The following is a 112,567-nucleotide window of genomic DNA, read 5'->3' as shown; positions in this document are numbered from 1 at the left end:
ACCTTCTGGCCGTTGACGATGTAGCGGTCGTTCTTGGCGACCGCGCGGGTCTTGAGCTGCGTGGTGTTGAGGCCGGTGTTGGGCTCTGTGACGGCAAAACACGCTTTCTCGCGGCCCTCCACCATCGGCGGCAGCATGCGCCTGCGCTGCTCCTCCGTGCCGAACACGACGACGGGATTGAGCCCGAACACGTTGATGTGCACCGCGGAAGCGCCGGACATGCCGGCACCGGATTCGGCGATCGTGCGCATCATGATCGCGGCTTCGGTGATGCCGAGGCCGGAGCCGCCATATTCCTCCGGCACGCAGATACCGAGCCAGCCAGCATCGGCCATTGCCTTGTGAAAGTCGTGCGGAAAGCCGCCGTCATGGTCCTTCTTCAGCCAGTAGGCGTCGGGAAAGTCTTCGCAAACCTTTGCGACGGCATCGCGAATGGCTTCCTGCTGATCGGTGAGCGCGAAATCCATGTTCTTGATCTCCTGTTGGGAGAAGCGACCGCGCAATCTCCCCCTCGTCGCGTTCCCACTCCAAGTGCCGTGGCGGATTGGTGCGCCCGAACGTGCCTTCGCTTGCGTTCTTTAACTTGAAAAACAGGGTACAGATACGTGAATTTCCCCATCAACTGTGTGTACCATGCATAGGGTCATGCGGCGCAACTGTAGGAGGCGCGCCGTTATTTCGCAGGGAGGAAACCGCGATGGCCGGACTTTATTTCGAAGACTTTTCCGTTGGCCAGGAGTTCAGGCATCCGCTGACCCGGACCGTCACCGAGATGGACAACACCATGTTCAGCCTGCTGACGCTCAACCCGCAGCCGCTGCATATCGACGCGCATTTCTCCGAAAAGACCGAGTTCGGCCAGCGCATTTTCAACAGCCTTTACACCCTCGGCATCATGATCGGCATGACGGTCTATGATACCACCATGGGCACAACCGTCGCCAATCTCGGCATGACCGACGTCACCTTTCCGAAACCGGTCTTCCATGGCGACACCTTGCGGGCGACGACGAAGGTGCTTTCGATGAGGGAATCCAAATCGCGCCCGAAGGCGGGCATCGTCGAGTTCGAGCATCACGCTCTTAACCAGAACGACGAGATCGTCGGCAAATGCCGCCGCATGGCGATGATGCACAAGAGGCCGGTCTGATGCGTTCGATGCTGTTCGTGCCGGGGGATTCCCCGCGCAAATTCGAGAAGGCGAGCGAAGGCAAGGCCGACGCGCTGATCATCGATCTGGAGGATTCCGTCATCACCGAGAAGAAGCCGGAGGCGCGAGAGCTGACGCTCGCAATGCTGAAGGGCTCTCGCGGACCCCATCAGCACTATGTCCGCGTCAACGCGCTCGACACCGGCATGACGCTGGCCGATCTCGCCGTGGTGATGCCGGGCAAGCCCGACGGCATCGTGCTGCCGAAATCGCAAGGCGGCGACGACGTGCGGCAGGTCGCGACCTGGCTCGAAGCCTTGGAAGCGGCGGCCGGCATCACGATCGGCGCGACCCGGATCGTCTGCGTCGCGACGGAGACCGCCAGCTCGATCTTCGGTCTCGGCAGCTACAGGAACTGCTCCCCTCGCCTCGCCGGCCTGATGTGGGGCGCGGAAGATCTCTCGGCTTCGCTCGGTGCCACCGAGAAGGCTGCGGGCGGCGTGTTCCACAGCCCGTATCGCCTCGCGCGCGATCTGTGCCTGATGGCCGCGGCCGCCGCCGAGGTCGCCCCGATCGACACCGTCTATACCGACATCGACAACCTCGCTGGCCTCGGGCAGGAAACGCGCGCGGCGCGGCGCGACGGCTTTTCGGCCAAGGCGCTGATCCACCCCAAGCACGTCGACATCGTCAACGCGGCATTCGAGCCGACAGACGCCGAGCGCGCGTGGGCGGAGAAGGTGATCGACGCATTCGCGAGCAATCCCAACTCGGGCACGCTGCGCCTCGACGGCCAGATGATCGACAAGCCGCATCTTCGTGCCGCGAAGAAGATCCTCGGTCGGACCTAGATCAGGACACCGCGCCGCGACAGACGGGATCGAAGCGTGATCGTTCGCCAGGCCGCAAACGCATGGGCCTACGCGAACGCGCCGACGGTTGACCGGCTGCGGCTGAAGAAGACGGCCTAGGCTGCGGCCCCTGCACTCTCAGCGTCGTCGTGGCCGGGCTTGTCCCGGCCATCCACGGACTTCCACGCAATCGGCGCCCAAGAACGTGGATGCCCGGGACAAGCCCGGGCATGACGAAGAGAAAACGTCCGGTCCCTCACTTGATGCAGGCGGGGAGAGGCGAAGGCCCCAGCTACACGATCTTGATCGACATGTCAGGCAGGCCATCGAGCTTGCACACGAGCACGTCGCCTTTCACGACCGGGCCGACATTCTCCGGCGGGCCGGAATAGATGATGTCGCCGGCCTTGAGCTCGAATGCTTCGGACAGCTTTGCGATCTGCTCAGCGACGCTCCAGATCATCTTGCTGAGATCGGAGTTCTGCCGCACCGTGCCGTTCACTGCCAGCGAGATCGCCCCCTTCTCGAAATGGCCGGTCTTGCTGGCCGGATGAATCGGACCGAGCACGGCAGCATGATCAAAACTCTTGCCGATCTCCCAGGGCTTCTTCTCCGCCGCCATGCCGTTCTGGAGATCGCGCCGGGTCATGTCGAGACCGAGCGCGTAGCCATAGACGTGGTCGAGTGCCTTCTCGGCCGGGATGTTGGTGCCGCCGGACTTCAGGGCGGCGACCAGCTCGACCTCGTGATGATAGTTCTTGGTCAGCGACGGATAGGGATGATCCGCGATCTCGCCGACCGCAACGTTCTGAATCGCGTCAGTCGGCTTCTGGAAGAAGAACGGCGGCTCGCGGTTAGGATCCGAGCCACGCTCGATCGCGTGCGCGGCGTAGTTTCGGCCGATGCAGTAGATGCGGCGAACCTGGAACACTTGTATCTCGCCGACGATCGGGATCGTGACCATCGGTACCGGGAAGATCGGCTTGGGTGCGGCCTGCGCCGCCGCCGGCGCAACGTCCGCGATCGAAGCTGCGCTTGCTGCCGCAGCAATTGCGAGCAGCTCGCGGCGCGTTGGCGAGATCTCTTTCATGTTTTGTCCTCCCTTTGTCTGTGTCCTTGGGCCTTATGCGGCCGGTTCGGCTGATAATCGATATTCCAAATGCCGGCAACGCTGGAGCCGTGCCTGCTGCTCCTAGCATGGAACTTGCATAAATTCCGGGCGACATGGGCGCCGCATGAACCTCATCAGCCTCGATATCCGCATGCTCCGGTCGCTGATCTCGGTGGTCGAGACCGGCAGCATCACCGAGACCGCGCGACGACTCGGCCGCACCCAGCCGGCGATCACCTTGCAATTGCAGCGGCTGGAGGAGCTCACCGGCAAGCAATTGTTCGAGCATGCCGGCCGCCGGCTGACGCTGACCGACGACGGCACCATGGTTCTCACCTACGCCAAGTCCATCCTGAGGTTGCATGACGAGCTGATTTCGCAGCTGGCGTCGCAGGAGATCGAGGGTCAGGTGGTGCTCGGCACGCCCGACCTCTATGCGGCCTTCATGCTGCCGCAGATCCTGAGCGTATTCCGAAAATCCTTTCCGCGCGTGCAGGTCGAACTCAATTGCGCGCTGTCGACGCCGCTCGTCGGCCTCGTCAAGCGCGGCGATGTCGACATCGCGCTCGTCACCCGCATGAACGATTTCACCGGTGGCCAGGTGGTAAGGCGTGAGCAACTGGTCTGGATGACCGGCGAGCAATCCGCCGCGCACCAGGAGCGTCCGATCCCGCTCGCGCTCTTGCCGCCCGGCAACATCTATCGCGACTACGCGATCGACACGCTGGAGCGCGCAAACCTGCGCTGGCGCATCGCCTGCGTCAGCGAGAGTGTCGGCGGCCTGCAGGCCGCGGCTTTTGCCGGCATGGCTGTCACCGTGCTCGGCCGCAGCGCGCTGGTGCCGGCTATGCGCGAGATCGGCCCCAACGAGGGCCTGCCGCCGCTGCCGAAGATCGAGCTGCTGCTCTACAAGTCGAGCGGGGCGACCTCGAAGGCCGCCACCGCGCTGCACGACTATCTCGCGCACTATCTGCGCCTCGACGAAGAACTCAGCGGCCGCGGCCTGCCGATCGATCTGTCGTAAGGCTGCAACATCGGCTTGATGTTCGCAGGCGCGTCGCAAACCTCTTGACACGGAATTCCGGCTGCATATTTTTTGCGCCGAGAACCTTGCTTCTCATCCTCGAAAAATCAAAGGACCCAACGCGACCGTCTGGAGAGACGACGATGCTCGACGAGACTCTGGCCCGCATCCGCGCGCACCGCAACAATATCCATCGCTATCGACGGCTGCTGAAGACCAGACTGTCGGAGCTGGAGCGCCACTTTATCGAGAGACGCCTCGCAGAAGAAAAATCGGCCCTCGACAGCCTGACTGCGGCGACATTCCCGCTTTCCTTTACCTCCAAGCCGCCCATCGATGCGGCGGGGGCGGTGCGATGACCGGCTACCGAGAGTTGCTCATTCGGGGCAGCGAGAAGGTGATCGGCCATTACGAACTCCTTCTTGCGAACGCGAAGACCGAGCACGAGCGCGCGCTCTATCGGCAGCGCATCGAACGCGAGTGGCGGCTGATCAGGGATCTCCAGGGCGAGCCGGATCACCGCGCAGCTTGAAGCTCCCCGGCATTTGCCGGAGCGCGATCGCAGGGACCAAGACCGCCGGCCGCGGTCAGGTCTCCTGCGCGCGACCGAGTTAGCGGACGAGGCGACCGCGCCCGGAGACCGCGTTGCTCGATTCAAGCGCCGGCGCGACCCTCACGACGGCCGTGATGGGCGCGCCATTGCGCAGCAGGGCGAGCTTCACTTCCTCGCCGACGCGAGCAAGGCCGATCATGTTGCGGAGCTGGGCGGCGCTGCGGATCGAGCGGCCGTCCACCGCGGTCACGATGTCGCCCTTGCGCAGGCCTGCCCTTTCCGCGGGCGAATCCGCGGCAATTTCCGCGATCGCAGCACCTTCATTGCGTCCGTTGCTGACGGACGGATGGAGGTCCTTCAGCGACACGCCGATGCGGCCGCGCTCGACCCGGCCGGTCGCGATGATCTGCTCCATGACCTTGCGCGCCATGTTGACCGGGATGGCAAATCCGATGCCGACATTGCCGCCGGCGGGCGAGATGATGGCCGAATTGATGCCGACCAGTTCGCCATGGAGGCTGACCAGCGCGCCACCGGAATTGCCGGGATTGATCGCGGCGTCGGTCTGGATGAAATCTTCATAGCCCTGCTTGCCGAGGCCGGTCCGGCCAAGGGCGCTGACGAGGCCCGACGTCACGGTCTGGCCGAGGCCGAAGGGATTGCCGATCGCGAGCACGAAGTCGCCGACTTCGAGCGCGTCGCTGTCGCCGAGGGGAAGCGCCTTGAGCCCGGCCGGGTTCTGGATCTGGAGCACTGCAACGTCGGTGGGCGGATCGCGGCCGACGACCTTTGCGGAAAACTGCCGGCCGTCCCTGGTCGTGATCTGGACAGCGGAAGTGCCTTCGACCACGTGGTTGTTGGTCAGCACATAGCCGCTCCGGGCATCGACGATCACGCCGGAGCCCGTCGCGCTGACTTCCTTCTCGATCTGCCTCGGAACGTCGAAGAACTCCCGGAACAGCGGGTCACGATAGAGCGGATTGTCCTCGCGGACGCGGCCGTGCACGGAGATGTTGACCACCGCCGGCGTCACCTGGCGGACCACGGGCGCCAGGGTCGGCACCGAGCCGGCGGTCTTCAGATCGGGGATCTGGCCTGCGGCAGGATGCGACGCCAGCGTCAGCAGCAACGCCAGCGAGAGCAAGCGCACAGCATACGTCTTCATGATCTATCGCATTGCCTGAGATTGAAGTTCGGGAATAGCTTCACGCCTCATCGCGCGGCGTGTCCATCCAGCCTTGCAAGGCCAGGAACGGAACGGCCCAGGCCGCGGAGACCTGACCGAGCAGCACCAGCACCAGAACGGTCTGCGTGAACATCATGCGCCCCGCCGCTCTGCGGCGGCCCAGGGCCGCCGCAGCCGCATCGGAACGCCGCCCCCGCGCGGCGGATCGTCGTCGTCATTGTCGCCATCGAGCCGACGCAGGGCCGCCAGGATATCGGCGAGCCGGACCGTATGGCTCATGCCGGGAATTTCGCGCAAGGCAGGGCAGGATTCGACCGCGTACATGTCCGACGCCCAGGACGACAGGATGATCCGCTTCTCCGGCGTGGAGAGCTCGTTTGAATTGAGGACATCAGCGGGCGAGTCGTAATGGGCCGCCGGATGAAACAGCGGATTGAGATTGCCGGAATTGGTATTCACATTGGTCATCGGTTGCCTCCCCTCATGCTCCTTTCCAAGGGACGGTTTGTTGACGATGGGACGGCGGCGCCGACCGCCGCCGTCCCACGTTGCGCTAATGAGTGTTGATCGCGATGCGCCTGACGCCTTCGCGCGGCTTGTCGGACTTCGGCAGCGAGACGGTCAGAACGCCGTTCTTGAACGACGCCTCGGCCTTGTCCTCCTCGACACCCTCGAGTGGAATTTGCCGCTCGAAGGCGCCGTAGTAGCGCTCGGTGAAGTACCTGCCTTCGCCGTTGCGCTCGGCCTTCTTTTCGCCGCGCACGGTGAGCACGCCGTTGGCGACTTCGACCTCGACGTCCTTCTCCGTCAGCCCCGGAAGTTCGGCCGTGACGGTCAGCCTCTTGTCGGTCTCGCTGAGCTCGACCTTGGGCCAGCCGAAACGGCCTTCCATCAAGGGCGACAGGGTGCTCCCGGCGAAACCGCGAAACACGTCATCGAACAGACGGTTCATCTCGCGATGAAGCGTCAGGAACGGATCGAAGCTATCGCGCACCGGCGCAAGCTCCTGGCTCTTTGACCAGGGAATGAGATCACGAAAAGCCATGGTTCTCTCCTTCATGCATCAGGGAGCGCGGACGCGCATCTGCGCGCCGCGTTCCGCCAATCCCTCGATCGAGCGGCTAGGCCGCTTTCTTCTGCTCGATCTGAGTTGCAGGAGAGGCCGCGCCCGCGATCTGGATCCGGCGCGGCTTCATCGCCTCCGGAACCTCGCGGACGAGATCGATGATCAAGAGCCCGTCCTGGAACGACGCCTGCTTCACCTGGACATAGTCGGCGAGGTTGAACACGCGCCGGAACGGACGTGCGGCGATACCCTGGTAGAGATATTCGCCCGTCGCACTGTCGGGCTTCTTGCCCTCGATCGTGAGCGCATTCTGCTCGGCAGTCACGGTGATGTCGTTGACGCCGAAGCCCGCGACGGCGAGGCTGATCCGGTAGTGGTCTTCGCCGGAGCGTTCGATGTTGTAGGGTGGGTAGTTGTCTTCGCTCGCCTGGCGCAGCGCGCTGTCGACGAGGCCGGCCAGGTGATCGAAGCCGATGGTCGAGCGCCACAGGGGCGCGAAGTCAAGGGTGGTCCTCATAACCAAGTCCTCCAGAGAGCAAGATGGATACGAAGGAGCGCAGGACTGGGTTTTCAGACGGGGTCCGAAGACCGGCCCGGCGCCCGTGCCGGACCCGATCTGGCATCCGGCACACCGCTCTCGCGGCGAAAAATGACTTAGAAGAACGCAAGTCGGTTTCAAGAGGGCTCGGCGAATTTTTTTCGAGCGCCGAGGCGGACCGGCAGGACGGCGGCCGGCCGGTTCCAGGCCAGGGTTCGGCTCACGCCTTGGAGCGGGCACGGTCCGGTTCGCGCAACGCCAGCGGCGGCCAGAACTTCGCCCAGGGCTGGGCCGCTTCGAAGGCGGCCGCGATGCGGAAGATGGTGGGCTCGTCAAGCCAGGGCGCGACGATCTGGAGGCCGATCGGCAGTCCGTCGCGATCGAAGCCGCAGGGCAGCGTCGCGGCCGGAAGGCCGGCGAGATTGATCGGCCAGGTGAAGGGCGACCAGCCGAGATGCGGATCGACCGCGCTGCCGTCGATCTTGCCCACCCCGATCTGGCCGGCCTCGAACGCGGTTACCGCGACCGTCGGCGTCACCAGCGCATCGACGCGCTCGAACAGTTTTACGAAGGCACCGCGCGCCTGGCCACGGCGGTAACTGGCTTCGATATAGTCCGTGCCGCTGTAGTGTCGGCCGGCGCTGACCACCTCGCGATAATCTGCTTCGGAACTGGCGAGATCGGCCGTCGTCTTGGTAGCCACCGCGGCCGCCTGCTCGGTGAAGGCTATCGGCTTTAGCGTGTGTTCAAGAATAGCGGAGTCGAGGCCCGGGCCGTCCATGGTGACCTGCGCACCGCAGGAATCAAGAATCGCCAGCGCCTTGTTGAACGCCGCGCGCACATCGGAGCTGATGGCGGCGTAGCCGAGATCGACGCTGGCGCCGATGCGAAGGCCGTTCAATGGCGCGGCGTTGGTGTCGAACTGCCGCGGCGATATCGGCAGGCTGGCAGCATCGCGTAGATCGTAAGCGGCGATGATCTCCAACGTGAGCGCGGCATCCGCGACGGTGCGCGTGATCGGCCCGGTGTGCGCGAGCGAGGCCCAGGACGGCGGCGAGAAGCCGGGCGAGCGCGGCACCAGGCCGAAGGTCGGCTTGAGCCCAAATACGCCGCAGAAGGACGAAGGCACGCGGATCGAGCCGACGCCGTCGGTGCCGATCGCGATCGGGCCGCAGCCGGCGGCCACGCCCGCCGCCGCGCCGCCGCTCGATCCGCCGCTGGTGCGATCGAGCTTCCAGGGATTTCGTGTCGTGCCGGTGACGGGGCTATCGGCCGTCAGCTTGTAGCCGGACTCGCAGGTCGTGGTCTTGCAGGTGATGATCGCGCCGGCCGCCTTCAGCGCCGAGACCACAGCCGCATCGGCCTCGGGCACAAAGGTCTTGTTCATCGGCGAGCCGCCATAGGCCGGCACGCCCGCGACGAAGACGAGGTCCTTGATCGTGACGGGCACACCGGCGAGCGGTCCCCTGACTTCGCCTACGCGCATCTCTTTCGTGATACGATCAGCCTCCGCCCTCGCCTGCTCGTACATCGGCGTCACCACCGCGTTGCAGGCTCCGTTCGCCGCCTCCAGCGCGGCGATGGTGTCGTCGACGACATCGCGCGGGGTGAACGCCTTGCGCCGGTAGCCGGCCATGATCTCGGTAGCGGAAAGCGCGCCAAGGCCAGTCGGCGCCGGCGGAAAGGCCGTTCGGCCGGAACCATCAGTCATCATCAACCCTAAAGAGCTAATTGAGCGCCGCGTCGACGGCGCGCTTGGCCATCACCGTGACGAGATGCGCACGGTAGTCGGCTTCGGCGTGGATGTCGGAGGTGAGGCCGTCGGTGTCGATCTTGATCGCCGCGACTGCGGACGGATCGAAATGTTGAGACAGCGCCGCCTCCATTGGCGGCACCCGAAACACGCCCGCTCCGGCACCGGTCACGGCGACCCGGACGCCGTCGGCGAATTTCGCCACGAAGACGCCGACCAGCGCGTAGCGCGACGCAGGCGCCTTGAATTTGGCGTAGCCTCCCTTGAGCGGTACGGGAAAGCGGACCGCGGTGATGATCTCGCCCGGCTCGAGCGCGGTCTCGAACAGGCCGCGGAAGAATTTGTCCGCCGCGATCTCGCGCGTGCTGGTGACGATGGTGGCACCCAGGCCGAGGACGCCGGCTGGATAATCAGCAGCCGGGTCGTTGTTCGCGACCGAACCGCCGATGGTGCCGCGGCTCCGCACGGCGGGATCGCCGATCATGGACGCCAGGGCGGCGAGCCCGGGGATTTTCGCTTGCACGAGCTTGGAGGCAGCGACTACGGCGTGCGGCGTCATCGCGCCGACGGTGATCGTCGCGCCGTCATCAGTGATGCCTTTGAGGTTTGGCAGCCTTGAAAGATCGACCAGTGCCACGGGACTGGCCAGACGCTGCTTCAAGGTCGGAATCAACGTCATTCCGCCGGCGACGAGCTCGCTGTCCTCGATCGAGGTCAGCAGCTTGGCAGCGTCGGGAATCTGGTTTGGCTGATGATAGGCAAACGGTTTCATGGTTGTCCTCCCTATTCCGCAGCAACCGGCAGCGACGCGTTCTGCAGCAGGCGCCAGATCCGGTTCGGCGTCGCCGGCATGTCGACATGGGTGACGCCGAGATGCGAGAGCGCATCGACCACCGCGTTGATGACCGCAGCAGGCGAACCGATGGTGCCGACCTCGCCGCAGCCCTTCACGCCCATCGGCGTGTGGGTGCACAGCGTCGAGTGGGTCGCGATCTTCATCATCGGCAGATGGTCGGCGCGCGGCATGCAGTAATCCATCAGCGAGCCCGACAGCAGCTGGCCCGAGCCCTCGTCATAGACCGCATTCTCGTATAGCGCCTGGCCGACGCCCTGCACGATGCCGCCATGCAGCTGCCCCTCGACGATCATCGGGTTGATCACGGTGCCGACGTCGTCGACCGCAGTGTAATTGACCAGCGTCACCGTGCCGGTCTCCGGATCGACCTCGACCTCGGCAATGTGGCAGCCGCCGGGATAGGTGAAGTTGACGGGATCGTAATAGGCCTGCTCCTCCAGGCCCGGCTCCAGCACTTCGAGCGGATAATTGTGCGGCACGTAGGCGGCGCCCGCGATCTCCTCGAACGTCTTGGCGCGATCGGTGCCCGCGACCGAGAATTTGCCGGCCTCGAACTGGATATCCACTTCGGCGGCCTCTAGCAGATGCGCCGCGATCTTCTTGCCCTTGGCGACGACCTTGTCCGTCGCCTTCGACAGCGCCGCGCCACCGACGACCAGCGAACGCGAGCCGTAGGTACCCATGCCGAACTGCACGCGATCGGTATCCCCGAACACGATGTCGACATTCTCAAAGGACACGCCGAGCTTTTCCGAGACGATCTGCGCGAATGTCGTCTCATGGCCCTGGCCGTGATTGTGCGTGCCGATCATGACCGTCACCTGGCCGGTCGGGTGCACGCGCACCGTGGCGCTCTCGTAGAGACCACCGCGCGCGCCGAGCCGCCCTGCGAAGCGCGAGGGCGCAAGGCCGCAGGCCTCGACATAGGTCGAATAGCCGAGCCCGCGGAATTTGCCCTTGCTGGCCGACGCGGCCTTGCGGATGCCGAAGTTCTTGACGTCGGCTGCGACCAGCGCGCCGTCGAGGCAGCCCATCGGATCGCCGGAATCGTACTGCACCAGCACGGGGGTCTGGTAGGGATAGGCCTCCTTCGGAATCATGTTGCGGCGGCGGATCTCGACGCGGTCGATCCCCATCTCGCTGGCTGCGACATCGACGATGCGCTCCAGCACGAAGGTCGCCTCGGGCCGGCCTGCGCCGCGATAGGCGTCGACGGGAACGGTGTTGGTGAACACGACCTTCACGTTGCAATAGATCGCCGGCGTGGTGTAGACGCCGCCGAGCAGCGGACCGTAGAGATTGGTCGGGATGTTCGGCCCGAACGTCGAGAGATAGCCGCCCATATTGGCCAGTGTCTTGACCCGGAACGCCAGGAACTTTCCGGTCTCGTCAAGCGCAAGCTCGGCCTCGGTGACGTGATCGCGGCCGTGACGATCGGACACGTAGCCTTCCGAGCGGCTAGCAACCCATTTGATCGGCCGCATCACGCGCTTGGCAGCCCAGGTGATCACGGCCTCTTCGCCGTAATGGAACTGCTTGACGCCGAAGCCGCCGCCGACGTCGGGCGCAACCACGCGCAGCTTGTGCTGCGGAATGTTCAGCACCAGCGCGCCCATCAGGAAGCGCACCACGTGCGGGAACTGACTGGTGGTCCACAACGTGAAGCGATCGGTGCCGGGCTCGTATTCCGCGATCGCCGCGCGCGGCTCCATCGGATTGCCGATCAGGCGGTTGTTGACCAGGCTGAGCTTTGCGACATGCGCGGCTTTGCGGAACGCGGTCTCGACCGCGGCCTTGTCGCCGAGCTCCCAGTCGCAGCAGATGTTGTTCGGCACATCGTCGAACAATTGCGGCGCACCGGGCCTCACCGCCTCGAGCACGCCGACGACCGACGGCAGCACCTCGTAATCGACGGTCAGCAGCTCTGCCGCAGCATTGGCCTGCTCCGGCGTCTCGGCGATGATGAAGGCCACCATGTCGCCGACGAAGCGCACCTTGTCCTGCGCCAGCATCGGAAACGGCGGCTCCTTCATCGGCACACCCTTGGCGTCCGTGATGCCCCAGCCGCAGGGCAGTGAACCGAGCCCATCGTCGGCGACGTCGTCTCCGGTCAGGACCGCGATGACGCCCGGCGCCGCGAGCGCCGCGCTCTTGTCGATGCCGCGCAGTTTGGCGTGTCCATGCGGCGAGCGCACGAACGCGCCGGCCGCCATGTCCGGGCGCTTGATGTCGGAGACATAGTTGCCGCGGCCGGTGAGGAAGCGCTGATCCTCTTTCCGCTTCGGTGACGCGCCGATCCCGATCACATTGCCCATGGTCACTCTCCCTTGGCGGCGTTCATGGCGGCAGCGCCGGCCAGCACCGAAACGACGATGTTCTGGTAACCGGTGCAGCGGCAGATGTTGCCTTCGAGGCCGTGGCGGACGTCGGCCTCCGTCAGGTCCGGCTTCTCGCTGGCGAGCGCGATCGCTGTCATCAACATGCCGGGCGTGCAGAAGCCGCATTGCAGGCCGTGATGGTCGCGAAACGCCTCCTGCATCGGATGCAGCCGGTTCGAGCCGGGGGCGCCTTGCAGGCCCTCGATGGTGAGCAGCGTCGCGCCGTCGAGCGCGGGCGCCAGCAGCGTGCAACTCTTCACCGGCAGGCCGTCGAGATGCACCACACAGGCACCGCACTGGCTGGTATCGCAGCCGATATGGGTGCCGGTGAGGTGGAGCTGCTCGCGCAGCAGCTCGGCAACCAGCGTCGCTGGTTCGGCTTCGATGGTCGTTGGCCGTCCGTTGAGTGTGAAGGATATCTGCACGGTCGTACTCCTGTGCGCGACGGGTCTTTAGGCGAGTGGCAACGCGCTGCCGGTGGCCCATGTGGCCATGACGACATCGCCGATGGTGAAGGGATCCGCGAAGAAGGTCTTTTCCGGCACGTAGGCCACGAACGCATCGTCAGGCACGGTGTCGAGCATGACCTTGACGAAGTAACCCTGGTATTCGATCGCGAGCACCCGGCTCGGCAGCGAATTGGTACAGCCTGGCGGCAATTCCTTGCCGGGCCGGACCAGTGCGACGTCGTCACGGCGCACCGCGATATCGACCTTGTCGCCGACGCTGATCGTCGAGCGCGCCTGAAGTGGCACCTCAATGCCCGAGGGGGCGGCCTGTGCGAGGGTAAAGCTCGCGCCATTGACCTTCTCGACCCGCCCCGACAGCACGTTCTGGCCGCCCATGAACTCGGCGACGTAACGGTCGTGCGGATGGGCGTAGACGTCGCGAGCGGCGCCGGCCTGCTTGATCCTGCCCTGCTCCATCACGACGACGAGATCGGCGAGCGCGATGGCCTCAAGCTGGGTGTGGGTGACGTGGATGAAGGTGATGCCGAGCTCCTGCTGCATCCGCCTGAGCTCCTGGCGCATCTGCACGCGGAGCTGCTCGTCCAGCGCGGAGAGCGGCTCGTCGAGCAGCAGCACGCGGGGTTCGGTGATCGCCGCGCGCGCCAGCGCCACGCGCTGCTGCTGGCCGCCGGAGAGCTGCGCCGGCAGGCGGTCAGCGAATTGCGTCAGCCGGACCTTCTCGATCATGGCGTCGGCCGCGCGCAGCCGATCGGTCTTGGACATGCCGCGGACGCGCAAGGCGAACGCGATATTTTCGCGCACGGTCAGATGCGGGAACAGCGCGTAGGACTGAAACATCATCGCGGTGCGCCGCTGTACCGGCGCCAGCCCGACCACGTTCTGGCCGCCGATCACGATCTCGCCGGCGGTCGGATCCTCATGGCCGGCGATCATGCGCAGGATCGTGGTCTTGCCGCAGCCGGAGGGGCCGATGAAGCAGCAATAGGCGCCGTCGGCGATCTTGAGGTTGACGCCGTCGACCACATTGGTGACGCCGTCAAAGCTCTTGCAGACGCCCGCCAGTTCGATATCGCCGCGATCGATCTTCATTCCCGCTTCAACCCTTTGCGCTGCTGCTGCGCTTCTTCTGGATCAGCACGATGCTGCCGAGGCTCGCACCGATGACGACGAAGGAGACAATGGTGGTCACCGTGCCCAGCGCGTAGAGCGAGGGTGAGGTGACGTTCAGCGTCATGCTCCAGATCTCCAGCGGCAGCGTATTGAGCGAGCCGGCGGTCTGGAGGCTGCGCGCGAACTCGTCGTAGGACAGCGTGAAGCCGAACAGCGCGACAGCAACGAGGCCGGGCGCCAGCACCGGGATCATCACCAGCCGGATCGACTGCCAGCGGCTGGCGCCGAGGTCGTAGGCCGCCTCCTCCCAGACATGGTTGAAGCGCGACATCACCGCGAACATCACCAGCACACCGAACGGCAGCGTCCAGGACAGCTGCGCACCGAGCGCCGAGGTGTACCAACTCGCATTCAACCCGAGCGCCTGGAACAACAGACCCGTGCCGAGACCGAGCACCAAGCCCGGCGCGACCAGGCTGCCGATCATCATGTAGAACACGACGGTGTCGCCGCGAAAACGCTTGCGGAAGCCGAGCCCGGCGAGGAACGAGACCACCACCGTGATGACAGTGACGATGACCGCGAGCTTGATCGAGCGGTCGAACGAGCCCTTGACGTCGCCGGTCCGCACCTGGGTGAAGAGATCGACGAACCAGTGCAGCGAGGTGCCCTTCATCGGAAACACCAAGCCGCCGCGGATGTCCTGGAACGACAGGACGTAGATGCAGAACATCGGGCCATAGAGCGCGACCACGTAGAGCCCAAACAGCGTCGCCAGCACGTAGAACGTCCAGGGCCGCCCACCCTTGCTCGGCGCGATCGCCTTGGTGGTCGCGGGCGCGATCGTCTCGGGCATGTCGGCGAGAACCGCGCTCATCGCGTGATCTCCTGCCTGATGTCGACGGTGCGCAGGATCAGCGAGACGATCGCGACCAGCACCAGCGTCAGCAGCACGGCGCTCGCCGCCGCGGTCGGATACTGCAGCACGCCGACGTCCTCGTAGAACGCGCTGACCACCGAGGCCGAGCCGCCGCCGGACATGACTTTCACCACGAAGAAGTCACCCATCACGATCGACACGACGAAGATGGTGCCGAGCGCGATACCGCTCTTGGACATCGGCACCACGATCAGGCGCATGATGTCGAAACGGCTGGCGCCGGCGTCGATCGCAGCCTCGATCAGCTTCTTGTCGATCCGCGCCATCGAATTGAAGATCGGCACGATCATGAAAATCGTGAGCTGGTGGACATAGGCAATGACGACGGCAAGGTCGGAGAACAGCAGCACTTCCAGCGGCTGGCGGATCACGCCCAGCGCCAGCAGCGCCTGATTGATCAAGCCTTCCTTGCCGAGCAGCGGAATCCAGGAAATCATCCGGATGATGTTCGAGGTCCAGAACGGCACCGTGCAGAGCAGGAACAGGCCGATCGCGAGCAGCTGATTGCGGACGTGGAACACCAGGAAATAGGCGACGAAGAAGCCAATGGCGAGCGTGAAGATCCAGGTCAGCACCGTGAACTTGATGGTCGCCAAATACAGTTTCAGCGTCAGCGCCGAATGCAACACCTCGACATAGCTTGCGAGCGTGAAGCCCGGCGTCAGTCCGCCAAAGCCGTCGGTGGCAAAGAAGCTTGCGGCCAGCACGATCAGGATCGGCGCCACGAAGAACGGGACGAGCACCAGAACCAGCGGCGACACGTAGAGCCAGCCGGCGGGATTTGCGCGTGATGCGGTTTGAGCGGGCCTGGGCTGCATGTCGGCGATCGCCTCGAAGTCGCTTCTCTTGCACCGGCGCGTCGCCGCGCCGGCGCTCTCGTTACGTCAGGGAAAGCAGGTTTCAGGCCACCTTGAAGTCGTTCCAGCGCTTGTTCATGTAGGCGGCCTCGTCCATCAGCGTGTTCCAGCACGAGATGTTCTTGACACGGTCGAGGAACGAGCCGCCGTCACGCTTGGTGCCGGCCTTCTCCATCGGCACGCCATAGGGATCGTTGATCACCGCGGGCGCCGGCTTGCCGTCGTACCAGAAGTCCCATTCCGCCGCGGTGAGGAATTTCTTGGCCGTCGACGGCACCGGGCTGTAATACCCGTAGCGTCCGACGAAGCCGCCCTGCCAACCCGAGAGATACCAGTTGAGATATTCGTAGGCCGCGTCGAGCTTCTTGCCGGAGAGATGCTTCATCAGGCCCATGCCGTTGCACCAGCCGCGATAGCCCTCCTTGCCGTTCTTGACGTTGACCGGCGCGTAGACGCAGGGGATTTCCTTGACGCGCACCGCGGCAACCGCCGGCGACCACATCGACTGGATGACAACCTCGCCCGCCGCCATCAGCTGTACCGACTGGTCGAAGGTGGTCCAGGTCGCGCGGAACTGGCCCTGCTTCTTCAGCTCGATCAGCTTGTTGCAGGTGAAGTCGATCTCCTCCTTGGTCATGTTGCCCTTGTTGCCGTACTTGATCAGTCCCGCGCTTTCGAAGCAGAGCGCGGCGTCCATGATGCCGATCGCGGGCACGTCGAGGATCGCGGCCTTGCCTTTGAATTTTGGATCGATCAAATCCTTCCACTCGGTCACTTCATGACCGACGAGATCGGGCCGGTAGCCGATGGAATCTGCGTTGTAGACCTGCGGCAGGAAGGTCGCCCATTCGGTGACGCCATCGTTCAGATCTGTGGAGTCCGGCTTGGCGATGTACATGGCCTCATAGGGCGAGATGCCCTGGCGCGGGATCTTGTGGCCGTCGATCTCGCCCTTGGTGAAGATCGGCAGGATGTTGTCGAACTCCTTGATCTTCTTGACCTCGATGCCCTGGATCACGCTGCGCTTGGCGGCGAGCTTGGCTTGCCAGCCCTCGAGATCGGCGATGTCGACCGTATTGGGCTGGCTTATGAAGCGGTTGATGGCGGCGGAGGTATCGAGGTTCTGCATCGTCACCTTGAAGCCGAGATCCTTGGCCGCCTGGTCGCCGATCGCTTTCACCACCGAATAGGAGACGCCGACATGGCGCAGCTCAATATCCTTGATCTCCTGCGCCCAGATGGTCGGGAATCCACCGATCGCGTCCGATCCGGCGGCTGCGCCCGCAACGGCCGCAGCGCCCTTCAACAGCGTGCGCCGGCTCAGCTTTTTCACTGACTTCGCTTCCGCTCCGGCCGGATTGGAGGTGGACGTTCCCTTAGCCCCGTCAGACATGGCAACCCTCGCTGGTTACGGTGAACGCTCGCACCGGTCGCCATTGACCGGCTGCTTATGTGATCAGTTGCGCCCGAGGCTAGGGGCGGGATTTTGCGAAGTAAAATTGGAAGTAAAAATCCGCCGTATAAACGCGGCTAATGGATCGGGCCGCTGCATTGGCTTTCAGCAGCACCGCATAAGAAGGCGTCAGGACGTGCATACAAGGCATCGCGCCGGGCCGCGCGGGCCTGTTCGCGCAGCAGGCGGCATCGGGATTGCGATGCCGGTTGCTGCAACGTTGTGCGCGGCGCGCGCATGAGACAAAGCGGCGCGCCGGCGACTGGTCTCAGGATTTCAGCGGGTCCCGCGCCGTTTCCGGCGCCATCAGTGTCGCGATGATCGTGATGATCGATAGCGCGATGATGTAGACCGACACGGCCCAGTATGAGCCAGCCCATGCCAGCAGCGCGGTTGCGATCAGCGGCGAGAATCCGCCGCTGAGCGCGGCCGCGACGTTGGCGCCGAGCGCCGCGCCGCTGTAGCGCACCCGGGTGCGGAACAGCTCCGGCATGAACGCGGCCTTCGGCCCGAACAGCAGCGCATGCGTCAGCGTCATCGTGACGACGAGCGCGAACGTCATCAGCGCCGGCTCTTTGGTATCGAGGAACCAGAACAGCGGAAACGCCAGCGCGACAGAGAACACGCCGCCGGCGAGATACAGCGCCTTGCGGCCAAAGATGTCGGAGAGCCAGCCGGCGAGCGGCAGCGTCGCGAACTCGACGATCGCGGCATAGACCACCGCATTCAGGATCACCTGGCGCGGCAGGCCGAGTTTCGTCGTGGCGTAGACCACGGTGAAGACGGTGAGCAGGTAAGCGAGCCCGACCTCCGACACCGTGATGCCGATCGCGAGCAGAAAGCTGCGCCAGTCGCGGCGCAGCACTTCGAGCACCGGCTGCGCCAGCACCTCCTTACGCTCCACGACGTCCTTGAAGTGCGGCGTCTCGGCGAGCTTGAGCCGCACGATGAAGCCGACGCCGACGAGCAGGATGCTGATCAGGAACGGCACGCGCCAGCCCCAGCTCAGGAAGTCCGCTTCGGGCAATTGCGTCATCAGGCCGAAGATGCCGGTGGAGGCGGCAACGCCGACGGGAAAGCCGATCTGCACCAGGCTGCCGTAGAAGCCGCGACGAAGGCCGGCATGCTCGATCACCATGACGACCGCGCCGCTCCATTCACCCCCGAGCCCGATGCCTTGCACGAAGCGCAGAACGATGAGCAGGACCGGCGCCCACACGCCGATCTGACTGTAGGTCGGCAGACAGCCGATCAGGAACGTGCCGAGCCCCATCGCGATCATGGTCGCAACCAGCATGGTCTTGCGGCCGAGCCGGTCGCCGTAATGCCCGATGATCGCGCCGCCGATCGGCCGCGCCACGAAACCAACCGCATAGGTCGAAAATGCCGCCAGCGTGCCGACGAAGGGATCGAAGCTCGGGAAGAACAGCTTGTTGAACACCAGCGCGGCAGCGGTGCCGTAGATCAGGAAGTCGTACCATTCGATCGCGGTGCCGAGCGCACTCGCCCACACCACATGCGCCGTCGTCGACCTCTCCGCTGAAGCGGAGACCCCCGTTGCTGCCGTCATGCCACGCCCCACAGATTCCAGAAGACATCATTGCCAATCGTGGTGGTGGTTGCAACCTGCGGGGGCATTTGATCGCTCTCGTGCCGCGGACGCTGCGCAGCACGAAGTGATGCGCTGCAGAGCCGGGGCCCATGCTTCCTCAAGCATTCCGTGCGGCATGGGTCCCGGCTCTGCGGTGCAACGCTCAGGAGCGTTGCACCGCGTCCGGGACACGAGGGTGTTGAATGCCGCTGCGCATGTTTCCCCATCGTCGCTCGCGATCACTGAGGTCTACCGGCGCCAATTTCGCCATTGACAAACTGATCTGCTATTATCTAACTTCCCGCCACAATACCCGGCTGCGCCACGCGGGCCCCATAAAAGAGAGGGAACGACAATGAGAGGACTTTTGGCCTGCGGCATCGTCGCGGCTATGACTTCGGCTGCCATGACCAATGTTGCGAGCGCGCAAGTCTCCGACGATTCGGTACGGATCGGCGTGCTGACCGACCTGTCGAGTTGGGGCCGCGACAACAGCGGGCCGGGCTCGGTCGAGGCCGCCAAGATGGCGGTCGAGGAGTTCGGACCGACCGTGCTCGGCAAGCCGATCGAGATCATCAGCGCCGACCACCAGATGAAGACCGACGTCGGCGTCCAGATCGTCCGCGCCTGGTTCGACAACGGCAAGGTCGACGCCGTCGTCGACATCCCCAATTCCGGCATCGCGATCGCCGTCCACAACATGGTGCGCGAGCGGGGCAAGATCGCGCTGCTCTCCGGCCCCGGCGCGAGCTCACTGACCGACGAGCTGTGCAGCCCGAACACCGTGCACTTTACGTATGACACCTACGCGCTGTCGAAGGTGACGGCCTCCGCCGTGATCAAGGAAGGCGGAAAATCCTGGTACTTCATCACCGCGGACTATGCCTTCGGCCAGCAGCTCGAGAAGGACGCCACGCGCTTCATCAATGAGATGGGCGGCAAGGTGCTCGGCGGCGTCAAGCATCCGACCAACACCGCGGATTTCTCCTCCTTCGCACTCCAGGCGCAGAGCTCGAAATCCGACGTCGTCGCCTTCGCCAATGCCGGCCAGGACACCGATAACGCCATCAAGCAATCCGGCGAGTTCGGACTGGTCCAGGGCGGCCAGAAGCTTGTGGGCCTGTTGATGTTCGACACCGACGTGCACGCGATCGGCCTCAAGGCCGCGCAGGGCACCTACATGACCACGGCATCTTACTGGGCCATGGACGAGGCGACGCGGGCCTGGTCGAAAAAATTCTACGAACGCACCAAGGTGATGCCGACCATGATCCAGACCGGCGTCTATGGCTCGGTGCTGCATTATCTCAAGGCCATCAAAGCGGCCGGGACCGATGATTCCGCCAAGGTGATGGCCAAGATGCGCGAGCTGCCGATCGAGGATACATTCGTTCACGGCGGCAAGTTGCGCGAGGACGGCCGCGTCATCCGCGACATGTACCTCGCCAAGGTGAAGTCGCCCGAGCAGTCCAAGGAGCCCTGGGATTATCTGGAGATCATCAAGACCGTGAAGGGCGAGGATGCCTTCCGCCCGGTCTCCGAATCCAAATGTCCGCTGCTGAAGAAGTGAGGTGAGACATGACCGGCAACGCGCACAACGCAATTGAGACTTACGAGTGCGATGTGCTCGTGGCCGGATCGGGCTGTTCCGGCATGTCGGCCGCGATCACCGCGCGCTACCGCGGCCTCGACGTGCTGATCGTCGAGAAGGAGCCGCGCTTCGGCGGCACCACGGCACGCTCAGGCGGTTGGCTGTGGATTCCCGGCACGTCGCTGGCGAAGGCCTATGGCATCGAGGAGACGCCGGAGCAGGCCCGCACTTACCTGCGGCACGAGGCTGGCAACAACTTTGACGCCGCGCGGGTCGATGCGTTCCTGAGCGCCGGCCCCGAGGCGGTCGATTTCTTCACCACCAAGACCGCGTTGCGCTTCGACATGCCGCTGGTGTTTCCCGACTATCATGCCGAAGCGCCCGGCGGCGCGCAGGGCGGCCGTTCCATGGTGACCCGCCCATTCGATGGCCGCGAGCTCGGCGAGCAGATCAAGACGCTGGGCATGCCGCTGCCCGAGCTCACCGTGTTCGGCATGATGCTGGGCTCCGGCAAGGAGATCATCCATTTCATGCGCGTGACGAAGTCGCTGACGTCGGCGGTGTACGTCGCAAAGCGACTGTCGCGCCATCTGATGGACGTGCTGCGCTACGGCCGCGGCATGATGCTGACCAACGGCAACGCGCTCGCCGGGCGCCTCGCAAAATCCGCGCAGGATCTGAAGATTCCGATGTGGCTGTCCTCGCCGGTGCGCGAGCTGACGGTCGAGAACGGTGCTGTCACCGGCGCGATTGTTTCGCGCGAGGGACGCGATGTGCGGGTCCGCGCACGGCAAGGCGTCGTGCTCGCCTGCGGCGGTTTTCCGCATGACGTCGAGCGGCGCAAAAAGATGTTTCCGCATGCGCCGACCGGCAACGAGCATTATTCGCCGGGACCGACCGGCAACACCGGCGACGGGCTGCGCCTTGCTGAAAGCGCCGGCGGACATATCGAGGACCGCCTGCCGAACGCAGCAGCCTGGGTGCCGGTGTCGCTGACCACGCGCAAGGACGGATCGAAGGGCGTGATGCCGCATTTCATCGACCGCGCCAAGCCCGGCGTGATCGCGGTGATGCGCGACGGCAAGCGCTTTGCCAATGAAGGCAATTCCTATCACGACTTCGTCCAGGCCATGATCAAGGCCGCCAAGCCCGACGAGGAGATCGCCGCTTATCTCGTTTGCGATCACCAGACGCTGCGGAAGTACGGCCTCGGCTGCGTGCCGCCGTTCCCGATGCCGCTCGGCCATCATCTCAAGACTGGCTATCTCATGCGCGGCGACACGCTGGAGGCGCTGGCGGCGAAGGCCGGTATCGATGCGAAGGCGTTCACCGAGACGGTCGGGCAGTTCAATGCGACCGCGCCGCTGGGACACGATGCCGCCTTCGGCAAAGGTTCAAAAGCCTATAACCGCTATCAGGGCGACGCCATGCACGGTCCCAATCCCTGCATTGCGCCGATCGAGAAGGGTCCGTTCTATGCGATCAAGATGGTGATCGGCGATCTCGGCACCTATGCCGGCATCGTCACCGACGAGAACGCGCGGGCGCTCGATGCGGAAGGCCGGGTGATTCCGGGGCTCTATGCTGCCGGCAACGACATGGCGAGCATCATGGGCGGCAATTATCCCGGCGCCGGCATCACGCTTGGGCCGGCGCTGACCTTCGGCTACATTGCCGGCCGTCATCTCGCCGACAGCGCCGACCGGCGCAACGCGGCATAAGCGAGCCCACGCCAGGAGGCGCATGAAGAAGGAAAGCCGCGGCATCCAGTCGATCGAGGTCGGCGGAGAATTGCTCCGCGCGCTTGCGAGAAGCGGCGAGCCGATGATGCTGCGCGACCTCGCGCGCGAGGCCGGCATGACGCCGGCCAAGGCGCATCCTTATCTCGCCAGCTTCTCGCGCATCGGCTTGATCGAGCAGGACGAAACCACCGGCCGCTACGAGATCGGCGCGCTGGCGCTGGAGCTCGGCCTGATCAGCCTGCGCCGGCTCTCCGGTGTCCGCATCGCCGGGCCGAAGATCGCGGCGCTCGCAAGCCAGATCGGCCACGCTGTCTCCCTCGCGGTCTGGGGTACGCACGGCCCGACCGTGGTGCAGTTGGAGGAGCCCGGCCAGCCCGTGCACATCGTGATGCGCGCTGGCTCGGTGATGGCGCTGCTGGAGACTGCCACGGGCCGCGCTTTCGCGGCGTTCCTGCCGGAGAAAACCATCAACGCCGCGCTCGAAAGCGGCCTGGACCGCCACGGCGTCGGTTACAATCCGAAGCGGGCTGTGAAAGGCGCGAAAGTCGCCGAGATGCTCACGGAGGTCCGCAAGCACGGCCTCGCCCGCGCACTCGGTGACCCCCTGCCCGGCGTCAATGCATTCTCCGCCCCTGTGTTCGACCACTCTGGCCATGTCGCGCTGGTCATCACCGCGATGGGGCCGGAAGGCACGTTCGACGCGCGCTGGGACAGTCCCATCGCGCACGCCTTGCGCGACTGCGCCGGCGGCATCTCGAAGCGGCTCGGCCACGGGATGACGGTCGCGGCGGAGTGAGAGGCAGACTACCCGCACAACAATAGCTGTCATGCCCCGCGAAGGCGGGGCATCCAGTACGCCGCGGCTTCTCGATTCAATCAAAGGCGTCTCAGAGTACTGGATCGCCCGGTCAAGCCGGGCGATGACACCGACTGTGGGGCGACCACCCGCCCCCTACTTCTCCTTCACCGGCACGGTGTAGTTCAGGATCAGCCGGCCGCCGTCCGGATAGATCGTCTGCCCGGTGATGTAGGAGGCATCATCGCTGGCGAGGAAGGCGACCACGGAAGCCACCTCGCTCGGCTCGCCGCCGCGGCCAGCTGGCGTGCGTGACATCACGGTCTTGCGGGCATCTTCCGAAGTGTAGATGGACGACGCCACCATGTCGGTCAAAATCGTCCCCGGCCCGACCGCGACGACGCGAATATTGTGCGGGGCGAGTGCGACGGCTGCGACCGAAGTGAGCTGCTTCATGCCACCCTTGGACATGGCGTAGGTCGCAAGCGCCGGGATCGCCAGCAGCGCGTTCACCGAGGACATGTTGATGATGACCCCGCCGCAACCTTGCGCGATCATCTGCTTCGCGGCCGCCTGCACGCCGAAGAACGCGCCCTTCAAATTGATGCCGATGATCTCGTCGAATTCCTCCTCGGAAATCTGAAGAAAGTCCCGGTTGCGGGCCACGCCGGCATTGTTGATCATGATGTCGAGACGGCCGAACTCCTTCACGGCGGTGGCAACCAGCTGATCCACATCAGTGCGCCTGGCGACATTGCCGACCACGGTGCGCAAGGCGTCAGGCCGCCCGAGTTCGGCGGCCGTCGCGGCAAGCCCATCGGCATCGACGTCCGAGATGACGACCTTGACGCCGTCGTCCAAGAATCTCTTTGCGCAGGCTTTGCCGATGCCACGCGCCGCGCCGGTGATGGCGGCGACTTTGCCGGATAGTTTCATGGGGCTCACTCCAGAATAGCTGCTCGGGCGGCTATACCGGATCGGACTCCGGTTCAGGCTGCCGCGAAGCCGAGATGAGCACGGAACCGGTTCTTGATAAAGACGGCATCGCGCGAGGGTAGCGAGCGTGGCGGATTTTCGGCCAAGACCTTGATGACAAAAAGCCGCGGGCCATCGGCCGGTTCGGCGATTCGCGCTGCGAGGCGCTGCACCTCCTCGAGCGTCCGCACGGTTCCGGTCGCGGCAAATCCGCAGGCCGCGGCGATCGCCGTGAGGTCGACGCCGCGCCCGGTGTGGCTCGCCTGCATCCCGGTCTCGCCAAAATGCTGGTTATCGATCACGACGATGTCGAGATTGCGCGGGCGCGCGACGCCGATGGTGGCGAGGCCGCCGAGGCCCATCAATTGCTCGCCGTCGCCGGTCAAGGCGAGGACACGCTTGGACGGCTGGGCCTGAGCGAGGCCAAGCCCGATCAGGGCGGCACCGCCCATGGCGCCCCAGAGATAGAAATTGCCGTCATGGTCGCCGACGGAATGAAGGTCGTAGGTGGGCGAGCCGAGGCCGGAGACCACCAGCGTGTCCTTGCGATCCTTCAGGAGGGTGGCGACGGCGACGCGGCGGTCGAGTTGTGACGAAACGGACATCGACATCACCACTTCTTCTTGCCGATCAGGCGCTGCCCGATCAGGACCGCGATCTGCTGGTCTGAATCGTAAGCGAGCGACGCCGCCGATTCGACGGTCTCGACCAGATCCTCCGGCGTCTCCGCCCGCATCACTTTCAGGCCGATCGCTTCCAGCGAGGGCTGCGTCGCCCGACTCATCGGCACCTGCCACGGATTGAACTCGGCCCATTCGCCGCGCATCGTCACCAGCATCAGCAGCGGAAAGCGGCCGATCGCCGAGAGCGACAGCATGTTGATGCAATTGCCGACCCCGCTCGACTGCATCAAGAGCACGCTGCGCTGGCCGCCGAGCCAGGCGCCGGCGGCAATGGCAATCCCTTCTTCCTCGGTCGTCAGCACATTGGTGGTGACGTCGCGGTCGGCCGAGAACAAGCGGATCAGCTGGCTGTGGCCGGCATCGGGGACGTGCGACATCTGCCGCACGCCGGCGGCTTTCAGAATGCGATAGAGCTCGGACGGCCAGTCGTCTGCGCGCGTGTCGGGATTGGATTGAGGGCTGTGCACCGCTTGTCCCCGTGAATTTCGAGCGGCACGCTAGCGACTATTCCGCGCGATGGCTCTGACCGTCTGGCACGATCAGGTATCGACGGATTGTATAGCTGCCTTTTCGGTGTCCGCTGCGAACCCGAAGCACGATGTGCATTGCGAGAAGGAAGAGGAGCCATCGGCAGCTTCTCGACCTCTAGCCAAACTGACGCGGCCGCAGCCCGGCATGAAACCAGGTAATCATGGAATAGATATCATAGACGGGCAATCCGACCTCGGCCTGAAGCGCCGCTGCATAGGGCGGCATGTTGGTGCATTCGAGCACGATGGCACCGACGTCGGGGTTCTTGGCAACAAGCTGCTTGCCGGCCTCGATCACATCACGCTCGGCTTGCGCCACGTCCATGTCGTCCTTCTCGGCCTTGATCAGCACGCGAAAAAATTCCTTGCCGTGCTCGGTGCCGACCAGCGGGGTATCGAGCGGCACTCCGGCGCCTTCGAGATGAGCCGGCGTCAAGGTCGAGCCCGACACCGTGACGAGGCCGACGCGCTGGCCCGGCGGCAGGGTCGCCTGCACCCACGGTACCTGCATCAGCGACGAGGTCGCAACGGGCACGCCGACGGCGGCCGCGATCTCCTTCTGGAACAGCGAGAGGAAGCCGCAATTGGTGGTGATGGCTTCGGCCCCGAGCCGCACCAGATCCTTGGCCGCATCGATGAAGTCGGGCAGCAGGCCGGCCGCGCCCTTCAGCACCACTTTCTCCGGCGAGGCGCCGCTGACTACGCGATAGAGCACCGGGAATGGCCAGGTCGTGCCGTTGCCCATGTCGCCGGGAATGCGGGGAAAGCGCGCTTCCAGCATCAAAATGCCGAGCGGTGCGCCATAGATGGCTTTGCCGCCGCGGGCGATGCGAGAGGACGAGTTGGCTGGAGTGGTCATGGTGCGATCTCAGAGGAAGCGGGTGGGCGCGAACGGCGCGAGCGGAATCTCCGGCTGCTTGCCGCTCAGGAGCTGCGCGACGAGACGGCCGGTGCGGGCCGAGCCGACCAGGCCGACATGGCCGTGGCCGAAGGCGTAGACGATATCGCGCGAGGCGCGCGCATGGCCGATACAGGGAAGGCCATCAGGCATGCTCGGCCGATGACCGAACCAGGTCTTGATGCGCGAGGCCGGAATGTCCTTCGGCAGTTTTGGGAACATGCTAACGAGATGGTTGCGCAGGATCTCGGCGCGCTTCCAGTTCGGCGCGGCCTCGAGGCCGGCGATCTCGACCGTGCCGGCGGCGCGCAGTCCCTTGTTAGTCCAGTTCACCACCATTTTTGCGTCGGACGCCATCATGGAGCTGCGCGGGCCCGATTCCGGATTTTCGATCATGACGTGATAGCCGCGCTCGGTCTCGAGCGGCAGCGGATCGCCGACCGAGGCGGTGAGCCATTTCGAATGCGCGCCGGCGGCGACCACCGCGGCATCGCAGGGAATCTCACCGGTTTCCGTGACGACGGCGACGAGCTTATTGCCGTTGAGCTTGAGGCCCGTCGCTTTGGCGCGCACGAGTTTGGCACCGCGCGCGAGCGCATGCTGGGCAAGGGCTGCAACGTAGGCGCCGGGATCACGGCAGCGGCCGGCCTCCTCCACCACGACGCCGAAGGTGTAGCGCGGATGCAGATCAGGCTCGCGTTGACGCATCTCGTCGGCATTGAGCTCCAGCCATTCGACGCCGACCTTCTTGCGCAGGCGCCAGCCGAGATCATTGTCGAAATTGCCGCGCGACGGGAACACGTGCATCACGCCGTTGCGCTCGACCAGCTCAGGCACGCCCGCTTCTTCCGCGAGCTTCCGGTGCAGCAGCGGCGCGTCCTTCAGGAGATCGCGCAGCGCGAAGGCGGTCTTCTCGACCCGCGCTTCGGTCCAGCCCGAGAGCAGGTATTTGATCAGCCAGGGCAGCGCCTTCGGCAAGTAAGACCAGCGGATCGCGAGCGGACCGAGCGGATCGATCAGATAGCCCGGCACCTTTTTCCAGATGCCCGGCTCGGCCGGCGGGATCACCGAATGCGAGGACAGCCAGCCGGCATTGCCGTAGCTCGCCGCCTGTTCGCCACCGGGCTCGCCCGCGTCGATCAGCGTGACCCGATGCCCCTCGCGCAGCGCCTCGATGGCGCTGATCACGCCGACCGCGCCGGCTCCGATGATGGCGACGTGGCGGCCTTCAGGCATCGGTTACGCCTTCACCGCTGGCGTAAAATCCTTCCCGACCGAGATCGCGCGCGGATCGATGATGCAGTGGAGGATCGACGGCTTGCCCGAAGCCAGCGCGCGCTCGAAGGCCGGCGCGAACTCTTCGGTGCGCTCGACCCGCTCGCCATGGCCGCCGAACGCTTTTGCGTACATCGCAAAGTCCGGGTTCTTGAGCTGGGTGCCGACGACGCGGCCGGGATAGTCGCGCTCCTGGTGCATGCGGATGGTGCCGTATTGCGAATTGTCGACGACGATGACGATCAGCGGCGCGTCGTACTGCACGGCGGTCGCGAACTCCTGCCCGTTCATCAGGAAGCAGCCGTCGCCGGCAAAAGCGACGACGGTGCGATCCGGATATTGCCGTTTCGCCAGCACGGCCGCCGGCACGCCGTAGCCCATCGAGCCCGAGGTCGGCGCGAGTTGGGCCGCAAAGCTGTGGAAGCGGTGATGGCGATGGATCCAGCCGGCATAATTGCCGGCACCGTTGCAGATGATCGCGTCCTTCGGCAGGCGGTCGCGCAGCCAGGTCATGACCTGGCCGTACTGGAACGTGCCCGGCAGCTCGCGCGCCTTCTCGGTCCAGGCGAGATAATCGGCATGCGCCTTGGCGGCCTCGCCCTTCCAGGCAACGGCGCCGGCGGGCTTCAGCGTCTCGACGGCGGCGGCGAACGCGGCGGGCGTCGCCTGGATCGCGAGCGCCGGCTGATAGATGCGGCCGAGCTCCTCGGAGCCGGGATGCACGTGGATCAGCTTCTGCTGCGGCGTCGGAATATCGAGCAGCGTGTAGGACGAGGACGGCATCTCGGACATGCGGCCGCCGATAAGCAGAATGACATCGGCCCCGTCGATGCGCGCCTTCAAGCCGGGGCTCGGCCCGATACCGAGATCGCCGGCATAGTGCGAATGATCGGCATCGATCAGCGACGCCCGGCGGAACGAGGTCGCGACCGGCAGGTCGAACCGCTCGGCGAAGCGCGCGATGCTCCTGGTCGCTTCATCGGTCCAGCGCGAGCCGCCGAGGATGACGAGCGGCGCCTTGGCGCTTGCCAGCATCGCGCCGACGCGCTCGAGATCTGATGGCGCCGGCCAGCTCACCGCCGGCTCGATCCGCATGGCGTCCGCAACAGCGGCGGTCTCGGTCAGCATGTTCTCCGGCAGCGAGATCACGACGGGACCGGGACGGCCCTGCATGGCGACGCGGAAGGCGCGCGCGACCAATTCCGGAATGCGGTCGGGGCGATCGATCTCGACCGCCCACTTCGCCATGGTGCCGAACACCGCCTTGTAGTCCAGCTCCTGGAACGCCTCGCGCTCGCGCATGCCGGTATCGACCTGGCCGACGAACAGGATCATCGGCGTCGAGTCCTGCATCGCGATGTGGACGCCGTGGCTGGCATTGGTCGCGCCGGGGCCTCGGGTGACGAAGCAGATGCCCGGGCGTCCCGTGAGCTTGCCGTAGGCTTCCGCCATCATCGCCGCGCCGCCTTCGGCGCGGCAGATCACGACGTCGATCGGGCTGTCATGCAGCGCGTCCAGCGCCGCGAGATAGCTTTCGCCCGGCACGCAGGTCACGCGGTCGACTCCTTGCGCGACCAGCTGGTCGATCAGGATCTGGCCCCCGGTGCGGGTGTTGCGAATGGTCATGACGGCTCCTAACGGGCTTTGGCGATGCGCATCACGGCCTCGCGCAAGTTTGTTCGGAGGTTGCTAGGACAGGCGGAAATAAGGTGCAAGGCCGAAACAGCTGCCCGGCACCACGGCCACGTCATGCCTCTCCAGCAGGAAGCGGCAGGGGGGCCCCGACGGCCGGGCGCAAGGGCCACGCCATCATTGCAAGTTCTACAATGCGGCGAAGCTCGCCAGCAGTCGCGCCAGCTTGCGGCAAATTCAGTATGGCCTGCAACACGCCGAGATAGTGCCACGACAATCCGTCGATGTCGGCTGCCGCCGCCAATTCTCCATCCGCGACCGCCTCACGCAGAATCTGGACGAGGATCGCGCGCTGCTGCGCAAGTCCCTGCCGCGCGACCGACTGGCCTGCCGGGGGCAGATCGACCATCTCGGCACAAGATCGGGCCAGCATGCACCCGGCGGGCCGCACCGTCTTGCCTCCTTTAGGCAGGAATTCGTGCAACAGCGCTTCAAGCTGTTGGCGCTTCGTGTCGCCGCGAACCGCGCTCATCCGCCGCACGACGCGGTCCACGTAAGTCGAAAGGACTTCCTGGAACAGCCCGTCCTTGTCTCGAAACCGCTTGTACACACTGGACCGTGACAAGCCCATCGCTGTCGTCAATTGATCGATCGACGAGGCCGAATAGCCGTGACGCCAAAACACATCCATCGCGGAATGGATCACGGCATCGTCATCGAATTGGGGTTTTCCGCTCATCGAATTCCCGCTTGACATCTTGGAACGATCGTTCCAAATATCTTGAACTGATCGTTCCAAGATATGAAAGGTTATCCGGATGTTCAACCCCTCCCCGCATCGTGCCGGCCGTCCACGCATTGCGGTCGCCGGCGCCACAGGTCGCGTCGGCTCCGCCTTGATTTCGAAACTGATCGCCGAACCGGTTGAGCTTGTGGCGTTGACCCGCACGCCGGACGCTCAACGCCTGCCAGCCGGGATCTCCCTTGCGACCGTGGACTTCGATGCGCGGTCGACCTTGGACGACGCCCTGCACGGCGCCGACCGTCTATTCCTCGCCCATGGCACGTCTCCCCGGCAGGTCGCCAATGAAATCGCGCTGATCGACGCAGCGGTCGCCGCCGGCGTCAGCCACATCGTGAAATTATCCGCGTTGGGACCGCCGTCCCGGCTACATCCGTTCGACTGGCATATGCGGATTGAGGCGCATCTTGCGACCTGCGACGTAGGCTTTACGGTTTTGCGACCTTCGGGTTTTGTTGAGATCCTGGCGCGAGCTGGTGATCCAGTCGCCAATGACACATGGGGCGGGGCAGCAGGCGATGGGCTGGTCAATCTGATCGACACACGCGATGTCGCAGATTCGGCTTTCGCCGTCCTTCTCGACGATGCGCACGTGACGTCTCAGCGCGCCTATCACCTGACCGGGCCAGCCGCTCTAAGCATGGCTAGAATAGCCGACGCACTGTCCAGCTTGCTTGGCCGCGCCGTCACATATCAGCACCGAAGCCCTGCGGAGCAGCGTGAGAAGCTGCTCGCTTCGGGACTCAGCGAATTCGGCGCCGACCTGCTGCTCGGCCTGGATCGCATCTTCCATGAATCGGTGCTCGCAGAAACCACGTCGACTGTCCGCGAGTTGACGGGCCATGCTCCACGTCCTGTAGCCGATTGGCTAAGCGACAACATCTCGCTATTTCGCTCACAGCGCTGACGGGCCTGTGCGCGATGAACTGGCACGCGTTCAAAACAGAGCGGCGTTGGGGGCCTGTCCGTAGATCATCGCGGCGACGAGTGAGAGCAGCAGGCCCGCGCCTGAGAAGATCACGAGGACCTTGAGAATTTCGATTTCGACATTGGTTCCCGTCGCGCGGGATATTGCTCTTGCCAGTGCAGCAATCCTCGCCAGCTCCGAAGCGGGCCGCGCGGAAGCGGGGCCTCGCTTCCTCTAGCGTCACTCGCCGCATTTGCGTGTGAAGCAGATTACAGGTGGTCATGCGGCCCTGTCGAAAGCCGCTCCGCCCTAGTCCCGTGACACCCGCGGCGTCGAGGGGGTGACGTTCGCCGGCGTGTGAAAGTCGAGGCGCGCGCGGTTCTCCTCGCGCACACCGCTGTCGTCGCCAAACTCGACATATTTCTGCGAGTCCTGCTTCCACTGCGGCCACGGCGTCGCCGGCGTGCCCGGATTCCCGGTTCGCGCGAAGGCGACCAGCGAATCCATCATGCGCTCGGACAGCGCGCGATCAAGCTCGGTCCAGACGCGCGTCGTGCGGAACTTGTTGAAGGCATCCTGGGTCCCGAACCAGTACGGCACGTCGGACGTGTGATAGGCACCGATCTTCTGCGGACTGTCGAAGAACTCGACACCGGGCGCGAAGGGATGAACGCGCGAGAACATGTACATGTAGAACGGCGCCTTGCCGGTCTTCGCCTGTGCGACCGCCCAGTTGCGCGTGCCGATTTCGACCAGCCCCTCGCGCGCGGCGAGAAGCCCCATGGCCTTGGCCTCGTCGTCGGTCTTGGCGAGATAGAGCGCAAGGAAGCGATCGGCCTGATCGCCGTAAAGTTTTCTCGCAGCGGCAACATAGGCCTCTAGCGTGCCGGCGGCGCGCAGATCGTTCGAGCTCTCGTCACGCGTGAAGCCCGCGACGGTGGCGACGTCATTCTGCTTGCCGGCCGCGAAGATGTTCGGGACGGTGTCGGGTAGCACATAGCCGTCGATATCGGGCGTGACCGAAATCGAGCCGGCGCAGCCGAGCTGGCAATCCTTCTGGATCGCGAGAATCTTGTCGGCCTGGATCAGCCGCATCTCGGCGAGCGAGGCCGCGCCGAGCGCGGACTGCACCTCCAGCCCGATCTTCTCGGCCTGTGGTAGCGCCGGGAATTTGAAGCGGTTGTCGAACATGCTGAGACTCATCGCAAAACCGCGATGGAACAGGCCCTTCGCCAGCGGGCTCGCCTCCAGCGCAGACACCGACATGGCGCCGGCGGACTGCCCGGTGATGGTGACGTTATCAGGGTCGCCGCCGAATCGCGCGATGTTGCGCTTGACCCATTGCAGCGCCGCGACCTGATCCATCAGGCCGTAATTGCCGGAGGCATGGTGCGGCGATTCCGCGGTCAGCTCGGGATGGGCGAGATTGCCCAGAATGCCGACGCGGTAGTTGAAGCTGACGAAGATCGTGCCTTTCTTCGCAACGTTCTCGCCGTCATACATTGCCATGCCGCTGGAGCCGAGCGTGAAACCGCCGCCATAGATCCAGACCACGACCGGCAGCTTCGCGCCGGGTTTCGCATCCGGGCTCGCCCAGACGTTCAGATAGAGGCAATTCTCGCTGGTCGCCTCCTCGCCGAAATAATGATTGAGATTGTGCCGGCGCAGCACCTGGATGCATTCGGGCGCCAGCCGGTCGGCGTGATAGACGCCCTTCCACGCCTCGACGTTTTGCGGCGCGCGCCAACGGAGATCACCGAGCGGCGGCGCCGCAAACGGAATGCCGAAATAGGCTTTCACGCCGGATGGCAGCAGCTTGCCGGAGACAGCGCCGCTATCAATGCTGACAGGGTCGCCGGGAACTGGCGTCGCGACGATCTGCGCTGGCGCCGACGAGGTCGCCAGCATCGCGAATGTGCCAAGCAGCGAGACAATCGAATTGGCAGAGCGCCATCGAACGCGCACGGTCTTTCTCAAAATGCTCATCCGGTCTCCCTCATCTTGTCGTTGTTGCCTGCGCTCAGCTCCGCCCACACGCGAGCGCGCGCGCCGTCGTTGAGCGGCACAATGTGGAACGGCTGACCGAAGATCGCGAGCGGCTCGCTGCGCGGCTCAAACCGCGGCCAGGCTTCCGCGACGTCGGGAGCGCCTGATGTGACGAAGCGCAGCAAGCTCGCCTGAAATCGCGCCGCTACGTCGATGTCGGCTGGCGTCATCGGACCGCCCTCGCGCTTCAGGATCGGGCGATCGACGAAATTTGGCAGATGCGCCCACAGGCACGCGTTGTCCGCACCATGGGTCGGCCCCTGCGACAGGAACGGCTCCAGCGCCGGGCGATGGTCGAACCGGCTCAGCCACACCGCGCCGCCTGCGGCTGCATGAAGCCGTGCGAGATCGGCCATCGGACGGTGCCAGAACGCATCCGACAGCAGCGCCTCGTAAGGATCCTCGTCGAGGCGCGCGGTGGCGCGATAATAGGACAGCAGACGACACCAGCCGGCGTCTCCGAACGCCGTGCGCACCTGCCGCTCGGTGGTGCGGATCATCGCGGCGGGCGGCGTGCTCTTCAGGAACATCGCCATCTCGTCGCGGCAGGAGCCGAGCCAGAGCGGAATGTCACGCAAGCTTCCGTCGGCGAAGACATCGCGCGGCTCGCGCGGGATCACGCTGCCATCGAGCACCGGGCCGAACACGGTGCCCTGCTCGGTCTCGTCCGCGAGCCTGCGGCCGACCCGCTCTACGGCCGCGAACAGCTTTGGCAGCGGCACCGAAATGATCGCGGCCGGATCGTGCGCAAGGTCGAGCTCATCGAGCACGCGGCGCGCGACGTTGTCGGCATGATCGGCGCTCATGATATTCCGCCCAGGCGCGCTCAGCGCGAGCGCGCGAGCGAACTTGCCCTTGGCCTGTGGCAGGGTTGCGAGCGCAATCACCAGGGAGGCGCCTGCCGACTGGCCGGACAGGGTGATCGCATCTGGATCGCCGCCGAAATTCACGATGTTGTCGCGCACCCAGTCGAGCGCGGCGAGCGCATCCTGGAGCGCGAGGTTGTTGGCCTCGGCGAGGCCTTGGCGATGCAGTTGCAGGAAGCCGAGCGGACCGAGCCGGTAGTTGATGGTGACGATCATCGCCGGGCCGTGAGCCGCGAGAAACGAGCCGTCGTAGTCGGCGCCGCCTCCGGTGACGAAGGCGCCGCCATGGATGAAGAACAGCACCGGCAGCGCACGATCGGCCTCGGCCGGCGCCCAGATGTTCAGGCTGAGACAGGCATTCTCGTCGGCATGATCGAGATGACCGGGCTGCGGCGCGTAAGCGCCATAGCTGGTACAGCGGCGCGGCTCCGCCCATGCAACCGGCGAAATTGCCTTGGCAAAACGCCGCGCGGTGGCGAACGGCACCCCCTTGAAGCAGCGGACACCGTTCTGCTCAACGCCGGTAATCGGCCCGTTGGTGGTCGAAACTGCGCCGGTCGGCATGCGATCGCGATCCTGTTCTTCGTTCAACCGCGCCGCCTGCCGAGATCGGCGATATCGACGGTGTGGGTTTCGCGCGCGGTCGCCGCAGCGGCTGCCGAGATGACGCAGCAGCAGGCGACGAAGATCGCAACGGGAATCCACCCGTTCGGCCCCTCGCCGACCAGGCTTGCGCTTACCAGCGGCGTGAAGCCGGCGGCGAGGAAGCCGAGCTGCGTGCCGATCGCGGTGCCGGAATAGCGCACCCGCGCCTCGAACATCTCGGCATAGAACGACGGCCAGATCGCGTTCGGTGCGGCGTAGATGATGCCGGAGAGGATCATCGCCGCGGCGAAGATCGCCGGCGTATTGCCCGACGTCACCAGAATGAAGTAGGGGAACACCAGCACGGCGCAGCCGAGCACGCCGCCGATGAACACCGGCTTGCGGCCGATCCTGTCGGCAAGCAGGGCCCACAGCGGCTGGGTGATAAGTGCCGTGACATTGCCGAGCACGCCGGCCCACAGCATGGTCGGCCGCGCGACGCCGAACTTGCTGGTGGCATAGCCGAGCGCGAACACCGCGGTCATCGTGCTCACAGTGGCGATCAGCGCACAGACGATCACGCGCAGCACGTCTGACCAATAGTCGCGCATCAGCGCCACGACGGGAAAGCGCGCCACCTTCGCCTTGTCCTTGATGTCCTCGAACACGGGCGTTTCCGGCATGGTCCGCCGCACCAGATAGGCGACGACGAGCACGATGAAGGACAGCAGGAACGGGATACGCCAGCCCCAGCTCAGCAATTGCTCCTCCGGCAGGCTCGACACCGGGATGAACACCAGTGTCGCAAGGATTGCGCCCGCCTGGGTGCCGCTCAGCGTCCAGCTCGTGAAGAAGGCGCGGTTGGAATTGGCGGAATGCTCCAGCGTCAGCGAGTTCGCGCCGCTCTGCTCGCCGGCGGCCGACAGGCCTTGCAACAGCCGCAGCAGCGTCAGGATGACAGGTGCGGCATTGCCGATTGCCTTGGCATCCGGCAACAGGCCGATGGCAAGTGTCGAGCCACCCATCAGCACCAGCGTAAACAAGAGCACGGTCTTGCGGCCGATGCGATCACCGAAATGGCCGAGGATGACGGCGCCGACGGGGCGCGCGATGTAGCCAATGCCGAAGGACAGCAGCGCGAGCAACGTCGCTGTCGAGGGATCGACATTGGCGAAGAACACTTTTGGAAAGATCAGCGCCGCCGCGGTGCCATAGATGAAGAAGTCGTAGTATTCGAGCATGCTGCCGACGAAGCTGACCAGCGCGGCGCGCTTCGGCAGCTTGTTCGACGTGGCCTCGGCGCTGGGTGATGCGCGCAGCGACGCGGTTGACGTCAACGTCATGAAATCTCCTCCCCTTGTGTCCGATGCGGTTCGCGTCAGGCCGTCCGCCTCGCGCGCGCTTTATGGATCTTGTTGCCGCAACCTTGCTTTGAATAGATAATGTACGAACTAGTACGTTTATGCAAGATGCATTGGATCGAGGCCTGAACGGGCGCAATTTGCCTTCACCTTCAAGGTGATCCGTGGAAAGTGGCGGGGACAACAATGATGCTCGAGCGCATGCCGGCCCCATCGAAGCGCACCAACGACCCCGAGCGCACCAAGCGCGACATCCTCGAAGTGGCGATGGCCGAATTCGCCTCAGAGGGCTATTCCGGCGCCCGCGTCGATGCGATCGCGGCGCGGACGCGCACCTCGAAACGGATGATCTATTATTATTTCGGCGGCAAGGAGCAGCTCTACCTTGCGGTGCTGGAGGAGGCCTATCGCAGCATCCGCGCGCTGGAGGACCAGCTCGACATCGCAAGCTGCGATGCCCGCGAGGGACTGCGCCGCCTGATCGAGGCGACCTTCGACCATGACGAGCGCAACCCCAACTTCATCCGCCTCGTCAGCATCGAGAACATCCATCACGGCAAGCACTTGAAGCAGAACCAGCAACTGCGCCAGCTCAACGCCAGCGTGATCGCGACGCTCGACGGTATCCTCGAGCGTGGCCGCACTGAGGGGGTCTTCCGCGACGACGTCGATGCCATCGACCTGCACCTCGCCATCTCCTCCTACTGCTTCTTTCGTGTCGCCAACCGCCACACCTTCGGCGCCCTGTTCGACCGCGATCTCAGCGAACCCAGGGTGCTGGCGAAGAGCCGGACGCAGATCGTGGAGATGATTTTGGCGTGGCTGGCGGCAGCGGCTTAGCGACAGCCCTCACCCACTCTTCTTCTGCCGCGTGCTCGCGAGCAGCACCAGCATGAAGGATGCCGCCGTCATCAGCGTCGAGATCGCGGCAATGGTCGGGTCGATCTCGTCGCGAAGCGCGGTGAACATGCGCTTGGTCAGCGGCTGGTACTGGCCGCCGGAGATGAACAGCGCGACGATGGTCTCGTCCATCGCTGAGATGAAGGCGAAGATACCGCCCGCGACCACGCTGGATTTGATCTGCGGCAAGGTCACCGCGAAGAAGCTGCGCAGCCGGTTCATGCCAAGGCTGCGCGCCACCATCTCCTGTGCGGGATCGAAGCTCTGCAGGCCCGCCAGCACGGAAATGACGACGTAAGGCAGGCCCAGCATCACATTGGCCAGCACGAGGCCCGGCAGCGTCGCAACCAGGCCGACCTTGGCATAGACGAAGAAGATGCCGACCGCGGTGATGATGATCGGCACCACCAGCGGCAGCAGCAGCGCCATGTGGATCACGCGCATGATGCGCAGCTTCGACTGGCTGATGGCATAGGCGGCGACCACCCCGAACGGCGTCGCGATCACCACGGTCAGCAGCGCCACCGTCAGCGTCACCCGCGTCGCCTGCATCCAGGCGGGGTTGGCGAAATATTGCTGGTACCAGCGCAGCGAGAACGACGGCGGCGGGAAGGTCAGGAAGCGCGCGCTGGAGAAGGAGATTGGCGCGATGATCAGAACCGGCAGGATCAGATAGACCAGCACCAGCGCGCTGATCACGTAGAGGGCAATCCGTGCGGGCGACAATCGCGTCATTTCTGCCCCAGGATGCGATCGAGCGAGATGAAGCGGCTGACGACGACGAAGATCGCGAGCACACTGAGGAGCAGCACTACCGCGACCGCGCTGGCCGCGCCGAACTGGTTGTAGAGTTCGACATTGCGGCTCACCAGCATCGACACCATCACCGTGCGGCCGCCGCCGAGCAGTTCCGGCGTGATGTAGAATCCGAGGCAGAGCACGAACACCATGGTGCAGCCGGCGAGTACGCCCGGCAGCGACAGCGGCAGGAATACGCGCAAGAACGTGAGCGACGGGCTCGCGCCGAGGCTGGCACCGGCCTGCATCAAATCGCCGGGGATTTTCTGCATGGTCGCGTAGAGCGGCAGCACCATGAAGGGGAGCAGGATGTGCACGGTCGCCACCACCGTACCAAACGTGTTGTGGACCAGCGCGAGCGGCTCCGAGATCACATCGAGATAGCGCAGGAACTGGTTGATGACGCCGGTGCGCTGGAGCAGCGCCAGCCAGGCATAGGCCCGCACCAGCACGCTGGTCCAGAACGGCAGCACCACCAGCGACAGGATCAGGATGCTCCACCCTTTCGGCACGGCATTGGCGAGGTAGGCCACGGGATAGCCGAGCAGCAGCGCGATCAATGTGACCGCGAGGCTGATCTCGAAGGTCAGCGCAAAGCTGCGCCAATAGATGGCTTCGGTGAAGATGCGGCGATAGTTCTCCAGCGTGAAGCCGTCATGGTAGATCGACTGCCAGGCAAGCCAGCCGACCGGCAGCACGATCAGAGCCAGGATCACCAGCAGCGCCGGCGACACCAACGCCAGCATCAGCCCGTGCTCACGGCGCTGATGCTTTTGGGAGGGATCTGGCAAGGATGTCGTCAACGCGGCCTCGCTTCGCTTACTTCTGCATGAACGACGCCCAGCGCTTCTCGGCGGCCTCGCCCGCAGGCGAGGACCACCAGGCGTAGGACATCAGCGCCTGCTTTGCCGCATTCGCGGGCTCGCTCGGCAATTGCGCGGCGCGCTCCGGCTTGATTACGTTGGTCTCGAACGCCTTCGGGTTGCCCGGACCATAATCGATGTGGAGCGGCAGGTTGGCCTGATGCACGGGATCGACGGCCTGGTTGAGAAACTTCACCGCCGTGTCGAGATTCGGCGCGCCCTTGAGGATGCAGAGCGAGGTGCTCTGAAGGATGCCCTGGTTGTAGGTGAAGGCGACCTTGGCGCCCTCCTTGGCGACGGCGCTGACGCGGCCGTTCCAGGCCATCTCCATGTCGACCTCGCCGTCGTTGAGAAGCTGGGCCGACTGCGCGCCCGAGGTCCACCACACCGTGATGTGCGGCTTGATCTCTTCCAGCTTCTTGAAGGCGCGATCGACGTCGAGCGGGTAGAGCTTGTCCGGTGCGACGCCGTCGGCCATCAGCGCGGCCTCGAGCGTCGCGAACGGGTGGTTGCGCAGCGCGCGGCGGCCGGGAAATTTCTTCACGTCCCAGAAATCGGCCCAGCTGTTCGGCGCGTCCTTCGGGAAGGTTTTCTGGCTGTAGGCCAGCACGCTGGAATAGAACTCGTAGGACACCGAATAGGGACTGCGATACGCCTCCGGCATCGCCGCGCCATTTGGAATCTTCGAAAAGTCGAGCTTCTCGATCAGCCCCTGCTCGCCGCCGCGCAGGCAGTTGCCGGTCGGGGTGTCGACGACGTCCCAGATCGGCTTGCCGCTGCCGACTTGCGTCTTGATCGCGGGCCAGGCGTCGGGAATGGAATCCTGGTTGATGGTGATGCCGAGCTTCTTGGCGGAGGGATCGAGAATCGCCACCGTCTGCGCCTGCTGATAGGCGCCACCTTGCGAGACGAAGGTGATCTGTTCGGCAGCGTTCGCCGCCGTGGTAACTCCGATTGCGCCCAGCAACGCGCAGCCAAGTCCAAAACTCCGTTTCGTATTCATCCTCGCCTCCTCCAAATAAATCTCACTGACCGATCGCATCGAGAAACTGGTACCAGCCGGCGACCATGCGCACGGCGGGCTCGCGCAGCGGATAGAACGGAATGGGTTTCATGCGCCGCGCGTCGAGCAGGCCGACATCGGGCGTCTCGCCACGCAACAAGGCGGCCAGATAGCGGCCCATCAGGCTCGACATCGCAACGCCGGCACCGTTATAGCCCATCGAGAACAGCGTGCGGTCGTCGAGCCGGCCGATATGCGGCACTGAGTCTAGCGTCATCGCGACCAGGCCCGACCATTTGTAGGCGAGCGGGACGTCGGCGAGATCGGGGAAGATGCCGACCATCGCCTTGCGCAGCGCATCGAAGGCGGCTTGCGAATCCTGCTTGCCGAAGGCGCCGCGGCCGCCGAAGATCACGCGGTTGTCGACCATGCGGAACCAGCGCATCATGCGCTTGGTCTCGGTGTAGCTGCGCCCCGTCGGCATCAGCTTTTCAGCGAGGTTGCGCGGCAGTCGCTCGGTAGCGACCATGGCGCTGCGGAACGGGATCAGCGTGCGCTGTAGATGCGCCGTCGCGCCCGTCAGATCCGAATAGCTGTTGGTCGCGATGATCGCCTGCTTGGCGCGCACCGCCCCTCGCGGCGTCTCGGCAACGACACCGTCCTTCTCGCGCCGGAGCTTTACGACCAGAGATTCCTGGAAAATCGGAACGCCGCGGCGCGCCACACCATCGGCGAGGCCGCGCAGATAATTCAACGGGTGGATGCCTCCGGAGCCCGGATTGAGCACGCCGCCCACAAATATGTCGGAGCCGGTCTCGTCGCGCACGCCGCGCTTGTCGAGGATGCGGACCTCGGCGGAGCCCATCTCGCGCGTCATCCAATTGGCTTCGTCGATCGCCGCCTTCAGCGTCGTCTGGTTATGCGCCGCCTTGACCTGGCCGGTACGCGTCAGGTTAGCGCTGGTGATGCCGAATTCGGAGACCAGCTCCTCGACGATATCGGTGGATTCATGCGCGATCTCGTACATGCGCCGCGCCATAGCGCGGCCGTGCACGGCGTCGATCTCGCGGAACGACAGGCGGAACTTTGCGGTGATGACTCCACCATTGCGCCCGCTCGCGCCCCAGCCGGGACGGTTGGCCTCGAGCACGATGGGGCTGAGCCCGCTCTTGGCGATGTGGTGCGCCGCTGATAGCCCGGTATAGCCCGCACCGATAATCACCACATCGGCCTGTTGCTCGCCGGACAGCACGGGAAACGCACGCGCCGGCTCCGCCGTGGCTTCCCACAGCGAATTGACCGACGGCAGCGCGCTCCAGTCCCGTGTCATGGCTGTGCCCACAGGTTCAAGTCGCCGGCCCGATCGCCGCGTCGGCGAGCGCCTTCAACGTCGCGAAATGGAAGTCCGGCTTGGTCAGCGTCTCCACCGCCGGCGTTCCGCCGAAGCCGGCCATGCCCTGACGCCGCTCGATCCAGCACACCTTGTAGCCGAGTTGTCGCGCGATCCCGATGTCGTGGTGCTGGCTCTGCGCGACGTGCAGGATGTCGGATTGCTTGTAACCGAAGGCAGATTGGCGGCCCTTGTTATAGGCGAAGAACTCCGGGTTGGGCTTTGCGACGCCGGTCTCGTCGGCGCAGACCGTGTCGTCGAAGGGATCGCCGAGCGCGTGCGCGTAACAGGAGAGCGCGACGCGGTCGGCATTGGTCATCGCCACCAGACGGAATTTCGTGCGCAGGCGCTTCAAGGCCTCCACCGAGTCCGGGAACGGTCCCCAGCGCAGCACCGCGAGCTGGAACATGTCGCACGACGCGTCGTCAGCGGGCAGCCCGAGCTCCTTGGCGAGATAGCGGTAGACGTCGAACATCACCTCGCTCGAGCGCTCGTGGTGCTTGTCGCGGCCGCGCTTGTAGGACTCGAAAATCTTGTCGTCGCTGAGTTCGGCCGGCGACTTGCCCGAAATCCTGCGCACCGCGGAGAGCACGCCGGTCTCGAAATCAATCAAGGTGCCGACGACGTCGAAGGTGAGGACCTTGAAATTGCTGAACGCGGCTTGGGTCGACATATCAGTTTCTTCTCTCGGTTGGTAAGGCTTGGGTTCAGTCCACCCGGGGCACGACGATGGTGTCCTCGGGATGAAGGGTGACGGTGAGGCTGCCGCCGAGCGGTGGAATGCGGCTGTAGGCCTGGTGATAGGCAGGCTGGCGCAGGCTGAGCGCGACGCCGTCGGCAAGCGCGAGGAAGATGCGCAGGCTCTCGCCCTGGTAGACGATGTCGGTGACCGTCCCGGTCAGGCGGTTGCAGGCGGCGTCCTGCGCGCCGTCGTCAATCAAGAGCTTTTCGCTGTGCACGGCCAGCATCAGGGCGTCTCCGTCGGGAATGGCGCGGGCGCTGCGCAGCAGCGCATTGCCGAGCGCGACGCTGGAGGCATCGACGCGACGAACCGGCAGCATCGTCGCCTCGCCGATGAAGCTCGCCACGAAAGAGTCCGCGGGATGATCGTGCAGCCGCTCGGGCTGGTCGATCTGGATCAGGCGGCCGTCCTTCATCACGGCAACGCGGTCGCTCATGGTCAGCGCTTCGCGCTGGTCATGGGTGACATAGATGATGGTGGCGCCGATGCGCCGGTGCAGCGCACGCAGCTCGATCTGCATGGATTCGCGCAGCTGCTTGTCGAGCGCCGAGAGCGGCTCGTCCATCAGGATCAGGCGCGGCTCGAAGATCATGGCACGCGCCAGCGCCACGCGCTGGCGCTGGCCGCCGGAGAGCTGCGCGATGCCGCGCTCCTCATAACCGGCCAGCCCCACCATCGCGAGCGCCGCACGCACCTTGTCCGGCCAGATCGATTTCGGCAGGCGTCGCGCGCGCAAGGGAAAGGCGACGTTCTCGCCGACACTCATATGCGGAAACAGCGCATAGTTCTGGAAGACGACGCCGATGTCACGCTTGTGCGGCGGCATCCAGGTAACGTCGCGGCCGCCGAACAGGATCGTTCCGCTCGAGGGCAGGATGAAGCCGCCCAAAATGCCGAGCAGCGTGGTCTTGCCGGAGCCGGAGGGGCCGAGCAGCGAGACGAACTCGCCGGCGCCGACATTGAGGGAGACGTCGTCGAGGGCGCGAACGGCGCCGTAGGCCTTGCTGGCCGACCTGATCTCGACGCTTTCCGCTCGTTTGTCCAACGATCGACCTCGCCCATGTCCTTTGCCGGCGTGCCTCACTGCGCGCCATAAGCCTGCTTTATAGACAGGGATTTTGGGCACTCACGATGAAAGCGTGCGACGCACCAAATCTACTCTCGAAGGCACTGTCTTTAGGCTGTCATGTCAATGACACCAGACTTGGCAAAATCCGGCAATTGCCAAATTCTCACCGCGCCCATAACATGGTGTTATGCCTGAGCTGCGCCGGATGCTGCCCTCCAGTAACGCCCTGTTCGTCTTCGACGCAGCGGCGCGCAACGGCAGTTTCACGGCAGCGGCGGCCGAATTGAACGTCACGCAGCCGGCGGTGAGCCGGATGCTCGGCCAGTTCGAGGAGCATCTCGGCGTTCGCCTGTTCGACCGCAAAGCGGGCCGCGCGGTGCTCACCGAGGAAGGCGAGCTCTTGTATCGCCGCGTGCACGACGGTTTTCGCAGCATCGAAACCGGGCTGATCGAGATCGAGCGCCGCCGCAGGGGCACCGAAACGGTCACGCTGTCGGTTTCCTCCGCCTTCACCACGCATTGGCTGATGCCGCGCATCGACAAGCTGCAGCGGCAGTTTCCGCAGGTCGATCTGCGCTTCCAGCTCATCTCCGGTGCGTTGCGCGGGCCGGTGGAGAATGTCGATCTCGGCATGCGCTTCCGCGATCGCGAAGAACCGTCCTCGGGCGGCACGCTGGTGATGAAAGAGGTGATGCTGCCGGTGTGCAGCCCTGCCTATCTCGGCGAGACCGGGCCGGCCGAGGGCAACACCATCATCCGCCTTGCCGAGACGCCCGGCGACTGGGCGGCGGACTATTCATCGTTCCTCACCCGGCGGCGCGGTGCGGCCAAGGCGTTGAGCTTCACCGATTACGCGGTCGTGGTGCAGGCCGCCCTGCTCGGCCAGGGCATCGCGCTCGGCTGGCTGACGGTTGCCTCGCACTGGCTGCTGACCGGCGCGCTGGTGCCGGCATCCAACGCGCTCACCACCACGCGGCGCGTCTGCGAGTTCCTGCCGCCGCGCAACCGGCCGATGCGCCCCATCGCCGCCGAAATCCGCGACTGGATCCTCGCGCAGATGCAAAGCGAGATCGCCGCGATCGACCGGCTCCATCCGAAGCTCGGCGCAATGGCGGCGTGTTACTGAGCGTATAGGCGAATCTCACGAGCAGTCGTCATGCCCGGGCTTGTCCCGGGCATCCACTTCTCTGCATCGCGGGGCAAGACGTGGATGGCCGGGACAAGCCCGGCCATGACGCTGTAGCAGCCTTGGCACCTCTCCCTCCACGTCATTGCGAGCGCAGCGAAGCAATCCAGAATCCCTCCGCGGAAACACTCTGGATTGCTTCGCTACGCTCGCAACGACGACGTGGACAGGGCTCTATCTCTACCGATGCTCGATCGCGCGGATGGCGCCGCGCAGCTCGGCGAGGCCGCGCAGGCGGCCGATCGCGGTGTAGCCGGGATTGGTGCGCTTGGTGGCGGCGAGATCGTCCAGCATGCGGTGGCCGTGATCGGGGCGGAACACGATCCGCTTATCCGGCGAACGCCGCGCGTTCTCCTTCAGCAGCGCCTTGAGCACCGCGACCATGTCGACATCGCCGTCCAGATGATCGGATTCGTAGAACGACAGGCCGTCGGCCTCGCGCTTGGTCGCGCGCAGATGCGCAAAGGCGATGCGCGGTCCGAAGCGTTCCGCCATCGCAGGCAGATCGTTCTCCGCACGTACACCGAGCGAGCCCGTGCACAGGCAGATGCCGTTGGCCTTGGACGGCACCGCGTCGAACAGCGCCTGGTAGTCCTCGGCGCTGGAGGCGATGCGCGGCAGGCCGAACAGCGGCCGCGGCGGATCGTCCGGGTGCAGCGTCAGCGACACGCCAAGCTGCTCGGCAACGGGCGTGACGCGACCGAGGAACTCGGCGAGATGCTGCCGCAGGATCTTGGGTGTGATGTCGCGATAGGTTTCGAGCCGGTCGCGGAATTGCGGGATGGTCATCGGCTCGGTGGTCGAGCCGGGCAGCGCGCTGGCGATCACCATGACGAGGTAGTCGATATCGGCCTGGCTCATCTGGTCGAACAGCGCTTTCGCACGGGCCTGCTGCTCGGGCGAATATTCCTGCACGGCGGCAGGGCGCTTCAGAATGTGCAGCTCGAACGCGGCAAAACGGTCCTGGTCGAACCGCATGGCGCGGGCGCCATTCGGCAATTCCCATTCCAGATCGGTACGGCACCAGTCGACGACAGGCATGAAGTTGTAACAGACGATCTTGATGCCGGAGGCGGCGACCGCCTCCAGGCTCGCGATCCATGCCTCGATCGACTTCGTCGCCTTTCCGCCGAGACGCTTGACGTCATCGGGGATCGGAATCGATTCCACGACGGACCAGGTCAGCTGCGAGCGGCCGGGCTGGCCGTGCTCGATGAAGTTCTTGCGCTCCTCGACCGCCTTGCGGGTCCAGGCCTCTCCGATCGGCACCTGATGCAGCGCCGAGACGATATCCGTCGCACCGGCCTGCCTGACGTCATCCAGCGACACGGGATCATCGGGCCCGTACCAGCGCCATCCCTCGAGCATCATGGATCTCCTAAAGCGTTTTCGAGCGAAGTGGATACCGGTTCGCGTGAAGAAAACGCGTCAAAACAAGAATCAGTTCGCGGTCAGCACGACCTTGACGCTCTGCGAGCGATCGAGCGCGAGCCGCAGCGCGTCCGGCGCGGTCGACAGCGGCCGCTCGGCGGTGACCAGCGACAGCACGTCGACGCTGCCGGCGCCGATCAGCTCCACCGCAGTCATGAACTCGAAGCCGAAACGGAACGAGCCGCGCAGGTCGATCTCCTTCGCCATCACGGCATTGGACGGCGTCGGAATCTGGCCGCCCGGCAAATTGCCGATCTGCACCACCACGCCGCCGCGCCGGACAATGCCAATCGCACTCGCAAGGCCCGCAGCCGTGCCCGAGACCTCGAAGGCGACATCATAGGGGCGCGAGGCCGCCTGCGCCTTCAGGCCTTCCTCGCCAGCCGAGACGTTCTCGACATGCGATGCGCCGAGCTTGGTCGCGAAAGCCAGCGGCGCCGGCGCGATATCGGCCACCGTGACGTCGGCCATGCCGGCGCGGTGCGCGGCGAGCATGGTCAGAAGCCCGATCGGGCCGGCGCCGAAGATGATGCCGCGCTTGCCTTCGATGTTGCCGGCGCGCGCCACCGCGTGCAGGCAGACCGCGAGCGGCTCGGCAAGCGCCGCAGCCTGATAGGAGACGTGGTCCGGAATCTTCACGCACTGCGCCGGGATCGCGTCGAAATAATTGGCGAAGCCGCCCTGCATGTGCGGCGTCTTCGAGGCCGAACCCATGAAGTAGATGTTTTCGCACAGGTTCGGCCGGCCCTCGCGGCATGCGACGCAATGGCCGCACCAGCGCGACGGATTGACGGCGACCCGATCGCCGACTTTCAAATTGGCTGCGGAGCCCGCGATCTCCACGACCTCGCCCGATATCTCGTGGCCGAGCACCAGCGGCGACTTCACCACGAAATCGCCGGTCCTGGCGTGGCGGAAGTAATGCATGTCCGAACCGCAGATGCCGCCGGCGCCGAAGCGGATGCGCACCATGCCCGATGCGAGCTTGTCGAGCGGATGCTCGACCATGCGCAGATCTTCGGGGCCGAACAGGGTAGCGGCGAGAGCGGAGGAGGTCATTTGGAGAGTCCCATGTATTTAGGCAGCCAGAGGGTGAGTTCAGGAATGTAGGTGATCGCGATCAGCGCGAGCATCAGCGGCACCAGCCAGGGCAGGATCGCCACAGTGGTGCGCTCGACCGAGAGCTTGGCCACGCGCGCCAGCACGAACAGCACCATCCCAAGCGGCGGATGCAACAGGCCGATCATCAGGTTCAACGTCATGATCAGACCGAAATGAATCGGATCGATGCCGAGCTTGAGCACGATCGGCAGCAGGATCGGCACCAGGATGGTGATCGCGGCCGTGGTGTCGATGAAGCAGCCGACGAACAGGATCAGCACGTTCGCGAGCGCCAAAAACACCCATTTGTTGTGGGTGATGCTGAGCATCCAGTCCGACAGCATCTGGGCGGCCTGCGACACCGTCAGCAGCCAGGCGAAGATCGAGGCCGCCGTGACGATGAACAGCACCGAGGCCGTAGTCTCGATGGTGTCGAAGGTTGCCTTCGCCACCGTCTTCAGGGTCATGGTACGGTAGCGGATGAGGCCGAGGAACAGCGACCAGATCACGGCGGCGACCGCGGCCTCCGTCGGTGTGAACCAGCCAAGCGTCATGCCACCGATCAGGATCACCGGCGCCATCAGCGCCATCACCGCGGAGAAGTCGAAGTACCAGTCGAGCGCGAGCAGCACGACCAGGCCGAGACCAACGGCCCAATTGGTGGAGAGACCGGCGACCGTCAGGAGCCAGACAGCCATCGGGAAGCTCAGCACGACGACGATCTCGAGCCCAGCCGAACCGAGCTGCGGCCAGGAGAACGGCGTATCGCTACCCCATTTGTTCTTGTGCGCGAAATAGCTGACGGTGACCATCATCAGCAGCGTCAGGACAACGCCGGGAATGACGCCGCCCAGGAACAGCGCGCCGATCGAGACGTTCGCCATCATGCCGTAGATCACGAAAGGCAGCGACGGCGGGATGATCGGGCCGAGCGTCGCCGAGGCCGCGGTGACGCCAACCGAGAACTCGGTGGAGTAGCCGTGGTCCTTCATCGCCTTGATCTCGATGGTGCCGAGACCGGCGGCGTCCGCGATCGCGGTGCCGGACATGCCGGAGAAGATCACCGAGCCGATGATGTTGACGTGGCCGAGGCCGCCCCGCATCCAGCCGACCAGCGCAACCGCGAATTTGTAGATGCGCCCGGTGACGCCGGCGATGTTCATGAGATTGCCGGCCAGGATGAAGAACGGCACGGCGAGCAGCGGGAAGCTCTCGACGCCGGCGATCATGCGCTGTGCCAGCGTGACGTCGGGCGTCACGCCGCTGACCAGGATGTAGAGCAGCGACGACGCAGCCATGGCAATCGCCACGGGAACGCCGAGCAGCATCAGGATGAGGAAGCCTCCAAGCAACAGCAGCATGACTTTATCCTTCAAAACCGTCGTAGGCGCCGGGACGTTCGAGGATCGAGTAGCCCTGTCGCAAATGTTGTATTGCCACCTGCACCGAGCGCGCGAACATCAGCACGAAGCCGGCCAGCACGGCGTAATAGACGTAGTCCTTGGGCAGGTTGATCGTGGTCATCTGCTCATCGCCGATGATCTGGATGTAGACCCAGACCAGCTTGATGGCGTAGCCGAAGAAGGCGATCCGGATCAGGTCGATCACCGTCGACAGCGCGCGCCCGACGCGGTGCGGCAGATAACGATAGATGAGGTCGACCTGGATGTGCCGCGACAGCCGAACGCACATCGAGGCGCCGATGAAGACCACGCCGATCAGGCAGTAGGTTGCGATCTCCTCGGTCCAGGCATAGCTGTCGTTGAGCACGTAGCGGGTGAAGAACTGCAGGAAGACGGCGAGCGCCATCACCCAGAAGATCGCCAGCGCGACCCAATCCTCGAACGCATAAATGCCGAGATCGACCTTCGGCGTCGCCTCCTCCTCGAAGGTATGGGCGATCTCGTCCGCGGTGATCTGCCGGTGCGTTTCGGCGGTCGACATGGGTTGCTCCCTAAAAACACTGACCGTCGTTCCGCGGCTCGCGAAGCGAGAACCCGGAACCTCGAGATTCCGGGTCTGGTCCTTCGGACCATCCCGGAATGACAGCATTGGCTATTTTACCGCCTGGATCCGCTCCCAGTCGGCCTTGCGGTAGCCAAAGGTCTCGAACGCGACGTTCTTCAGCACGGCGTCGCGGAACTCGTTCTTGTCGACTTCCGTGACGGTCAGCCCCTTCTCCTTGAAGAAGGCGACCAGCTTGGCCTCGTTCTGCTTGATCTCGGCGGTGGCCTTGGCGGCGGCTTCCTGCGCGACGTCGGTGAAGATCTTCTTGTCCTCGTCGCTGAGCTTCTTCCAGAGTGCGCCAGCCACCACCGTGTTGAGGTGATCGACGATGTGGCCGGTGAGCACGATGTGCTTCTGCACCTCGTAGAACTTCTTGGCCTCGATCGTGGTCAGCGGGTTCTCCTGCGCCTCGACGGTGCCGTTCTGAAGCGCGAGATAGACTTCGGCGAACGCGATCGGCGCGGTGTTGGCGCCGCAGGCGCGCGGCATGGCAAGATAGGCCGGCACGTCGGGCACGCGCATCTTCAGGCCCTTGAGATCGGCGCAGCTCTTGATCGGCTTGTTCGACGAGGTCTGGCGCACGCCGTAATAGGTCACCGCGACGATGTGGTGGCCGCTCTTGTCCTCATAGCCCTTGGCGAGCTCCTTGAAGATGTCGCTCTTGGTGTAGGCAAGCAGATGGTCGGCGTCGCGGAAGGTGTAGGGGTAATAGGTCACGCCGATCGGCGGAAAGCTCTTGGCCGCGAAGCTCGAGCCCGAGATGATGATGTCGACCGAGCCGAGCGAGAGGCCCTGGTTGATGTCGGCCTCCTTGCCGAGCTGCGAGGCCGGATAGACGTCGACCGTGTAGCGCCCATTGGTGCGCTTGCCGATCTCCTGCGCGGCCCACACCGAGGCGGTGTGGAACGGCTCCGAGGTCTCGTAGACATGGGCCCATTTGAGCTTGGTCTGCGCCATGCCGGGATCGGTCGCCGCGAACATTGCCGCGACCGAAGTCGCCAGCACCATCGTCATCTTCTTCAACACTGTCTTATCCTCCACTGATTAAGTCTGCTTCTTGTTCGCCCGCACCCGAAGCGGATGCGGACCGCCCAATCTCATCGCCGCCGCGCTCTCTTTGGTTTTGCTGGCTTGGCTGGGAATCGCGCCGGTCGGCTCCGCCCGGCGGGCGATCCTGTGGCGTTCTCGGCGCCGAAATTCTGTGCGAAACGCTCTTGCGAGCGCACCAGATGTTTGCGCATGGCCTCGCGCGCGGCGTCCGGATCGTGCGCCGCAATCGCGTCGCGCACCGCGCGGTGCTCGTCGAGCGCGGTGCGCCACGTGCCCGGGCTCTCGAAATAATGCGCAAGCTGCGCGAAATAGGGGTTGAGGCGCTGGTCGAACAGCTCGCCGACCACACGCACCAGAACCGCGTTGCCGAGACTGCCGGCGATCGCGACATGGAACGCACGGTCGTGCACCATCGAGGCTTCGCCGGGATGCTCGACATTCTCCATCGCGAGCAGCGACGCGTCGATGCGGGCGACGTCGTCCTTCGTCGCCACGCGAGCGGCCTCTTCGGCGATGGCGCTTTCCAGGAATTCACGGGCGCGGAGCAGCTCGAACGGGCCCTCGATGACGGAAGCGAGCGCGGGCGCCGCAACAGCGGCAGGCTCGATCACATAGATGCCGGAGCCGACGCGGATGCGGAGGCGGCCCTCGACCTCGAGCGCGATCAGGGCTTCGCGCACCGTCGGCCGCGATATTTTGAGCTGCTCGGCAAGCTCGCGCTCGGTCGGCAAGCGGCTGCCGACCGCGTACTCGCCGCTGTCGATCAGGCTTCGCAATTGATCGGCGACCTGGCGATAAAGCCGTCTCGCCTCCACAGCTTCCAGCGGCACGCTGGTCCTCCCGAAAGGGTCTCGCCGGGAAGCCTTGCGCCCCGGCGGCCGGCCAATTTTGGAAAATTGGTCTTACCAATTGACCGGAGCATTGACCGAGGACGGGCGTCATGTCAAGCAGCGGCCAACCACAGGGAGAGACGACCATGCGCCTTCATTCAACGCGCCTTGGCCGCGCCAATCTCGACCGGCTGCCGCCCGGCATCCGCCGCCCGGCCTATGACCGTTCGCGCGTTACGCCCGGCATCCTCCACCTCGGTCTTGGAGCCTTTCATCGCGCCCATCAGGCCGTCGTCGTCGACGATTGCCTTGCCGCCGGCGCCACAGCGTGGGGCATTGTCGGTGCGAGCCTGCGCAGCCCCGATACGCGCGACGCTCTCGCCCCGCAGGATCATCTCTACACGCTTGCCGTGCGCGCAGCCGAAGGCACCGAGCATCGCGTGATCGGCTCGCTGCTCGACAGCGTCGTCGCACGCGAGAGTCCGGCGGGGCTGGTGGAGCGGATGGCCGATCCCGCCATCCGCATCGTCTCGCTCACCGTCACCGAGAAGGGCTATTGCCACACGCCGCAGACCGGCGATCTCGACGAGCGGCATCCTGACGTCGTGCACGACCTCAACAATTTCGACGCGCCACGTTCTGCGCCGGGCTTCATCGTGGCGGCTTTGGCGCGGCGGCGGGCGCAAGGCCTTGCACCCTTCACCGTTCTGTGTTGCGACAACCTCGCCGCGAATGGCCACACCGTGCAGCGGATCGTGATGCAGTTCGCGGCGCTTCGCTCCAAGGACCTCGGCAAGTGGATCGCCGATACGGTTGCCTTCCCCTCGACCATGGTCGATCGCATCGTTCCGGAGACCACGGACGCCGACCGTGACGCGGCCTCGAGCGCGCTCGGTCTGCGCGACGCATGGCCTGTGATGACCGAGCCTTTCACGCAATGGGTGGTTGAGGATCGGTTTACGGCGGGCCGGCCGGATCTCGCCCCCGCGGGCGTCGAGCTCGTCACCGACGTCAGGCCGTTCGAGCTGATGAAGCTGCGGCTGCTCAACGCCAGCCATTCCACGCTCGCCTACCTCGGCTATCTCGCGGGCTTCGAGACCATCGCCGACACCATGCAGGATCCGCATTTCGCACGTCTCGCCGCACGGGTGATGGAAGAGGCCGCCGTGACGCTGACGATGCCATCAGGCACCGACCTTCCCGCCTACAGTGCCTCGCTGCTCAAGCGCTTCGCCAACCCGGCGCTGCATCACCGCACCTGGCAGATCGCGATGGACGGCTCGCAAAAGCTGCCGCAGCGCCTGCTCGGCGCGATGCAGGATCGCCTCGCCAGGAACCTGCCGATCGCAACCCATGCGCTCGCGGTGGCCGGCTGGATGCGCTACGTCAGCGCGATCGACGAGCAGGGCCGCACCATCGACGTGCGCGATCCGCTTGCCGCCGAGTTCGCCGCGCTGGCGCGTGCGACCGGCCCGGTCGCCGAGCGGCTCGCGCCCGCGTTGCTCGGCGTCGAGAAGGTGTTCGGCCCGCTGGGCGCCGAACCGCGCCTGCGCGAGGCCGTGACCGCGACGCTCGGCCGGCTCTATGCGGATGGCGCGCGGCGGGCTGTGGAGACTCTCGTCTCGGCGTGAGCACAAAGCGGGCAGCAATGCTGCACCGCGGCCAAAATCGCACGCAAAATCGAACGGAAGTCGCGCTTGATTTTTGCCTGCCCTTGCCCCACCCGAGAGGTATGGCAAAGGATAGCAAGGTCATCGCCGCGAACGCGGCTTTCTACGCCGCCTTTTCAACGGGCGACTTCGACGGCATGGAACGGATGTGGGCGGATGACGACGCCATCTCCTGCATCCATCCCGGCTGGCCGGCGATCATCGGGCGCGCCACCGTCATCGGAAGCTGGCGCGATATCCTGCAAAATCCGGAGCGGCCGCAGATCGTTTGCGCCGAACCGCAGGCGATCGTCGACGGCGACACTGCCCGCGTGCTATGCATCGAGATCGTCGACGGCACCGCTTTGGCCGCCGCCAACCATTTTCGCCGCGTCGGCGACGGCTGGCGCCTGGTGCATCACCAGTCGAGCCCGATTGCGCAGATTGTCGAGCAGTCTGAAGACGATAGAGCGAGCCACCGCGTGCACTGACCGCGGTCCTCACGCCGGCGTGATCTACTGTGCATGGGGTTGTTTTTCAGTTTTTTATTTGGCGGCCGCGAGTTCCGACAGATCATCCAACACGAACCGTGCGCCGCCCAGATCATCGTCCCGGAAGTACAAGCTGCGCGTGATGAGAACCGGGATGCGGGCCCGCGACGCCGCAATCAGACCGTTGGCGGAATCCTCGATCGCAACGCAGTCGGAAGGCTTCAGCTTCAGCCGCGCCAGCGTTTCGAGATAGACATCCGGCGCGGGCTTCTTGTGTCTCACGTCATCGCCGGCAACGACCGCGTCGAAGTCCGCCGCCCAGCGCTTTCCCAGCGTTTGCGAGAGCAGCGCATCGATATTGCCGTGCGATGTCGTGGTCGCGATCGCAAGCCGCTGGCCGCGCGCCTTCGCCGCAGCAAGCAACTCCGCCACGCCGGGCCGCAAGGGGCAGCAGCCGGTTTCGACCAGTTCGGCATAATGCGCGGTCTTGATGCGGTGGAGCTCTGCGATGTCCGCGTCCGTCAATGGCGGCGTGATCCCCAGCCTTACATGGTAGGCGCGCACGCGTTCCTTGCCGCCCGTCACCCGCAGCAGCTCCTTGTAGACGGCACGGTCCCAATGCCAGCCCAGACCGTGGCGAACGAAGGCGAAGTTGAAGGCCTGCCGATGCAGTTCCTCCGTCTCGGCCAAGGTGCCGTCGACATCGAAGATCAGCGCAGCCGCGCGGCGGATCAGCTCAGCGGCGTCGCATGGCAGCGCTGCGCGGGCTTCTGCCGGCATGATCGATCCTGATATCAACGACGCATCCCTCCCGGCTACCCGCGGCAAGCGAGCATCGCCCGTCGTCGCAGGCGCGACAAATCGCAATATCTTTTGCCGGACCCAAAAATCTCTTATGAGCGGAGGGCGCGCAAGCTCGCGCAGACGGGAACTTTGACCTGCACGGGAGACGCATGCGGCTCTTCATCCTCGGCCTCGGCTATAGCGCCCGGCACTTCGTCCGCAGGTTCGGCAGCGCGTTTTCGCATATCGCCGGCACCGTGCGCGATCCCGGACAGCGGGACGACCTTGGCGGCATCGAGGTCCACGCCTTTTCCGGCAGCCGTCCGGCACGCGAGACGGTCGAACGTGTCGGCGCCGCCGACGTCCTTCTCATATCGATCCCGCCCGGTAGCGCTGGCGATCCCGCGATCGCGGCATTCGGCGACGTGCTGGCAGCGGGCCGCCGCAAGGTCGTCTATCTCTCGACCATCGGCGTATATGGCGATCACGCCGGCGGATGGGTCGACGAGAGCACGCCGCCCGAGGCGACGCTGGAGCGCGCCCGAATGCGGATCGCGGCAGAGCAGATCTGGACCGACACGGCACGTGGCGAGGCCGCGATCCTGCGGCTCGCGGGCATCTACGGCCCCGGCCGCAACGCGCTGGTGTCGCTGCGCGCGGGTTCGGCCCGACGCATCATCAAGCCGGGACAGGTCTTCAACCGCATCCATGTCGGCGATATCGCAAATTCGATCATGGCGGCGGCGAACCACCGTGGCGGCGGGACCTGGAACGTCTGCGACGACGAACCCGCTCCGCCGCAGGACGTGATTTCCTATGCTGCGCAGCTGACGGGCATCGCCCCGCCGGCCGAAGAGGCGTTCGAGACCGCCGAGATGTCGGTGATGGCCCGCAGCTTCTATTCCAGCAGCACCCGCGTATCCAACGCGAAACTGAAGCACGAGCTCGGCGTCGCGCTGGCCTATCCCACCTATCGGCACGGCCTCGACGCGCTATGGCGCGCGGGGGAAGGACGATAACGCCCTCGCGCTGCGGCGTCAGCTCGGTACGCCGTGCTTCTTGAACCAGGCCTGGGCCTGCTTCCAGGCATCTTCCGCCGCGTCCTTGCGGTAGCTGCCGCGGTAGTCGGCATGGAAGCCGTGCGGCGCCTCCGGAGCGGCAATCGACCGGATTTGATCGTGTGCCCGATTTAACCGCGTAGCTGCGCTGCGACGCAACATCCATTAACCGAGAACAGGGGTACTTCCGCCGCACATCATGCGGTCAGAAGTTGCAGACGCTCCATCCCATCGCGCAATTCGAAACGCCTCGCCGCAACAAATGAGCTCCGGGGTGACCGCGACGGCACATCATGTTGCCGGGACGCCGCGCGCCATCGGAATCCTGCACGCGAGCCAACGTCATTTGACTGAAATTTTCAGAAGAATTGAGACGCGTGATTTACTCGAACTTTCTTTGTGACGCTCTAGTTCCACGACCGGAAGTTCCATCTCCGGACACGGAGAGACGTCTTCCAAATGTGCTCCCACGTCCGGCCAAGGACCGATCGAGAGTCTCATTCTCGTCCACCCAGATTGCGCTAGCCGAAGGCTCAATTGAATAAAGCTTTATCCGACTTGGAAGTGAAATGAATTTGGCTCGCGAATCGATTGAACTGTTGGAGCAGGTTGCACGGATCCTCTGGTTCGAAGGCGCCAAGCTCGGCTTGCGCGACCGCGAGTGGATGGCGCTGCGCTTCCTCTCACGCGCCAACCGGTTTTCCCGCACGCCTTCGGCGCTCGCGAGCTACGTCGGCACCACGCGCGGCACCGCCTCCTTCATCATCGGCGAGCTCGAGCGGCTCGGATATCTGGAGCGAAAGCGCTCCGCCACGGACAAGCGATCGGTCATGCTGAGCGTGACGCAACAAGGCAAGAAGTTCCTGCTGCGCGATCCCGTCGGCGTCCTCCTCGAGGCGATCGACGTCCTCGACGACGAGGCCAGGATCCGCTTTCGTGACACGCTCCGGCACGTGCTCGATCAGGCGGACGCGGCCGAGCAGCGGCACCATACCGACGTTTGCAGGCGATGCATCTTCCTGCGCGAAGATCGCACCGCCACGGACGGCAGGACGAATGGCGAGTTCAGCTGCCGCCTGTTTCGCGCGCCGATCGCAGAGGCGGAGGTCGATCTGCTGTGCACCAGCTTCGAGCATCACCGCCAATAGAAGGCGGCTCCGGTCACGGCGTTGCCTTGCGCGGCGAATAGATGACGCCTCCGCTGGACTCCACCACCAGACGACCGTTTTCGTTCCTGATCTCCTCGATGCGGCCAAGGCCGGGCACCTGTTGTCCCAACACGGCCTCAATCACGCCGTTCGGGCCTTGCAGAATCGCAATCCCTTCATAGGCCTGGCGGACCGACCAGCCCTTGACCGCCTTGCGCGGCGCCGATGGAACAACCGAGCCGGTGATCTCGGGCGCGGCAACCGAGGCCACCATCGGCATCGTCTGCGACGGCGGCTGCACGGCAACCGTTGCCGGCGCCTGGGCCTGGGCTTGCGCTTGAGCGAGTTTGTCGAGCTTCACCGTCGAGGACGAGCTCACGCGCTCGATACGGTCCAGGTTTTCGCTGAACCTGCCGAAGCGGTCGTTGGTCGCCTTGCTCGACTGATCGACCGCGGTGCGCAGGCCGTCGAGATTTTCGGACACGCCAGACACCTGCTTGCGCAGCTGCGCGACCGTCTCGCGCAGGTTCCTGATCTCCGTATTGGCGACGACGTTGCCCTGGACGGGCTGCGTGGTGAGATAGGCGATCACGCCGGTACAGACGCAGACCACCACGATTGCGGCGACCGCCAGCGTCGCGAGAGGCGCGACCCATGTCGGGCGCGGCGGCGGCGGCTTGGCCACGATCACGGCCGGCTTGATCACGGTCGCCACAGGCTTGGGTATCGCCATCTTGTCGAGGCGCGCCTTGGCGCGAATACGCTTCAACCCTTCGAGCGCTTCCTTCGCCAGAGTTTCGTCGTTCGCCGCGGCCGACGCACGCTTTGCATTCGCAGCGGGCTTGGCCGTGTTGGCATCGCGCGTTTCCGGCGCCGGCTTCGCCGCCGCGGACACATCAGCGGCCGCGCTGGGACGAGCTTGTCCATCGGACAACATGTGAAAATGCTCCGTTCGGTTCGACCTGTCGAACCGTGAAGTTATTTGCCGAAGCTTGCCTGAAACGTGCGCGACGAAAACTTTTCGCCTCGCCGAGTGCGACCTCGAATGTGTCGGACGCGCCATGCACGTGGCGAGAGTGCGACTCGAAAGACACACCCTCGCCAAGATTTCGCCAAGCTGGAGTCACCTCGCCATACATGAGTCGAATTGTCGCATGCGGGAACCCGAACAGGAGAGTCAATTCGGGGTTGAAAACCCCTCAATGTGCGTGATCCGCAGCACGACCAAAAATAGCTGTGATTATACGGGGATGCAGGACCTTGGAATCGTCCCAGCGCAAAACTAGTTCGGATTTCGAATCAATTGATTCGATGGAGGATACAAAGAACAACCCGAAGCGAATCAACAGCATCAAACACGTGTAGCAATCGCTTTGCAGCGCACGCTTGATCGGAAATCGGCAATTGTTACGGTCCTACTCAAGTGATTCTCGCCAGTTGGCGAGGAGATCGACACAGTGCAGTAGCGTTCGGACGCGATAAGCAACTTGGCGCAACTGTTCTAGGTCGCTGTCTCAATCCGCTCCGCGGGGTGATCCGTAAGACACCCGCCGAGCCTCACGCAGTAAGCGTTCAGTATCGAGTCGAAGTAGCAGGCCCGCACACGTGGGCACTGAATGCGTAGGGCTGCCCGCGAATATCGAAACCATAACAACGGTTCGCGGGATGGAATGTCGTCAAACAGCATCGTTGCCGAGCCGGGGCATCACAATAACCAACCGGCCGCAACAAGTGCGAAACAGGGGCGAAAAACTGATGTATATTATCGTTGATGATCGCGAGAGCGTCACGAACAGCTATGTTGGAGGGCTTGTTCGCGAAGGTGTATCGTCGATCGGGTTCTCCTCCGGAGAATTCTGGGACTGGCTGCAATCTGCGAGTGAATCGGATCTGGCAGCGGTCGACGCCTTCCTCCTCGGGGATTGCGATGCCCGCGGAAGCCTGCCGCGGGCGATGCGCAAGCGTTCCTCGGCTCCTATCATCGCCATGAGCGGCCAGAAGATGCTCAAGAACACACTTGAGCTGTTCGAATCGGGCGTCGACGACGTTGTGCACGTGCCGATTCACCTGCGCGAGATCCTCGCCCGAACGGCCGCAATCGCGCGCCGCCGGGTGGGCGAGCTACCGAGGCCCTGCGAGACCAGGATCCAGGTCTTCTTCAACGGACGTGACCCCGAGATCGCGGGCCACGCCCTCACCCTGCCCCGCCGCGAGCTGCGCATTCTCGAATACATGGTCAGCAATCACGGCAAGTGGATCACCAAGACGCAGATCTTCAACGCGGTCTACGGCATCTTCGAGTCGACCTTCGACGAGAGCGTGATCGAGAGCCATGTCAGCAAGCTGCGCAAGAAACTCCGCGACCGCCTCGGCTTCGACGCGATCGTGGCCCGGCGCTACGTCGGATACCGTCTCAACATCCCGGCCGGCGAGACCATCGAGGTACCGATGCAGGAGCTCGACGAGGTCGGCATCCTCCTGAACAGGGCGCATGCCGCCCCGGCGGCGTACCCGGCCTGACACGGCAGGGAACTGCGACGAAACGACAACGGCCTCTGCGGAGTATCCTTCGCAGAGGCCGTTGCACTTTCAGCGGCAGAGATGGCGAAACAGCTGCCCCGCGCGCGACGCAGGCGATATCCGCTTCGCCCGAGATCGACCTGGCCTAGGGCTTCTGCTGGAATTCTTCCTTCGAGACGTAGTTGAAGTCCTCGACCAGAACGTCCTGGACGATTTCGGCCTGCATCCGCTCGTTGACGCGCTGCTTGATGGCCGTCGTGAGGATGGAAAGGTCGTAACGGGCGAGCTTCCTGAAGTCGAGGCGCTCGTCGGCATAGATCCTGCGGAAGGCCTCATCGACGACGAACGGCTCCGGCGGGACATTGAGTTGGTGCATGATCCGCGCCTCGACGGTGTAGACGAAGCGCGCCACGATGTACCCCTGCACATTGCCGCCCTCGACCATGGGCACGCTCAGCGCCCGCGTCTTCTGGTATTGCAGCCCGTCGAGATATTCGTCCTTCGCCGGCAGCAGACTGCCGTTTTCCTTCCAATAGGCCACGGCATAGCTCGTGCCCGCGGTGAGGATGCATACCCAGAGCCCGGCCAGCACGAGTCTGATCATCTTCCGCCCTGTGTTGCGCGTCCGGTATAGGTGCCGTCCGACTCGGCGTCCTTGATCGCCTTGACGATGATGGCCGCGACCTCGCGCACCGCATCGTAGTGCATTTCGAGGATGGAACGGTTTCGCTCGAGCTTCTCGCGTAACCGCTGGATCTCCTCGGTGATCTCGACCTCAGCGCCCAGATGCATCCGTGCCCGCATCAGGCGGACGAATTCGAGCATGCTCCGGCTCTTGCGGGCGCTGAAGTCGTCGAAATCGATCTTCTTGCCCGTCGCGAGCGCGGCGGTCTCTTCCTCGACGATGCTCTCGAGCCGGCGGATCGCCGCCAGCAGGCCGCGCACCTCGTCCAATCTCACCGCGTCGTTGCCGTCGATCGTCGCCTCGCCGCCGACATCCGGCAGCAGCGCGGGCAGCAACGCATCGCCTGCTGCGGCTTCCGTCGTCATCAGTTCGGTGTCCACGACCGGCTGCTCCGTCACCGGGACCGTCGCGTGTTCTTGTGCCTGCATCGCAAATTCACCCCTCAACGTCTGTCACCCATTCCCGGATCATGATCCGGCTTTCCCCGTAGCCACCGGCTCCGCCGGATGCGCGGAGGCGAGCTGCTTGGCAATGCCAATGCCCTTGCCCTTTGCCAGCTGAGCACCAAGCTGCTCCGCCAGCATCGACTTCCAGACGCCGCCGGCCGTGCCCTTGCCGAAGACCTCCTCCGACTCCTTCGGCAGCATCGTCTCGACGAAAGTCTGGAGAATGAACGCCTCAAACTTCCGATACACCTCGCCGGAGGCCGGCGCCTTGATCACCTGCACCGGCGGCCCGTTCACGGCCGTCGACTGTGCCTCGGCGACCTTGGCCGCGGCCTGATCGGCAGTCGCCGCTTTGGCTTTGCCGACCTCGGCTTCCATCGATGCGCTGAAATCGGCGTCCGACGATTTCAGCGCATCGAGCTTCGCTGTCGCCGCGCGCTGCGTCACGGGGTCGGCAGCCTCGAGGACGTCGAGGACGAGGTCGGATGTTGCTGTCACGATCATGTCTTGTTCCGGTTGGCTGGCCGCGACGCCCAGTCGCGCGTGGCGGGGCTTATTCCCGTCATCTCCTCGAGCGCGCGCGCTTCCGCGTCGCGAAGCTTGTCTGCGAGCGCGGCCCTGGCGACCTGTTCCAGCTGTTTCACGCGGCGGGACTCCGAGCGGACCTGGTCGAGCTGCTGCGACGCCTGCGCCTGGATCGCGCGCGCACCGACGCTCGCCCTGTTGAGGCGCCGCGCGATCGAGTCGCTCGACGAGCCCACCGGCGGCTTTCCCTCGTTCAAGGCTCCGACCAGCCATTCCTGCTCGTCGTGCAAGCTGCGTTCCTGCTGTTGCAGATGCGCGAGCTGCCATTCGGACAGCCGGAGCTGAAGCTTCACCAGCGAGACCATCCGGCCGAGCTTGTCCGCGCGCGACGTCATGGCCGATCACTCCGCCAACCATGACGAGAAACCGAGCATGAACTGCGTCAGGAGCTCGTCGCTGGTGAGGTAGAGCAGCAGGAAGCCGCCGAACAGCACGAACGGCACCGAGATGAAATAGACCGGAATCGCCGGCGTCAGCTTGTTGATCAGGCCGACCGCGAGATTGACGATGACCGAATAGACGATGAACGGGCTCGTGATCCGCAGCGTCAGCACGAACGCTTCCGACAGCCGGCTGACGAGCTGATCGAGCGCCATGCTGCCGCCGAGCCTGCTGCTGGGATGCCATACGTCGTAGGAGTTCATCAGCCCGCGCAGGACCTGCCAGTGCTGGTCGGTCATGAAGAACAGCGTGGTGACGGCCGCCATGATCAGCGGCACCAGGGCCGGCGCCGGATCGGTATCGCCGACCGGCGTTCCCGGGATGTTGCTCAGCCCGATCGCGCTCGCCATCACGGTCGCCATGGTCTGCAGCGCGAGGAAGAACACGCGCCCGCCGAGCCCGATGACGCTGCCGACCACGAGCTCGGAGCAGATCAGCAGCGCGAGCGTCAACGGTGCGGCGTTGTCGGTGAGAGGCTTCAGGACGGCGACCAGGATCGGCGCCAGCGCAAACGTCGTGACGAGCGCGACGAACAGGCGGACCTGGGCCGGGACGTTGACGCTGGAATAGCCGGGCACGAGCATCAGGCAGGCGCCGATGCGGCAGAACACGATGAACGTGACCAGCACGCTGTCGGCGAGCCCATTGATCACGATATGGCTCCGAGCGCCCTGATTTCGGCGCTGCGCGCGACCTCGACATGCGACAAAATCGGCAAGGTCGGGAACACGCGCTCCAGGATCATCCGGACATAGGGACGGGCTTCGGGGGTCACCGCCAGAACCACGCTGGTGCCGTTCTCGGTGAACTTGCGGATCGCCGCGCTGGCTTCGGTCGCGAACTGCTCGATCAGGCGCGGATCGGCATCGAATTCGACCACGTCGCCCTTGCCGTCGCGCTTCAGGCTCTGGTGGAACGCCAGGTCCCAGCGATTGCCGAGGCGGATGACGTTCAGGACCCCGTTGTCGGAGAGATCGCCGCAGATCTGCTGGGCAAGGCGCGTCCGCACGTGCTCTGCCACCTGCTCGGAGCGCCGTACATGGGGTGCGATCTCGGCGATGGCCTCGAGGATCAGATGGAGGTTGCGGATCGACACGCGCTCGGCGAGCAGTATCTTCAGGATCGCCAGCAGGCCCGAATAGGAGATCTGAGACGGGCAGAGATCCTCGACCAGGCGCTTGTATTCGGGATCGAGACGATCGAGCAGCCCGCGCATGTCCTTGTACGACAGGAGCTGCGCCAGGTTCGCCCTGAGCACTTCGCTCAGATGCGTGAGCAGCACCGACAGATTGTCGACCGGCTTGCAGCCCTGACGCTTGACTTCGTCGGTGAAGGCCTCCGTGACCCACAGCGCCTTCATGCCGAAGGCGGGTTCGATCACCTCCTCGCCCGGCACATCCGGCTTGCCGTCCTTGTCGACGAGCACCAGCACCTCGCCGAGCCTCAGCTGGCCATGAGCGACACGCGTATCGTGAATCCGGATCTGGTATCCCTTGGGATCGATCGACAGATTGTCGCTGAGCTTGATCTCCGGAACGACGAAGCCGTACTGCTTGGCGAACTTCTTGCGGATCTTCGCCACGCGATGGGCAAGCTCGGTGCGCGAGCCCAGCAGATGCACCGAAAGATGGCCGCCGAGCGCCACTTCGATCTCGGCAGTCTTGAGCGATTCCTTGACGGATTCCTTGGCGTCGACCTGGGCGCGCTCGTCGGCCTTGCGCGCATGTTCCTTCCGCTCGCGCGCCGCCTGCTGCCTGGGTAGCGTGTAGCCGACGAAGGCCATGACGCCGCCGAGCAGCATGAAGGGGGCCATCGGCAGTCCGGGCATCAACGCGAGTACGAACATCATCAGCGCGGCAGCCGACACGGCGCGCGGATAGCCGCTGAGCTGCCGCAGCACGGCCTGTTCCGCCGAGCCCCTGGTGCCGCCCTTGGAGACCAGAAGGCCGGCCGACAGCGACACGATCAGCGCCGGCATCTGCGACACCAGACCGTCGCCGACGGAGAGCTTGGTATAGACGTCGGCAGCGCGCGACAGCGTCAGGCCGTGATGGGTGACGCCGATGATGATGCCGCCGAAGATATTGATCGCGGTGATGATCAGGGCGGCGATGGCGTCGCCGCGGACGAATTTCGAGGCACCGTCCATGGCGCCGAAGAACGCGCTTTCCTCTTCGAGCTCGCGGCGCCGGCGCTGGGCCTCCTTGTCGTCAATCAGACCCGCGGAGAGATCGGCGTCGATCGCCATCTGCTTGCCCGGGATGGCGTCCAGGGTGAAGCGGGCGCCGACTTCGGCGATACGCGTCGCGCCCTTGGTGATCACGACGAAATTCACCGTGACCAGGATGGCGAAGATGATCAGACCGATGACGAAGTCGCCGCCCATCACGAATTTGGAGAAGCCGGCGACGACGTGGCCCGCGGCTTGCTCGCCCTCTCCGCCCCGCGACAGGATCAGACGGGTGGTCGCAACGTTGAGCGCCAGCCGCAGGATCGTGGCGATCAGCAGCACGGTCGGGAAGGCGGAAAAGTCGAGCGGCCGCTGAATCCACAGCGCAACCATCAGGATCAGCGCCGACAACGCGATCGAAAACGCAAGGCCGAGGTCGATCAGGATCGGCGGTATCGGCAGGAACAGGATCGTGAGCATGGCCACGATACCGCCTGCGAAAAAGGCGTCGGCCCCCAATCGTCGCGGGGTCGGCAGGCTAGCAGCTAATGTATCGGCCATGGGTCACCGGCAGAGGGTCCGCCCCGTAATCTGCCGTGCAAAGCTTACGCGAGGGTGGTGGCAGGTAGCCTCGCGGATCAGAAGCCGTGCTCGATCCGCGAATAGACCATCTCGGTGAAGGTGGAGAGATGCGCACCGATGAAGGAGCCCGAGACGGCAACGACCAGGAGAATGACGATGATCTTCGGCACGAAGGTCAGCGTCACCTCCTGGACCTGGGTCAGCGCCTGGATCAGCGCAATGGCGGTACCGACAAGCATCGCGGCGCCAACGGCGGGGCCGGAGGCGACGATAATTGTCCAGATCGCCGCCTGGACGATGTCGAGGGCGTCTCTCTCGTTCATGACTGGCTGATCGTGAGCCCGGGCCCGACCGCGACCTTCGTGCCGTTCTCGAGCGTCGCGATGGAGCCGTCGCTGTTGATGGAGATCGACGCGACCTTGCCGCTGAAGCTGGCCCCGGTCGCGTCGGTGAAGCTGACGGTCTTTCCGATCAGCCCGCTGGCCTGCGACAGCGACTGCGACGACAGCAGCGCATCCAGCTTCGAATTGGTCTGCATGGCCTGCTCGACCGTCGAGAGCTGCGCAAACTGGCTCATGTATTGCGCGGTGTCCATCGGATTGGTCGGATCCTGGTTCTTCATCTCGGCGACGAGAAGCTGAAGAAACGTGTTGTAGTCGACGCTGTTGCTCGCCGTGGTCGTGGTTGAGCCGGTCGAACTGGACTTGCTGGTGCTGTCGGTCGCGCTGTTGACGTTCATGTAGCCTCTCCGCTGTCAGGCAGCCTCGAATGGGATCTCGGCAGTGGCGCCGGCCAGATCGGCCAGAATGGCCTGCTCCACCGGAAACAGCGCCCGGATCCGCTTGAGCGCCTCGAAATATCGCGTCGTTTTGACGAGCTCGTCGATCGCGGCGAGCCCCTCGAGCATCTCGCGGCTCTCACAAACCGCGAGCAACGCCGCATGGTGCCCACCATAGAGCGCAGCCGCGGCGACGACGTCCGTCGGGTTCATCAGCATGAGTTGGACGATGAAGTAGAGCTGCCGCATCGCCGTCGTGGCGTCGGCAGCCTGCATGATCTGCGCTTCGAGGAGGAACATCACGTCATTGACGAGCTCGACGGAGACCTTGCGGTCCACGCGCAGCACCGCGCCGTTAATGTAGATCCGTTCGCCGGCCCGCAAGGATATCTTCATTAAAGCGCGTCTCGGATCAGGCGGTTGATTTCGATGAGCTGCGTCACGTCGTTCGACCTCTCCTCGCGAAGCCGATCGGCTTCCTTGACGACCCACAGGCCGATCGAGATGATGTCGGCGCGCAGCTTCTCAGGCAGCCCGTTCTCCGGATGCGCGAGATCCTCGATAAAGATCGTCCAGAGCCGCCGCACGTAGAGCAGGCTCTCGACCAGGTCCTCGAAACTGAAGCGCGCCTTCTGCAGCCGTTCGAGCCGGTCGATGCCGAGACTGAGCGCCTGCCGCTCGCGGCCCCGCGCCTCATAGCCGCTATCGTCGACAACCGCTCCATAAGCTTCAAACGTCATCAGAACCACTCTGCGCAGGAGACCGAACAACAAGATAAGGGGCTACGAACCTTACGACGGAGCCGAGGTTCAGAGATAGTTGATGAGGCTGATCTTCTGGAGTTGCGAGGTGAGTGCAAGTGCCGTCTGGATCTGGGTCTGCAAAGTGTTGACGCGGACGGAGGCTTCCGCCGCGTCGACGGCTTCCATCTTCACGATCTGATTGTTCAGAATGTCCTGCTGGGTCTTGAGCTTTTCGGTGGCGCCCGTAACCCGCTGCTGCACCGTTCCCATCTTGCCGCCGAGCGTAGCGAGATCAGTGATGGCGTTGCCGATAAGACCGATGGCCTTGTCCACGACCACCTGGAACGTCGCCTGGTCCAGATTCACGTTTCCGAGGTCCGCCATCATGGTGTAGGCCTCGGCAAGCTTGCGGAAGGCGGGCTCGTTGGCGCTGATGGACGTATCGGCGACCTCGGTCGTGGAGATACGGCTTTGCATGACCTGATCGGTGGCCGATGACCAATTGGTGTTCCAGGCCGGGCTTGCGAACTCGGCATCGAAGGTGGTGTCGAGGAAGGTTTGCATCTGGGCCGGGGTAATGGTGCTCACACTGGGTGAGGATTGCGAGAAACCGAAGGTCGCGAGGAAATCGGCGTCGACCTGGTTCTTGCTGGCCGAGCCCGCGGCGTAAGCCGTGACCGGCGTGTTCTGCGTGTTGATGCCCGAGAAAAGATACGAGCCGTTGTAGGAAACGTTCAGCGCGCCGATCAGATCCTGGAGATTGGAAGACGCAGGCGGCAGGATGATCCGCCCGCCGCCGTCGGTACTGCGGGCCGCGATGAGGTCCTTGAGGAAGCTTGTTGCGGTCGAGCCGAGCTGGGTGATCCGGCTCTGCGTTATGTCGAGGCGCCCCGAGACGAGCGCGTTGGTATCGACGAGCTGATCGGCGAAGCTCAGGTCCGCCCGCAGGGTGAGGTCGCTTCCCGTCGTGGCGCCGAGCTGGAGGCCGACATCGGCAAAGCGGCCGGTGGTGGCTTCCTTCGAAGCCCTGGACAGCGCGGCCTGATTGTTCGTGATCGAGGACCTCAACGTGGAAGACAGCATCAGGGTCGAGATGTAGTTCGCGCTCATCATGACTTAATTCCCCACAGCAGCGAGCAGGCTCTGCAACATCTCGTCGACGGTCGAGATGATCTTGGATGACGCCGAATAGGTGCGCTCGACCTGGAGCATCAGAGCCATCTCATCGTCCATGTTGACGCCGCTGACGGTGGACAGCGCCGCGGTGCTGCGCTCAAGCAGCGTGTTCTGGTAGCTGACATTGTCGTCCGCGGTCTTGCGAAGATTCTCGATCCAGCTCGTCGACGACGACGCGAAGTCGATCAGGCTGCCGCTCGGCTTGCCTTGCGTGGTTGCATCGAACGGCTGCGATGCATCCATGCCGCCGATGAGCTGCTGCAGGCGGATCGAGTAGCCGCCATTGCCGGCGGTGTTGTACCGGTATGCGACGTTGCCGCTGATCGCGCCGTCGCGCAGCAGATTCGGGTTGCCACCCTCAGCCGGATCGACCGATGCAGCGACACTGATCAGGCCGGCAAGGCCGACCGAAACGGTGGCGCTGGCCGGCATCGCCGGCGCGCCGGGATAGGTGAAAAGACCGGGAACGTCGGGCAGCGCTGCAGCGGACTGATCACTCTCCCTGAAGGTGTTGATCAGGCCGCGCGCGACTTCGTCTAGCTGACTCTGATAAGTGACCGTGTCCTTGTCACGGAGCTGGGCGAGGCCTGCGAGCTTGCCCGATTTCAGCGGCATGACTGAATTGGCGCCGGTGACCGGTACACCGTCGATATAGACCGCATTGCCCGTGGTGCCGGCCGTGTACACGTTGGTTGCCGCAAAGCTGACCGGGCGCGCCGTCTTGTCGAACAGCACGACGCCGCTGTCGGTGTAGAGCGCAGCATCGCCGTTGGCGCGGATCGTCATCGAGACGCCGAGCTCCTGCGACAGCTTCGAGACGATGCTGTCGCGCTGGTCGAGATAGTCGGTGACATCGTCGCCGGAGATCGTCCCTCTCACGATCGCGTTGTTGACTTTGTCGAATTGGGCCAGCAGTTGATTGATGTTGGTGACCGAGGTCGCCATATCGGCGTCCGCTCCCTCGCGAACGGACTGCACGGTCTTGGTTGCCTGGTTAAGCCCGGTCGCCATGTCCTTGGCGGACGTCACCGCGGCCTGCGCGAGCGTGGTGTTGTCAGGGGCGTTGGCATATTGCTGGAGCGCCTGCTTCAGCGCATTGAGCTGCGCCGTCGGCGACTGGCCGAGCTCGGGATCGTCGACCGTGGCCGCCGCGATCTTCTGCAGACCATCATAAATCGCGCCCTGCTTGGCCGACGAAGAGGCCGCGACCAGGACGTTGTCGTAGAGACCCGAACTGGCGGCGCGCTGGATCGCAGCGACATAGACGCCGGCATTGGGCAAATTGTCCAGCACGGCGATCTTGCGGGAATAGCCGGTGGCGCTGGCACCGGCGATGTTGCGCGAGATCGTCGACGACTGGATGCCCGACGCCATGAGCGATGCGCGGGCGGAGTCGAGAGCAGCGGTAAGGGACATGATTTGCTCTGGCCCGGAATGAGCGCCGAAGGATTCAGCGCTTCAGGTTGACGACGACGTCGAGCAGGTCGGCGCCAGTCTGGAACGATTTCGAGTTTGCAGTGAAGCCGCGCTGCGCCTCGATCATCCCGGTGAGCTCATCCGCCAGATCGACGTTGGAATCTTCCAGCGCGCCGTTCTGGACCGTGCCGAGCCCGCCGGCGCCGGCATTGCCGGCCTGCGCGTTGCCGGAATTCGCGTTGGTCGAATAGACGTTACCCGGCTCTGGCGTCAGATTGTCGGGGCTCGCGACGTCGGCAAGCATGATCGTGTAGAGGGTCAGTTGCTGGCCGTTCTTGAGGACGGCGGTCACATGGCCCGCCTCGTCGACATCGACCTTGTCGATGGCCGCGGGAACGCTGCCGTTGACGGCCGCCTTGAAGCTGAATTCGGAGCCGACCTGCGTCATGTTCGACAGGTCCATCGTCAGCGCCGCACCGCCGGGGACGTTGACGGTGAGGCCCGTCGGGCTCGCCGCAGCCAGCGTGCCCTTGCCGGCCGCCGTGGTGTCGAAGGTGAACGTGGTGGCAGGAGCAAGCGACGTACTCGTCGCGGCGTCATAGACCTGAACCTGCCAGGTGTCCAAGCCGGCGGCCGTCGCGGTGTGGGACATATAGACATCGAGCGTCACGGCCTGGCCGATATTGTTGTAGGCCACGATCGAGCTTTTCGATGAATAGGACGCCGGACCCGGCGGACCGGCAATGACAGCCGCCGTCGGATCCAGATTGCCGGTCGTGAGCGTCCCCGCCGTCGACGGCACGGGCACTTGCGAGACCTGGGCGATGTTGACGATCTGCATGCCGGCCAGGCTGTTCTGCGAGAAATTGGTCACGAGGCCGGGCTGTCCCAGAAGGTAGTAGCCGGCGGCGTTGACCAGATTACCCTGGCTGTCAGGCACGAACGAGCCGGCGCGCGTCAGATATTGCTGTGTGTTGGCCGCGTTCGAGACCACGAAGAAGCCATTGCCCTGGACAGCGAGGTCCGTGGTCGAGGTGGTGAACTGCGTATGTCCGGCGTCGCTGATCGCGTAGCGGACGGTCGTCTCGACGGCGCCGGAATCGTAATTGCCCGAGCCGCTCTTGAGGATCAGCGAGGAGAATTCGGTCGAAGCCCGCTTGTAACCGGTTGTGTTGACGTTCGCGATGTTGTCCGAGACCGTCGACAGCTTGTTTGACTGCGCGGCCATGCCGGAAACACCGGTACGCATAATGCCGTAGAGGCTCATGGATTGGGCTCCTGTGGTAGGTTGCAACTACAATGATGGATCTTGCTTGCGCGGGGCTGATGATCGGGAACCATGCACAACTTCATGTCGTCAGCTCGTCTTCGGCTGACAGAACGATCGCGCCTTGTCGGTCCAAGCGCCGAAGCCGCTGGAGACGAGATGAGCGACGATGTGACAGACGTAGCGTTTCTGCGCCGGCTGGTTGTTGGGTCCTGCGTTGTAGCGGGCGACCGCCATGGTCCAGCTGCCCTCGCGTTGTTTCAGCTCCTTCAGGAAGCGGGCGGCGTAGTCGACGTTCTTGGCGGGATCGAACATCGCGCGTACCGAAGCGAACTTGTCGCCGTGATAATGATGGTTGATCTGCATGCAGCCGAGGTCGATCAGCTTGATGCCCTTGGCTCGGATCGTCTCGAAGTTCGCGATCGCGTCGTTCATGTCCTTGGCGAACACGGTCTGGCCATCGGCGCCGAGCGCGTAAGGATAGAGCGCGCCGCGGCGCCCGGTCTCGGTGAGGCCGACCGCATAGAGGATGCCGAGCGGAATCCCATGTTGCCGGGACGCACGCGCCATCTCGCGCTCGCAGGGGCGCGCGTTGTCGGTGGCCGCCTCCGCGACGCCCGCGCTACAGATAAACAGGGCCGCGGCGAGTCTGCGGCCCCACGTCCTGGTCATGACGCATCTCCTGATTGGACTGGCGCTCCTGCCGGGCCTGCTTCGCATCGCCGTCCGATTGCCCCGATGACCTCCCGGCGCCGTCGAACGCGCCTTGCGACTGCGACGATGGCTGCTGCTGACCCGCGAGCTGCGACTGTGACTGGCCGGAGCCGCTCTGGAATCCATCCAGCGAGCCGTGCTGGACAGGTGCAACCTCGGCGACATAGCCCGCAGACTGCATGAGATCGCGGATCGAATCGCGCTGCTGGTCCAGCATCTGGCTGGTGTCCTTGCGCTCGGCCGCGAGATGAACGGAGACCTCCGACCCGACGAGACGAAGCCGCACGGTGACATTGCCGAGTGCCGGCGGCTCGAGGTTGATGGTCAGGATCTTGAGCGGTTCGGGCGCGCTGGTCTGCGACGTCGCAAGATCGGGGGCCATGGACGCCGTCGGGGCCGGGGTCTCCTTCAGCTCGGCGACGACTGCGTTGGCGACCTGCTGCGTGGCGCTGAACTGCGCCGGCGGCAGATGGGTTTCCTGCTGGACCACGGTGACCTTGGTCGCCTCGGGCAGTACGTCCCGCGCCGAGGCTTTGACAGCGCGTTCGACATTGGCCGTGATGGCCTCGAAAGCCGGTGTTGCGGGCATGGCCTTCGAGGCTGCGTCACCGTCTTGCTGCGCGGTTGTCGCAGCCTGTGGGCGCGTGCCTGTCGGAGCGGATACGGATGGCGCGGGCTCGGCGGTAGCGGTCTTTGCGGTGCCTGTGGCCTGGACCTCACGCTTTGCCGTGGACGAACGCTCATCACGCGCGGGCGCGTCCTTGTTGCCGCCCGCCGGCGATAGAATCTGCGACTTCTCGGCGGGCACGGCGGCGAATTGCTGTGCGACGATCGTCGGAATGCTTGGTCGATCCGAAACGTCCGCGCGCGCGCCATGGTCGACCGGAGTTTGCGTCTCCGACGATTCGTCCGTGGTCTGGTCGGGCGATTTGTGACTGGGCTTGGACGCGTCGGCTGCCTCGGTGCGTTCCGTCTCGTCCTTGGTCTTGTCCTTCCCCGCCGGCTGTGCCAGGCGCGTCCGCAACGATCCGGCCTTCACGCCCGCATCGCTTGCTTCATCGGTGAGCGCCCGCTTCGCGAGGTTCGAAACCGTGTGCAGCAGATCGTTGAACGAGGAATCCACCGGCGATTTCGTCCCGCCGGTTTTGCCGGAGCGTGACGTGCCGCGCATGCTGAGGCTTTCGGCGAGGCCCGAAAATACCTGTCCGTTGGTTCCACTGAGCTTCGTCATGGACGGCGTTCCCTGGTGAGGAGTTCGAGTTCGCCGAGCTGCTTCTGCGCGCGTGCGAGCGTCGCGGTCGACGACGCGAGATCGAGGCGCGCCGGCGTGACCGGCGGCTTGTCGGCTGCGGCGGCAGATCCGCCTGCGAACGGCTTGCGGACATCGAGCGCGAGCTGCAGCGTGGCATTCAGCAGCGGAACATCGCGCTCGGGCAGCTTCGACCGGTCGAGTGCCTTCAACTCGGCGACACCGCCGTCATACTCGTCGGTGAGTGCCCGCGAGACGCCGCGGAAGAAATGCGCCCGCTCGCGATCCGCCGAGGCATCGGCGCTGAGTGTCAGGGCGCGCTCGCCGGCAAGCCGGGTTACGGCCATCCGTCCCTGCATCATCGCGGTGCGCGCGATCACGAGATATAGCTTGAGGCGGCTCGCGCGATCGATCTGCTCGAGCAGAGTGGTGATCCGCGCAAAGCGGCGCTCGTCGAGTGCAAGGCTCGATTGCGTCAGGCCGGAGGAGAAGCGCTGCCAGAAATCTCCGGCATAGACCGAATTGCGGTAGTGACGGATATAGGCCAGCGTCAGGAATTCGAACTTGTCGAAATCCTCGGCCTGCCCGACCAGCAGGATCTCGCGCCGCAGCGCCGCTTCCTCGACCAGCGTGCCCGGCAGGAGCAGGCGCGCGTCGTCCAGGCGCTCGATCGCAAGCGATGCCTCGGCGCGCGCGAACAGCGCACCCTGGACCAGCGCGACCTGTCCGCCGAGGCCGGATGGAAGCGAGCGCGGCTTGACATCCTTGAGCAGTTCGCGCGCTTCGTCCTGACGTCCCTCGACATAGGCCAGAGCACCGTTGAACAGCCGCTCGTCGACGTTCAGCTTCTCGCGTGGGAGCTTTCGGACGATCTGCGGCCCACCGCCGCTGAGAAGATAGATGACCACCGCCTGGCCGTTCTGTGCGTTGCTCCACACACCCGCATCGGCGGCGAGAAATTTCTCGCCGACCTGCCTGATCAGCGCGACGTGACTGCCATGCGCCGCCGTGTCGCCACGGGCAATGTCGTCCTGCACGGCCTGCAATGTGCGCACGAGCTCATATGGCTCGCCCGGTGCCGGGGACGATGCCGGATCGGCAGACACGCGTAGCGTTGAGAGCGGCAGCAGCATCAGCAGCGCGGCGCAGAGGAGCGGCCTGGTCAAGGGCGCTTCTCCCGGATCAGAATCTCGATCCGGCGGTTCTGTGCGGCCGCGGGATCGTTCGGAAGTTTCGGCCGCCGATCGGCGTACCCCGCGACTTGCTCGATCCGGCGCGCATCGACGCCGGACCGAACAAGCATGTAATAGGCCATCTGGGCTCTGGCGGTCGATAGCCGCCAATTGTCGTAGGTCTCCGACTTGTACGGCCGATTGTCGGTGTGACCCCGCACGATGATCATGCCCTGGCGCTTCATCAGCAGCGGCCCGATCTTGTCGATCGCGCGGATCAGTTCGGGCCGCGGCTCGGCTGAGCCGACCGCGAACATGCCGAAGCTCGCATCGTCGGTCAGGCTGACCAGAAGGCCTTCCTCGACTTGGCGTATCTCGGCCACCGGCCCCGCACCGGCCTTGATGTCCGATAGCGCATCCGCGATCGCGGACTGAAGCTGCTTGACAGTCAGCTGCTGGGTTTGCGCCGCATCGCGCGATTCGGAGGTCTTCGCTGCATCGTCAGGACGCGGCTGTGCTGCGGCGTTCGCCTGGGCGCCTGGCTGCGTATTCGCCTGGGCACTGCCATCGCGTGACGCCTGCGAGGGCGCGGGCCCCGGCGGCAGCAGGGGCGACAGGCTTGCAGACGGCGCATCCGCGTTCGGAGCCACGCTTCCGCCGGCATCGTCCTGCTTCGCACGGCGCGCCTGCGGCTCGCCCTGGCCTGTTCCGGAGGCGCTATCGCGCGCGGATGCATTCGGTTTTGGCTCACTGTCAATGAACCGGTCTGCGTCCTTGGACGTCTGCGGCGCCAGCTTCCAATAGCCGGGATCGAAGGGATCCCGGTATGCGTCGCCTCCCTTGAGGCCGTCCTCTTCGGCCGACGTCAGAGCGCCGGCGCGACGCTGGCCCGAGGCCTGGTTCGCGCTGTTCGCGATCTCGGCGAGCGTCGCATAGGGGTCGCGGAACAGGACCTTCTCTTCGTAGGAGGCAGGCTTCTCCGCCGTCGGCGAGTCGCCGCGACGCTCTTCGTTCGGCCCCGCCGGCTGGCGCTTGCCATCCTGGCCTTCGAACTGCGTCGGCTCCTTCTTGGTGAGATCCTTGAGTCCCTTCGGGGCGGGCGCATTCTCCGCGAGCTTGATCGGGTTGAAATAGCTCGCGACCACCTGCTTCTGGTCCTGGTTGAGCGCATTGAGCAGCCACATCACCAGGAAGAACGCCATCATCGCGGTCATGAAGTCCGCATAGGCGATCTTCCAGACGCCGCCGTGATGCGCCTCCTCGGCGAAGGCGCTGCGCCTGCGGATGATCACCAGTTCGTGCTTGACCTCCTCCATGGCGGACTACCGACGCGCCTCGTTCAGGCGTTCGCCCCAAGCCGCAATCTGCGTCTCGATCACGGTCTGGTCGGCGACGACGCGGACCTCGAACGTCTCGGCGGTCTCGTATTCGATTCCCGTTCGCCTGCTAGCCTCGAGCTGTGTCCGCACCAGATCGAGCAATTCGCCCGGGCCGGTGATCTTGAACACCGGCGCCGGCGAGTTGCCGGTCAGCGCTGCGATCTGCTCGACTAGCGAGCCGATCGCCTTGTCACGAACCGCGTCGGCGAGGAAAGGCAGCAATATCCGCGCCACGGAGCTTGCGATGTTGGTTTCGATCTCGCGGCAGGCCGTCTCGAAGCCGCCCACGATCGCAACCGCCTGCTGGTCGGACCATTTGGCCCGCTCCTCGCCGAGCCGGATCGCGCTGCGGACACGCTCCTCGGCAAGCTTGGCGTCGCTCTCGGCAACACCGGCGGTATAACCGCGCCGATAGGCGTCGTCGAGAAGATTGGCCGGCGGAGCTTCCGGCTCTGGCGCCGGTGACGGCGACTGAAGCTGCGGCTGCGGCTGCGATTGAGGCTGACGCTGCGGCTGGGCCTGGGCCTGCGGCTCGCGCCGGGGCTCCTTCGGCCTGGTCAGCACGTCCTGGATCTTGGGCGGTGGAGGCGGCAGCGGCGCCTTGGCGCGACCGTTCGCATCGAACTGCGTCAGGAGCTTTCCGATTGCCGCGTTCATGCCGCCTCCTCGCGTCGCATCCAGTCTTTAAGGATTGCCGCCGCCTGCATCTGATCGAGACGGACGATCTGCTCCAGCCGCTTCTGCGGCGTTCGCTGCATCTTGCCTTCGAGGTCTTCGACGAGATTAAGCTCGGGATCCTCACTCTCGGCCAATGCAAGGGCCGTGGCAGCTTCGAGCTCGGCGGCTTCGGCCGCCTCGGTCTGCTCCTGCGCCGCGCGGTGGGTCAAGATGCCGTTGACCGCGGGGCGAAGGCCGAACCAGACCAGCATCGAAGCAACGGCCAGGATCGTCACCGCGTTGATGACGCTGCCGAGCTGCTTGTTGATCATCTCGACGAAGCTGATCGGCGGCACTGGCGCCAGTTCGCGCGAGCCTTCGATGAAGTCGACGGCCGTCACCTGGATCTGATCGCCGCGCGCCTTGTCCAGTCCGCCGGCCGTGGCCGCGAGCTGGCTGATCTCGGCGAGCTTGCTGTCGACGATGGCCTGGTTGCTCTTGTCGCCAAGATCGGCGACGAGCCGCGTGCGGTTGACCAGCACGGCGATGAAGAGCTTCTTGACCGAATAGCCGTCGCTCACCGTCGTCGTCGTCTTCGACGACACTTCGAAATTGGTGACGTCCTCGCGGCGGGTCTTGTCCTCGCTGGAGTTCTTGGTGCCGCCGGAGTTCACCTGCTGGTCCGGAAGGTTCTGCTGCACCGTGGTCGGCGTCGAACGGTCCGCGTTCTGGGACTTCTCGTTTTCGCGCACGTTCCGCACCGAACGTTCCGCGCGGTTCTCCGGATCGTAGACGGTCTCGTTGGTCTGCCGCTTGTCGGTGGAGAGCTGCGGCGCAACACTCACCTCGAAATTGTCCAGGCCCAGATACGGCGTCAGCGCCTTGCGGATGTTCTCCTGCACCATCCCGCCGACCGTCTTCTGGAGGCTCGCCATCTTGGTCGGCGCTGCGCTCGCCTCGTCCTCTTCGGCGAGCAGCATCGAGCCGTCGGCATCCAGCACCGTCACCTTCTCGCGGCTCATGCCTGGAATCGCGGCAGCGACGAGATGACGGATCGACTGCGCCGTGCGCGCCTCGATGGCGCCGTCGGTGCGCAGCACGACCGATGCTGAAGGCGGCTGCTGCGTCGCGCGGAACGAGCCGCGTACCGGCATGACGATGTGCACCCGCGCGGCCTTCACGCCCTTCATCAACTGGACGGTGCGGGCGATCTCGCCTTCAAGCGCGCGGAGCTTGGTGACCTCCTGCATGAACGAGGTCAGGCCGAGCGAGCCGATCTTGTCGAACAGCTCGTAGCCGGAATTGGCGCTGGTCGGCAGCCCCTTCTCGGCAAGCAGCATCCGCGCCTGCATGGTCTGGCTCGGACGCACCGAGATCGCGTCGCCGGCTGTACTGACGTCGAAGGTGATGTTCTGCTCGCGCAGCGCGGCGCCGATGCGGGTCACGTCTTCGCGGTTAAGGCCGGTATAGAGCGTTTCGAACTCGGGGCGGCTCAGATAATAGGCCCCGCCGACGACGGTGACGAGGACGGCGAAGCCGATCAGTCCCAAGGCCATCAGACGCCGCGGCCCAAGTTCCAGCAGATTGTTGAGCAGCTGCTGGAGCTGCGCGCGACTGAACAGCATATGACCTCGTACCAATGCGAACGTATCGGACACTCCGCTGCCAACCTTGTCTGAAGGTTGCGCGAGGCCACGAATGTGTCAGTTCGCAGGCAAGGCGTTGCAATTTTACAAGAACTCGGGCGACGCAATCAGCTCAGCAGCTGGCGCATGGCAGCGCGATGGCTGCGACGCGTTGGATGACGTCTGGCATCAGGAGGCCGGTCGCGAGCACGTCATGTGCCGTCAAGCCCGCCGTTCACGGCGGCGGGAACCGTGCTCCCACAGGGAGCACGGTCGTTTCCGACGCCGAAGCTTACTTGAAGAGCGACAGGATGCTCTGGCTGTTCTGGTTGGCGATCGAGAGCGCCTGAACGCCGAGCTGCTGCTGGGTCTGGAGCGCCTGGAGGCGGGTCGATTCCGCGTTCATGTCGGCATCGACGAGCTGACCGACACCGCGATCCACCGAGTCCATCAGGGTCTTGACGAACTCCGTGTTGGTCGAGATGCGGTTCTTGACCGCGCCAAGATCGGCGGCGGCGGAGGCTACCGAGTTGATCGCGGTCGTGAGCTGCGCGATGTAGCCGTCGAGAATGGTCTGGTCAGCAGCCGAATCGGTCAGCGCGGAGATGTTGATCGTGTCGACCGACGCGGTGCCGCTCACCGTGTCCAGGATGCCGCTCTGGGTGCTGGTATAGAGCGAGTAGTTCGCGATCGTCAGCTGGATCGACCCGATCGTCGGCGTGCCGCCGACGCGCGAGAACGACGATACCAGGTCGAAGGTCGCGGGTGTGGTCGCGGTCGCGCTCAGCCAGTTGACGCCGTTGAAGGTCGCCGCATTGGCGGTGGCCTTCATCTGCTGCTGGATCTGGGTGATATCGGACTGGATCTTGGTGCGGTCGATCCCGGCGGTCTTGGCTTCGACCAGCAGCGCCTGGAGCTTGGTCAGGCCGCCGGTGTTGTCGCCGACAACGGCGGTCAGAGCGGTGTATTCGGTGTCGACGGTCGCAGCCGATAGACCGAGCGAGTCCGAGACGGCGGAGAGCGCGGCGTTGTCGGCGCGCATCGAAGTGGCGATCGACCAGTAGGCCGCGTTGTCCGAAGCAGTGGACACGCGCATACCGGTCGAAATCCGATTCTGCGTGGTCGCGAGCTGCGAGCTGACGTTACGGAGGGTCTGCAGCGCAGTCATTGCAGACGAATTGGTGAGAAGACTCGAGCTCATTTTTTTGACGTCCCTTGAAACGGATTGAAAATTTTGGGGACATACCGGGCTTGCACCGGTACGACAGGGCGGCGTCATGCCTTTGGGCGGCGGAAAAAGCAGGCCCAACCTGTCGTACGGCGACGATAGCGCGCGAAGTTTGTGCGGGGCTTGTGGCTCTGTGACCGGACCGCAACAGGGGGAGCTAGGTCGAGGTCATGGCTCGACCGGCAACACCAAATGAAAAGGGCCGCGCTTCTCGCGAAGCGCGGCCCCCCTCAGATGGTGTTGAGGCTTACCGGAACAGCGACAGGATGCTCTGGCTGTTCTGGTTGGCGATCGAGAGCGCCTGAACGCCGAGTTGCTGCTGGGTCTGGAGCGCCTGGAGGCGGGTCGATTCCGCATTCATGTCGGCGTCGACGAGCTGACCGACACCGCGATCCACCGAGTCCATCAGGGTCTTGACGAACTCCGTGTTGGTCGAGATGCGGTTCTTGACGGCGCCGAGATCGGCGGCGGCGGAGGCCACCGAGTTGATCGCGGTCGTGACCTGCGCGATGTAGCCGTCGAGCGTGGTCATATCCGCTGTTGCGTCCGTCAGCGCGGAGATGTTGATCGTGTCGACCGACGCGGTGCCGCTCACCGTATCCAGGATGCCACTCTGGGTGCTGGTATAAAGCGAGTAGTTGGCGATCGTCAGCTGGATCGACCCGATCGTCGGCGTGCCGCCGACGCGCGAGAACGACGACACCAGGTTGAAGGTCGCCGGCGTGGTCGCGGTCGCGCTCAGCCAGTTGACGCCGTTGAAGGTCGCCGCATTGGCGGTGCCCTTCATCTGCTGCTGGATCTGGGTGATGTCGGCCTGGATCTTGGTGCGGTCGATACCGGCGGTCTTGGCTTCGACCAGCAGCGCCTGGAGCTTGGTCAGGCCGCCGGTGCTGTCGCCGACAACGGCGGTCAGAGCGGTATATTCGGTGTCGACGGTCGCAGCCGACAGACCGAGCGAGTCGGAGACGGCGGAGAGCGCGGCGTTGTCGGCGCGCATCGAAGTCGCGATCGACCAGTAGGCCGCGTTGTCCGAAGCAGTCGAGACGCGCATGCCGGTCGAGATCCGGTTCTGCGTGGTCGCGAGTTGCGAGCTGACGTTGCGGAGGGTCTGCAGCGCGGTCATTGCAGACGAGTTGGTGAGGAGGCTAGAACCCATTTTGATGTCCCTTTGAAAGTAGATTGAATTTGGGGACATACCGGACTTGCACCGGTACGACAGGGCGGCGTCATGCCTTTGGGCGGCGAAAAAAGCAGGCCCAACCTGTCGTAGCGGCGACGCTAGCGCGCGAAGCTTGTGCGGGGCTTGTGGCCCTGTGTTCCCGTAGCAACAGGGCAGGCGAAACGATGGCGTGCGGGCGCCACGCCAAACGAAAGGGCCGCGCTTCGCGAGAAGCGCGGCCCTCCTCAGATCGTGTTGAGGCTTAGCGGAACAGCGACAGGATGCTCTGGCTGCTGTTGTTGGCGATCGAGAGCGCCTGCACGCCGAGCTGCTGCTGGACCTGGAGAGCCGCCAGGCGCGTGGACTCCTGGTTCATGTCGGCGTCGACGAGCTGGCCGATACCGCGATCAACCGAGTCCATCAGCGACTTCACGAAGTCCGTGTTGGTCGAGATACGGTTCTTGACGGCGCCGAGGTTGGCGGCGGCCGCGGCCACCGAGTTGATCGCACCGGTGACCTGCGTGATGTAGCCATCGAGCGTGGTCTGGTCAGCCGCGGAGTCGGTGAGCGCGGAGATGTTGATCGTATCGACTGACGCGGCGCCGCTCACCGTATCCAGGATGCCGCTCTGGGTGCTGGTATAGAGCGAGTAGTTCGCGACGGTCAGGCTGATCGAGCCGGTGGTCGGCGTGCCGCCGACGCGGGAGAACGACGACACCAGGTTCACGGTCGTCGGCGTCGTCGCGGTCGTGCTCAGCCAGTTCACGCCGTTGAAGGTCGCCGCACCGGCGGTCGCCTTCATCTGCTGCTGGATCTGGGTGATGTCAGCCTGGATCTTGGTGCGGTCGATACCGGCGGTCTTGGCCTGCACCAGCAGGGACTGGAGCTTGGTCAGGCCGGAGCTGGCGTCGCCGACAACCGTGGTCAGACCGGTGTACTCGGTATCGACGGTCGCAGCCGACAGACCGAGCGAGTCGGAGACGGCGGAGAGCGCGGCGTTGTCGGCGCGCATCGAGGTTGCGATCGACCAGTAGGCGGCGTTGTCCGAAGCGGTGGACACGCGCTGGCCGGTCGAGATCCGGTTCTGCGTGGTGGAGAGTTGCGAACTGACAGACCGCAGGGTCTGGAGCGCGGTCATGGCAGTCGAGTTCGTAAGCAGGCTTGACATTGCGAATGTCCCTTTATGTACGCGTTACATTTTCATCAGGGGACATACCGGGCTTGCACCGGTACGGAGGGGCGGCATCATGCCTTTGGACTGGAGTGGGTAGGGTCCAACCCGCCGTGAGGCATTGCTAGCACGCCGAATCTTGCGCGCAGATTAAGATCTGCTTGAATTTGTCAGCAAAATCAGATGGTTAACATTACCCTCTGCTAACCATGACCCGGTACTTCTGGCTAACCATAAGCCTTCGGCCGTCATCGCACCTGTTACGAGAACGAGCGCACCAGTCCGGAGGCGAGCAGGTTCCAGCCGTCGATCAGCACGAAGAACAGCATCTTGAACGGCAGCGCCAGGATCGTCGGAGGCATCATCATCATGCCCATCGACATGGTCAGCGTCGCGACGATCATGTCGATGACCAGGAACGGCAGGATGATGAGAAATCCGATCTCGAACGAACGCCTGAGCTCGGAGATCATGAAGGCCGGGATGATGACACGCATGTCGACGCGCTTGTCGTCGAATTTCTTGCGAAAGCTCTCCGCCGCGAGCGACTCGAAGGTCTGCAGATCCTTGTCACGGACATGGGCCAGCATGAACTCGCGGAACGGATCGGTGATCTTTAGATAGGCTTCCTCCTCCGAGATCTCGTTCTTCATCAGCGGCTGGACGCCGGTTTCCCAGGCGCGGTCGAAGGTCGGCGCCATCACGTAGAAGGTCATGAACAGCGCGAGGCTGATCAGCACCAGATTGGCCGGCGTGGTCTGGAGGCCGAGACCGGCGCGCAGGAACGACAGCGCCACCGCAAATCGCGTGAAGCTCGTCACCATGATCAGCAGTCCCGGTGCCACCGACAGCACCGTGATCAGCGCCATCAGCTGGATGATGCGGCCGCTGGTCGAGCCGTTGCCCGGCGGCAGCAGCGAGTTGAGATCCGGAATCTGGGCCAGCGCCACTTCGGGCAGCACGACCAGGACCAACGCCAGCAGCAGGACACTCAATTTCACTGAATCACCAACGCCTCAATGATCAATTCGCGCACCTTGCCCGACGATCGGATATTGGCGCGCTCGGCGAGGTCGTCGCGCAGATGCTGGAGCCCGCGCGATCCCTCGAACTGCCCAACCGACGCCGTCCGCAGATAAGTCACGATGTCCTCGCTGATGTGCGCGGCCAGGATACCGGCATCCTCGTCGCTCATGCTCTCGGTCACCATGGAGGCTTCGACACGGGCCCAGTTGTTGGCCGGCGCGGCGAGATTGGTCACGATCGGAGACAGTTTTCGGAGCCGCGCGCTGCCCGCGAAGCTCGTCGCAACGGGCGGCGGCGTGGCACTCTTCTTCGCGTCGGCGACGCGCTCTGCAGCCGCGAACAGATGCAGGCCGGCAATCGCGCCCGCACCGATCGCGATCAGGGTCAGCACCACTATAGCCGCAATCAGGCGCATCACGTCCCCTGCCCTCGCGGCGCGGCCCGGCCGGCGTCGCTCTCAGAATGGTGCCACGGCGTCATAGATCCGATGTCCCCATCCAGGCTGCTGCACGTCAGACAGATTCCCGCGACCCCCGTAGGACACGCGAGCCTCCGCAATCTTCTCGTAGGAGATCGTGTTGGTGCGCGAGATGTCGCGCGGACGCACGATGCCGCCGACATTGAGCACCCGCATCTCCGTGTTGACTTTGAATTCCTGCGAGCCACTGATCATCATATTGCCGTTCGGCAACACGTCGGTGACGATGGCGGCGATCGAGAGCTTGATGTCCTCGGTGCGGTCGATCTGGCCGTTGCCCTTGATCTGGGTATTGGTGCTGAGGTTGGCGTTGGCCGAGCCCGTGTCGCTCCAGCCGGCGACGTCCATCAGCCAGTCCAGCCCGAACTTGATCTGCGAATCGCGCGAGCGGCCGGTCTTGTTGTCGAGCTTGGCCTTGTCCTGCATCGAGATGATCACCGTCACGACGTCGCCGGTGCGCCGGGCGCGGGGATCGCGGTAGAGATCGGTGCCGTCGTCCCAGGTCGAGCGATAGCTGACGGGCGAGCGCAAACGTGGCGTCACCGGAATCGGATCGGCCTGCGTCCGCAGTCCGCTCCCGACCGGCGACAATCGCGGACCGGTCAGGACCTCGGCCGGATCATTGACGCATCCGGCAAGCAACAGCAGCGACAGGATGGTGATCGGATTCTTCATCTATTTGGTCTTTCCGTCATCCACACGGCGCATGCCCCCGAGCAAATCGGCAAGGTGCGCCGCGCGTGCCGTATCCATCTCGTTGAAGATCGCGCTCGAGCTCCTCGGACTGAGCTTGGCGAGCACGGCCGCCGCCGTCTCGTCCGCCATGCCGGCGATCTGGGTTGCGGCAGCGTCCGGCTTCATGCGCGAATAGATCTCGACGACCTGCGCCTCGGCCTTCTTCAGGAAGTCGTCGCGCAGTGCCATCCACTTCTCGTATTCGGCGCGCTTGGCCTCGACCTCGGCGATCCGCTCGCGGAGCTGGGTCTCGGCCTTCTCCAGTTCCTTGAGCTGCCAGGCCAGCCGCGAATCGACGGCCGGATCGGCGACGTTGCTGCAGAACAGGGCGACCTCATTGTCCGCAGGTACGGCGGCCTGTGCAGGTGCGAGGGGCTTCGGCGGCGCCGTGACGCTGCCGGGCTTGGCCGGACGCACGGGCGCGGCGGTGGGCACCGGCGCTGGCTTCTCGGGAGCAGGCACCGCCCCCGTGATGGCGGGTCCTGAATCTTCGGCGGCCCACGCCGTCGCCCGGATCGACACGTTGTCGCCCGGAATGGTCGAGGCCGGCGAATACGGCTTCTGCGATCCAGGCGCACGGGCGCGCGCAAAGGACAACAGGTTGAGTGGCTTCGATGGCCTTGCCTCATCCAGCGCCAGCACGGGCGAAGCGCATCCGAGCGCGGCGGCCGCGACCAGGAGGAGGAGTTTGGCTTTGTGATCCAGCTTCAGCATCGGTCCGCGTGCGATTCTCGGTCGAGACCTCAGCATTGGGCGACCAAGCTTGCACGACGCTTGTGCATCATTGCACGATGACGTCGGCCTGGAGCGCGCCGGCCGTTTTGATCGCCTGGAGGATCGCGATGATGCCCGACGGCTTCAGGCCGATCTGGTTCAGCCCGCGCACCAGGCGCTGAAGATCGACCCCGCTCAGGATCGCCACCTGTGATCCGGCCTCGTTGGCCTCGACCACGGTCTGGGGAACGACGACGGTCTGCCCTCGCGAGAACGGCGCCGGTTGCGACACCACGGGAAGCTCTGTGACACGAACCGTCAGATTGCCGTGCGTCACGGCAACGGTCGAGATCCGCACGTCGCGCCCGATCACCACCGTGCCGGTCCGCTCGTTGATCACCACCCGCGCCGGCGTATCCGGCTCGACCGTCAGTTCGCCGATTTCGGCCAGGAAGCGGACCGGACCGATATGGCGCGGCTTCGACAGGACGATGGTGCGGTAATCGCGCTCGAAGGCGATCTGCGCCCGATAGCGGCCGCCGGCGTAGCGGTTGATCGCATCGAGAATGCGCGTTGCCGTGACGAAATCGGGGTTCTTGAGCTCCAGCACCAGGAATTCCATCTCGCGGAGGCTTCCCTGAACCTCGCGCTCGACCAGCGCGCCGTTCGGGATGCGACCTGCGGTCGGCGTGCCCTGGCTGACGTTCTGCGCCTGGCCTCCCACGCTGTAACCGGCCACGGTGACCGCGCCTTGCGCCACCGCATAGACCGCACCGTCCGCCGCGCGCAGCGACGTCATCACCAGCGTGCCGCCGAGCAGCGAGGTCGCATCGCCGAGCGACGAGACGGTCACGTCCATGCGCTCGCCTGCTCCGATCGAAGGCGCCAGGTCCGCCGTCACCATCACGGCGGCGACGTTGCGCGTGCGCAGCGTCGTCGGTCGCGTGGGATTGTTGGTGCTCGTGGTTTCGTTCCTGACATTGATGCCCATGTTCTCGAGCATCGATTGCAGGGACTGCTCCGTGAACGGCGCATTGCGAAGCGTATCGCCGGTGCCGTTCAGGCCGATGACGAGGCCATAGCCGACGATCTGGTTTTCGCGCAGTCCCTTGATGTCCGCGATGTCCTTGATGCGGACGGCGGCCTGGGCGCCGGCGGCGGAAACGAGCAGGACGAGCGCAAGCAGGAATCGGGTCATGATCCGTCCACGACCTTGACGGTGCCGTCCGCCTGGACGATGCCCCTGATGATCACGCCGGTGTCGGTGTTTCGCACCGGGATGAGCGCCCCGGCCGCGCCCGACTGCATCGCGGCGCCGTAAGTGACGATCGACAGACCGCTGTCTTCGACCACGACCTTGACCATGGCGCCCCGGGCAATGGTCCATGGATCTTCCACCGAATTGGACGGGATCGGCTGGCCCGGCAGCAGCGCGCGCCGCGCCATGCGTCCGACCAGGATCTGGCGTGCTTCGATGAACATGGCGACGCCGAGCACGTTCGGCGCGAAGGCGCGTTCCGTGATCATGTCGTCCCGGATCAGCTCGCCGGCGCGGATCGACACGGCCGGCACCGGAAGCCGCTTCTCCTCCGCCGCGGCGACGCGCGCCGAGACGAGAACCAGCAGCACGGCGGCCAACCCGCGCACCATTAAGCCTACCCTGTTCAACATCGAGACACCGGAACTAGCGCATGCCCTTCGAGACCGTCGAGGCCATTTCATCCGAGGCCTGGATGACCTTGGCATTCATTTCGTAGGCGCGCTGCGCCGAGATCAACTCGGTGATTTCCTTCACCGGATCGACGTTCGAGGCTTCGAGATATTGCTGGTTGATCTTGCCGTAGCCGGCATCGCCCGGCAGTCCGACGACCGGCGTGCCGGACGCGGTGGTCTCGCGATAGAGATTGCTACCGAGCGGCTCAAGACCCGCCTCGTTGGCGAAATTGGCAAGGTTGAGCTGGCCGATCTGGCGCGGGTTGATTTCGGTGTCCAGCTTGGCGAACATCTGTCCGGTCTGGTTGACCGTGACCTGAACCGTTCCCTGCGGCACGGTGATCGCGGGATCCAGCAGATAGCCGTCGATCGTGACGAGCTGGCCGTTGGCATTGGTGTTGAACGAGCCCGCGCGGGTGTACTGCACCTCGTTGTTGGGGCCGAGCACCTGAAACCAGCCGCGGCCGTTGATCGCGAGGTCGTAGGGGTTGCCGGTCTGCGTCAGCGCGCCCTGGATGTGCAACTTCCGTATGGCCGCCGATTTGACGCCGAGGCCGAGATTGGAGCCTTCCGGAATCGGCGAGGAACCGTTGACGTTCGCGACGCCCTGCATGCGGTCCATCTGGTAGAACAGATCGGTGAATTCCGCACGCGCACGCTTGTATGACGTCGAGTTGATGTTGGCGATGTTATTCGCGATGACTTCGATGTTGGTCTGCTGGGCGTTCATGCCCGTAGCCGCAATGGCGAGCGATTTCACTGTGTCATTCCTTCAGGTCAAATCGACATACGAACGACTTCTTGGTAGGCCTGCACGACCTTGTCGCGGACCGCGACCGCCGTCTGCAAGGCCTGCTCGGCCGACATCAGCGCCTCCACGACCTTCCGTGTCGATTCCTTGCCCTGCATCGCCGAGATCGACGCCGCCTCGCCCGTCTTCAGCGTGCCGATCGCGTCCGTCGTCACCTGCTTCATCACCGATTCGAAGCCGACGTCGTCGGTGGACTGGATCGCGGTCGGCGCCGCCGGTGCGATGGCCTGCGCTTCAGTCGCACGGGACGCGGCGTGGCCTGCAGAAATCGCGGTGGATGAAATCGCCTCAAGCATTGTCAGCTCCTCAGCAGATCGATGGTCATGCCCAGCATCGACCTCACCTGTTTCACGACCTGGAGATTGGCTTCATAGGATCGGTTGACTTCGCGCATGTCCGCCATCTCGATCATCATGTTGACGTTCGGCAGCTTGACGTAGCCGGCCTTGTCGGCGGCGGGATGACCCGGGTCGTACTCCACGCGGTACGGCGTGGTGTCGACCCCGATCTCCTTCACTTTCGCAAGCTGCGTGCCAGAGGCGCGGTCCATGGCCGCATCGAAGGTGATGGTCTTGCGCTGATACGGATCGGCACCGGCAGTGCGGCCCGTCGAGGTCGCGTTGGCGAGGTTTTCCGAAACGATACGCATGCGCGTCGACTGCGACTCGAGCCCGGAGCTCGCGACCGTCAATGACGCTTGCAGGGAGTCCAGCATGTCAATTCACCTCAGCTCTTCGCGCTCGACAGCACCATGCGGTGAAACGACCGCACGATTGCCGAGTTCATCGAGTAGTCGCGACTGACGTCGCTGCCCTTGATCATTTCCTGCTCCAGGCTGACGGAGTTGCCGGAGTGAACGACTTCCCAGCTATCCTTCTTCGCGGTCGCCCGCGTGTCGGTCTCGGCCGCGGACAATTGCATGTGCGAGGGCGACGTGGTCGCGAGCCTGACGGGCGTGCCGTCGAGCACCTGGTTGAAAGGCTCGACGTCGCGTGCCCTGAAGCCCGGCGTATTCGCGTTGGCGACATTGGTGGCGATGGTCGACTGGCGGAGTTCGAGATACCGCGCCTGCGACGATGCGAGTTCGAAGAGATAAAGCGGTCCCACGACAGCCCCATGATGTTCCATTGGAGAGAAGCTTAGGGCCGCAAGCTTTCGTCAGGCTGATGCACGAGACGCCATCCTCGCGAATCGGAAATCTACTGAACCTTCTCGGTGTTCGGCGCCTGCTTGGACTGGAGGAAGTAGATGATCTCGGCGACCGGCCGGAAGAACTCCGCCGGGATCGCCTGGTCGACCTGAACCGCCTCGTAGAGCGCGCGCGCCAGCGCCTTGTTCTCGATCACCGGGATCCGGTTCTTCTCGGCTACTTCGCGGATCTTCAGCGCGATCACGTCCATGCCCTTGGCGACCACGAGCGGTGCGGCGCCTTCCTCGCGCTTGTAGCGCAGCGCGATCGCAAAGTGCGTCGGATTCGCGATCACCAGCGTTGCGCGCGAGGCGGAGGCGATCATGCGCTGGCGCGAGCGGTCGCGCGCCAGCGAACGCAGGCGAGCCTTGATCAGCGGATCGCCCTCCGCCTGCTTGTGCTCGTCCTTGATCTCTTGCTTGGTCATGCGCAGCTCGCGCCGCCAGTGGAAGCGCGCCCAGGCCAGATCGATCGCGACCAGGACGATGGTGGCGATGCAGATCGCCGAGACGATCCGCATCGCGATGTTGAGAATCATCTCCGGCAGCGCGACCGGATCGGTATACATCGCCTCGAACGCCTTTGCTTCCGAGGAGCGCAGCACGAAGACGACGACGACCGTCACCGAGACCAGCTTGAACAGCGACTTGGCGAACTCGACGAGACCTTGCGTTCCGAACAACCGGCTCCAGCCGCTGACCGGGGAGATTCGCGACAGGTCCGGCATGATGCGCTGGAGCACGAAGCTGGGCGCGTTCTGCAGCAGCGACGCCGCCAGCCCGAACACCGCCAGGATGACGACCAGCGGCACCAGGAATCGCAGCGCCTCGAGCCCAACCACGGTGAGCAGGTTCTGCGCGTCCGCGCCGTTGCCGAGAGGGAAGCCTTCGGGATCGTCGAGCAGGCTTTTCAGCGTCGGCGTCAATTGCTGCACACCCTGGCCGATCAGGAAGGCCTGGATCACCATCAGCGCGGCCATCGAGGCAAAGATGGAAGCCTCCCGAGAGACCGGGATTTTGCCCTGTTCGAGCGCATCGCGGACTTTCTTCTCGGTCGGCTCTTCTGTCTTGCTCTCCTGATCGGATGTTTCTGCCATGCCCTTTCAGCGGTCAGCGGAAGACCAGCTCATCCTCCTGCTCGGGGTTGAGCTCGATTTCACCCTTCTCCGCGAGGTCGAGTGCGAGGTCGGTGATGACGCGGCGCGCCTCCAGCACGTCGCGCTGGTTCGACGGCTCGCCGATCGCGAGTTCGTGCTCGACCACGCGGCGGACGCGCGAGGCGACCGAGGACAGGATCATTTCGCGGAAGTTCTTGTCGGTTCCCTTCAGCGCGACGACGATGCGATCGGTCGGCACCTGATCGAAGATCATGGTGCGCGCCTTCGGCGTCAGGTGGATCACGTCGTCGAAGGTGAACAGCAGTTCCTTGAGCACTTCGGCCGATTTCGGCCGCTTTTCCGACAGACTCTTCAGCATGTCCTCGATGTGGCCGCGCTCCATCTTGTTGATGATGTCGGCGACGCGGGCATAGGTGTCCGCGCCGAGATTGCGGGCGAAGTTCAGCGTCAGGTCCTCGTGCAGCGTCTTCTCGAGAACCTTCATGGCGTCGTCGACGACCGGCTTGAGGCTGAGCACGCGCCGCATCAGCTCGTTGCGCAGGCTCGAGGGCAACTGGCTCATCACCTTGGCCGCGCAGGACGGCTTGACCTTGGACAGGATCAGCGCCGCGGTTTGCGGATGCTCCTTGGAAAGGTAGGTCGCCAGCGAGTTTTCCGACACCGACGAAACGCGGTCCCACACCGACCGGCTCGAATTGCCGAGCAGGTCCGACATGATCGCCGAGACCTGGTCGGCCGGAAGCACGTCGCCGAGCACCGCTTCCAGGCCACCGATGGTGCCGAGAATGTTGGCGCCCATCGAGAACTGCTGGGCGAACTCCTCGACGATCGATTCGAGTTCCTGCGCGGTGATCGGCCGCAATTCGGCCGCGGCCTTGGTAACGATGCGGATATCCTGCGGCTCGAACTGCGAGAGCACGCTCGCGGCGGCCTGCCGGCCCATGGCCAGCAGGAGTGCCGCGACCTTTTCCGTTCCACCGAGCGTGGCAACGCCTCGCTGCTTGATGGGAGCGATGCCGACCTGTGCCGCCATGGTCAGGTATCACCCTGCCCCAGCGGTCCGACGATCTCCGTGAGCGAGACGCCGAAGCGGGAATTGTCCTCTTCGACGACGACGACCTCGCCGCGCGCAACGACGCGGCCATTGACCACGACGTCGACGGGCTCGCCGACGCGGTGATCCAGCGGAACCACGGCGCCGCGGCCGAGCTTCATCAGGTTCGCGACCGGAATGGTCGCCGAGCCGAGCACCACCTGCATGGTGACGGGAATGCGCAGAATGGCATCGACATTGGCGAACTTGCCGGTCTCCTCCGCGGTGCGCGCTGCGATCTCCGCCAGCCGCTCCAGCGGAGACGCTTCGGTGTGCCCCTCGTCGGGGCCGTGGGTGGCAGAGTCATAGTCGAAGGATTGCGCCATTTGGTATCGCCTCTTGGTATTTCCGCTGCCGGAGCGCCGCAACGTTCCGATCGTATCTGTTCCGCCGATCCCGGTTTCAATGCTTGTTCACGTCAGCACCGCTCGCGGTTGCAGCCGATTGAAGGCCGTTGCGCGCATCGAGTGCCGCGATCGCCTCATGGGCCTGGTCGATCTTCGTGCTCAGCACGTTGGCGAGGCGGCCCAGATTCGCGGTCGAATCATGCGCCGCGGTGATCACCGTATCGAAGGCGCCCGCCGTCTCGTGGACGATGGTCGAGAACTCGCCTTGATAGCTGCGCAGCCGCGCCAGCTCGCGGTGCATCCGGGTCACCCTCATGCTGGTGAACGCCAGCGCGATCAGCAGCACGACATCAACGAGATAGGATATCATCGACGAACTCCCGTTTCTGATCGACGGGATCTGCCACCTGCATGGCGTAATAGCCATCCAGCTGGCCGATCTGACACCAGAACAGCACCTGGTTGTTGCTCTCGAGCCGGGCGAGCGTGCGCGGCGTGGCTTCGAGCTCGAGCACCTGCCCGACCTTGAACTTCACGACGTCGCCGAGCGTCACCATCTTCTCGTCGAGCACCGCGCTCAGCGTGACCTCGGTACGGTGGACCTCGCTCTCCATCTGCTCGCGCCAGCGCGGATCGGACGCACGACCGTCGCTGACGACGACGGTGGCGAGCTTCTGCCTGAGCGGGTTGAGCGCGGAGTGCGGAATGATGAGGAACATCTGGCCGCCGCGGTAGAGCGCCTGCAACATGACGTTCGCGCAGATCGACATGTTGCCGCTCCGCCCGATCGCCAGTGACGCCATCGCCGTCTCGACGCGTTCCACGCGAAAGGTGACATTCGATGTGCCGGCGAAGGAGGATTGCAGCGCCTTGGCGAACCGTTCGAACAGCGCCTGGACCAGGCGGATCTCGATGTTCGAGAAGGTACGTTCGACATCGAGCGGCGGCTCGGCGCCGTCGGAGCCGAACATCGCCTCGACCATGGTGAAGACGAAATCGCGGTCGAGCATGATGATGATGCGCGAATCCCACTGCTCGGCATAGAGCACGGCAGCGACCGCGTTGCCCTCGTAATCCTTGATGATGTCACCGACGCGGTCGTTGGTGATGCCGTTGACCGAGAAATAACACGGCGTTCCGGCCATCGGCTGCAGGCTGTCCGTGCACGATGCCGCCATGCGATCGAAGATCACATTGAGCATCGGCATGCGCTCGATCGATATGCCGGCGGCGTCCAGCAAATAGTTCGGCAGCTGCTTCCGCTGGTCGACGTCTTCCATCATCATGCGCGTGCAGCCTTGGGTGCAGCCTTCGGTTCAGCCTCGGTCGGGACGGCCTTGGGACCTGCGATCGTCTCGTTTTCGACGACATCGATCGATGGCCGCTCGTTGCTCGCGATCATCTTGCGGCCGTGCTCGACGGCGATCTGCGGCATGGCGCCGTTCATGAACGCCAGCAGAGTCTGCTTGACGATGATGTAGGGCCGGCAGCGCTTCTCCCGCGTCATCTTGATCTTCATCGCGAAGGGCGAAAGGACACCGTAGGACAGGAAGATTCCGGCGAAAGTGCCGACGAGCGCCGCGCCGATGTAGCCACCAAGCAGCTTCGGCGACTGGTCGAGCGCGCCCATGGCCTTGATGACGCCGAGCACGGCGGCGACGATGCCGAGCGCCGGCAGCGCCTCCGACACGACCACGATCGAGTTGTAGGGCGCCAGCTTGGCCTTTACGATGGTGTGGATTTCCTCGTCCATCAACGCTTCGATTTCGTGCGTGCGCGCATTGCCCATGATGATGAGGCGGACATAGTCGCAGATGAACTGCAGCAGTGGCGGGTCGCCGAGCACGCTCGGGAAGGCCTTGAAGATTTCGGAGGACGCCGGGTCGTCGATATGGGCCTCGACCTCGTTGCGGCCCTTGCCCCGCAGCTCCCGCATCAGGGAATGGAGCGCCCCGAGCAGGTCGAGATAATAGCGTTCACCCGGCACCGCGCCCGTGAGGGCCTGCATGCACGCCACGCCGGTGTCCACGACCGTTTTCCACGGATTGGCCACGATGAAGGTGCCGACCGCGGTGCCGATGATGATCACGAACTCCCACGGCTGCATGAGCACCGCCAGATGCCCGCCCATGGCGGCAAATCCGCCGAGCAGTGCCGCCACCGTGATGACAATCCCCACGAAACTGCCCAACGCGCCGCTCCATCGCCGATCCCATCGGCAATATCTAGTTGGCGACGCTTGCGCGAAGCTGGCTTCGCGGTCGCCAGCCCCGCGCAAGCATTTCGCGCCAGCTTGGGATGGTGTCGCCAAAGCGGCCAGAGGGGCGCGTGTCATGCTATCCACCATCGCGGACTACACCAGACTGACCAAGGACATGGGCAAGTCGCTGACGCAGGTCGCGACGCAGCCGGATGTCAGCCGCGATACCGATTATTTCCTCCGCCATATCGGCAACGTGAAGACGATCGACGATTTCCTGAAGGACTATCGCCTCTACTCCTACGCGATGAAGGCCTATGGCCTCAGCGACATGACCTACGCCAAGGCGTTCATGCGCAAGGTTCTGACCGAGGGTATCGCGTCCAAGGACACGTTCGCCAACAAGCTGACCGACACCCGCTACCGGCAATTCGCCGCCGCCTTCAATTTTGCCGCTCTCGGCGACAAGGCGACCCAGGCGACCTCGGCCACGACCGGCACGGCGACCGAATACGTCACGCAGACGATGGAGGAAAAGGCCGGCGACCAGAACGAGGGCCTGCGGCTGGCGCTCTATTTCACCCGCAAGGCCTCCACCGTCACCACCGCCTACCAGATCCTCGCCGACAAGGCCCTGACTCAGGTGGTCCAGACCGCGCTCGGCCTTCCGGCGACAATCAGCTCGGCCGACATCGACGCCCAGGCCAAGATGATCGCGGACAAGATCGATCTCACCGATTTTCAGGACCCGGCCAAGGTCACCAAATTCGTGCAGCGCTTTGCGGCGATGTGGGATTCGACTCAGGCCCAGAGCGACACCTCGACCAACCCCGCGCTGGTCCTGATCGCCGGCGCGTCGACGTCGGCCAGCATGGACACCGACATGCTCTCGAAGCTTCAGAACATCCGGTTCAACAGGTAAATCATGCAATCGGCTCTCTATGTGGGATTGTCGGCTCAGGTCGCCCTCGAAAAGCGGCTCCAGACGATCGCCAACAACGTCGCCAACGTCAACACGGCGGCATTCCGCACCGACGTCGTGAAATTCGAGACCGTGCTGTCCAAGGCCGGCGCGAACCCGGTCGCGTTCTCCTCGCCCGGTGACAACATCATCTCGCGCGAGATGGGCAGCATCACCGAGAGCGGCAACCCGCTCGACGTCGCCGTGGTCGGACAGGGCTGGATCGCCTTCGCCGGCCCGAACGGCACGGTCTATACGCGTGACGGCCGCCTCCAGATCGCTTCCAACGGCGATCTTCAGACGGTGTCCGGCTTCCCCGTCATCGATGCCGGCGGCGCCCAGATCACGCTCGACCCGAACGGCGGACCGGTCTCGATCGCGCGCAGCGGCGCGATCACCCAGGACAACAACGAGATCGGCTCCATCGGCCTGTTCAACGTTCCCGCAGACGCCAATCTCGACCGCTACGGCAATTCCGGCGTCACGCCGGACCGGCCCGCGACCGCCATCGCCGATTTCTCCCGCGACGGCTTCAAGCAGGGCTATGTCGAGGGCTCCGGCGCCAATCCGATGATGGAATTGACGAAGCTGATCGCGGCCTCACGCGCCTTCGAGGGCACCAATTCGATGATCGAGGGCACCGAGAGCTCGCTCCAGAACGCAATCCGGACGCTGGGCGAGCCGGGCAAATAGACTTGCAAGTAGACTGCGCTTCGCGCGCATTGAAGGTGGACGGTTTCCTTGAACGCTCTTCGGCAACTCGAGTGGGCGCTGCTGGAGCTTCAGCAGAGCACTCCCTTGGCCAGCGTCAGCGGCGCGATCTCCGAGATCGCACCGACGCATTTCCGCGTCTCCGGCCTGTCGCGCTTCGTCAGGCTTGGCGAGCTGATCGGCGTCAATTCCGGCGGCAAGCCCCAGATCGGCGAGGTGGTGCGGATCGACAGCGAGGGCATCATCGCCAAGCCGTTTGACCGGCAGTTCGCCGGCGGCCTCGGCTCGGTCGCCTACCGGATGCCGCCATTGTCCTTTGCGCCGGATCCGAGCTGGAAGGGCCGCGTCATCAACGCGCTCGGCGCGCCGCTGGACGGACAGGGTCCCCTCACCCCGGGATCGCGCGCCGTCTCGGCGGAAGCCGAGGCGCCGGCGGCCATGAAGCGCGCGCGCGTCCACAAGCCGTTGCGTACCGGCGTGCGCGTCATCGACCTGTTCGCCCCGATCTGCGCCGGCCAGCGCGTCGGCATCTTTGCCGGCTCCGGCGTCGGCAAGTCGACGCTGCTTGCGATGCTGGCCCGCAGCCAGGGCTTTGACACCGTCGTGCTGGCGTTGGTCGGCGAACGCGGCCGCGAGGTGCGCGAATTCATCGAGGACGTGCTCGGCGCCAACCGCAACCGGGCCATCACCATCGTATCGACGGGAGATGAAAGCCCGATGATGCGGCGGCTGGCACCGAAGACCGCCATGGCGGTCGCCGAATATTTCCGCGACCGGGGCGAATCGGTGCTGCTGGTGGTCGATTCGATCACCCGTTTCGCCCACGCCGCCCGCGAGGTCGCCCTTGCCGCCGGCGAGCCCGCGGTCGCGCGCGGCTACGCGCCGACGGTCTTCACCGACCTGCCCCGCCTCCTGGAGCGCGCCGGCCCCGGCGAGGAGGGATCCGGGACGATCACCGGCATTTTCTCCGTGCTGGTCGACGGCGACGACCACAACGAGCCGATCGCCGACACCATCCGCAGCACCCTCGACGGCCACATTGTGCTCTCCAGGCACATCGCCGACCAGGCGCGCTATCCCGCCGTTGACGTTCTGGCCTCGGTCTCCCGCCTCGCCCACAACGTCTGGGACCCCGAGGAACGGGAACTGGTGAGCAAGCTGCGCACCATGATCGCCAAGTACGAGGACACGCGCGACCTTCGCCTGATGGGCGGATATCAGTCGGGACGTGATTCGGGCCTCGATCAGGCCGTCGACATGGTCCCGCGGATCTACAACGCGATGCGGCAGGACACGTCGGCTGCACCAAGCGCCGATCCATTCCGCGAGCTGCGAGACATGCTCAAGGGCGAGTAGTCAGCCGAGGCGGAACGCGGTTGGCGCCAGCGCCATCGCCGCCCTGCTCATTATTGTGACAGTCGATCATGCATGCCGCCACGCGTCAGGCGCATGCGCATCCGTTGCGGACACCGTTTCGGTCGAGCGCGCGCATCCATCGCTCGGCGGAGAATCGCGCCGGCGGGGCGAAAGCGATACGGCGGATGCATTTCGCCGTCATCGCCACGGCAACCGCCACGTGTAATCCCTACGAGTTCCCTTGGCGATTCCCTGACGGAACGCACAAGTTGTGGATGACGCTCCGCCGTGCGTCACTGCCATGCACAAGCTTCGATCAACTTGCATCAACGGCGGACAGCAACATGTCTTGCAATCAAACATCGCATATTTGTGTGTAAGTACCTTGTTACACTGCGTATTGCGATCACCATCATGTGTCCTGATGAGAGAGATTGTCTTGAACATTACAATCGCTTCGAACGACATCCAGTCTGCATGAACGTCTCTACTTGATTTTGTTGAGAAGCTCATTCATCGTTTCAATGGAAGATAAGAAACGTCTGCGTGTGACTTGAACTTCAGGGGCTACGGTTGAACATTTCCGATCCATCGTCCGGCTGTGACGGCAACTCGGGCTTTCGTTCGACGACGCCACGATTGGCCTGCCATTATCGACACCGCTTCTTGCGCGGTACCTCGCGGTGCCCATCTGTCCAAGTCGGGGGCCGAGCAGCCCGTGCTTTCGCGCGAGAGACGGGCATGGCGTACGCGCCGCACGCGGCATGTGATACGGCATCTCGCGAAGGATTCGCGCACACCGATGGAAGGCGACTTCGGGGCGCCGCAGACGTGATACCCGGAGTAAGGTAGGAATTCATGCCGTTGGCACGCGAGGCGGTCGAGCTGCTGGTTCAGGCGGCCAGAGCCTGGTATTTCGAGGGCAATCAGCACGGGTTGCGTGACCGGGAATGGATGGCGCTGCGCTTTCTCGGCCGCGCCAACAGGTTTTCGCGCACGCCCTCTGCGCTCGCAGGCTTCATCGGCGCGACCAGAGCCACTGCATCGCAGATCGTGAAGACGCTGGAGAGCAAGTCACTCCTGGTGCGAAAGCCCTCGCACGAAGACAAGCGGTCCGTCGTGCTCCATGTCACCGCGCAAGGCGAGAAATACCTGAGCCAGCACGACCCGATCAATCACGTGGTGAATGCGGTGACGTCGCTCGGCACCGACGAGTGCGTCAGGCTGCGCGACTCGCTCCGCGGCATCCTCAATCATCTCGACGCCGCCCATCAGCGGCTCGACGCCAGCATCTGCCGCGATTGCATGTTTCTCGCCGAACGCAGTCCCGTCATGGGCAAGGGACGCGCGAACGCCGAATTCATGTGCCGGCTGTATCGCGCACCGGTTTCCCTCGACGAGACCGAGCTGCTCTGCACCAGTTTCGAGCGCACCCGCGATCGCCCGAAGATCGAGGAGCATTTAGACCGCGCGCGCGTGGCGAGCCAGGGCTGAGACGCGCACGCGAGCGAAGCGACTTGTCCGCCGAATTCTCGGCGAAGCGGAAGCGATCCAGGATCCCTCCGCGGAAATGACTCTGGATTGCTATGTCGCAAGGGCTCCTCGCAATGACGGAGCAAGGCGAACCATCCCGTCCCAACTCGCATCTCGCCGAAGCCCGCAGGACAGGTAGACACGGCTTCGCGTCCTCGCGGCGCAATTCGCCCGGGCTCTGCTTCATCTCTCACCCTTGTGCCGGCGGCACCCGCGGTCCGCTGTGCGAACAGCACACTCAGGAAGAATCGCACAGCAGCATGCAGGTGAAGCCCAACACACGGCCTTCCCTGCGCAGTGGTTGGGCGGCTGATGCCGCGTCCACCGCAAGCCCGGCTCGCGACGGTGACGACACAAGATCACCCTCCTGATGAGCCGGGATAGGCGGCACATACGCTGCTTCCGAAATTCGGAAACTCGGAATATTTTGGTGCAATGGGATTGACAGCCGGGCGACACGGCACGGTCCGGTAGCCCGGATGGAGCGCAGCGCAATCCGGGATCTTGCCACAAGCGACGGCGGCCGGGATTCGCTGAGCCTGCCATCGGGCCGCGTTTCGCGCCGCCCGCTGCTCCATCCGGGCTCGGGATCGCAGCGGTCTGCGCCGACAACGGGCCGCGAAACGAAAAACACCCGGCGGTTTCCCGCCGGGTGTTCGTTCACGTGTTTTGACAGATCTTACCAGTTGCGCTGAGCGCGGAGGATCATGGCGATCGAGTCCTGATCCTTCAGCTGGTAGACCGCGGTCGGCTTGGCGGTCGTGGCCGACGGGGAGATGCCAACCGTTCCAGAGTACTTCTGGTCGAGGTGGGTCCAGGACACGTCAGCCGAGAACGTCAGGTTCTTGACCGGAGTCCAGCGGGTGACCAGACCGAGCTGGGCGATCGCGAAGTCCGGGTTGCAACCCGTCACACCCGCCAGGCCACCGAACACGCCGCCAGCACCGCCAGCGCCGCAGAGGGTGGTCTTGGCCAGCGTGCCGAACTGGGCCTGAGCGTAGGCACCGTAGAGTGCCGAGTTCCAGTTGGGATCCCAGTTATGGGTGTAAGCACCGCGGAAGCCCCAGGTCTTGACGGTTTCCTGCGAGCTGCCGGTCACGAACACCGTGTCGGGAGCGTTGGCGAAGCCGATGCTGCCGTAAGCGCCAGCAACGCCCGAGTTGCCGTACAGAGCGTAGCTGCTGCCCGACAGGTTCTGGAAGTTGTAGCGGGTCGCGCCGTCGGTGTAGACGGCCTGGATGTTGATCGTGTCACCCGCGCCGGTCGGGATGTTCTTGATCGACAGAGCGAGCTGAACCGCCCAACCCCACTTGTCCTCGGGGTGGCCGGTCAGTTCGGTAGCGCCGTAGTAACCGACGTGGTTGTCATGCGCAGCGACCGACGCCTGGAAGAGACCCCAGGCCTGGTCGACGCGCACCTGACCGACGAGGTTCGGCGAACGCGAACCACCGATGGCGTTGGTGCCATACGAGCCGCCGATCATGCCGCCCGCGGTTGCGCCGGTCATGTTGAGGTTGCCGGCCTGATAGTAGGCAGTCGCATCTTCAGCCGAGAACGCCGCCGTGATGCCCTGACCGAAGTCGGCCGTGTACGTGAACTGGGTGACGCCGGTAACGGTGCCGCTGCCGCCGACGAGGTTGTCGGTGATGTTGCCGGGATAGTTGGTCCAGGGCGCGTCGAACTGCGACACGGCCTTACCCATGGTGAAGCCAGCGAACTGGATGAAGGCGTAGTACACGCCGAGCGCACCGGCCGAGGTGTTGCCGTCGGTGCCGTTCACCGAACCGGAGCCGTTCGAACCGACGAGGCCGGTGCCCGCAGCGTTGAGACCGAGCGTACCGCTGTACTGCGTACCGCCCGTTGCCGAACCGGTCGGGGTATAGTTGCCGGTCGTCCAGGTGAAGACGCCGTCGAAGAAGGTGCGGACCACGCCGTACTCGGTCGCGGTGCGGGTGTCGATGTTCAGGTCTTCACGAGCACGGAAGGTGTAGTAGTTCATCATGCGGTTGCGAGCACCGGCAGTACCGCCCTGGTTCGGATTGAAGTCCGAGTTGGTGCCGAGGTTCGCATCAGCGCGCAGGTAACCGCCGAGCTTGATGCAGGTGTCGGTGCCCGGGATGTAGTAGAAACCGGCGCCGTACAGCGAGCAGATCTTCACGTATTCGACGGCCTTGGCCTTCACGGGAAGATCGGCGGCGAACGCCCCGGAGACGGCCATCAGGCCGGCAGCCGAGCCGAGAAAGAGTGTTTTCGTCAACTTCATTAGTAAACCTCCAGGTCGGTTCAGGGGGCTCGGATCCTCGGTGGAGGCCGCTTTACCCTCTCAATTTCCGTTCAATTCAGATCCGTACGGAAGGTGCGGACTGAAACGACAGTGAGGTGCCCCCCCTCCGTCGTGACCTCACATATAGTTTATAAAAACAATGGCCTCAATTTATTGATTTGATTAATCGTCAGTTCCGCCGGAGATGTGACTTGAGGGCAACAGAGGATGCCGAAGCCCGGCATAAACAGATGATGTAAAACGAAAAAGCCCTCAGTGGAACGAGAAGTAATTTAATTAATTGTTTTTTGCAAGCATTAAACGATCCGGCGATTTCCGTTGCACGGTATCCGCGACTATCGTCGATGCGCAATCTCCGAGACGCCTCCCAAATATCCCTTTAAGAATGATCGGAGGGAAACGGGGGGAGGCCACATGATCGAGAAAAAACTCGACAGGGCGATTACGGACTTCATCTGGAATGTCGTCGAGATTTGCTCCCAGCTGGAGGATATCCACACCAGCTGGGCCGGACTGCTGGGCATTACCGAGCCGCAGTGGCTGATTCTGATGGCCATTACCGAACTGGATGAGGGGCGGGGCGTCGCCGGAATCGACATCGCAAACAAGCTGCGAGTCCACCCGGCCTTCGTGACCAACCAGACCAAAAGCCTCGAAAAGGCCGGCTTCCTGTCGCGGCGGCCGGCAGCGGACGACGCGCGCTTCGTCCTGATGTCGCTGACGGCGAAGGCGACGGCGGACATCGAAAAACTGTCCAAGCGAAAGCTGGCCCTGAACTCGACCATGTTCAACGAGCTCGACGAGAAGAGCTTGGCCGATCTGAACGCCGCGCTCGCAACGATCGCCAAGAACGCCCGGCTGGCTGCACGATTGCTGGCTATCGACGTTTCGTGATGCGTTGACGCCGGGCGCGGAATGAGCGGCCGGAGCGAACGTCGCAGCAGGGCTATCGGCTATGAAGAACGACGTTGGCAGCTGGCTCATGGTGAAGAGCCCCGCCGAAGCGGGCGTCTCGAACGATACTGGCTGGGCCCGTTCGGCAGCCTCGCAGCGTCACGTGCGACGACCCGCCCGGCTAGAGATAGGTCACCGGATCGAGCTGACGGGCAGCTCCGAGCTTGCTGTCGAGCCATTCGACGATGAAATCGTCCACAGCGACGAAATTCTCGACCTCACCCAGCGGATGCGGGATGCGGTTCGGGATCACGACCGAGCAATCGGCTCCGGCCTGCCGATAGAAGGCTTGCAGATCGAGAGCATCCTGCTCCCACACCATCGATCGGCTCCCGACGGCCATGAGAAGCGGGCAAGCTATTCGACGCGACGACAGCGGCGACGAAGCTGTCGAAGTCCCATCAACGGCCTGCCCCAAGCCGGTCATCCAGCGAAGTGATGCCCGACGCATGACCGGCGCCAAAAGGCCGCCGTCGCACACCGCGGCAGCTATCCTGCGATCGGACTGCGCAAGGCGGGACGCGTGAATGGCGCCTTCCCCTTCGCCATAGATTGCGATCCGCCGCGAGCAGACATCCGGACGGGCCTCCAGATAGTCCAGCCAGCACTGAAGCATATGCTCGGGCTTGAAGCGGCGGCCAACAGATGAATTGCAGGTCTCAACGAGCAGGAGCGACATGTTCCGGCGAGGTGAGGCCGCGAGCAGCCTGCTCATCATCGAGCCCGGGGTGGTTTCATCATCGCTGACGCAGATCACCGCGGGGGCGGAAGGCCCGTGCCCGCACGCCGGAACAAAGAGGCCGGTCAGCGTCTGATCATAGCAATCAATCTTGACGCGCTCGATCGCCGGACCTGCGTCGTTCTCGAAGCCTCTCAGGCTGATACCGATCCTGTCTTCGAGGTCGCAGTCTTCGACATCTCCCGGACACGACAGGCTGCTCGCGACTTCGAGGGCCGTCAACGCACACAGCCACGCTTCCAGTGCAGTCCGAACGGACCCATTTTCGCGCGCGGATTCGGCGAATGTCCGGTAATCGTCCGCGATTCCAGACCAGTCCGAAATCCACAGACGCCTGTGCGCCGGGCGCACAAGCTCCGCAACGGACAGGCTTTCGAAAAATCGGCCTACACGCTTCCGCAAACGCGCCAGGCTTCGGCCGGCGCCGTCGCACGAGCCGTGGGGCCAATGATCACCTTCCATGTCAGTCCCCGAGCGGCCCGTCAGCGATTGCCTGGACCCCGGTCCAGTGGTATCGGCTTTATCTTCAGCGCAGCACCCCGCACACTCATCCGATGCGATCACAGGCGTGCCTGATCGCATCCATCGAGCTTGCGTCTGCCGATGTTGTTCGCCCTGATGATCGTTCCGTCTTCGCTTCGCGAGGCGACAGGACGGGGCGAAACGGTCTTTATCCCAACCGAACCGGCTTCGATACACATTCCACGCCGGCTCAACTCAATGGTCACGTCTCAGCTCCTTCGCTGATACATATTTGCGCTCGCCACTCTGCCATTTTTGTCGTCCCTGGTTTGTAGTTTTTTGTTGCGAAAGACGACTAAAATTACCTCGTTTGATGACATAACAGGCATCACTGTATCGGCTCCGATTGTGACGCCGCGATACTGCGAAAGATGCGGCGGATTGCCGCCTCATCCATGCCCGATTGACAGAAAAAATCGGTGATGCGAAATCCCGGCGCCGCTCCTCCGCACGCAAGACGCGACGGCGTTGATCGCCTCGCGGCGAGGCTCGACGAGCGGAAATTCTGACAAATCCGAATTTCAGTAGCGCGGAATATTTTTCGATTCGCCGCGTCGAATGCCCGGCAAGATCCCAATAGTCGATCCTTGTATGCATTATCCCAGTTGCCATCCCCGCGCACTTCGCTTTACATGCCGGCAACTCGCTTGCGGATGACGGCCGGGGCAAAAAAATCACACACATTCTCTAAGGGACGGAATATGGCGCGCAACATCCTGATTTTGGGAGCTTCTTACGGCTCCCTGCTGGGCACGAAGCTGCTGATGGCGGGGCATAACGTGACCCTGGTCTGCCGCGCCAAGACTGCCGAACTGATCAACCGCGACGGTACAGAGGTGCGCATCAAGTTGCGCGACGAGGCGGTGCACCGTGCCATCTTCTCGCGCGACCTGCCCGGCAAGCTCGACGCGGTGACGCCCGCCAATGTCGACCTCTCGCGCTACGACATGGTCGGCCTTGCGATGCAGGAGCCGCAATACACCAACCACACGGTCCGCGTTCTCATGGTCAAGATCGCCGCAGCGAAGCTGCCGTGCCTGTCGATCATGAACATGCCACCGCTGCCTTACCTCAAGCGTATCCCCTCGCTCGCCGGCATGGATCTCGAAGAGGCCTACACCAATGCGCAGGTGTGGGAGCGCTTCGAGCCCGGCCTCGTGACGCTGTGCTCGCCCGACCCGCAGGCGTTCCGTCCGCCGGAAGAGGCCGCGAACGTGCTTCATGTCGGCCTGGCCACCAACTTCAAGGCGTCGGTCTTCGCCGACGAGACGCACAACAAGTTGCTGCGCGAGCTCGAAACCGACATCGACGCAGTGACGCTCGACGGCCACGACGTGCCGGTGAAGCTGAAAGTGTTCTCTTCGCTGTTCGTGCCGCTGGCGAAATGGTCGATGCTGCTCACCGGCAACTACCGCTGCATCACGCCGCACGAGCCGCAATCGATCCGCGACGCCGTGCACGGCGATCTCGCGCGCTCGCAGACGATCTACGACCATGTCGACGCCATCGCCCGGCGGCTCGGCGCCGATCCGCAGGACCAGGTGCCGTTCGCAAAATATGCCAAGGCCGCAGAAAGCCTGCTCAAGCCGTCCTCGGCCGCGCGCGCGGTGGCGAGCGGTGCGCCCTTCATCGAGCGCGTCGACCTTCTGGTGAAGCTGATCTCGCATCAGCTCGGCACGCCCAATGCCGAGATCGACCGCACGGTCGAGACCGTGGACTTCAAGCTGAACGAGAAGATCGTGCAGGGCGGATCGGGCGCGCAGTAGCGCGCCGTTTTCCGGCGATGTCAGCGGCTCACGCGCTGGGGAACCTGTTCCCGACGTGGCGCAAACTCAACGGGCGCGTCGCTGATCACGCGATCGTGTCGCCTCCAACCTCCCTTCCACGCAGGCCTGAAAATATCACGTCTGCGTGAGACGGAGGCATGCTGGGCCATGCCTCAAGGGCAGCCCGCGTCAAACCGTGCCGTTTTGCTCGTGAATTGACCGGGGCTCGCGCAATCCCAGCTCGCCGCGCAGACGACGGCCCTCTGGCCTCTCTCGTGCACTCCATCATTTGCGCAAGCGCCGCATGCGCACGCGAGGGGGCGCGCCTTCTTGTCTGGCGAACCGAGAACTGAGAAATATACCTTTCCCAGTCAGGTGTCTCAGACCTGTTTGCCGGTCGCTCTTCCGGTGCAGGTCGCAATACCCGGCCGTGGAAGACCAGACCCAGAAGACCAAGAACAGAAAATGGATCAGGCGATGCTGAGCGTCGTCCGCGCGGTCGAGGCAGGCGCGACGACGATGAAGGGCGTGATCGACGCCACCGGACTGTCCCGTCTCAAGATCGAACGCGCGCTGACGACGCTGGAAAAGCAGAAGCTCCTGGTGCGCGACGGCCAGGGTTTTCGTGCGACCGGCCTGCCGAAGACGGCACCCAACACGCGGCAATGCGGATCGTGCAACGCCTGCTGCGATATTCTGGAGGTGGCGGGTGTCGACAAGCCGGTGAACCAGCTCTGCAAGCACTGGCAAGCCGGCACCGGATGCACGATCTACGAGCGCCGTCCGCAGATGTGCCGGTCCTTCGTTTGCGCCTGGCTGCAAGGCCATCTCGACGACGACTGGTTTCCCGCGAAATCCGGCATCGTGGTGCATTTCAGCCAGGACGCCGTCAATGTGACGGTGGACGACGATTGCCCCGATCGCTGGCGCGAGGAGCCGTATTTCAGCAAGCTCGCCGAATGGTCGCTGAACGGGATCAGGCGAATCAGAAACCGCGGCTACGCGACGCTCGTCGTCTCCGGCGCGGACCGGTTCCTGCTGCTCGGACGCACCGTCGTTCCCGAGCCGACATTGTTCGGAACAGCGTTCCTGCCACTGACTGCCGACACGTTCCGGTTCTGGCGGGCGAAGTCGCAGGAGCATTTGCAGCGGTTGCACGAGCGCATCGCCGAGATCGAACGTATCAGGCAGGAATTCGGCTCCTGCGCGATCCCCGAGAACGCGGACGACGATCCACAAGCGCCCTACCGGCCCGCACTTCTACGGCAATCGAATCACGCCTGAACGCCGCCGTGGGCAACACGGCATGATTCGCACGGTGCCGCTCGACGCGCCGGGGCCGGGTTGATAAGCCGCTGTCCGCGAATGACAGGGACTTGAGTCGGGGCATGACGGTTGCGATCGAGATGGGGCAGACCACGGCAGGCGCCTCGGCGGCCATGGACCTCGAGGAGCTCCTGGCGACCCGCCTCCTGGTGCAGGGCAATTCGGGCTCCGGCAAGTCGCACCTCTTGCGGCGCCTGCTGGAACAGAGCGCGCCTTGGGTGCAGCAGGCCATCATCGACCCCGAAGGCGATTTCGTCACGCTGGCCGAGCGCTTCGGTCATCTGGTGATCGAGGCCGAGGACCACACCGAGCGCGGTCTTCAGGTCGCCGGCGAACGCGCGCGGCTGCATCGCGTCTCCACCGTGCTCAATCTCGAAGGCCTCGACGCAGAGAACCAGATGCGGCGCGCGGCGGCCTTCCTCGGCGGTCTGTTCGACGTCGACCGCGACCACTGGTATCCGATGTTGGTGGTGGTGGACGAGGCGCAGCTGTTCGCGCCGGCGGTTGCCGGCGAAGTCTCGGACGAAGCGCGCAAACTTTCGCTGGGCGCGATGACCAATCTGATGTGTCGCGGCCGCAAGCGCGGCCTTGCCGGCATCATTGCGACCCAGCGGCTGGCGAAGCTCGCCAAGAACGTCGCGGCGGAGGCCTCGAATTTCTTGATGGGCCGCACCTTCCTCGACATCGACATGGCGCGCGCCGCCGACCTGCTCGGCATGGAGCGGCGGCAGGCGGAAGCCTTTCGCGATCTCGAACGCGGACAGTTCATGGCGCTGGGACCTGCGCTGTCGCGGCGCCCCCTGCGTTTGAATATCGGACCGACCGACACTCACGCACGCAACTCGACACCGCGGCTGATGCCGCTGCCGGAAGCTGCACTCCAGGATATGCGCGCCGTGATCCTGGCCGCACCGCCGCCCGATGCCAGCCGCCCGCAGCGCCGGCCCGCGCCTGATCTGCTCGAACAGCTTCGCGCCGCGAACGCCGCCGCTCCGGAGATCCGGCCGGAAGTCGTCGAAGTGCCGGTCAGCGCCGAGGAGCTCGCGGAACGGCGCGAGCGCGTGGATCGTACGCTTCGCGCCGTGCTGGCCGCGCCCGATGCAGGCTTCCGCGCTGTCGGCGTGCTCTATCAGGAGTTCGTGGTTCGCTGCCGCATCGAGGGCCTCGGCGCGGCCGTGCCCGATCTGAACGAATTCCGTCGCATGCTGACGCGCGCACGCGCCGGGCTCGGCGCCGAGCATACCGAGGACGACGCCTGGCAGGAGGTGACGTTGCGCGCCTCGATCCTGCCGGACGACATGCAGGGCGTGTTCATGATGATCGCGCGCGCGGCGAAGGAAGGCTGGCCCTGCCCCGGCGACGCCGCGATCGCGCGCGCCTACGGCTCGCATTCACTGCGCCGGGCGCAACGCCTGCTCGGCTACATGGAGGAGCAGGGCCTGATCGTCTGCCAGCTCGACGGCGGCGGCCGCAGGATCGTGACGCTGGTAGAGCTCGCATGGGCGACCGCGCCGGGCGATCCCAACGGCGACGACCTGCCGGCAGAGAGCGCAGCTTCGGCTTGAGCCGACGGACTGGAGGCAGGCCTTTAACTCACGCTGCCTCGGTGGCATCGACGCCCACGAGCGCATCCGGCGCGCGCCGCGGCTCAGTTGCGAATATCCTGCGATAGAGCATGGCCGAAACCAGCCATGCGATCGCGAACAGCGCGATCACGGCAACGCCGACATTGACGAGCGACTCGTTGAGGCCGTCGACCAGCGTCCACACACCGCCGGACAGGCCGAGCCGGTCAGCGATCAGGCCGAGCGCCTCGATGCCGCCGATCAACAGCGCCACCGCAACGGAGGCGCCGGTGATGGTGAGGTTGTACCAGAGCTTTCGCAGGGGATCGACGAAGGCCCACCGATAGGCGCTGACCATCAGCGCGGAATCGGCGGTGTCGACCAGCGCCATGCCGGCGGCGAACAGTGCGGGAAAGACCATGACGTCGGCGAGCGATGCCCCAAGCGCGGCCTCGCTGGCGGAGATGCTGAGCAGGCCGATCTCGGTCGCGGTGTCGAAGCCGAGCCCGAACAGGAATCCGAGCGGGTACATATGCGCCGGCTTTGTCACCAGGCGGAACATCGGGCCGAGCAGCCGTGCCAGGAATCCGCGGTTCGCGAGCAGCGCATCGAGCTGCGCGGCGTCGTGGATGTCCTGCGCGCACGCGATCCGGAACGTCCGCCACAGGCCGGCGAAAATGACCAGATTGACGGCCGCGATCACCAGCAGGAACAGCGCCGACACCGACGTGCCGATGAAGCCGCCGATGTCCTTGAGCAGACTGTCGCCGCCGAGGCTGACCACGCCCAGTGCCAGCAGCATGGTCGCGACCACCACGACCGTGGAGTGGCCGAGCGCGAAATAGAGACCGGCGCTGCGCGGCGCATCGCCCGCCTGCATCAGCTTGCGCACGACGTTGTCGATGGCGGCGATGTGGTCGGCATCGACGGCGTGGCGGAGGCCGAACACCCAGGCCAGCAGCGCGGTCGCCATGACTGTCGGCCGGTCGCCGAATGCCGCGAAGGCCCAGGCCCATGCGGCGACGTTGGCGGCGATCAGCCCGCCGAACAGCATTGCCACACCAGGCTCGACCGCCCGCAAAGACCAGCTCGTCACGAAAATCATTCCGTCCGCACGTCCCATCGCGCCGCCGGTATGATATTTTCAGATAATGATCACACTGACTAGTCCCGGAAAAGATCGTCATGCCCGGGCTTGTCCCGCCTGCGCGGCAGAAGCCGCTTCGGCGAGGCGAAGGCCCGGGCATCCACGTTCTTCGTTCCGAGAGTTAACACGTGGATGGCCGGGTCAAGCCCGGCCATGACGATGGGGAGACGTCCGTACGTCGCCTTACGCCGCCTCGGAGCCGCCGAGGTAGGCATCGCGGATCCGGGGATCGTCCTTTAGCGCGCGCGCGGGGCCGGACAGCACGATCTTGCCGGTCTGGAGCACATGGGCTTCATGCGCAATCTCGAGCGCCAGACTGGCGTTCTGCTCGACCATGAACACCGAAACGCCTTCCTGGTTGATGGTGCGGATCAGCTCGAGCACCCGGTCGACATAGAGCGGCGACAGGCCCATGGTCGGCTCATCCATCACGATCATCCTGGGACGGCTCATCAGCGCGCGCGCCATCGCGACCATCTGCTGTTCGCCGCCGGAGAGCGAGCCGGCGCGCTGCGACAGCCGCTGGCCGAGCCTGGGGAACAGCGCGAGCATCTTGTCGAGATCCTGCGCGATCGCCTCACGGTCGTTGCGCACGAAGGCTCCCATCAAGATGTTTTCGCGGACGCTCATATCCGCGAACAGCCGTCGCGCCTCCGGTACCGAGGCGATGCCGCAGCGGACGATCTGCGGCGTGGTCAGCCCGATCAGCGAGGCACCGTCGAATGTCACCTCGCCAGAACGCGGCTTCACCAGGCCGAGAATGATCTTCATCGTTGTCGACTTGCCGCTGGCGTTACCGCCGAGCAGGCAGACGATGTGGCCGCGGCCGACAGTGATCGACAGGTCGAAATGGACCTGGGCCTGGCCGTAGAACGTGTTGACGATGGACAGCGCCAGCAGCGGTTCGGATGCGGTCGTCGTCATGCCGCGCTCTCCCTCTCCGGCGTCCCTGACAGGCGGTGGCCGAGATAGGCCTCGATCACCTTGGGATCGCCACGAACCTCTTCGCCCGGCCCTTCCGCGATCTTCTTGCCCTCGTCCATGACGATGACGCGGTCGGACAGACGCATCACCATCTCCAGCTTGTGCTCGATCAGGAGGATGGTCAGCCCTTCCGCCTTCAGCTCGGCAACGAGGCCCTGCATCTCCGCGGTCTCGGTCGGGTTCATGCCGGCGGTCGGCTCGTCGAGCAGCAGCAGGCGCGGCTTCAGCGCCAGCGCGCGCGCAATCTCGATGCGGCGGCGGTTGGCATAAGAGAGACTGTAGGCGGGCTGGTCGATCCGCGGCAGCAGCCGCTCGCCGAAGCGGGCGAGAATGACCTTGACGTCTTCGCGCAGCCGCTCCTCCTCAGCCCTGACGCTGGCGGGCCGCAGCAGTGCCAGGCCCAGCTCCAGCAGCGGGCCGATCACCGGCACGGCCGGCTTCACCGCACGCAGCCGCGTGTGGGCGCCGATCAGCACGTTGTCCATGACGCTGAGATTGCCGAAGACGCGGCCGAGCTGGAAGGTCCGCGCGATGCCGCCGGCCGCGAGCCGTTCCGGCGAAAGACCCGTGATGTCCTGTCCTGCGAAGGCGACATCACCCGCGTCAGGCCGATCAAGCCCGGTCACAAGATTGAACAGCGTCGTCTTGCCGGCCCCGTTCGGGCCGATGATGCTGACGAGATCGCCTTTGGCCAGATCGAGATCGACGCCGTCGACGGCGGTCAGGCCGCCGAAGCGGCGCGTCAGCCCGCGCAGTGACAGCATGGGCGTATGATCGTGCGCCATCAGATCGTCCCCAGCAGGCCCTGTGGCCGGAATCGCACCAGCAGCAGCAGCACGATGCCGTAGATCAGGATGCGGTACTCCGCCGCGATCCGGAAGACTTCCGGCAGGCCGACCAGCGCAACCGCGCCGACGACGGCGCCGACGACGTTGCCGAGACCGCCGAGGATGACGACGGTCAGCGCCAGGATGGATTGCTGCGTGTTGAAGGTCTCGTGGTTGATGTAGGAATAGAGATGCGCGGCGATGCCGCCGCTGACGCCGGCGGCGAACCCGCCGAAGATGAAGGCCAGCGACTTGTAGCGGTTCAGGCTGAGGCCATAGGAGCGCGCGGCAACGTCGTCGTCGCGGATGGCGCGAAAACTGCGGCCGAGATGCGAGCCGAGCAGGCGCCCCTGCAGCAGCGCCAGCACGACCATCACCGCGAAGCTGAACCAGTAGATCGACGTCGGGCTGATCAGATCGTAGCCGAACAGCGACAAAGGCGGGATGCCGGAGATGCCGATCGGACCGCGCGTGACGCTTTCCCAGTTCAGGATCACCAGCGACACGATCTCGCCGATCGCGAGCGTCGCGATCGACACATAGTGTCCGCGCAGGCGGAACGACGGCGAGATCAGCGCCGTGCCAAGCGCAGCGCTCATCAGGCCGCCGCCGACGATCGCAAGGCCAGCCGGAACGGAGAAATTCAGCGACAGCAGCGCCGAAGTGTAGGCGCCGATCGCGAGCAGAGCGGCGTGTCCGAGCGAGACCTGCCCGATCGTGCCGGCAACCAGCGTCAGGCTCAGCGCGAGCATGCCGAGCAGCCAGGCGTTGATCAGGGTCTGGAGCACGTAGAACGATACCGGAAACAGCGGCAGGATCGCGAAGACGCCGGCCGCAACGAGCAAGGCCCAGCGCGGAATGCGCACTGGACGGCTCGGCGCAATAAAAGTGCCGGTGAGCGGCTCCGGCGGCGCCTGCCGCGCGCTGGCGAACAGACCGTTGGGCCGCAGCACGAGCACCACCACCAGCAGCAGGAAGGCGAACAGGTTGCGGTAGCTGGTGCCGAACACGGCGACGCCGTAGCTCTCCACCAGCCCGAGCAGCAGGCTGCCGATCACGGCGCCGGGCACGTTGCCGGCACCGCCGACGACTTCGGCGACGACGCCCTTGAGCGTCGCCTGCAGGCTCATCGCGGTGTCGATCTGGTTGTAGTACATGCCGACCAGCAGGCCGGAGACCCCGCCGAGCGCAGCCGCAATGCCGAACACCGCTTGATTGACGCGGTTGACGTCGACGCCCATCTGCATCGCGGCGTCACGGTCCTGCGCGGTGGCGCGCACGGCCCAGCCGAGCTTGCTGTAGCGCAGGAACACGAATAGCAGCAGCGCGCTGGTGAGGCCGACACCGGCGATGAGCAGATCGAGCGGCCCGATGGTGCCACCGCCGATCTGGAAGCGGACATCGGGCAGCTGGCTCGGCAACGCGCGCGGATTTGGCGAGAAGGTCAGCATCACCAATTGATCGAGCACGAAGCTGATGCCGATGGTCGCGAGCAGCGGCGCGATGCGCACGGAGTTCTGCAGCGGCCGCAGGCCGAACCGTTCGATGATCAAGCCGACCAGCGCGGCTGTCACCGCGACCACGATGATGGTGAGCGGCAGCGGCGTATGCAGCTGCACCACCGCGACCCAGCCGATATAGGCGCCGACGAGGTAGATCGACCCTTGCGCAAAATTGATCAGCCGGCTGACGCCGAAGATCAGCGCAAGCCCGACTGCAACGAGGGCGTAGACATTGCCGACGATCAGCCCGTTGATCGTGTAGTCGAGCCAGGAAGACACGCAGCGTTCCTACTGAATGGAGAAAAGGCCGGAGCGGCGCTCCGGCCGTCATGTCAGGTCGGTTTGCCGTCCCACAGCGCGAACTGGCCTTTGCGGACGACCAGCTCGGCGTTCATGGCGCCCTTGACGCGGCGGCTCTCGACGTCGAACGTCGCCTTGCCGAAGATCACACTCGAGACGTCCTTCACTTTCGCGAAGGCGTCGCGGATGGCGCGGCGATCGGTGCCGCCGATCTTCACGACCGCCGCCGCCATGTTCATCGCGTCGTAAGAATAGGCGTTGAAGGCGTCGGGCTCCTGCCCGTTGTATTTCTTCTTGAAGCCGGTGATGAATTTCTGCACCTCGGGGCGCGGGTCTTCGGGGAAATAGCGCGTGCCGAGATGCACGTCCTCGACCGCTTCGCCGCCCAGCTCCAGGAATTTGGGCGAGTAGACCGAGCTTGCGGCGCAGATCGTCTGTTTCAAGCCGACCTGGCGCGCCTGGCGCGCGATCAGCGCACCGTCGGAATAGTATGAGATCAGGATCAGCCCGTCCGGACTGGCGTCACGCACGCGCACCAGGGTGGAGCGGAAGTCACGCTCCTCGGCGATGTAGCCCTCGGTCACCGCGACCTCGGCACCGTACTCCTTCGCGGCCTTGACGAAATAATCGCGGCTGGTGCGGCCCCAATCGGTGTTGAGGTGCAGCACCGCGAGCTTCTTCAGGTTGAGGCGCCTCACGGCATAGGATGCCAGCAGCGGCTGCTCGTCGGCCTGGCTGACCGAGGTGCTCCACATGAAGTCGCCGCCCTTGGTGAAGTCGGGATGCGAATTGGTGAAGCCGAATTGCACGAGGCCTCCGCGCTGATAGATCGGCGAGGCCGCCATCGAGGCGGGGCTCGAGAAGTCGCCGAGCTCCAGCACGATGCGGGGATCGGAGACGAATTTCTGCGCGATCGCCACCGACTGACGCGGATCGCTCTGGCTGTCTTCGAACTGGTAGGCGAGCTTCCGGCCGTTGATGCCGCCGGAAGCGAGGATCTCGTCAAGCGCGAGATCGAAGCCCTGCTTCCACTGCGTGCCGTATTGCGCGTTCGGCCCGGTCAGGGGACCGCTGACGCCGAGCAGGATCGGCTCGGAGGATTGCGCAAACGCGCCGCGCGAGAAGGCTGCGCCCGCCATCATGGCGGCGAGCGAGCCCTTGACCAGGGTACGGCGATCGATGTTGCTCATGTACGGCTCCATCCACTCAGGTGTTGAAACAAGCAGCAATTCTTGTGCCGGTGAGATTGCCTATTTCGAGGGCTCACCGAGTGACAGCATCAGCCGGTTGGCCCAGTTGAAGAACGAAGCGCCATTGATAACGTCGACGATCTCGGCGTCGTCGAGGCCGGCGCAGCGCAGCTCCGCGATATTGTCGGGGCCGAACGCGATCGGCGTCGCGGCCAATGCAACGGATGCCTTGACGACGGCATTCCAGCGCTCGCCGAGATCCGCATCAACGCCCTCGTCGAGCAGGCGCTGCACGTCATCGCGACGCTTGGAGTAGGTGCTGGCGAAGCGCGCATGCACGGAGGCGCAATAGATGCAGCCGTTGTAGCGCGAGGTCGCAGCCGCCGCGAGCTCGCGCTCGGCGCGCGGCAGGCCGTCGGCGACGTTGTAGAAGATGTCCTTGTCGGTCTTGGTGCGGGCTTCCAGCACCTCGGGATCGCGCACCAGCAGGCGGAAATAGTCCGATTTGGCACGGGAGCGGTCGACCAGGCCGGCGAAATGCCGCTCGGTCAGCTCAGCCTCGGGCAGCGGATCGATCCAGGAGACCCATCCGAGCTCGTCCTGGGTGAAGACGACCGGCGGATTGACGGTGCTCATGATGCAGCCTCCGATACGCTTGCCGCGGCGAGCGTACGCAGGCCGGTGACGACGCGCACCTGGAACGACAGGAACGCAACGATCTGGGACAACGTGACGATACCGGTGTTCGACCAGCCGGCGGCGAGCAGCGCCTTCATGTCGGCCGCGGCCGCATCGCGGGGGCGGAACACCAGCAGGTGGGCGTGCTCGAACGCGGCAACGAGCCGGGCGCCAAGCTCGGGCTTGCGCTCTGCGCTGACGCGATAGATCAAGCCGGCCTTGTTCTCGATCGACAGCGGGCCGGCCGGAAAGGCGCCGTAGGGGCCCGAGGTCTCGCCGCGCGCGATCTCGACTTCGATCGCCTCGACCAGCCGCGATCCATCGGCGGTCGCTGCGAGCTTGGCGCGGTAGAAGGCGGCCACATCGGGCTCGCGGTGAAGGCCGATCACGAAGAACGCGACTGCCGCGCGCTCCGACAGCGAAAAGTCACCCGCGTCGATCGGCTCGAACAGCGACAGATAGCTCTTCTGCGCGTTCTCGCGCGCCTGAAGGCGGCGCGCACGGATGGCGTCGAGCGCAGAGCCCGGCTCGATCCCGGCGAGCGTGTCGATGATATCTTCTGTTGCCATCATTCAGCCTCGTGCAACGCGATCATGTTCGTTCCGATCAGCCCGCCAGGGCCACATCGGGCGCCGTCCGGGTCCAGCCCAGCGCCGGCGCGACCTTCTCCGCGACCAGCTCGATCGAGCGCAGAATGTAGGGATGCGGGGCATCCACCGAATGCGCCTGGAAGACCAGATCGGTCACCCGCTCCAGCGTGGCATCGGCGCGAAGCGAGGCGATGACCTCATCGGCCGCGCCGACATGGGTGTCGAACGCATCGATCATCTCCTCCAGCGTCTCGCCCGGGGGAAGGTGGCCACCCTTCATGAATTGCGGCAGCGCGCGCCGCAAGCCGATGTCCGCAAGGCGCATCGCCTCGCGATGATCGTCGGCGACGAAGACGCTGCGCGAGGCCATGATGCGCGGCTCGCGCCCCGGCGGAAGCGCTTCGAGATAGGCATCGATGATCGGATTCTGAATCTCGGCGAGCGTGGCGCTCGGCGCGTCCTTGGACCGCGGCTGGGTGCGCGACAGCAGCAGGCCATCGCCCGCCTTGCCGGCGCGGGCGCCGCCGGCGACCGAGAACGTCGCCTGCCAGATCCGGCCGTCGAGCTGCGGCCGCTGCGGATAGAGCGTGTCGCCGCCGTCGAGCGGCTTGCCGGTCAGCGCGGCGCGGACGATTTCCAGATTGCGGGCAAAAATCTCGTTGCGCTGGGTGCTGTCGAGGCCAAAGGCGGCAAAGGCCGACGGATTGCCGCCGGTACCCACGCCGAGCTCGAAGCGGCCGTCGCAAAGCAGATCGAGCACCGCGGCGTCCTCCGCCACCCGCACGGCGTTCTCCAGCGGCAGGGTGACGATGCCGGTGCCGAGGCGGATGCGCGAGGTTCGGCTGGCGACGTAACCGAGGAACGTGAAGGGCGACGGCAGGCCGCCCTCGCGCTCGTGGAAATGGTGCTGCGCGATCCATGCGGAATCGAGCCCAACCTTCTCGGCGCGCACGATCTGCTCGGCCGCGAAGCGATATCGCTCGGCGGGCGGGGCTTCATCGAGCAGCCGCGTGAAGAAGCCAAGTCGTTTCAGGTTTGCAAAGCGTTTCATACGACCCCTGTCGGGCGAGGATGGCCACGGCCTCGATGATGTCGGTTGCCGCAGCGCCAGACAAGCGGGCATTGCGCAAGGCTGCCACCGCGAAGCCTGCCACGCCGCCTGTATTTCGCCCCGCCACTGGAGCTTGACTGGGCAGACTGCCTACCAGCTCGGCAGCACCGCGCCCTTGAACTTGGTCAGGACGAACTCCTTCACCTCAGGCGTGTGATAGCTGTCCACCAGCACCTTGACCCAGGGCTTGTCCTTGTCCGCCGCGCGCACCGCGATCAGGTTGACGTAGGGGCCCTTCGGGTCCTCGCGCAGGATCGGGTCCTTGACCGGATCGAGGCCCGCCTGGGTTGCGTAATTGGTGTTGATCGCGGCCGCGTCGACATCGTCGAGCGCGCGCGGCGCCTGTGCCGCGTCGACCTCGATGAATTTCAGCTTCTTCGGGTTCTCCGTGATGTCGAGCACCGTCGGCTTGAAGCCGGTGCCGTCCTTCAGCTTGATCAGGCCCTTGTCGCGCAGCAGCAGCAGCACGCGCCCGCCATTGGTCGGATCGTTCGGGATCGAGACCTTGCCGCCGGCGGGAATGTCGGCGAAGCTCTTGTGCTTCTTCGAATAGACGCCGATCGGGAAGTTCACGGTCAGTCCAACGGCCTCGATCTTGTAGCCGCGGTCGGCCTTCTGGTTATCGAGGTAAGGCTGGTTCTGGAACGAATTGGCCTGGATCTCGCCGGCATCGAGCGCGGCGTTCGGCACGACATAGTCGGAGAACTCGAGCAGCTGGATGTCGAGACCGTTCTTCGCGGCGATCGGCTTCACCGCCTCCAGGATCTGCGCATGCGGCCCCGGCGTCACGCCGATCTTGATGGTCTCGGCATTGGCTGCGGCCGACCAGGCGGCGAGCACGGTCGCGAGGATCAGGGGGA

The 112,567-nt window shown here is 64.6% G+C and carries 113 protein-coding genes (2 of these 113 running past the window's edge); 24 read left to right on the top strand and 89 right to left on the bottom strand.

What is annotated here, in order from left to right:
* Positions 1-467, bottom strand: the 5' end (the start) of a protein-coding gene (locus QSV46_RS04575; RefSeq protein ID WP_314947035.1) for an acyl-CoA dehydrogenase family protein. Its footprint begins 700 nt before the window's first position; the window shows 467 of its 1,167 coding nt (coding positions 1-467); the start codon lies at positions 465-467; its stop codon lies off the left edge, out of view.
* A gap of 170 nt (positions 468-637) precedes the next feature.
* Here QSV46_RS04575 and QSV46_RS04570 point away from each other — a divergent pair, with 170 nt between their 5' ends.
* The gene (locus QSV46_RS04570; RefSeq protein WP_409997142.1) at positions 638-1,150 is read left to right on the top strand and encodes a MaoC family dehydratase; all 513 of its coding nucleotides are present in this window, start codon (positions 638-640) and stop codon (positions 1,148-1,150) included.
* Complete coding sequence (locus QSV46_RS04565) at positions 1,150-2,001, top strand: CoA ester lyase (protein ID WP_314947032.1); 852 nt, start codon at positions 1,150-1,152, stop codon at positions 1,999-2,001. Before QSV46_RS04570 ends, QSV46_RS04565 begins: the two co-directional genes overlap by 1 nt.
* Positions 2,002-2,293: 292 nt before the next feature.
* On the opposite strand, the gene QSV46_RS04560 is transcribed toward QSV46_RS04565, so the two are convergent.
* Positions 2,294-3,091 (bottom strand): fumarylacetoacetate hydrolase family protein, encoded by a 798-nt coding sequence (locus tag QSV46_RS04560; protein ID WP_314947030.1) that lies wholly within the window; start codon positions 3,089-3,091, stop codon positions 2,294-2,296.
* A gap of 145 nt (positions 3,092-3,236) precedes the next feature.
* On the opposite strand from QSV46_RS04560, the gene QSV46_RS04555 reads away from it, so the two are divergent.
* From QSV46_RS04555 to QSV46_RS04545, 3 genes are all read left to right on the top strand, one after another.
* Positions 3,237-4,136 carry a LysR substrate-binding domain-containing protein gene (locus tag QSV46_RS04555; protein ID WP_314947027.1) on the top strand — a complete coding sequence of 300 codons (900 nt, stop codon included), beginning with the start codon at positions 3,237-3,239 and terminating at the stop codon, positions 4,134-4,136.
* A 143-nt stretch (positions 4,137-4,279) separates the two neighbouring features.
* Entirely contained in the window at positions 4,280-4,495 is a 216-nt protein-coding gene (locus tag QSV46_RS04550) for a hypothetical protein (RefSeq protein WP_314947025.1), read from the top strand.
* Positions 4,492-4,668: a hypothetical protein gene (locus QSV46_RS04545; RefSeq protein WP_314947022.1), complete on the top strand. Its 177-nt coding sequence runs from the start codon at positions 4,492-4,494 to the stop codon at positions 4,666-4,668. Before QSV46_RS04550 ends, QSV46_RS04545 begins: the two co-directional genes overlap by 4 nt.
* Positions 4,669-4,747: 79 nt before the next feature.
* Here QSV46_RS04545 and QSV46_RS04540 read toward each other — a convergent pair whose 3' ends face one another.
* The 13 genes from QSV46_RS04540 to QSV46_RS04480 all read right to left on the bottom strand — a co-directional run bounded on the left by QSV46_RS04540 (position 4,748) and on the right by QSV46_RS04480 (position 18,866).
* Positions 4,748-5,854: a trypsin-like peptidase domain-containing protein gene (locus QSV46_RS04540; RefSeq protein ID WP_314947020.1), complete on the bottom strand. Its 1,107-nt coding sequence runs from the start codon at positions 5,852-5,854 to the stop codon at positions 4,748-4,750.
* Positions 5,855-6,007: 153 nt separating this feature from the next.
* Positions 6,008-6,343: a hypothetical protein gene (locus QSV46_RS04535; RefSeq protein ID WP_314947017.1), complete on the bottom strand. Its 336-nt coding sequence runs from the start codon at positions 6,341-6,343 to the stop codon at positions 6,008-6,010.
* An 85-nt stretch (positions 6,344-6,428) separates the two neighbouring features.
* The gene (locus QSV46_RS04530; RefSeq protein WP_314947016.1) at positions 6,429-6,920 is read right to left on the bottom strand and encodes an Hsp20/alpha crystallin family protein; all 492 of its coding nucleotides are present in this window, start codon (positions 6,918-6,920) and stop codon (positions 6,429-6,431) included.
* A gap of 76 nt (positions 6,921-6,996) precedes the next feature.
* A complete protein-coding gene (locus QSV46_RS04525; RefSeq protein WP_314947014.1) occupies positions 6,997-7,458 on the bottom strand; it encodes an Hsp20 family protein in 462 nt (153 codons plus the stop codon).
* A gap of 241 nt (positions 7,459-7,699) precedes the next feature.
* Positions 7,700-9,190 (bottom strand): amidase, encoded by a 1,491-nt coding sequence (locus QSV46_RS04520; protein WP_314947011.1) that lies wholly within the window; start codon positions 9,188-9,190, stop codon positions 7,700-7,702.
* Positions 9,191-9,206: 16 nt separating this feature from the next.
* Positions 9,207-10,004 carry a xanthine dehydrogenase family protein subunit M gene (locus QSV46_RS04515; protein WP_314947008.1) on the bottom strand — a complete coding sequence of 266 codons (798 nt, stop codon included), beginning with the start codon at positions 10,002-10,004 and terminating at the stop codon, positions 9,207-9,209.
* 11 nt (positions 10,005-10,015) lie between these two features.
* Entirely contained in the window at positions 10,016-12,403 is a 2,388-nt protein-coding gene (locus QSV46_RS04510) for a xanthine dehydrogenase family protein molybdopterin-binding subunit (RefSeq protein WP_314947005.1), read from the bottom strand.
* A gap of 2 nt (positions 12,404-12,405) precedes the next feature.
* Entirely contained in the window at positions 12,406-12,891 is a 486-nt protein-coding gene (locus QSV46_RS04505; RefSeq protein ID WP_314947002.1) for a (2Fe-2S)-binding protein, read from the bottom strand.
* Positions 12,892-12,918: 27 nt separating this feature from the next.
* The gene (locus QSV46_RS04500; RefSeq protein ID WP_314947000.1) at positions 12,919-14,025 is read right to left on the bottom strand and encodes an ABC transporter ATP-binding protein; all 1,107 of its coding nucleotides are present in this window, start codon (positions 14,023-14,025) and stop codon (positions 12,919-12,921) included.
* A gap of 7 nt (positions 14,026-14,032) precedes the next feature.
* Positions 14,033-14,923, bottom strand: coding sequence for an ABC transporter permease (locus QSV46_RS04495; protein ID WP_314946998.1), 891 nt, complete (start codon positions 14,921-14,923; stop codon positions 14,033-14,035).
* Positions 14,920-15,804, bottom strand: a complete 885-nt coding sequence (locus QSV46_RS04490; RefSeq protein WP_314946995.1) for an ABC transporter permease — start codon at positions 15,802-15,804, stop codon at positions 14,920-14,922. Before QSV46_RS04490 ends, QSV46_RS04495 begins: the two co-directional genes overlap by 4 nt.
* Positions 15,805-15,886: 82 nt before the next feature.
* A complete protein-coding gene (locus tag QSV46_RS04485) occupies positions 15,887-17,236 on the bottom strand; it encodes a PotD/PotF family extracellular solute-binding protein (protein WP_314946993.1) in 1,350 nt (449 codons plus the stop codon).
* 328 nt (positions 17,237-17,564) lie between these two features.
* Entirely contained in the window at positions 17,565-18,866 is a 1,302-nt protein-coding gene (locus QSV46_RS04480) for an MFS transporter (protein ID WP_314946991.1), read from the bottom strand.
* A gap of 376 nt (positions 18,867-19,242) precedes the next feature.
* Between QSV46_RS04480 and QSV46_RS04475 the strand changes: the two genes are divergently transcribed.
* Genes QSV46_RS04475 through QSV46_RS04465 form a run of 3 tightly spaced genes read left to right on the top strand, consistent with a single transcriptional unit; the run spans position 19,243 to position 23,016 of the window.
* Positions 19,243-20,457, top strand: a complete 1,215-nt coding sequence (locus QSV46_RS04475) for an ABC transporter substrate-binding protein (protein WP_314946989.1) — start codon at positions 19,243-19,245, stop codon at positions 20,455-20,457.
* Between the two features lie 8 nt (positions 20,458-20,465).
* A complete protein-coding gene (locus tag QSV46_RS04470; RefSeq protein ID WP_314946987.1) occupies positions 20,466-22,199 on the top strand; it encodes an FAD-dependent oxidoreductase in 1,734 nt (577 codons plus the stop codon).
* 22 nt (positions 22,200-22,221) lie between these two features.
* Positions 22,222-23,016, top strand: a complete 795-nt coding sequence (locus QSV46_RS04465) for an IclR family transcriptional regulator (RefSeq protein WP_314946985.1) — start codon at positions 22,222-22,224, stop codon at positions 23,014-23,016.
* Between the two features lie 156 nt (positions 23,017-23,172).
* Here QSV46_RS04465 and QSV46_RS04460 read toward each other — a convergent pair whose 3' ends face one another.
* The 7 genes from QSV46_RS04460 to QSV46_RS04430 form a co-directional block, all read right to left on the bottom strand.
* Positions 23,173-23,952: an SDR family oxidoreductase gene (locus tag QSV46_RS04460; RefSeq protein WP_314946983.1), complete on the bottom strand. Its 780-nt coding sequence runs from the start codon at positions 23,950-23,952 to the stop codon at positions 23,173-23,175.
* Positions 23,953-24,005: 53 nt separating this feature from the next.
* Entirely contained in the window at positions 24,006-24,596 is a 591-nt protein-coding gene (locus QSV46_RS04455) for a thiamine pyrophosphate-dependent enzyme (protein ID WP_314946981.1), read from the bottom strand.
* A gap of 5 nt (positions 24,597-24,601) precedes the next feature.
* Positions 24,602-25,141 carry a thiamine pyrophosphate-binding protein gene (locus QSV46_RS04450; protein ID WP_314946978.1) on the bottom strand — a complete coding sequence of 180 codons (540 nt, stop codon included), beginning with the start codon at positions 25,139-25,141 and terminating at the stop codon, positions 24,602-24,604.
* 178 nt (positions 25,142-25,319) lie between these two features.
* Positions 25,320-26,063 carry an aspartate/glutamate racemase family protein gene (locus tag QSV46_RS04445; protein ID WP_314946975.1) on the bottom strand — a complete coding sequence of 248 codons (744 nt, stop codon included), beginning with the start codon at positions 26,061-26,063 and terminating at the stop codon, positions 25,320-25,322.
* A gap of 9 nt (positions 26,064-26,072) precedes the next feature.
* The gene (locus QSV46_RS04440) at positions 26,073-27,338 is read right to left on the bottom strand and encodes an FAD-dependent oxidoreductase (RefSeq protein ID WP_314946972.1); all 1,266 of its coding nucleotides are present in this window, start codon (positions 27,336-27,338) and stop codon (positions 26,073-26,075) included.
* 3 nt (positions 27,339-27,341) lie between these two features.
* Entirely contained in the window at positions 27,342-29,003 is a 1,662-nt protein-coding gene (locus QSV46_RS04435) for a thiamine pyrophosphate-binding protein (RefSeq protein WP_314946968.1), read from the bottom strand.
* 121 nt (positions 29,004-29,124) lie between these two features.
* Positions 29,125-29,748: a TetR/AcrR family transcriptional regulator gene (locus QSV46_RS04430; RefSeq protein ID WP_314946964.1), complete on the bottom strand. Its 624-nt coding sequence runs from the start codon at positions 29,746-29,748 to the stop codon at positions 29,125-29,127.
* Positions 29,749-29,827: 79 nt separating this feature from the next.
* On the opposite strand from QSV46_RS04430, the gene QSV46_RS04425 reads away from it, so the two are divergent.
* Entirely contained in the window at positions 29,828-30,718 is an 891-nt protein-coding gene (locus QSV46_RS04425; protein ID WP_314946961.1) for an NAD(P)H-binding protein, read from the top strand.
* Between the two features lie 309 nt (positions 30,719-31,027).
* On the opposite strand, the gene QSV46_RS04420 is transcribed toward QSV46_RS04425, so the two are convergent.
* The 3 genes from QSV46_RS04420 to QSV46_RS04410 are packed head-to-tail and all read right to left on the bottom strand — an operon-like array spanning position 31,028 to position 35,558.
* On the bottom strand, positions 31,028-32,704 hold the full coding sequence (locus tag QSV46_RS04420; protein WP_314946959.1) for a carboxylesterase/lipase family protein: 1,677 nt from the start codon (positions 32,702-32,704) through the stop codon (positions 31,028-31,030).
* Positions 32,701-34,221: a carboxylesterase family protein gene (locus tag QSV46_RS04415; protein WP_314946956.1), complete on the bottom strand. Its 1,521-nt coding sequence runs from the start codon at positions 34,219-34,221 to the stop codon at positions 32,701-32,703. Before QSV46_RS04415 ends, QSV46_RS04420 begins: the two co-directional genes overlap by 4 nt.
* Positions 34,218-35,558, bottom strand: a complete 1,341-nt coding sequence (locus QSV46_RS04410) for an MFS transporter (RefSeq protein WP_314946953.1) — start codon at positions 35,556-35,558, stop codon at positions 34,218-34,220. The genes QSV46_RS04415 and QSV46_RS04410 overlap by 4 nt, the downstream gene beginning before the upstream one ends.
* A gap of 207 nt (positions 35,559-35,765) precedes the next feature.
* Here QSV46_RS04410 and QSV46_RS04405 point away from each other — a divergent pair, with 207 nt between their 5' ends.
* A complete protein-coding gene (locus QSV46_RS04405; protein WP_314947873.1) occupies positions 35,766-36,416 on the top strand; it encodes a TetR/AcrR family transcriptional regulator in 651 nt (216 codons plus the stop codon).
* A 9-nt stretch (positions 36,417-36,425) separates the two neighbouring features.
* Here the strand turns inward: QSV46_RS04405 and QSV46_RS04400 are convergent, their stop codons facing one another.
* From QSV46_RS04400 to QSV46_RS04375, 6 genes are all read right to left on the bottom strand, one after another.
* The gene (locus tag QSV46_RS04400) at positions 36,426-37,211 is read right to left on the bottom strand and encodes an ABC transporter permease (protein ID WP_314946951.1); all 786 of its coding nucleotides are present in this window, start codon (positions 37,209-37,211) and stop codon (positions 36,426-36,428) included.
* Positions 37,208-38,020, bottom strand: a complete 813-nt coding sequence (locus QSV46_RS04395; RefSeq protein WP_314946948.1) for an ABC transporter permease — start codon at positions 38,018-38,020, stop codon at positions 37,208-37,210. Before QSV46_RS04395 ends, QSV46_RS04400 begins: the two co-directional genes overlap by 4 nt.
* A 73-nt stretch (positions 38,021-38,093) precedes the next feature.
* Entirely contained in the window at positions 38,094-39,140 is a 1,047-nt protein-coding gene (locus QSV46_RS04390; protein ID WP_314946945.1) for an ABC transporter substrate-binding protein, read from the bottom strand.
* Between the two features lie 22 nt (positions 39,141-39,162).
* Positions 39,163-40,470 carry an FAD-binding oxidoreductase gene (locus tag QSV46_RS04385; protein ID WP_314946942.1) on the bottom strand — a complete coding sequence of 436 codons (1,308 nt, stop codon included), beginning with the start codon at positions 40,468-40,470 and terminating at the stop codon, positions 39,163-39,165.
* A 16-nt stretch (positions 40,471-40,486) separates the two neighbouring features.
* Positions 40,487-41,203, bottom strand: a complete 717-nt coding sequence (locus tag QSV46_RS04380; protein WP_314946939.1) for an HAD family hydrolase — start codon at positions 41,201-41,203, stop codon at positions 40,487-40,489.
* A 34-nt stretch (positions 41,204-41,237) separates the two neighbouring features.
* Positions 41,238-42,317: an ABC transporter ATP-binding protein gene (locus QSV46_RS04375; RefSeq protein ID WP_314946937.1), complete on the bottom strand. Its 1,080-nt coding sequence runs from the start codon at positions 42,315-42,317 to the stop codon at positions 41,238-41,240.
* Positions 42,318-42,528: 211 nt separating this feature from the next.
* Here QSV46_RS04375 and QSV46_RS04370 point away from each other — a divergent pair, with 211 nt between their 5' ends.
* Positions 42,529-43,467 carry a LysR family transcriptional regulator gene (locus tag QSV46_RS04370; protein WP_314946934.1) on the top strand — a complete coding sequence of 313 codons (939 nt, stop codon included), beginning with the start codon at positions 42,529-42,531 and terminating at the stop codon, positions 43,465-43,467.
* Positions 43,468-43,707: 240 nt separating this feature from the next.
* On the opposite strand, the gene uxuA is transcribed toward QSV46_RS04370, so the two are convergent.
* From uxuA to QSV46_RS04340, 6 genes are all read right to left on the bottom strand, one after another.
* Positions 43,708-44,898: a mannonate dehydratase gene (gene uxuA, locus QSV46_RS04365; protein ID WP_314946932.1), complete on the bottom strand. Its 1,191-nt coding sequence runs from the start codon at positions 44,896-44,898 to the stop codon at positions 43,708-43,710.
* Between the two features lie 69 nt (positions 44,899-44,967).
* Positions 44,968-46,017, bottom strand: a complete 1,050-nt coding sequence (locus QSV46_RS04360) for an L-idonate 5-dehydrogenase (protein WP_314946929.1) — start codon at positions 46,015-46,017, stop codon at positions 44,968-44,970.
* Positions 46,014-47,420, bottom strand: coding sequence for a TRAP transporter large permease (locus QSV46_RS04355; RefSeq protein WP_314946926.1), 1,407 nt, complete (start codon positions 47,418-47,420; stop codon positions 46,014-46,016). Before QSV46_RS04355 ends, QSV46_RS04360 begins: the two co-directional genes overlap by 4 nt.
* Positions 47,421-47,424: 4 nt before the next feature.
* Positions 47,425-48,003, bottom strand: coding sequence for a TRAP transporter small permease (locus QSV46_RS04350; RefSeq protein WP_314946923.1), 579 nt, complete (start codon positions 48,001-48,003; stop codon positions 47,425-47,427).
* Between the two features lie 111 nt (positions 48,004-48,114).
* Positions 48,115-49,074 (bottom strand): sialic acid TRAP transporter substrate-binding protein SiaP, encoded by a 960-nt coding sequence (locus QSV46_RS04345; RefSeq protein ID WP_314947870.1) that lies wholly within the window; start codon positions 49,072-49,074, stop codon positions 48,115-48,117.
* An 89-nt stretch (positions 49,075-49,163) separates the two neighbouring features.
* A complete protein-coding gene (locus QSV46_RS04340) occupies positions 49,164-49,946 on the bottom strand; it encodes a FadR/GntR family transcriptional regulator (protein WP_314946920.1) in 783 nt (260 codons plus the stop codon).
* A 146-nt stretch (positions 49,947-50,092) separates the two neighbouring features.
* Between QSV46_RS04340 and QSV46_RS04335 the strand changes: the two genes are divergently transcribed.
* Both QSV46_RS04335 and QSV46_RS04330 read left to right on the top strand, forming a co-directional pair.
* Entirely contained in the window at positions 50,093-51,577 is a 1,485-nt protein-coding gene (locus QSV46_RS04335; protein ID WP_314946918.1) for a mannitol dehydrogenase family protein, read from the top strand.
* A gap of 101 nt (positions 51,578-51,678) precedes the next feature.
* Complete coding sequence (locus QSV46_RS04330) at positions 51,679-52,086, top strand: nuclear transport factor 2 family protein (protein WP_314946916.1); 408 nt, start codon at positions 51,679-51,681, stop codon at positions 52,084-52,086.
* Positions 52,087-52,140: 54 nt separating this feature from the next.
* On the opposite strand, the gene QSV46_RS04325 is transcribed toward QSV46_RS04330, so the two are convergent.
* Positions 52,141-52,866 (bottom strand): HAD family hydrolase, encoded by a 726-nt coding sequence (locus QSV46_RS04325; RefSeq protein ID WP_314946912.1) that lies wholly within the window; start codon positions 52,864-52,866, stop codon positions 52,141-52,143.
* Between the two features lie 173 nt (positions 52,867-53,039).
* Between QSV46_RS04325 and QSV46_RS04320 the strand changes: the two genes are divergently transcribed.
* Positions 53,040-53,888 (top strand): SDR family oxidoreductase, encoded by an 849-nt coding sequence (locus tag QSV46_RS04320; RefSeq protein WP_314946910.1) that lies wholly within the window; start codon positions 53,040-53,042, stop codon positions 53,886-53,888.
* Between the two features lie 18 nt (positions 53,889-53,906).
* On the opposite strand, the gene QSV46_RS04315 is transcribed toward QSV46_RS04320, so the two are convergent.
* A complete protein-coding gene (locus tag QSV46_RS04315; protein ID WP_409997139.1) occupies positions 53,907-54,089 on the bottom strand; it encodes a dienelactone hydrolase family protein in 183 nt (60 codons plus the stop codon).
* Between the two features lie 407 nt (positions 54,090-54,496).
* Here QSV46_RS04315 and QSV46_RS04310 point away from each other — a divergent pair, with 407 nt between their 5' ends.
* A complete protein-coding gene (locus QSV46_RS04310; protein ID WP_314946908.1) occupies positions 54,497-55,075 on the top strand; it encodes a MarR family winged helix-turn-helix transcriptional regulator in 579 nt (192 codons plus the stop codon).
* 13 nt (positions 55,076-55,088) lie between these two features.
* Here the strand turns inward: QSV46_RS04310 and QSV46_RS04305 are convergent, their stop codons facing one another.
* Positions 55,089-56,012, bottom strand: coding sequence for a hypothetical protein (locus tag QSV46_RS04305; RefSeq protein ID WP_314946906.1), 924 nt, complete (start codon positions 56,010-56,012; stop codon positions 55,089-55,091).
* Between the two features lie 818 nt (positions 56,013-56,830).
* Between QSV46_RS04305 and QSV46_RS04300 the strand changes: the two genes are divergently transcribed.
* Entirely contained in the window at positions 56,831-57,595 is a 765-nt protein-coding gene (locus tag QSV46_RS04300; protein ID WP_314947868.1) for a response regulator transcription factor, read from the top strand.
* Between the two features lie 145 nt (positions 57,596-57,740).
* Here the strand turns inward: QSV46_RS04300 and QSV46_RS04295 are convergent, their stop codons facing one another.
* From QSV46_RS04295 to motA, 38 genes are all read right to left on the bottom strand, one after another.
* A complete protein-coding gene (locus tag QSV46_RS04295; RefSeq protein WP_314946903.1) occupies positions 57,741-58,199 on the bottom strand; it encodes a hypothetical protein in 459 nt (152 codons plus the stop codon).
* Positions 58,196-58,708, bottom strand: coding sequence for a flagellar biosynthesis protein FlgN (locus QSV46_RS04290; protein ID WP_314946901.1), 513 nt, complete (start codon positions 58,706-58,708; stop codon positions 58,196-58,198). Before QSV46_RS04290 ends, QSV46_RS04295 begins: the two co-directional genes overlap by 4 nt.
* A 39-nt stretch (positions 58,709-58,747) precedes the next feature.
* Positions 58,748-59,230, bottom strand: a complete 483-nt coding sequence (locus QSV46_RS04285; protein ID WP_314946898.1) for a rod-binding protein — start codon at positions 59,228-59,230, stop codon at positions 58,748-58,750.
* Positions 59,227-59,646 (bottom strand): hypothetical protein, encoded by a 420-nt coding sequence (locus tag QSV46_RS04280; protein WP_314946895.1) that lies wholly within the window; start codon positions 59,644-59,646, stop codon positions 59,227-59,229. Before QSV46_RS04280 ends, QSV46_RS04285 begins: the two co-directional genes overlap by 4 nt.
* Positions 59,647-59,652: 6 nt before the next feature.
* Positions 59,653-60,405 (bottom strand): flagellar biosynthesis protein FliR, encoded by a 753-nt coding sequence (gene fliR / locus QSV46_RS04275; protein ID WP_314946894.1) that lies wholly within the window; start codon positions 60,403-60,405, stop codon positions 59,653-59,655.
* On the bottom strand, positions 60,402-62,483 hold the full coding sequence (gene flhA / locus QSV46_RS04270; RefSeq protein ID WP_314946891.1) for a flagellar biosynthesis protein FlhA: 2,082 nt from the start codon (positions 62,481-62,483) through the stop codon (positions 60,402-60,404). Before flhA ends, fliR begins: the two co-directional genes overlap by 4 nt.
* A gap of 77 nt (positions 62,484-62,560) precedes the next feature.
* The gene (gene fliQ / locus QSV46_RS04265) at positions 62,561-62,827 is read right to left on the bottom strand and encodes a flagellar biosynthesis protein FliQ (protein ID WP_014492683.1); all 267 of its coding nucleotides are present in this window, start codon (positions 62,825-62,827) and stop codon (positions 62,561-62,563) included.
* Positions 62,824-63,243, bottom strand: coding sequence for a flagellar hook assembly protein FlgD (gene flgD, locus QSV46_RS04260; RefSeq protein ID WP_314946873.1), 420 nt, complete (start codon positions 63,241-63,243; stop codon positions 62,824-62,826). The genes fliQ and flgD overlap by 4 nt, the downstream gene beginning before the upstream one ends.
* A gap of 15 nt (positions 63,244-63,258) precedes the next feature.
* A complete protein-coding gene (gene flbT / locus QSV46_RS04255; protein WP_314946871.1) occupies positions 63,259-63,678 on the bottom strand; it encodes a flagellar biosynthesis repressor FlbT in 420 nt (139 codons plus the stop codon).
* Entirely contained in the window at positions 63,678-64,022 is a 345-nt protein-coding gene (gene flaF / locus QSV46_RS04250; RefSeq protein WP_314946868.1) for a flagellar biosynthesis regulator FlaF, read from the bottom strand. Before flaF ends, flbT begins: the two co-directional genes overlap by 1 nt.
* Positions 64,023-64,091: 69 nt before the next feature.
* Positions 64,092-65,138 (bottom strand): flagellar hook-associated family protein, encoded by a 1,047-nt coding sequence (locus QSV46_RS04245; protein ID WP_314946866.1) that lies wholly within the window; start codon positions 65,136-65,138, stop codon positions 64,092-64,094.
* A 3-nt stretch (positions 65,139-65,141) separates the two neighbouring features.
* Positions 65,142-66,617, bottom strand: a complete 1,476-nt coding sequence (gene flgK, locus QSV46_RS04240) for a flagellar hook-associated protein FlgK (RefSeq protein ID WP_314946864.1) — start codon at positions 66,615-66,617, stop codon at positions 65,142-65,144.
* 34 nt (positions 66,618-66,651) lie between these two features.
* On the bottom strand, positions 66,652-67,884 hold the full coding sequence (locus QSV46_RS04235; RefSeq protein WP_314946862.1) for a flagellar hook protein FlgE: 1,233 nt from the start codon (positions 67,882-67,884) through the stop codon (positions 66,652-66,654).
* A gap of 90 nt (positions 67,885-67,974) precedes the next feature.
* A complete protein-coding gene (locus QSV46_RS04230; RefSeq protein WP_314946860.1) occupies positions 67,975-68,556 on the bottom strand; it encodes a transglycosylase SLT domain-containing protein in 582 nt (193 codons plus the stop codon).
* Positions 68,507-69,829 carry a flagellar hook-length control protein FliK gene (locus tag QSV46_RS04225; protein WP_314946858.1) on the bottom strand — a complete coding sequence of 441 codons (1,323 nt, stop codon included), beginning with the start codon at positions 69,827-69,829 and terminating at the stop codon, positions 68,507-68,509. The genes QSV46_RS04230 and QSV46_RS04225 overlap by 50 nt, the downstream gene beginning before the upstream one ends.
* Positions 69,826-71,013 carry a chemotaxis protein gene (locus tag QSV46_RS04220; RefSeq protein WP_314946855.1) on the bottom strand — a complete coding sequence of 396 codons (1,188 nt, stop codon included), beginning with the start codon at positions 71,011-71,013 and terminating at the stop codon, positions 69,826-69,828. The genes QSV46_RS04225 and QSV46_RS04220 overlap by 4 nt, the downstream gene beginning before the upstream one ends.
* Positions 71,010-72,335: a MotB family protein gene (locus QSV46_RS04215; RefSeq protein WP_314946853.1), complete on the bottom strand. Its 1,326-nt coding sequence runs from the start codon at positions 72,333-72,335 to the stop codon at positions 71,010-71,012. The genes QSV46_RS04220 and QSV46_RS04215 overlap by 4 nt, the downstream gene beginning before the upstream one ends.
* A 6-nt stretch (positions 72,336-72,341) precedes the next feature.
* Entirely contained in the window at positions 72,342-73,055 is a 714-nt protein-coding gene (locus QSV46_RS04210; protein ID WP_314946851.1) for a hypothetical protein, read from the bottom strand.
* A complete protein-coding gene (gene fliF / locus QSV46_RS04205; protein WP_314946848.1) occupies positions 73,052-74,680 on the bottom strand; it encodes a flagellar basal-body MS-ring/collar protein FliF in 1,629 nt (542 codons plus the stop codon). The genes QSV46_RS04210 and fliF overlap by 4 nt, the downstream gene beginning before the upstream one ends.
* Before the next feature lie 292 nt (positions 74,681-74,972).
* Positions 74,973-75,881 (bottom strand): flagellin, encoded by a 909-nt coding sequence (locus QSV46_RS04200; protein ID WP_314946845.1) that lies wholly within the window; start codon positions 75,879-75,881, stop codon positions 74,973-74,975.
* A 274-nt stretch (positions 75,882-76,155) separates the two neighbouring features.
* On the bottom strand, positions 76,156-77,064 hold the full coding sequence (locus QSV46_RS04195; RefSeq protein WP_314946842.1) for a flagellin: 909 nt from the start codon (positions 77,062-77,064) through the stop codon (positions 76,156-76,158).
* A 265-nt stretch (positions 77,065-77,329) separates the two neighbouring features.
* Positions 77,330-78,235: a flagellin gene (locus QSV46_RS04190; protein WP_314946841.1), complete on the bottom strand. Its 906-nt coding sequence runs from the start codon at positions 78,233-78,235 to the stop codon at positions 77,330-77,332.
* Positions 78,236-78,498: 263 nt separating this feature from the next.
* Positions 78,499-79,239 (bottom strand): flagellar type III secretion system pore protein FliP, encoded by a 741-nt coding sequence (gene fliP, locus QSV46_RS04185; protein WP_314946839.1) that lies wholly within the window; start codon positions 79,237-79,239, stop codon positions 78,499-78,501.
* Positions 79,236-79,679 (bottom strand): flagellar basal body-associated FliL family protein, encoded by a 444-nt coding sequence (locus tag QSV46_RS04180; protein WP_314946837.1) that lies wholly within the window; start codon positions 79,677-79,679, stop codon positions 79,236-79,238. The genes fliP and QSV46_RS04180 overlap by 4 nt, the downstream gene beginning before the upstream one ends.
* Positions 79,680-79,721: 42 nt before the next feature.
* Entirely contained in the window at positions 79,722-80,417 is a 696-nt protein-coding gene (gene flgH / locus QSV46_RS04175) for a flagellar basal body L-ring protein FlgH (RefSeq protein ID WP_314946835.1), read from the bottom strand.
* Positions 80,418-81,191 carry a hypothetical protein gene (locus QSV46_RS04170; RefSeq protein ID WP_314946833.1) on the bottom strand — a complete coding sequence of 258 codons (774 nt, stop codon included), beginning with the start codon at positions 81,189-81,191 and terminating at the stop codon, positions 80,418-80,420.
* Between the two features lie 67 nt (positions 81,192-81,258).
* Positions 81,259-82,389, bottom strand: a complete 1,131-nt coding sequence (gene flgI, locus QSV46_RS04165) for a flagellar basal body P-ring protein FlgI (RefSeq protein ID WP_314946832.1) — start codon at positions 82,387-82,389, stop codon at positions 81,259-81,261.
* Complete coding sequence (flgA, locus tag QSV46_RS04160) at positions 82,386-82,841, bottom strand: flagellar basal body P-ring formation chaperone FlgA (protein ID WP_314946830.1); 456 nt, start codon at positions 82,839-82,841, stop codon at positions 82,386-82,388. Before flgA ends, flgI begins: the two co-directional genes overlap by 4 nt.
* Positions 82,842-82,875: 34 nt before the next feature.
* Positions 82,876-83,664 carry a flagellar basal-body rod protein FlgG gene (gene flgG / locus QSV46_RS04155; RefSeq protein ID WP_314946828.1) on the bottom strand — a complete coding sequence of 263 codons (789 nt, stop codon included), beginning with the start codon at positions 83,662-83,664 and terminating at the stop codon, positions 82,876-82,878.
* Positions 83,665-83,681: 17 nt separating this feature from the next.
* Positions 83,682-84,011, bottom strand: a complete 330-nt coding sequence (locus QSV46_RS04150) for a flagellar hook-basal body complex protein FliE (protein WP_314946827.1) — start codon at positions 84,009-84,011, stop codon at positions 83,682-83,684.
* A gap of 2 nt (positions 84,012-84,013) precedes the next feature.
* The gene (gene flgC / locus QSV46_RS04145) at positions 84,014-84,430 is read right to left on the bottom strand and encodes a flagellar basal body rod protein FlgC (protein WP_314946824.1); all 417 of its coding nucleotides are present in this window, start codon (positions 84,428-84,430) and stop codon (positions 84,014-84,016) included.
* Between the two features lie 11 nt (positions 84,431-84,441).
* Positions 84,442-84,843, bottom strand: a complete 402-nt coding sequence (gene flgB, locus QSV46_RS04140) for a flagellar basal body rod protein FlgB (RefSeq protein WP_314946823.1) — start codon at positions 84,841-84,843, stop codon at positions 84,442-84,444.
* Between the two features lie 71 nt (positions 84,844-84,914).
* A complete protein-coding gene (flhB, locus tag QSV46_RS04135) occupies positions 84,915-86,000 on the bottom strand; it encodes a flagellar biosynthesis protein FlhB (protein WP_314946819.1) in 1,086 nt (361 codons plus the stop codon).
* A gap of 13 nt (positions 86,001-86,013) precedes the next feature.
* Entirely contained in the window at positions 86,014-87,054 is a 1,041-nt protein-coding gene (locus QSV46_RS04130; RefSeq protein ID WP_314946816.1) for a flagellar motor switch protein FliG, read from the bottom strand.
* Positions 87,055-87,056: 2 nt separating this feature from the next.
* The gene (gene fliN / locus QSV46_RS04125; RefSeq protein ID WP_314946813.1) at positions 87,057-87,440 is read right to left on the bottom strand and encodes a flagellar motor switch protein FliN; all 384 of its coding nucleotides are present in this window, start codon (positions 87,438-87,440) and stop codon (positions 87,057-87,059) included.
* A 76-nt stretch (positions 87,441-87,516) separates the two neighbouring features.
* Entirely contained in the window at positions 87,517-87,831 is a 315-nt protein-coding gene (locus tag QSV46_RS04120; RefSeq protein ID WP_314946811.1) for a hypothetical protein, read from the bottom strand.
* Positions 87,812-88,747, bottom strand: coding sequence for a flagellar motor switch protein FliM (locus QSV46_RS04115; RefSeq protein ID WP_314946808.1), 936 nt, complete (start codon positions 88,745-88,747; stop codon positions 87,812-87,814). Before QSV46_RS04115 ends, QSV46_RS04120 begins: the two co-directional genes overlap by 20 nt.
* Positions 88,744-89,652 (bottom strand): flagellar motor stator protein MotA, encoded by a 909-nt coding sequence (gene motA / locus QSV46_RS04110; RefSeq protein ID WP_314946806.1) that lies wholly within the window; start codon positions 89,650-89,652, stop codon positions 88,744-88,746. Before motA ends, QSV46_RS04115 begins: the two co-directional genes overlap by 4 nt.
* 142 nt (positions 89,653-89,794) lie before the next feature.
* Between motA and QSV46_RS04105 the strand changes: the two genes are divergently transcribed.
* The 4 genes from QSV46_RS04105 (at position 89,795) to QSV46_RS04090 (ending at position 94,183) form a co-directional block, all read left to right on the top strand.
* On the top strand, positions 89,795-90,583 hold the full coding sequence (locus QSV46_RS04105) for a DUF1217 domain-containing protein (protein ID WP_314946803.1): 789 nt from the start codon (positions 89,795-89,797) through the stop codon (positions 90,581-90,583).
* Between the two features lie 3 nt (positions 90,584-90,586).
* Entirely contained in the window at positions 90,587-91,315 is a 729-nt protein-coding gene (gene flgF / locus QSV46_RS04100; RefSeq protein ID WP_314946800.1) for a flagellar basal-body rod protein FlgF, read from the top strand.
* 48 nt (positions 91,316-91,363) lie between these two features.
* Positions 91,364-92,689: a flagellar protein export ATPase FliI gene (fliI, locus tag QSV46_RS04095; RefSeq protein WP_314946796.1), complete on the top strand. Its 1,326-nt coding sequence runs from the start codon at positions 91,364-91,366 to the stop codon at positions 92,687-92,689.
* A gap of 858 nt (positions 92,690-93,547) precedes the next feature.
* Complete coding sequence (locus QSV46_RS04090; protein WP_314946793.1) at positions 93,548-94,183, top strand: MarR family winged helix-turn-helix transcriptional regulator; 636 nt, start codon at positions 93,548-93,550, stop codon at positions 94,181-94,183.
* A 718-nt stretch (positions 94,184-94,901) separates the two neighbouring features.
* Here QSV46_RS04090 and QSV46_RS04085 read toward each other — a convergent pair.
* Positions 94,902-96,485 (bottom strand): porin, encoded by a 1,584-nt coding sequence (locus tag QSV46_RS04085; RefSeq protein WP_314946790.1) that lies wholly within the window; start codon positions 96,483-96,485, stop codon positions 94,902-94,904.
* A gap of 435 nt (positions 96,486-96,920) precedes the next feature.
* On the opposite strand from QSV46_RS04085, the gene QSV46_RS04080 reads away from it, so the two are divergent.
* Positions 96,921-97,400 (top strand): MarR family winged helix-turn-helix transcriptional regulator, encoded by a 480-nt coding sequence (locus QSV46_RS04080; RefSeq protein ID WP_314946787.1) that lies wholly within the window; start codon positions 96,921-96,923, stop codon positions 97,398-97,400.
* A gap of 181 nt (positions 97,401-97,581) precedes the next feature.
* Here QSV46_RS04080 and QSV46_RS04075 read toward each other — a convergent pair whose 3' ends face one another.
* A complete protein-coding gene (locus QSV46_RS04075; RefSeq protein WP_314946784.1) occupies positions 97,582-98,661 on the bottom strand; it encodes an alpha/beta hydrolase in 1,080 nt (359 codons plus the stop codon).
* A 761-nt stretch (positions 98,662-99,422) separates the two neighbouring features.
* On the opposite strand from QSV46_RS04075, the gene QSV46_RS04070 reads away from it, so the two are divergent.
* The 3 genes from QSV46_RS04070 to QSV46_RS04060 all read left to right on the top strand — a co-directional run bounded on the left by QSV46_RS04070 (position 99,423) and on the right by QSV46_RS04060 (position 103,378).
* Positions 99,423-100,487, top strand: coding sequence for a ketopantoate reductase family protein (locus tag QSV46_RS04070; protein ID WP_314946782.1), 1,065 nt, complete (start codon positions 99,423-99,425; stop codon positions 100,485-100,487).
* Positions 100,488-100,952: 465 nt separating this feature from the next.
* Entirely contained in the window at positions 100,953-101,771 is an 819-nt protein-coding gene (locus QSV46_RS04065) for a YkgJ family cysteine cluster protein (protein ID WP_314946779.1), read from the top strand.
* Between the two features lie 104 nt (positions 101,772-101,875).
* The gene (locus QSV46_RS04060; protein ID WP_314946777.1) at positions 101,876-103,378 is read left to right on the top strand and encodes an ATP-binding protein; all 1,503 of its coding nucleotides are present in this window, start codon (positions 101,876-101,878) and stop codon (positions 103,376-103,378) included.
* A gap of 28 nt (positions 103,379-103,406) precedes the next feature.
* Here QSV46_RS04060 and QSV46_RS04055 read toward each other — a convergent pair whose 3' ends face one another.
* The 9 genes from QSV46_RS04055 to QSV46_RS04015 form a co-directional block, all read right to left on the bottom strand.
* Positions 103,407-104,483 (bottom strand): HoxN/HupN/NixA family nickel/cobalt transporter, encoded by a 1,077-nt coding sequence (locus QSV46_RS04055; RefSeq protein WP_314946775.1) that lies wholly within the window; start codon positions 104,481-104,483, stop codon positions 103,407-103,409.
* A gap of 225 nt (positions 104,484-104,708) precedes the next feature.
* Positions 104,709-105,449, bottom strand: coding sequence for an ABC transporter ATP-binding protein (locus QSV46_RS04050; RefSeq protein ID WP_314946771.1), 741 nt, complete (start codon positions 105,447-105,449; stop codon positions 104,709-104,711).
* Positions 105,446-106,294 carry an ABC transporter ATP-binding protein gene (locus QSV46_RS04045; protein WP_314946768.1) on the bottom strand — a complete coding sequence of 283 codons (849 nt, stop codon included), beginning with the start codon at positions 106,292-106,294 and terminating at the stop codon, positions 105,446-105,448. Before QSV46_RS04045 ends, QSV46_RS04050 begins: the two co-directional genes overlap by 4 nt.
* On the bottom strand, positions 106,294-108,117 hold the full coding sequence (locus tag QSV46_RS04040) for an ABC transporter permease (protein ID WP_314946765.1): 1,824 nt from the start codon (positions 108,115-108,117) through the stop codon (positions 106,294-106,296). Before QSV46_RS04040 ends, QSV46_RS04045 begins: the two co-directional genes overlap by 1 nt.
* 53 nt (positions 108,118-108,170) lie before the next feature.
* Entirely contained in the window at positions 108,171-109,328 is a 1,158-nt protein-coding gene (locus QSV46_RS04035) for an ABC transporter substrate-binding protein (protein ID WP_314946763.1), read from the bottom strand.
* Positions 109,329-109,388: 60 nt separating this feature from the next.
* Complete coding sequence (locus tag QSV46_RS04030; protein WP_314946760.1) at positions 109,389-109,964, bottom strand: alkylhydroperoxidase domain protein; 576 nt, start codon at positions 109,962-109,964, stop codon at positions 109,389-109,391.
* A complete protein-coding gene (locus tag QSV46_RS04025; protein ID WP_314946759.1) occupies positions 109,961-110,575 on the bottom strand; it encodes a CMD domain protein in 615 nt (204 codons plus the stop codon). Before QSV46_RS04025 ends, QSV46_RS04030 begins: the two co-directional genes overlap by 4 nt.
* Before the next feature lie 37 nt (positions 110,576-110,612).
* Positions 110,613-111,647: a putative FMN-dependent luciferase-like monooxygenase gene (locus tag QSV46_RS04020; protein WP_314946756.1), complete on the bottom strand. Its 1,035-nt coding sequence runs from the start codon at positions 111,645-111,647 to the stop codon at positions 110,613-110,615.
* Positions 111,648-111,797: 150 nt separating this feature from the next.
* A protein-coding gene (locus QSV46_RS04015) for a MetQ/NlpA family ABC transporter substrate-binding protein (RefSeq protein WP_314946753.1) crosses the window boundary here: on the bottom strand, positions 111,798-112,567 show its 3' portion. The gene runs 13 nt beyond the window's last position; 770 of the gene's 783 nt are visible here — the last part of the coding sequence; the start codon falls outside the window, past its right edge; the stop codon is at positions 111,798-111,800.

The sequence above is a fragment of the Bradyrhizobium cosmicum genome, assembly GCF_032290525.1.
Taxonomy (GTDB): domain Bacteria; phylum Pseudomonadota; class Alphaproteobacteria; order Rhizobiales; family Xanthobacteraceae; genus Bradyrhizobium; species Bradyrhizobium cosmicum_A.
The sequence above is the reverse complement of the archived record's forward strand: the minus strand, read 5'-3'. Positions and strand labels throughout refer to the sequence as shown.

Excerpts from the sequence above, each read along its gene's own strand:
- QSV46_RS04050 (WP_314946771.1), bottom strand. The coding sequence starts at position 105,449 with ATGACGACGACCGCATCCGAACCGCTGCTGGCGCTGTCCATCGTCAAC.
- QSV46_RS04355 (WP_314946926.1), bottom strand. The coding sequence starts at position 47,420 with ATGCTGCTGTTGCTTGGAGGCTTCCTCATCCTGATGCTGCTCGGCGTT.
- QSV46_RS04070 (WP_314946782.1), top strand. The coding sequence starts at position 99,423 with ATGGCGCGCAACATCCTGATTTTGGGAGCTTCTTACGGCTCCCTGCTG.
- flgA (WP_314946830.1), bottom strand. The coding sequence starts at position 82,841 with ATGGTGCGCGGGTTGGCCGCCGTGCTGCTGGTTCTCGTCTCGGCGCGC.
- QSV46_RS04290 (WP_314946901.1), bottom strand. The coding sequence starts at position 58,708 with ATGCAGGCACAAGAACACGCGACGGTCCCGGTGACGGAGCAGCCGGTC.
- QSV46_RS04170 (WP_314946833.1), bottom strand. The coding sequence starts at position 81,191 with ATGCTGAAGCTGGATCACAAAGCCAAACTCCTCCTCCTGGTCGCGGCC.
- flgF (WP_314946800.1), top strand. The coding sequence starts at position 90,587 with ATGCAATCGGCTCTCTATGTGGGATTGTCGGCTCAGGTCGCCCTCGAA.
- QSV46_RS04235 (WP_314946862.1), bottom strand. The coding sequence starts at position 67,884 with ATGAGCCTCTACGGCATTATGCGTACCGGTGTTTCCGGCATGGCCGCG.
- QSV46_RS04395 (WP_314946948.1), bottom strand. The coding sequence starts at position 38,020 with ATGCTGGCGTTGGTGTCGCCGGCGCTGCTGGTGATCCTGGCTCTGATC.
- QSV46_RS04465 (WP_314946985.1), top strand. The coding sequence starts at position 22,222 with ATGAAGAAGGAAAGCCGCGGCATCCAGTCGATCGAGGTCGGCGGAGAA.
- QSV46_RS04025 (WP_314946759.1), bottom strand. The coding sequence starts at position 110,575 with ATGGCAACAGAAGATATCATCGACACGCTCGCCGGGATCGAGCCGGGC.
- QSV46_RS04320 (WP_314946910.1), top strand. The coding sequence starts at position 53,040 with ATGCGGCTCTTCATCCTCGGCCTCGGCTATAGCGCCCGGCACTTCGTC.
- flbT (WP_314946871.1), bottom strand. The coding sequence starts at position 63,678 with ATGAAGATATCCTTGCGGGCCGGCGAACGGATCTACATTAACGGCGCG.
- flgI (WP_314946832.1), bottom strand. The coding sequence starts at position 82,389 with ATGACCCGATTCCTGCTTGCGCTCGTCCTGCTCGTTTCCGCCGCCGGC.
- QSV46_RS04020 (WP_314946756.1), bottom strand. The coding sequence starts at position 111,647 with ATGAAACGCTTTGCAAACCTGAAACGACTTGGCTTCTTCACGCGGCTG.
- QSV46_RS04475 (WP_314946989.1), top strand. The coding sequence starts at position 19,243 with ATGAGAGGACTTTTGGCCTGCGGCATCGTCGCGGCTATGACTTCGGCT.
- QSV46_RS04300 (WP_314947868.1), top strand. The coding sequence starts at position 56,831 with ATGTATATTATCGTTGATGATCGCGAGAGCGTCACGAACAGCTATGTT.
- QSV46_RS04525 (WP_314947014.1), bottom strand. The coding sequence starts at position 7,458 with ATGAGGACCACCCTTGACTTCGCGCCCCTGTGGCGCTCGACCATCGGC.
- QSV46_RS04215 (WP_314946853.1), bottom strand. The coding sequence starts at position 72,335 with ATGGAGGAGGTCAAGCACGAACTGGTGATCATCCGCAGGCGCAGCGCC.
- QSV46_RS04545 (WP_314947022.1), top strand. The coding sequence starts at position 4,492 with ATGACCGGCTACCGAGAGTTGCTCATTCGGGGCAGCGAGAAGGTGATC.
- QSV46_RS04345 (WP_314947870.1), bottom strand. The coding sequence starts at position 49,074 with ATGGTGCTGGCGACTTCGGTCGCGGCAATGTTCGCGGCGACCGATCCC.
- QSV46_RS04500 (WP_314947000.1), bottom strand. The coding sequence starts at position 14,025 with ATGAAGATCGATCGCGGCGATATCGAACTGGCGGGCGTCTGCAAGAGC.
- QSV46_RS04520 (WP_314947011.1), bottom strand. The coding sequence starts at position 9,190 with ATGACTGATGGTTCCGGCCGAACGGCCTTTCCGCCGGCGCCGACTGGC.
- QSV46_RS04055 (WP_314946775.1), bottom strand. The coding sequence starts at position 104,483 with ATGATTTTCGTGACGAGCTGGTCTTTGCGGGCGGTCGAGCCTGGTGTG.
- QSV46_RS04350 (WP_314946923.1), bottom strand. The coding sequence starts at position 48,003 with ATGTCGACCGCCGAAACGCACCGGCAGATCACCGCGGACGAGATCGCC.
- QSV46_RS04455 (WP_314946981.1), bottom strand. The coding sequence starts at position 24,596 with ATGTCCGTTTCGTCACAACTCGACCGCCGCGTCGCCGTCGCCACCCTC.
- QSV46_RS04380 (WP_314946939.1), bottom strand. The coding sequence starts at position 41,203 with ATGTCGACCCAAGCCGCGTTCAGCAATTTCAAGGTCCTCACCTTCGAC.
- QSV46_RS04305 (WP_314946906.1), bottom strand. The coding sequence starts at position 56,012 with ATGTTGTCCGATGGACAAGCTCGTCCCAGCGCGGCCGCTGATGTGTCC.
- QSV46_RS04420 (WP_314946959.1), bottom strand. The coding sequence starts at position 32,704 with ATGAGCATTTTGAGAAAGACCGTGCGCGTTCGATGGCGCTCTGCCAAT.
- QSV46_RS04535 (WP_314947017.1), bottom strand. The coding sequence starts at position 6,343 with ATGACCAATGTGAATACCAATTCCGGCAATCTCAATCCGCTGTTTCAT.
- QSV46_RS04515 (WP_314947008.1), bottom strand. The coding sequence starts at position 10,004 with ATGAAACCGTTTGCCTATCATCAGCCAAACCAGATTCCCGACGCTGCC.
- QSV46_RS04485 (WP_314946993.1), bottom strand. The coding sequence starts at position 17,236 with ATGTCTGACGGGGCTAAGGGAACGTCCACCTCCAATCCGGCCGGAGCG.
- uxuA (WP_314946932.1), bottom strand. The coding sequence starts at position 44,898 with ATGATGCTCGAGGGATGGCGCTGGTACGGGCCCGATGATCCCGTGTCG.
- QSV46_RS04495 (WP_314946998.1), bottom strand. The coding sequence starts at position 14,923 with ATGAGCGCGGTTCTCGCCGACATGCCCGAGACGATCGCGCCCGCGACC.
- QSV46_RS04180 (WP_314946837.1), bottom strand. The coding sequence starts at position 79,679 with ATGCGCCTGATTGCGGCTATAGTGGTGCTGACCCTGATCGCGATCGGT.
- flgD (WP_314946873.1), bottom strand. The coding sequence starts at position 63,243 with ATGAACGTCAACAGCGCGACCGACAGCACCAGCAAGTCCAGTTCGACC.
- QSV46_RS04315 (WP_409997139.1), bottom strand. The coding sequence starts at position 54,089 with ATGTTGCGTCGCAGCGCAGCTACGCGGTTAAATCGGGCACACGATCAA.
- QSV46_RS04325 (WP_314946912.1), bottom strand. The coding sequence starts at position 52,866 with ATGCCGGCAGAAGCCCGCGCAGCGCTGCCATGCGACGCCGCTGAGCTG.
- fliQ (WP_014492683.1), bottom strand. The coding sequence starts at position 62,827 with ATGAACGAGAGAGACGCCCTCGACATCGTCCAGGCGGCGATCTGGACA.
- QSV46_RS04285 (WP_314946898.1), bottom strand. The coding sequence starts at position 59,230 with ATGATCGTGACAGCAACATCCGACCTCGTCCTCGACGTCCTCGAGGCT.
- QSV46_RS04035 (WP_314946763.1), bottom strand. The coding sequence starts at position 109,328 with ATGAGCAACATCGATCGCCGTACCCTGGTCAAGGGCTCGCTCGCCGCC.
- QSV46_RS04150 (WP_314946827.1), bottom strand. The coding sequence starts at position 84,011 with ATGCTTGAGGCGATTTCATCCACCGCGATTTCTGCAGGCCACGCCGCG.
- QSV46_RS04565 (WP_314947032.1), top strand. The coding sequence starts at position 1,150 with ATGCGTTCGATGCTGTTCGTGCCGGGGGATTCCCCGCGCAAATTCGAG.
- flgK (WP_314946864.1), bottom strand. The coding sequence starts at position 66,617 with ATGTCCCTTACCGCTGCTCTCGACTCCGCCCGCGCATCGCTCATGGCG.
- flgC (WP_314946824.1), bottom strand. The coding sequence starts at position 84,430 with ATGCTGGACTCCCTGCAAGCGTCATTGACGGTCGCGAGCTCCGGGCTC.
- QSV46_RS04410 (WP_314946953.1), bottom strand. The coding sequence starts at position 35,558 with ATGACGTTGACGTCAACCGCGTCGCTGCGCGCATCACCCAGCGCCGAG.
- QSV46_RS04480 (WP_314946991.1), bottom strand. The coding sequence starts at position 18,866 with ATGACGGCAGCAACGGGGGTCTCCGCTTCAGCGGAGAGGTCGACGACG.
- flaF (WP_314946868.1), bottom strand. The coding sequence starts at position 64,022 with ATGACGTTTGAAGCTTATGGAGCGGTTGTCGACGATAGCGGCTATGAG.
- QSV46_RS04490 (WP_314946995.1), bottom strand. The coding sequence starts at position 15,804 with ATGCAGCCCAGGCCCGCTCAAACCGCATCACGCGCAAATCCCGCCGGC.
- QSV46_RS04210 (WP_314946851.1), bottom strand. The coding sequence starts at position 73,055 with ATGAACGCGGCAATCGGAAAGCTCCTGACGCAGTTCGATGCGAACGGT.
- QSV46_RS04030 (WP_314946760.1), bottom strand. The coding sequence starts at position 109,964 with ATGAGCACCGTCAATCCGCCGGTCGTCTTCACCCAGGACGAGCTCGGA.
- QSV46_RS04105 (WP_314946803.1), top strand. The coding sequence starts at position 89,795 with ATGCTATCCACCATCGCGGACTACACCAGACTGACCAAGGACATGGGC.
- QSV46_RS04045 (WP_314946768.1), bottom strand. The coding sequence starts at position 106,294 with ATGGCGCACGATCATACGCCCATGCTGTCACTGCGCGGGCTGACGCGC.
- QSV46_RS04470 (WP_314946987.1), top strand. The coding sequence starts at position 20,466 with ATGACCGGCAACGCGCACAACGCAATTGAGACTTACGAGTGCGATGTG.
- QSV46_RS04440 (WP_314946972.1), bottom strand. The coding sequence starts at position 27,338 with ATGCCTGAAGGCCGCCACGTCGCCATCATCGGAGCCGGCGCGGTCGGC.
- QSV46_RS04245 (WP_314946866.1), bottom strand. The coding sequence starts at position 65,138 with ATGATGAGCGCGAACTACATCTCGACCCTGATGCTGTCTTCCACGTTG.
- QSV46_RS04085 (WP_314946790.1), bottom strand. The coding sequence starts at position 96,485 with ATGAAGTTGACGAAAACACTCTTTCTCGGCTCGGCTGCCGGCCTGATG.
- flhB (WP_314946819.1), bottom strand. The coding sequence starts at position 86,000 with ATGGCAGAAACATCCGATCAGGAGAGCAAGACAGAAGAGCCGACCGAG.
- QSV46_RS04200 (WP_314946845.1), bottom strand. The coding sequence starts at position 75,881 with ATGAGCTCGAGTCTTCTCACCAATTCGTCTGCAATGACTGCGCTGCAG.
- QSV46_RS04385 (WP_314946942.1), bottom strand. The coding sequence starts at position 40,470 with ATGACACGGGACTGGAGCGCGCTGCCGTCGGTCAATTCGCTGTGGGAA.
- QSV46_RS04540 (WP_314947020.1), bottom strand. The coding sequence starts at position 5,854 with ATGAAGACGTATGCTGTGCGCTTGCTCTCGCTGGCGTTGCTGCTGACG.
- QSV46_RS04435 (WP_314946968.1), bottom strand. The coding sequence starts at position 29,003 with ATGACCATTCGCAACACCCGCACCGGGGGCCAGATCCTGATCGACCAG.
- QSV46_RS04360 (WP_314946929.1), bottom strand. The coding sequence starts at position 46,017 with ATGACCTCCTCCGCTCTCGCCGCTACCCTGTTCGGCCCCGAAGATCTG.
- QSV46_RS04080 (WP_314946787.1), top strand. The coding sequence starts at position 96,921 with ATGATCGAGAAAAAACTCGACAGGGCGATTACGGACTTCATCTGGAAT.
- QSV46_RS04075 (WP_314946784.1), bottom strand. The coding sequence starts at position 98,661 with ATGGAAGGTGATCATTGGCCCCACGGCTCGTGCGACGGCGCCGGCCGA.
- QSV46_RS04405 (WP_314947873.1), top strand. The coding sequence starts at position 35,766 with ATGCTCGAGCGCATGCCGGCCCCATCGAAGCGCACCAACGACCCCGAG.
- QSV46_RS04460 (WP_314946983.1), bottom strand. The coding sequence starts at position 23,952 with ATGAAACTATCCGGCAAAGTCGCCGCCATCACCGGCGCGGCGCGTGGC.
- QSV46_RS04555 (WP_314947027.1), top strand. The coding sequence starts at position 3,237 with ATGAACCTCATCAGCCTCGATATCCGCATGCTCCGGTCGCTGATCTCG.
- QSV46_RS04225 (WP_314946858.1), bottom strand. The coding sequence starts at position 69,829 with ATGACGAAGCTCAGTGGAACCAACGGACAGGTATTTTCGGGCCTCGCC.
- fliN (WP_314946813.1), bottom strand. The coding sequence starts at position 87,440 with ATGGCGCAATCCTTCGACTATGACTCTGCCACCCACGGCCCCGACGAG.
- QSV46_RS04425 (WP_314946961.1), top strand. The coding sequence starts at position 29,828 with ATGTTCAACCCCTCCCCGCATCGTGCCGGCCGTCCACGCATTGCGGTC.
- QSV46_RS04510 (WP_314947005.1), bottom strand. The coding sequence starts at position 12,403 with ATGGGCAATGTGATCGGGATCGGCGCGTCACCGAAGCGGAAAGAGGAT.
- QSV46_RS04195 (WP_314946842.1), bottom strand. The coding sequence starts at position 77,064 with ATGGGTTCTAGCCTCCTCACCAACTCGTCTGCAATGACCGCGCTGCAG.
- QSV46_RS04560 (WP_314947030.1), bottom strand. The coding sequence starts at position 3,091 with ATGAAAGAGATCTCGCCAACGCGCCGCGAGCTGCTCGCAATTGCTGCG.
- flgB (WP_314946823.1), bottom strand. The coding sequence starts at position 84,843 with ATGGAACATCATGGGGCTGTCGTGGGACCGCTTTATCTCTTCGAACTC.
- QSV46_RS04370 (WP_314946934.1), top strand. The coding sequence starts at position 42,529 with ATGCCTGAGCTGCGCCGGATGCTGCCCTCCAGTAACGCCCTGTTCGTC.
- QSV46_RS04190 (WP_314946841.1), bottom strand. The coding sequence starts at position 78,235 with ATGTCAAGCCTGCTTACGAACTCGACTGCCATGACCGCGCTCCAGACC.
- QSV46_RS04115 (WP_314946808.1), bottom strand. The coding sequence starts at position 88,747 with ATGATGATGGAAGACGTCGACCAGCGGAAGCAGCTGCCGAACTATTTG.
- QSV46_RS04330 (WP_314946916.1), top strand. The coding sequence starts at position 51,679 with ATGGCAAAGGATAGCAAGGTCATCGCCGCGAACGCGGCTTTCTACGCC.
- QSV46_RS04390 (WP_314946945.1), bottom strand. The coding sequence starts at position 39,140 with ATGAATACGAAACGGAGTTTTGGACTTGGCTGCGCGTTGCTGGGCGCA.
- flhA (WP_314946891.1), bottom strand. The coding sequence starts at position 62,483 with ATGGCCGATACATTAGCTGCTAGCCTGCCGACCCCGCGACGATTGGGG.
- QSV46_RS04310 (WP_314946908.1), top strand. The coding sequence starts at position 54,497 with ATGAATTTGGCTCGCGAATCGATTGAACTGTTGGAGCAGGTTGCACGG.
- QSV46_RS04130 (WP_314946816.1), bottom strand. The coding sequence starts at position 87,054 with ATGGCGGCACAGGTCGGCATCGCTCCCATCAAGCAGCGAGGCGTTGCC.
- QSV46_RS04400 (WP_314946951.1), bottom strand. The coding sequence starts at position 37,211 with ATGACGCGATTGTCGCCCGCACGGATTGCCCTCTACGTGATCAGCGCG.
- QSV46_RS04530 (WP_314947016.1), bottom strand. The coding sequence starts at position 6,920 with ATGGCTTTTCGTGATCTCATTCCCTGGTCAAAGAGCCAGGAGCTTGCG.
- QSV46_RS04550 (WP_314947025.1), top strand. The coding sequence starts at position 4,280 with ATGCTCGACGAGACTCTGGCCCGCATCCGCGCGCACCGCAACAATATC.
- QSV46_RS04120 (WP_314946811.1), bottom strand. The coding sequence starts at position 87,831 with ATGATATCCTATCTCGTTGATGTCGTGCTGCTGATCGCGCTGGCGTTC.
- QSV46_RS04430 (WP_314946964.1), bottom strand. The coding sequence starts at position 29,748 with ATGAGCGGAAAACCCCAATTCGATGACGATGCCGTGATCCATTCCGCG.
- QSV46_RS04065 (WP_314946779.1), top strand. The coding sequence starts at position 100,953 with ATGGATCAGGCGATGCTGAGCGTCGTCCGCGCGGTCGAGGCAGGCGCG.
- QSV46_RS04090 (WP_314946793.1), top strand. The coding sequence starts at position 93,548 with ATGCCGTTGGCACGCGAGGCGGTCGAGCTGCTGGTTCAGGCGGCCAGA.
- QSV46_RS04060 (WP_314946777.1), top strand. The coding sequence starts at position 101,876 with ATGACGGTTGCGATCGAGATGGGGCAGACCACGGCAGGCGCCTCGGCG.
- QSV46_RS04445 (WP_314946975.1), bottom strand. The coding sequence starts at position 26,063 with ATGACCACTCCAGCCAACTCGTCCTCTCGCATCGCCCGCGGCGGCAAA.
- QSV46_RS04295 (WP_314946903.1), bottom strand. The coding sequence starts at position 58,199 with ATGATCAGACTCGTGCTGGCCGGGCTCTGGGTATGCATCCTCACCGCG.
- QSV46_RS04335 (WP_314946918.1), top strand. The coding sequence starts at position 50,093 with ATGCGCCTTCATTCAACGCGCCTTGGCCGCGCCAATCTCGACCGGCTG.
- QSV46_RS04230 (WP_314946860.1), bottom strand. The coding sequence starts at position 68,556 with ATGACCAGGACGTGGGGCCGCAGACTCGCCGCGGCCCTGTTTATCTGT.
- flgH (WP_314946835.1), bottom strand. The coding sequence starts at position 80,417 with ATGAAGAATCCGATCACCATCCTGTCGCTGCTGTTGCTTGCCGGATGC.
- QSV46_RS04280 (WP_314946895.1), bottom strand. The coding sequence starts at position 59,646 with ATGACGTCGCGCGCGGACAAGCTCGGCCGGATGGTCTCGCTGGTGAAG.
- fliF (WP_314946848.1), bottom strand. The coding sequence starts at position 74,680 with ATGCTGTTCAGTCGCGCGCAGCTCCAGCAGCTGCTCAACAATCTGCTG.